We start from the raw sequence: 103,568 nt of genomic DNA, 5'->3' as shown, positions 1-103,568 counted from the left end.
TAACTCATGGTAATACTCTAATTGTTTGGCGACTTTAGAATACCACCAACAGGCAGTTGATCGTCTGTCACCCATTAACCATGAGTGGTGCACTTATTATCTGAATTCGGGAATAGCAAATTTGATGAAATTTGGATTAGATTTAGCAAACGGATTTATCTTCTGAAATCCAATTAGTGCGTTTAACATAACCATTCCCGCGAAGAACATAAATAGTGTCATTAGCGGCGCTGCAATTACCAAAGCAGTCTCTTCTTGAATCATAAAACCTAATAGTAATGATAAACCGCACCACAAAAAGGCTATCTTCATTAGCCATTTTTCAGACAGTTTAATGCAGCGATTCAAATTAAACCTTTCTAGCACAAATTATCCTGTGTTCGCATAACACCCGCATAACGGGCAAAAACACGTAGGCTACAATACCGAGCGAAGCGAAGGGAGCCTACGTGTTTTTGTCCCAAGGAGCGCCAGCGACTGAGTTAATGCGTTTGTTATGTCTCACGCTATTTCAGCGAGACATTTTTCGACAAATTCATCTAGACTTTTTGCATATGCAATACATTCCATTTTTTCATGGCATGCAAAACCTACTGAGAAAGTCTTACCATTTAAATTGATAACAAAGAAGTCACCACAACCATTCTGACCAATTATAAAGTATCTAGCTGGCCAGGCTTCACCAAAATACCCGTTGTGTCTAACGTCATTATTTTCGTAGATAATGACATCTGCATCATTGAGTAACCCGAAGCCTTCAGCTTCAGTTCCAGCTAGCTCCTTTGGGTAATTTAGTAAAACCTGTTTGTAGAATTCAGGAAGTTTTATTTCTGTATTCTTCTCGATCTTTTTAACATCATCCTGATTCATAATCTCCCTCTGAGACATAACGCCCAACTTAGGGGCAATAACACGCAGGCTAAAATTGGAGCGAAGCGACTGAGCCTGCGTGTTATTGTCCCAGTGAGCGCCAGCGAGCGGCTACAGTTGTTTGTTATGCACTTGCGATCTCTCGCTTACCTAAGAAGTATTTTATATATCTTTTACAAATAAACTGAACGCCGAGAAACATAAACAGCAAATCGACTAAAAAAGTAAACCCGATAATGCCTAAAAGCCCTGGCGTTTCAAATCCGGCGGATTTTTGTTGATTTAGGTGATAAAACAAACCGAGAGATTCGCAAATTACTGCCCAAACAGTTAGGTAACCCACAAGCCTTATTTTCTCGTGTTGAATAAATTGGCGACCATAATGTTTTGCGAAATGCCAAGAAACCGGAAGCAATGCAATATATAGAATTAAAACCAACCCCATGACGCCTAAATTTTTATCTGGGAAAAATTGGGCGAATACCGCTCCAAATCCCAACCATATGAAGGGAAGAATTAGTGAATAGATAAATATTTTTGGTTTAGTTGGGTTATTCATGTTTAAAACATCCTTGTTGAGAGTGCATAACACCCCGCTTAGGGGCAAAAACATGCGGGCTATAATAACGAGCGAAGCGAGGACAGCCCACGTGTTTTTGTCCCAGCACGCCCCGCGTGCGTCTACAGCGGTTTGTTATGTGCGTGTAGAAAGATGTTAGTTGCTTTTACTAATTTACTAGTCACCGCCGCCATCCCCACCAGATGAACTTGAAGAATCGCCGTCGTATGTCTGATCATAGTGAGCGCCGCCACTGTTCCCTTTTGTATATCTCTTTGGTTTTGCTCGACCACTGAGCTTTGTAGCCAATAAAGCCACACCGACAATTACCAATATCCAACCAACAAAATTGGCTTGCGTTGAGGTTAAATTGACTACGCCGAATAAGATAAAAGTAAAAGCTAATAAATAAGAGAACATTTCAAATTCCATTTAGCACATAACACCCCGCTTAGGGGCAAAAATACGTGGGCTATAATACCGAGCGAAGCGAGGACAGCCCACGTGTTTTTGTCCCAGCACGCCCCGCGTGCGTCTACAGCGGTTTGTTATGTAACGTCACCGCTAAATCCAAATTTTTTCCTACTTAAAACTAACGATAGTAGAACAACTAATCCGACAAATGTACCAACTGGGAATATGAAGAGTAACAATGCTGAATATATTATTAACACCCAAAATAGCCATCTTGTTCGATAATTTAGACCCACAACAGAAAGTGTTAAAAGGCAAATCGCAACTAACGATAAGAATAATCCTAAGATCGTAGACAAAGCCGCTGATGACATTTCTTCTTTTGATATTTCAGGTTTATTTTCTCCAAACAGCGTTATCTCCTGGAATGAAGAAGACATAATTAAATAAGAGTCAACAATTCCCCAAAGCGGCGCCCAAAAAAGCAATAATCCAAAAATCACCACGTATTTCCCTATAATTTCCTTGCTCACTATCTCTCCTCACTTAGTTACATAACGCCTAAATATGGGGCACAAACAGGCAGGCTATAATGGCGAAGCCGCCTGCCTGTTTGTGTCCCAGCCCGCCTGCGGGCGACATAATTTTTTTGTTAGGCATTTATCACCTCACTAAAAGTGTCGTTGAGCATTTGGTGAAGTGAATCTAGGAATGCTGAATCTAGTGGAAAAACTTCTTGAACCTTTGACCAAAACGGTTCTGAACCGATGAATATTTGCTTACCGATTTCTATTTGAAAAGCAAAATGACCTAGTGAATCTACTGCTTTGATAGCAATAAGAAGTTCACCGGGACTTTCGGAATGTAGCGATACGTTTTTCACCGAAGACGACCTCAGCAATTCTATGTTAGCTAAAAAGGCCTTAAACTCATAACCATCCACCCAAACTTCTTGTGTAAAGCTTGAGGAGGTTGTTGTTAGTGACACCAGCAAATTGCAATCATATATGTAATCGGCAGCGCCTCTACTTTTAAGTGAGAGTTCAACCGAGTCTGTATTACTGAATTTAATCTGCATGTCTTCCCTTGATGCCTAACGCCCCGCTTAGGGGCAAAAATACGTGGGCTACAATATCGAGCGAAGCGAGGACGGCCCACGTGTTTTTGTCCCAGCACGCCCCGCGTGCGTCTACAGCGGTTTGTTATGTACTTTTAGCGATCTGTGCAACGTGCTTTTTAAAAGCGCTCGTAGATTCTGCCAAATCTTCCAAAGACTCTTGAAACAACGGTAACCACTTTTCTCCATCGGGGTTTCCTTGCTTATACTGTAGCTTAAACCCATGTTGAATTTTGCTTGCCTGGTCTAGTGACTTTTCAACTTCTTTAAATGTTGCATTGAGTGCTGGGAAATACATATCCATAATCATTTTGACTCGAATAGGGTCATAGTCGATTTTGGATTCCAATGTTAAGTCTAGAGCTTGATTATATGTGATTTCTCCCTCCATTACGCGACGATATGGGAGAAAATAAATCGTCATCTTATCCATATATTTTGTGGACTCTACATACAATTCTTCCAGCCTTGTCCTGACTAATTCTTCCCGTTTAACTTTTTGGTCATGCTCCAGTTGAATTTTGAGACGTTCGTTATTCCCTTTGTTTGTATACCTTACACCAAGCAAGGTTAATAATGAGGTTAGAAGAGCAACTACAAGTGCCACCCACGCAGTTGCAGGTATTTTCCCAAGTATCTCGATAACCGACTCCACTAGACTTTCCTTAGTACATAACACCCCGCTTAGGGGCAAAAATATGTGGGCTATAATTACGAGCGAAGCGAGGACAGCCCACATGTTTTTGTCCCAGCACGCCCCGCGTGCGTCTACAGCGGTTTGTTATGTGCGTTTATGCCAAGACCCCGTTAAAAACCAGACCAGATACAAACAAATAGAATGCAAATAACCCTGTACCTGTAAACGATAATGCCAGCACACAAAATGAAGCTTGAACAAAAAACACTGAGGGTTTAGCTGATGCGCTCTGCCTATAGGCTTCGATGGCTATGCCTATAGATTCTTTTATAGTTTTGTATTTACCGGTAAACCATGTAACTGCAGGGGCTATACTCGCAAAAACAAGTGCAAATGCGATCTCCATACCACCAAATTGAACCAAGAAAGCGATTTCTGGCAAGAATGCTGCAGCTACTAATACAGAGATACCAATAACAGCGCGTTGTAAGTTTGTTAATTCATCCCATGATTTCATAATATTCCTTTAAGCACATAACAACTTAATAAATTTAAAAATGGCGTAAAAAACTACACCACTATGGTGTGTTTGATTTATCCAACTAACTGTAACGCCATTGGAAATGAAAGTCATGCATTGGTTTGGGGAGAAAATGGGAGGTACTTTTTTGAGACGCCATTTTTTGCCACATTGCGACAGATGGCCCAGGAAAATAAGATTAATTTTGCAGAAAACGAAAAGCCCTGTGAATAGTTTTTCTCATTCACAGGGCTTTTGAATTTCATTCTGTCGTGCAACTTGTAACAGTATACCAGCAAAGTGGTCCGTTACATTTTCATCGCAGCCTTTACTTTATCGCGATGGCTCCGACTGACCTTTAATTCAGTATCGTTTTGCAAAATCAGGTGATATTCACCACTAATGTGACTCACTAGTTTTTTCACAAAACGGATATTGGCGATAGCACTTCTGTGCACGCGAACAAACAATTGAGGGTTTAGCTCTTGCTCAAGCTCTTTCATGGTTTTGCGCATGATGTGCATACCGTCTAACGCGTGCACACACATATAATCACCGGCAGCGTCAATCCACTGAATATCTGAAACAGCTACGCGCGTCACTTCTGACCCATCTTTAATTGCAAGCACATCTGGGTATTTGTTCGTTTCTACCGTTTCCCCGCTCGCCAGCTTACGTAAAATTTCCTCACAATCATCCCCCGTTAACTCGGCAACCAAATTAACTAATTTACGCGACTGCTCGTCCTGATGCTGGTTTGTAAAGTATTCACGAACCTTATCTAACGCATCTTTTAAACGCTCGTCATCTGCAGGCTTGAGTAAGTAATCTAACGCATGCACGTCAAACGCCTTTATTGCATAACTGTCATAAGCCGTCACAAACACGATCATTGGGATCGGTTGCTTTAATTCGCGAAGCTTGTGAATCACTTGAAAGCCATTTAGGCCCGGCATTTGAATGTCGAGAAAAACAAGGTCAGGACGGTGCTGCGAAATCAAGCTTACCGCATCTAACCCATTCTGACATTCAGAAACCACTTCTACATCATCGTGCTTTTCTAAACGAAGACGTAGCCCCTTTCTAGCTAAAGGTTCATCATCAACGATGATGGTTTTGATTTTTTGCAGACCCATGTTCAAACATCCTTTACATCGTAAGGAATACGCACTCTAACGCGCACACCCTGAGGCTGATTGTGTTCAATCGAAAAGGCGAAATTGCGACTATATAACGATTGTAAACGTTCTTTTATATTCACTAAGCCCACACCACCTGGGCGGCTCAGTTGCCCGTCGTGAATATCCGCACCGGGACCATTATCAGCCACGTCGAGCAGTAAATCGTTGCCAAAAGTGCGAGCCGAAATCGAGATACGACCGCCTCGCTCCATTTTGGATATGGCGTGTTTTATCGAGTTTTCAATGATGGGTTGTAAAATCATGCTCGGAACTAATGCGCCCTCACACTCATTATCAATGTCCCAAATCACTTCTAAACGGTCATCGAATCGTACTTTTTCAATTTCTAAATACAAACGTAACGCTTTGATTTCCTGACCTAATGGGACTTTCTTTATCGGGTCGTTATCCAATGAATATCGCAAGAAATCACTTAACCGAGATACCATACCTTCTGCGGTGTCATTTTCTTTCATTAAGATTAGAGTAGAAATCGCGTTCAGGGTGTTAAATAAGAAATGAGGGTTTAGTTGGTACCGCAGCATTTTCAAATGAGCCTGATGCGCCATAGTGCTCGCTTTCAGGGCATTTTGCTTCTCTTTCTGTAGCATTTGGTAGTTTTTAATACCAAAATACAAGCCACTCCAGCATCCCACCATAATCAACGAATTAATAGTGTAAGTGAAATATTTGTACCACTCATCGGGTCGATAACCGTGCTTATATATTTCCCACATATTCACGTTTTTCACCACCGCCCAAACTAGCGCAACCACATAGCAAGCCGTTAACACCGAAATTAACATGTAGATGGGTGACAAGGTACGCGCCCAGCGGTACACATATCGTAGCGGAATGGTTAACAACCAACCGGCATAGGCATTGAGAATAATGATGAATAGGAAAACCGGGCGTACTTCGTGTAAAAACGAACCGATATAATGAACTATGGCAAAGCCTGTCCACCCAGCGGTGTGAAGCACCCAAAATAGTCTTTCTTTGTTGTCGAATAATCGCTGCAAATTGAGCACAAACTAACCGTTGAAAAAGAGTGAATTCTTATTATACGTACAATATTACCACTGAAAGGCACATTAGTCGTAACACATATGCGCCTTATCGCACTGATTTACAAGCCTCAGAGATAAAACACTGACAATGACTGACAAATAACCAAGTTGTCTTTGTAGCGCTATCCTGATCGCTTGAGAACACAGCCAACTTGGCACATTTTACCAGTTAAACATTACTGTACCAAAAGGTGTCTATTCAACAATTCATTGACGACCTCATCCGCGTCAGTAAATTGCAAACCATAATAAACACGCCCTTTGTCTTGCCTATCGTTTCTTACCACGCACTTTATATCTCCGGTTTTACCCGACGTTTCCACAGTAAGTGACAGCTTTTCGCCTTCATTCATCAGTGGAAAGTCAGGTTGAATATCAATGGCTAAACGGCATCCCCCTTGTGACACATCCACGATCAGCCCTTTGGTGTCTAGAATCGTATCTTCTTTTACCGCCCGAACCGTCACAGCAATGCCTGGAATACTGCGTTTTTGTGCGCGTAGCCCCATTGATTGAATGGTTTCAGGGATAGTTGTAAACACCATTTCACTCGGCTTACCAATCACTCGCAACACATTCGCTCTAAAAGCGACCACTTCCCCACTTTGGCCCTCAAGTACGTAGCGCACTACAACCGGTGATTCTGGTAACAGAAACTCTTTCACCAGCCCCCACCGCTGCTGATTTGGAAACTGAAAAATCAAACAATTGGGCAGGTCCATTCCAATAAAGTGGGTTTTAACTCGCTTCGGTGCTGTAGGCGTTGTTAATTGCATATCCACAGAGAGTCCGGGCGTTAACGCTCGCAAAACGTGCAAATCTTGACTACTCAATAATGACTGTTTGGGTTTTTCTTTCATGGGCGGTATATTAGGTTAAAAGCGAATCAATCCAGATTAAATGACGGCATCATTGCCATTCAGCTAAATAGACAGTGCAATTGAATAGATTGCCAATCAAGTCACTGAAACACAATGCAACTTAAGTCTCAGCTTACACAGTGGTTTACGTCGTTTCAGTTATAAATATAACCACTTTTAACCATAAGTGACAAAAATTACGTTATGACACACCCCAATAAATTGGTTTACTCGTTACAAGTCTTATCACGCAGCCAGCACCTGTTCGGTATTAACCTCTCTATTCCAGCCATAGCACAAGCGTCATTAACACTAAGTCTCCCTGCCTGGATTCCAGGTAGTTATATGATCAGGGACTTCGCCAAAAATATTGTATCGTTTGATATTACCGACAACGAGGGCAACTCATTACCGTGGCACAAAGTCGATAAACAAACCTGGTGTATTGAAACCCAAGGGAAAGCCTGCACTGTAGCTTACCAGGTCTATGCCTTTGACTTATCGGTTCGCAGTGCATATCTCAATGATGAATATGGTTTCATTAACGGTACCAGTGCCTTCTTGGGGGTGAAAGGATATGAAACACGCCCTTGTGAAGTCATCATCAAAATGCCAGAAGACGCGCCGACATGGCAACTTGAAACCACGTTATCCAAATCTGAGGAGCAAGCTACAGACTTTGTATTTACTGCGGAAAATTACGATGAATTAATCGACCACCCTATTTTTATGGGTGAATGTATTTCCCACAGTTTTTACGTCGACGGCGTTGAGTTTGTGTTGTTATTTTCTGGCTCATTTAATGTGGATTGTGAAAGGCTTTCGAAAGACTTAACACCAATTTGCCAACATCACTTCGATTTGTTCGAAGGCACTCCGCCCATTAAACGCTATGTATTTATGACTCTCGTTGCGGATAAAGGTTATGGCGGTTTAGAACATCGAAGCTCCACTGCTCTGATGTTCCCACGTTTTGATTTACCGTTAATTGGTGATAATTCACAATTAACCGAAGGGTATGTCAACTTTCTGAGCTTATGCTGTCACGAGCTGTTCCACACATGGCATGTAAAGCGTATCAAGCCTTCAGTAATGGTTACGCCTAACCTTGAAAAAGAGACATATACTGATCAGTTATGGATATACGAAGGTTTTACCAGCTATTACGATGATCTAGCGGTAGCAAGGGCTGGTGCCATTCCCGCTGAGCGTTATTGCCAGATATTGGCCCAGCATTTAACCCGTCTTGAACAAAATACCGGGCGGTTTAAGCAATCTATCAGCGAATCCAGTTTTGACGCGTGGACTCGCTTTTATCAACAAGACGCTAGCGCGGTAAACAACATTGTAAGCTACTACAACAAAGGCGGGATTGTGGCCATGGGCCTCGATTTGTATTTGCGCCAGCAAAGTAACAACCAAGTCACACTAGATAGTGTGATGCGTGTACTTTGGGATGAATATGGCAAAGAGGAAACCGGAACACCAGACACCGTTATCGCAGATATTTGCCGCACTCAATTCAACCTCAACATCGATGACTATTTACAAGCCTATGTATATGGTACGCAAGACGTTCCTCTTACAGAATGGGTTGGTGATATTGGTTTGTCTATTTCTAAACGCACCGCCGTAAACAACAGTGATAAAGGCGGGAAACCGAGCTCCACTATTTCAGCTGTACGTCAGCTTGGAGCCGTCACGAAAAACGCCGAATTCGGCGTGCACATTTTGCAAGTTAGAGAGCATTTAGCGGCTGATCAAGCAGGTCTGCAAGTGAATGACAGAATCATTGGCGTTGATGGTTGGCAAGTCGACGAAGAAAAGCTACAACGTTTACTCAACGTCACGCAAAAAGACACGGTCCGCCTTGTTGTGGCTAGAGATGGCAGAATTTTAACTTTAACGCTGCCTCTTATCGACAGTGCGACTGATCGCATTGTGGTGAGCATCGAAGACGAAAAAAAATTCGCCCAATTTTTAGCACCGAATTGGATGCGATAAGTCGGCTCGAACGACTAGCGAATGAGTTGGTTAATAAGCACCTTATACACATGCTTTTTGCGTTCGGTAACGTGACCCATCGCCATAGTGCCTGCTGTCACTATGGCGAATAACACATAATGGTTAGCGTCGATGTAACTCACAAAAATAAACAAAGGAAAATGAAACAGGTAAATAGCAAATGAATAAGACGCTAGTTTACGTATAGGCCCTTCCGCGGCGCTAAGGAACGGCGCTATTACATGCACAACTTTAAATAACCCCACCAACAATGTAATGAAAAGCGCGGCTATTAAATAGTCACTAACAAATCTCTTGCTATACCTAAGCACGTCATTGGCTTGAGCTTCTGAGGCAAATAATAAGTCAGCGCTTTGTTTTACCAAACCATCATCAATATTGTTCACACGCATAATCGCATAAACAATCAGTGAGCCTGCAACCAATAATATACCGAATAATCTATCTGGCTTTATTTTTTGATGCCGTAAATAAAACCAATACCCAGCTAACCACAATGGCATGAGAATAATTATTTTCAGTCCTGTCACCATTACCAGTAACAACAAAGTAAGGTATTTTTTCAAGCCCTGAAGATAAAATGCTACGCCAAAAATCAAGTAGTAAAAAACTTCATAGCTCAACGACCAATAAGGCCCATTAGTGGGGACACTGCCGACACCGAAACTGGTAAAATTCAGAAAAAACAAGCTATTTAGGGTAATCCACGGCCAGTTACCATTGGCCTTTGCCGCGGCTTCATAATGCTCGCCAAAACACAGAGTCCCCAACCACAACAGCCCGCCAACCAGTATTAACGAAGGAATAGCGACTGAGTACACTCGGGCGCTACGAGCCACAAAATAGGCACGAAAATCAGATGCTTTCGCGTGTGACGCGTAACCAATTACAAAACCAGATAGGATAAAAAAGAAAATAACAGCGTCATGGCCAAATGAAGCATAAGGAGATAAAAGGGGTAAGTCTAACAGCTGCTCACCATGGTGAATAAGTACCGCAATAGCAGCGAAAAATCGCAAAAGGTCCAACAGCAATGACACATCCCTGTTCATCTGCTGCGCTAATTTCTTGGGGGAACCAACAGGGCTGGGTCGAGTCTTTCACCAAACCAATTAATGCGCCAGTCTAGATGGGGGCCTGTCGCTCGTCCAGTAGCACCAATAGCCCCAACGTGCTGCCCCTGCGCTAATACTTGGCCTTCTTCAACATCCACTGCGCTCATATGCAAAAAGGTCGACGAAACCCCTAAGCCATGGTCGATAATCACAGTGCCTCCTGAATAATACAGATCTTTTTCAGCCAAACGAACGATACCCGCAGCAGGAGCGATAACGTCTGTCCCGGTAGGAGCGCCCACATCCACGCCATAATGCGGCCGTTTGGGCTGGCCGTTCAATACGCGTTGGCTACCATACACGCCGGTGATCGGGCCTTCTGCAGGCCAAATAAAAGTCTGCATAAAATAGCCCACATCAGTATTGGGTTGTCGCGCTTTGCGAACCTGTGCAGCATCTTTGCTAATGCGGTCCAATACTGACTGAGGAGGCGATACCATGTTTTGTGCTAAGCCATCAATACGTTGAATATCATAGCTACGCGAATTGAGTATCAGCGCTTGTGAATGGCTATCACCATTTGGCAACTGCCAACTGAGGGTGTGATTTAGCTCTGCGTCACGCCCGAACCCCAAGGCAAACTCACCTTCACTGTTTAGGTTTACAGGCTTACCGTCCAGAGTTAGCACACTTCCAGCCGGTAAACTACCACGCAACAAACTGCCTTGCGTTTTTACACCAATTAACTCGAGTTTTTCAGCACTGTTTGCGAATAACGACAATGCACATAAACCCAGTATTGTGAATCCTTTGGTAAACCTCATTCGCCGTAATCCTATTCCCCGACCATTGCCCCTTTACCTACCCCTTCGTAGGCCAAAATGGTAGTGTTACCTTCCGGTTGACGTTGTTTTTGCTGATCAAAAATAAACTGTGCCAAACACTCTACGGTTGAGTCAGTCGTGATAATCTCACAACGCTTACTCGGCATCACAATTTCAAAATAACCTTGTGTCGATTCGTAAGCAAAGCACACGTAATCATTATAGCTGGGCAGTTTATTTTGAAGGGTCAAGGCGTCGGGAGCAATTTGGTCTTCCAAAGATGCAATATAAATATCTTCCCATCGCTTAGCCCAATATGCTTGGCTTTCAATGTCAGGTTTACCGTCTACCAACACATCAATTTTTGATCGATGGCCATGAGCAATACGCTGGCAGTTACCGTCGTGTTTTTTCAAACCGTGAGTATAGTGATAAAACGGTGTGGTGATCACTTCCGTGCGAAGTTTTAGCTCAATGCCCTCTACGTTTTCAGGCAGATGCGTTGCGATCACTTCTCTCAAATACACACTGACCGAGTCCATAGTAATAATGTCGTCATAAATAAACGCGTACGCGTCAGCCGGGCAACAAAGCTGAATGTTTTCGCCCGAATGTAATGTAAAAGTCACTTCCACCTGCTCGGTGGCTTCATCGTGACGAATATTGGCATTGGCGTGCTCTGCAGGCACACATAGCTTGTGATCCACATAATCGTCGATGAGACGTTTTAGGTTTTTCTTTACCTTACCGAAATCCTGAACCATTGATTCTTCGTTAAGGTCACCGTTTAAGATCACGTCGACAATCCAACTCTCTCCTACCATGCCGCGTTCTGGGCACAAATAAGAAAAATCCATCACGGTTAAATCGTTTACAAAAAGTTGCATGATAGTGTTTGTATTACCTCAAATTCGCAGAGTCTCACTGCTTGCTCTGCTACTTTACGCTTATCAAAACGCAAATTAAAAACGTTTATTTACCACCTGAGTGGTAAAAGTAGATTATTGATTGCGCAACAACTGGTCTTTCAAGTTGGGCGGAATGCCTTTGATCACTAGTGTATCGGTATTTGCGTCATAACTCACTCGATCACCCAGTAATTTTCGCTCAAAACTCAATGAAATACCGCCACCTTGGCCTGAAAACTTTGCCAATTGTCTTAATGCTGCGGGATCAGGCTGAAATTCTTTCTCAATCGGCGCTTCTAAACTCTCAGTAAACGCTGCGAATGTTTGGGTTGCATCAGCGCTTGAGGAGATCTTTTCAGACAACTCTTCTAATTGAATACTTTCGCCGCTATCAATTTTTTCTTTAAAGTACTGCTTAACTTCTTCACGCTGATTTGCTTTTTCTTGAGGATCGAGTTGTTCACTACTTAAATATGTATCTACCGACTGAATCAATTGCTTGTTTTGTTGCTTTACATCTACCAACTCTTCACAGTTCACAAACTGCATAAAGAAATCAGACACTTTTCTGCCCATGCGACCTTTAATAAAGCTCACGTAGCGCTGCTTTTCGGGCTGAATGGTGTACTCAGTTAAGTCTAAACGCACCGCAAGCTGCATTTTCGCTAGGTCCAGATGCTCCCGACTTGTTAGCTCTAACGCCTGATTCACCTCAACATGCTCTTTGGTGTTAAGCAAGGTGACCATCAAGTATTGCGTGGCTAGGGTTTCGTAATGGGTAAAAATCAAGAAGCCTGATTCCACCTGCCCCGTATCCAACAAGGCTTGCAACAAACGCTTTGCACCGGCCAAGGAAAAACTTTGAAATGATTCAGCAATATCCGCTGATTTTTCTTTCACAGCTTGTAGATAGGTCGCTAGATCGTCAACAAAGCTGGTTTCCTCTCCCTCGGCTTGGGAGAAATGCCCTACGCCTTTGCCTGGTTTACTGTTAAAGGTATGGTGTATTTGATGCGCCAAATTCTCGATTTCTGGCGTAACGGCCAAGCACTGCTGGCGCGGCACAAGCTCAAGTTTACCTTCTTGGGTTAAGACAATGCGATGTACTACAAATTGATGGATCAGTGCACTCATAAGATGAAATTTTGTGTCCCGTTTGAAAAAAGCGATAATTCTGGGCAAAGAAACGCCGGATTTTGGAATGAATGATTGTTATCAGTCAAACAACGATTATAATCGGTTTATTGCCAAATCCATTCTTTTTATTAAGAAATATCTACTAGAGGCGTAACAATGCCCCAACAAAGTCGTTACAGTGACACAGAATTCGAAACGTTAATGAATCAAATTATTCTGACCTTGGAAAGTCATGGCGCAGATCGTGACTTGTCACTGATGGTTTTAGGAAATGTTATCACACATATCTTCGAACAACAGGTGCCTTCATCACAACGCAAAGAAATGGCTGAAAAATACGCCAATGTGCTGGTTAAAAGCATTAAAGGTTAAACCGCATACATTATGATTTTAGCTGAATCCCCCCGCCGACAACGTGTTACGAAATTACTGAACTGGGGCCATTGGTTTGCTTTGGCGAATATTGTGATCGCCATGGTGATCGCATCCATTTTCGTGTTTTCTTCGCCCATGCCGGGGTCGGTGTTGGGTACGTTTTATTTGCTCGCCAATTGGTTTGGTCATATCGGTTTTATGACCTTCTTTGGTTTCGTCATATTTATATTACCTCTGTGTTATTTGGCGGTGGCCCCCAAAACCATTAAAGCCAGTGCATCGGTAATTGCTGCGGTAGGCTTGGCCCTACTGGCCTTTGACGCCCTGTTGTATAACAAAACCGGTTTTCATATCAGCACGAAATCGGCTGATTTGCTGCGCAATGAAGCACATACGCAAATCAACCAGTTCAGTTGGCAACAATGGGGCTTCTTGCTGTTGTTGTTTTTAGTGTGGTTGAGTTTTCAGCTGATCTTAGCCAACGCAATTTGGAAACGTATCGAACGTTTACAGCAACGCAAAGTGGCGATGCCGCTAATCAGCTTTTTTGTAGTGTGCTTTGTATCGAGCCACGCGATACACGTTTGGGCTGATGCTGCGTTGTACCAACCCATTATCAAGCAAGACAACATGTTTCCTTTGTCTTACCCGGCAACAGCGAAAACCACCATGTCTCGTTATGGCTTACTGGATTTAGCTCGTTACCAACAGCGTAAACAGCTTCAGTTCGACCCTGATATTCATAGCATCGCCTACCCCGCAAATCCTATTTATTGTGCGGTTGATCAAACCCAGAAAGTGATAGTGATTATGCAAACAGACGCAACGCCTTTGGAAGGGATCGATAGTCTCGATTTGCGCAAGATGGATAATTATTTTTCAACGGCGACCACAAAAGGCGGGCTAGTCACCGCAACATTATTTGGTGTGCCAGAAATATATCGCGAAAGCTTGAAGCAAGAACCCCCGGTATTGCTGGCGCTAGCTAAAGGCGCGGGAATGGACGTGGCGCTTTATAACGAAACATCCTTTAACCACAGTGTGCTTTCACAATATCAAACAAGCGACGCGGTTGGTCATGATATTCTCATTGCGTTTCTCTCTGGCGACACCATTAATCAGTGGCTTACCCGAGGCGATCTAGCGCAGTCCGACTTGATTATCGCCACTGGCTACGAAGCTGACAAAGGTATTCGCAAAGGAACGCTGTACACTAATTTGCCGATCACCTCACCGATTGCAAGTACAGAAGATATTGTACCCACTGTGATGCATTCTCTTGGCTGTACAGCGCCAACCGCGTTTTATTCGACCGGGCAAAACTTGATGAACCCGAAACGCAACTGGTGGGTTAGCACATCGGGTGAGCGAATTGTGGTGTTGCATAACAATCAGTTGACTGAGGTACTCAGCAACGGCAGTTATGAAATTACCGATATTAACGACAATACTCGCAGTAACGAAAACCTCAATACCGACTTATTAAGTCAAGCCATCATGCACCTTACGCGGTTTTCAAAACAACAGTAACTTGACCAACGGGCGCTAAAAGCGCCCGTTTTTACTGTGTATTACAGCGTCAACTTAAACGATTTACATCACTTTCTTGCTTATCTTATAAATCAACGCGTAATCGTCTATTGTGTGCAAAAAAAATCACGCTACAATACCAACATTGAGATGTTATAACATTTGTTAAAGGTGGTTATGCGACATAGTTTTTTTCTCACACTGCTATTTATTAATACATTGGTTTTTTCTACATGGGCAAGTGCAAGCCCTAATACAGTATTCGAATTTGCGGGTAATACTATACAACCCGGTTCACGGGCAGACGTTACATTGCCAATTCCCGCAGGTAATGATGACCCTGCTACCTATATTCCTGTCACCATTATTAATGGTAAACAGAGTGGACCTGTTGTCGCCGCTGTTGCCGGGGTTCACGGGTATGAATATGCATCCATTCTTGCAGTAGCAGAATGGGTAGAAACAATAGACACATCAACACTAAAAGGTACGATAATCGCCGTGCGAGCGGCCCACGTGTCCGCGTTTGAAGCACGAGTGCCTTACGTCAATCCGTACGATCGTAAAAATCTCAACCGCAGTTTCCCTGGCAAACCAAACGGCACACAAACTGAGCGTATTGCATGGGCTATTTCACAACACGTTGTAGCCCCCGCCGACCTACTGTTAGATTTACACAGTGGTGATGGCGCAGAGTGGCTGGCACCTTTTGTTGGTGCCTATGGTGGCCCTCTGTCCAGTGATTACCCGTTGTCTCTCGCTGTCGCAAAAAACTTTGGCTTTCCCAACGTAATAACGTACGAAATGCACACTCAGGAACAAGTGGACAAGGGGCGTTCACTTAATCGCCAAGGTGTCGCGGCTAAGGTGCCAACCGTATTGGTTGAAATTGGTGAAAATGGCAAACGTGACCGTGCCGACATCGATAAAATGAAATTCGGTTTGCAGCAAACCTTAGCCACGCTCGCCATGACAAACAGTTCGGTTAAGCCTCACCAGCCTGAGCGTGAATTTACGCAAGCATATTACCCTTCAGTGAAACACTCAGGAATTTGGCATCCAACCAAAGTACACGGTGGCTACGTAGCCAAAGGCGAAGTATTAGGTGAAGTAAAAGACTATTTTGGTAACACATTAGAAACGGTTATCGCGCCGGAGGCGGGTTTCGCTCTTTACGGATTGGCAGGACCACCTATCCGCGCGGGTGAAAGCGTGATGACAATCGCGGTAGAATAATTCAAAGAGAGTGCCTAAGCATGGATTTCCATGCTTAGGGGAAAACCATAACGTCTACACGAAAGGGAATGTCAATACAGTGTCATCACTGGGTGCGTATCGAGATTCAGCGAACGACCAATTGACAATCTGCCAGAACGCTAACAGATATTGTGGTCTTGCGTTATGGTGGTCGACATAATACGCATGTTCCCATACGTCAATGGTAAGTAATGGACGCAATGCTTCTTTCGTAATCGGAGTATCAGCATTTCCGGTGTTAACTATCGAAAGTTTACTATTTTCATCTGCAACCAACCACGTCCAACCAGAACCAAAATTATTAATAGCTTGTGCTGCAAAAGCATCCTTAAACTCATTAACACTGCCCCACTTGGCCACTATTGCTTCTTTTAATACGCCTTTAGGTTCACCACCACCAATGGGCGATAAACAGTGCCAAAAGAAAGTATGATTCCAAACTTGGGCGGCGTTATTAAAAATCCCCCCACTTTCCTCCAAAATAATTTGCTCAAGACTTACTTCCTCAAGCGCACTACCCCCTATGATCGCATTTAGCTTGTTGACGTAAGTTGCATGATGTTTTCCATAGTGATAATCAAGAGTTTCTTCTGACATATGCGGTGCTAATGCACTGCGGTTATAGGGCAAACTAGGTAAGGTAAAACTCATTTTCTAATCCTTCGTGTTGTCGGTGTTTTGAGTGAATAAAGTCGGATGGGAAGCATAGGTTTCCCAGCCTCCTCCTAACGATTTAAACAAAGTTATGCGAGCTTGTGCCAATTGCTGTTCAGACTCAGCGTACTCGCGCTTGACGTTGAGCAGTGCATTCTGGGCATCTAGTACAGTCAAATAATCACTACTCCCGAGTTGATAACGCATTTGCGCGATATCGAAAGCTTGTTGGTATTGCTTTCTCGACGCAGCCAGTGATTGTTGACGTTGCGCCAAGCCTGTTACTTGAGACAAACTTTGTTCAACTTCTTGCAGAGCATTGAGGATGGCTAATTGCAATTGCTCGAACGCCACCGCCTCCTGCGCTTCAGCTTGAGCAACTCGGGCCTTAACAGCTCCTAGGTTAGGAAAACGCCACGAGAGTAATGGCCCTAATGAATAAGCAAACCCGTCGTTCGTCCCAGCTTCAGTATTCAAATAGTTTAAATCCGCTCCAATCTTTACTTGGGGATATGCATCAGCGGCCAACACATCAACTCTTTTAGCATCAGCGTTGAACTGCAGTTCAGCTTCTCTAAGATCGGGCCGGCGCCTCAGCAGCTGTTTAGCATCGCCAATAGGAATTAACTGGGTTAGTGTAGGCACGCGATCACATCGACTCGCCGTGTCCGGTACCTTCTCAGGTACCCTTCCCATCAGTGTCGTTAAAGTCAACAGCGCATTTTGTCTACGCGCTTCAATAATGGGAATTTCAGCTTGAGCATGTACGTAACGACCTTGCGCCAACGCGACCTCATGCGATAAACCGGTACCAGCTTGTTGTTTTTGTTGCGCTAACGTCCATTGATGGTGACTTACGTCAACGCCTTGCTGCGCAACAGATAACGCATAACTAGCGGCGCAAGCATCCATATACGCTTGCGTGGCCTCGGCGACAACTTGCACTCTCACCCCATCTCGCAACGCCTCTTGGGCCTGCACACTTAAATTTGCCACTTCGATGCTGTCAGCCACACGACCAAATAAGTCGACTTCCCAAGACACAGACACACCGCCATATTCACTCCATTGCTCCTGTCCTCCGTTCATGCCGGTATTAGGGATTGCGTCACCGTAACTTACCCCACCTTGCAGTTGTGTGCTCGGGAAGCGTTGATTATCGACTTCTTTAAGGACACTGTACGCTTTGGCGAGATTAGCTTGAGCAACTGCCAAGGTTTTATTAGCCAGTAGCACCTCGCTAATTATCTCGTTTAGCGCTGGGTCGTCATATAACCGCCACCACTGCGCATCGAGTACAGTGTTATTGTCAAAATGCTCGGATTGCATCGTATACCCGTGCAATTCGGGTACGGCATCTTTTCCATTTTGGTGTGACATCGACACCGCACAACTGGTCAACACAAAGGATGACAGTGCAAAAATACAGCGCATTTTATTAAGCTTCATATTGCACCTCCTGCTTTTGCTCGTAAGCCGGACCCACCTGATGATTGGCCGCCAGTAAAACATACAGTGTGGGAAGCACAAACAAGGTGAAAAAGGTGCCGATCAACATGCCCATTACCACCACAATACCCAGTGCGAAACGACTAGCGGCACCGGCACCCTCAGCAAACAACAAAGGAACGAGTCCAGCCACCATAGCAGCTGTCGTCATCAATACCGGGCGCATACGCACGGCAGCAGAGTGACGGATGGCAGCGAATTTGCTGAGTCCTTCATCGCGCTGTATATCGTTAGCAAACGACACCATTAAAATGCCATGTTTAGAAATCAAGCCAATGAGTGTAACTAAGCCAATCTGGGTATAAATATTCAACGTGGTATAACCCAGATATAGAGGAACAAGCGCACCACATACCGCGAGAGGGACAGTGATCAAAATAACCAATGGGTCACGAAAACTGTCAAATTGAGCGGCTAACACCAAGAATATAACTATCAATGCAAAAACAAATGACGTAGTGAGGCGATTCCCTTCTTTGACAAACTGGCGGCTATTCGACAACCAGTCCACCGATACATTGTCAGGAAGCGGCTGGCTTTGCATAAAGTCGACGGCTTGGCCCATAGTAACGCCGGGCATGAGTACTGCCGATATCGTTGCGGAATTCAGTTGATTAAACTGGGGCAACAAGTTGGCTTGTTGACGCTTTTCGACGTTGACTACCGCAGACAAGGCGACAAGCTTGCCGCTTGCCGTACGCACGTAGTAACCGGTTAAATCCGATTCGGTCAAACGCTCCTGTTGGCTCGCTTGTGTGATCACATCATATGAACGGTCAAACCAGTTGAATCGACTGATATAGTTTTCACCCACAAGAACCGCAAGGGTATTGGCAATTTCACTCATGCTTACGCCCAAATCGCCAGCTTTGTCTCGGTTCACTGTTAAATGAACCTCAGGACTAGTAAAATCGAGATCATTGTCGACATAAGCAAATAAACCACTCCCCCATGCTGCGCCTTTTAGTTGCATCAATGTTTGATACAAGGCCGTGAAATCTTCTGGAGAACGGATCACCATTTGAAACGGCAAACCACCGCTACTAGCTGGTAAAGGGCTATCTTGGAAAAAGGTTGAGTACACGCCTGTGACGCCAGCCGCTTTGCCAGTCAGTTCAGCTTGCACTTCATCAACACTGCGTGAACGCGATTGCCATTCATCAAGAATAATTCCGCCAAAACCAATATTGGGCGCATTGTCTAATCCCACAGTAAAAAAGCTACCGTTAAACTCTGGTACGGTTTGAAACAAGCTATCAACTTGTGCACTGTACTGTTTGGTGTAATCCACACTGGCGTACTGAGGTGCTTTGGTTTGTACAAATACATACCCCATGTCTTCTTGTGGTGCGAGTTCTCGCTTCGCGCTGGTAAAAAAGACCACAATGGTGGCAAGAATGGTGATCCCCACCAGCAAAATTGCGCCTTTCGATCCCAAGGTTTTATCCAACAAACGTGTGTATCCGTTAGTTAATCGCCCCATTACACGCTCTACACGTTGAGCCATAGGTGACTCGTGTTGTTTATCGTTGAGCAGTCGACTACTCATCATGGGTGACAGCGTCAAGGCAATGACACCAGAGACCATCACCGACCCTGCTAACGTGAAGGCAAATTCTTTAAACAAGGCTCCCGTCAAGCCGCCCATGAGTCCAATTGGCGTATACACCGCAGCGAGCGTTATTGTCATGGCGATAACCGGGCCGATGATCTCCCGTGTGCCAATGATTGCGGCTTTTATAGGCTGTACGCCTTCTTCAATGTGTCGGTGAATGTTTTCTACAACAACAATGGCGTCGTCAACCACTAAGCCAATCGCAAGCACCATGGCGAGTAATGTCAGCAGATTCAACGAAAACCCAAATGCCAACATCAATGCCGCTGTGCCCAACAAAGACAATGGAATGGTCACCACCGGAATAATTACGGCGCGAAACGTGCCAAGGAAGAAGAAGATGACTATCACCACAATCACCACAGCCTCTAGCAAGGTGGCTTTCACTTCTTCTAATGACGCTTCGACAAAGTGTGCCACATCGAACCGGTTAATCACGGTGATCCCCTGTGGAGCGACTCGCTGAATATCGTCAATCAAGCCTTTCACTTCACTGACAATTTCTAACGGATTGCCGTCAGGTGTGGGGGTAATCGACATTATCACCGTAGGCAGACCATCCGCTAACGCAGCGGAATCATAGTTTTGAGCTCCCAGCTCAAGCGTGGCGATATCACTGAGTTTTACAACACCTGCATCACTCTGTTTAATCACTAACTCGCGGAATGCGTCTATATCTCTCAGATCCGTATTGGCGGTAATGTTAATTGCCGTGCCGCTGCCTTTTAACTGGCCTGGGGCAGCTTGTACATTATTACTACGTAATTGCTGCATGACGTCAGATGCCGTTAAATCGCGGGATGTCATTTTGTTAGGGTCGAGCCACACACGCATTGCCAGTGGCGCGCCTCCAGCGATATCAGCGGAGGCGACCCCCTCAACGGAAGTCATGAGCGGTTGAGCAACGCGAGTAGCAAAATCAACGATTTGCGAAGGTGGAACCGTTTCGCTTACAAATGCTACGTATTGGATTGCTGACGCCCCATCGGTTATCTTGGTGATCACAGGATCTGTGACTCCATCCGGTAATTTGTATTTCACCGTTTGCACCTTTGATAAAATTTCTGTCATGGCGCGATCGGCATCAGCGTTTAGCACCAATTTAGCCGAAACTAAACTGTGACCTTGTGTTGACGTTGACTTGAGGTATTCAATACCACTTGCCGTGGCTATCGCCTGTGCAATGGGCGTGGTGACAAACCCTTGCATCATATCTTGTGTCGCCCCGGGTAACGCCGTAGACACATTGATGGTCGCACTTTCCATTTTTGGATATTGGCGGATCTGCAATTGATAAGTGGCGCTCAAACCAACAAGCAAAATCAATAAGCTGACCACGATCGACAAAGTGGGCCGTTTAATAAAAATATCAGTGAAAGCCATTATTCCGCGCCTCCGCGGTTTTCATTAGCGGGGGCTTGGACCACAACTTCTGCTTGGGGCTGGATCCGGTTTTGCCCTGAAGTAATCACGACCTGCCTTTCTTTTAGCCCCGCAGTCACGACAACTCTGTCGCCAACGCGACGACCTATTTGCACCGAGACATAGTGCGCTTGTCCGGCTTGCATAGGCGAATCACCCTCGATCACTACGACGCTATTGCCTTGTGCTGACGTCACTATGGCTGTCATCGGCACTAATATAGCGCTTGGGTTTTCTGACATCACCAATTCGGCTTTTGCGTACATGTTAGGTTTTAACAAGTGATTAGGATTATCTAACGTTGCTTGCACTTTCACGTTACGGGTATCGGTATCTAATTGTGGTTCGATAGCGCTCACCTTTGCCACAAAAATTTGTTCTGGATACCCATCTACATGTACATAAACCGATGCGCCTTGTTCGATACCTCCGACAAATTGCTGTGGTATAGAGAAATCAACATACAACTGCGTTAAGTCAGTAATCGAAACTAAAGGGTCACCGGGATTAACATATTGACCTAAATCAGCTTGACGTATACCGAGTGTCCCATCAAATGGTGCATGAATATGCTTTAAACTCAATGCAGCTTGACGTTGTTCAACCATAGCGGATGCTCGTTGCCTAGCCACTATCCGCTGGGCCAGTAATTCTTTAGATTCTGCACCAATAGGCGCTAATTGCTGGCTACGAGTCAATTCAGTGTCGGTAAGCGCTTCATAGGCTTGCGCATCAGACAATTGCGCTCGTTCAATACCATCATATAAGTCCACCAGTGGCTGCTGTGCACTAACACCTTGTCCCGAAGTGAAGTGAATCTTGGTGATTCTTCCGGTGACCTCAGCGCTTAATACAACTTGATTAACGGCTCTCAACTCTCCCACAACTTCTACTGTGTTCGACAACACCTCGGCAGTGATTTTTTGGGCATTGACGGGCACCGCTTGCTGTGGCCATGCTTGTGTTGCGCCAACATTGTGAGAACGCCAAAGGTACAAACTCCCCAACACCATGGAAAGCGAGATAATGGTGACAGCTATGCCACGCCAAGGATGGGTCGAACGGGTAGATACGTTACTCATCACATCGCCTCCCGAGTCAACTGGTTGACTGAAGGCGACGGATAAAGTGAACAAATTGCACCTTTGTCCGGTGAATAGCGTGTGAGGTAATACATGTCGGCTCCTGAATATTACATTAATCGTTTTACTGCTTGATTGATTCAAGCCGACACAAAGACTAAAACCTCAGGTATACTTGAGGTCAACAACTAATTTAAGGAAACGTTATGGAATTTATGCTTTCCATTGGCGAAGTCGCGAAACGCAGTGGCATTGCCGTGTCAACCTTGCACTATTATGAAGAAAAAGGACTGATTGCCAGCCAGCGATCTGATGGCAATCAAAGGCGCTATCACCGCAGTATATTGAGAAGAGTGGCCATTATTCGCATCGCCAAATCCGCAGGGATCCCGTTGCGTTTAATCAAAAGTCATTTGGAGAAATTCCCTACTCGCGAAGTATCCAAAGAAGATTGGTCTGATTTAAGCGCGGAATGGCGGGAGATGCTAAATGAGCGGATCACGAACTTAGTGAATTTGAGAGACAAATTGGATGGCTGTATTGGTTGTGGATGTTTGTCTTTAAGAGATTGTCCGCTTCGCAACCCTGATGACAACTTAGCCAAAGATGGACCTGGCGCGCGAATTTTGGAAGCAGACAAACACTCAGGCTAAGCGCGGCTCTCTAGCATAAAAAAGCGTCGTTGTGCACACAATAATAGCTAAAGCCGCATAGCACAGAGACAGTTGGTACAAATTTAAATAAGCCGACAATTGCCCCGCAATAAAACTCGGTACGGCGGCGCCTGTGTATGACGTGGCAAAGATGATTGATAATATCCCTGCGCGCTCGTGTGACTTTGCACCTCGCATAAGCGTTTGTACGCTACCGGTTAATACCGCGCCTTGGGCGGCACCAGCCACACCACTAGCGATCAGAAACATGGATAACGATGTGTGTTTCATTGACAAGACGACACCAAATACCGCCACAGTAAAAATTACCATGCCCACACGCTGCGCGAGAGACGCCGGCAGTCTAGCACTATAGGTAGCCCCGACCGCACCAGAAATGAGATAAGACGAAAACACAATAGCCGCCATCAACACATCGTCACTCCCCAATTGCTCTGCGGTAAGAGAAGGGCCATATGCTTGTAAAAATCCCCCAAAGCTCCAAGTCGCTACAAAAGTAAGGGCAGCGACAGGGTACGCCCTTTTATTTTGTTCCGGCAGGTAAAAATTGGGCTTTAACGATGCCATCAAACCCGGTTTTGATTCAACACTGTCCTTGGCGAAGAACAATAATCCCGCACACAACCCTAATCCTGACAACACAACCAAATAGGCTAGGTTTAAGCTAGCCGGCAAGAATTTTACGAGTACACCGGAAGTCATAGCCCCTACTGTCAACCCAATCATAGGAGAATTGCTCACGATCGCTGAGGAAAGTCCCTCGGAATTGGACGGTGACGAGTCTACGACATAAGCCGCGATGCCACTTGACGCTAGACCACACGCAATGCCCAACAACAGGCGGCCTAGAATAAGCGGGATCGCGCTCTCCATCAGTATAAAAGTGACGCATGAGAAAGATGATAGAACAAACACAATTGCCGTTAATCGCTTACGCCCGATGTAATTGGACAAGCGCCCCATGAACAGCAATGCAGACACTGCGCCGACAAAATAGAACACGGAGGTCAAGGCTAGTTGATTGTATGTCACCGCGTAGCGATGATGATAAATATCATAAAGCGGAATGGGAGACGCTGATGCAGCGAACACCACCCAAAGAGACAGTGTCGCTACAACAAACTCAAAGGACAACCCTTTATGCTTTTGCACTGTTTACGCGTCTAATTCAAGTGACGCCATATCAATAACGAAACGGTGCGCAACATCGCCTTTAGCTAGGCTTGCGAAGGCATCATTTACTTCGTCGGCACGGATCATTTTACACTCTGGCAAAATGTTGTGCTCTGCACAGAAATCCAACACTTCTTGAGTTTCTTTAATACCACCAATCAATGAACCTGCCACACGGCGTCGGCCCATCACCAGTGGTACTGTCATTGGGGCTTCTAGTGGGCCTACTTGACCTACAATTACCAAAGAACCATCAATATCCAACAATGGCGTGTAGGTATCGATATTATGTTTCACCGGTACTGTGTCTAAAATCACATCAAAACTCGATGCTGCTTGTGCCATAGCGTCTTGGTCTGTTGAAACTAAAATACCTTTGGCACCTATCGCTTTCGCTTCTTGTTCTTTGTTATTAGAACGGCTAATAACCGTTACCTCTGCGCCCATGGCTACTGCCAATTTCACAGCCATATGACCAAGTCCGCCCAGACCAACCACACCTACGCGACTGCCTTTCTCTACCTTCCATGTGCGCAATGGGGAGTACGTAGTGATACCAGCACACAGAATAGGCGCAACACGAGCAATATCTAATGACTCAGGAACCCGTAAAACAAATTCTTCACGCACCACGATGTGTTTAGCATAACCACCTTGAGTAATCTCTCCAGTAATACGGTCTGGTGCACCGTAGGTTGGCGTCATACCTTGACGGCAGAACTGCTCTTCGTGGTTGTGGCACTGGTCGCATTCCTGACAGCTGTCTACCATACAACCAACCGCCACATGCTCACCCACGGAATATTGGGTAACATCAGCGCCAACACTGATCACTTTACCCACAATTTCATGCCCTGGCACCAATGGGTAGGGTTGATCTCCCCAATCACCATTGACTGTGTGCAAGTCTGAATGACAAACGCCGCTGTATAGAATTTCAATGGCAACATCGTTAGCGCGTAGTTCGCGACGATCGAAATGATATGGCGTCATATGGCCATCGGAAGAATGGGCTGCATAACCAATTGTTTTCATCACTATACCTCTTGTTTGCTATAAAATCTGTCGTAATCACGTATTACGAGAACAACGAGAATTTTAGTCACTTGAGATATAAATTTGGATGCCTAAAGCTTGCAGCCTATTGCCTATTTCTCCGAAATAGCTGCTTCACCTGCCGTTTTACGCCATATTTGTATGACAAAATCGGCCTCTAAAAGCGCGGGATCGTTGAATAATTTTAACGGTAAAACCTGTGCCTGATCCTGCGGTAATCGCCAATAGTACGGTGTCATTTGTAACAGTGCTTGAGCGTGTTCTTCATTATTAAGAGGCAATGGAAAACGCAAATTTTGTTGGGCTTCAAGTGTAAAACCTTGTCGCGACTCACTCGGCAAGTCATGACGCTTTGGCGCATCATAAAGGTATGACTTCAACGCAAATAAATGATCAGGGCCGGGGTTCACGGTAACCAATAGCCCATCATCAGCCAGCACGCGGTGATACTCTTCGTCTTTACCTGGCGCAAAAACTTGCATAATCACGTTCACACCGCCATCAATAATAGGCAATGCAACACTGCTAGCAACAACAAACTGATAAGCTTTGTAGTGTTTGGCAGCGAGGTCCACCGCGGGCTTAGCGATATCACTCCCAGCCCCAACAACCTGATGTGTTTCAGTAAGCAAGGATGCACATTGATGAAGGTAGGTTCCTTCCCCACACCCAGCATCATAAAGTGCGATCACTTCGTGACGGTTATGCTCAACAATGTGCGCAGCCATTGCCTGCATTAACGGCAAATAGCTCTGCTGAGCGTGAAAATACTGCCGCGCAGCTAGCATGACTTTGTCGTCACCGGGTTGTTTTGATTTTTTAAACTGTACAGGCAACAAGTTTACATAACCGCGTTTGGCCACATCAAAACTGTGATTATTGTCACAATGCCAACTTTTGGTATTAGGCATCAGTTGGGTATGTAAAGGCAGAGAACAAAGTGGGCATTGCCACATAGCGAAGGGTTCCAAACAACTAAACTGAGCGCGATCCTAACAGAAACTACGCCCAGTTTCATGAATGGATAGCGGTTAATCTCGCTTGTCAAACAAGGTAAAGATACTCGAAAAGTCTTTGAGTTCGTTACCTTGGCGTTGATGAATACGATACAAACTCTGCGCCGTACTTGCCATTGGTGTAGACACGCCGTTACTTTGAGCGTTGTCCATCGCAAGGTTGAGGTCTTTGTTCATCAAGCGTACTTGAAACCCGCCTTCATATTCATTACTCGCAGGCACGTTCTCCATTACACCGGGGCAAGGGTTGTATTTTTGAAGTGCCCAATTCGCACCAGAACTTTGCAACATGATGTCAGAGACCGTTTTTGGGTCTAGTCCATTAGCAATCGCCAACTGCAATGCTTCTGACGTGCCCGCCATTAATACCGACAACAACATATTGTTGCAAATCTTGGCGATTTGCCCTGCGCCTAAATCACCAGCGTGAAACAAGTTTGCCCCCATGCAGGCGAGTATGGGTTGTGCGCGAGAAAATGCCGCCACTTCGCCACCAGCAATAAACGTTAACGTTCCCGCTTTGGCTCCTGCGACACCGCCCGACACAGGAGCATCAATAAACGCTCTACCAGTGTCTATCACAGCCGCCCCAACCTCTTTGGCTGTATCTGCATCAATGGTACTGCAATCAATCACCAATGCGTTAGAAGACAAGGACGAAAGGATACCCGTCGCGCCTAAGTAGAGGCTCTTCACATGTTGAGCGGCCGGTAACATGCTAATCACCACATCGGCTCCGGTTACCGCTTCTACCGCTGAATGTGCACCTTGTGCGCCCTTCGCGACCAGGCCGTCAACAGCCGAGCGAACCACATCATAAACGGTCACCTTGTTACTCTTTACAACAAGGTTCTCGGCCATAGGGCCGCCCATATTCCCTAATCCAATAAATGCGACTTTCATACTTGCTCCTCCAACTTGGCCAAAGGATGTTTAGCCCAAGGCACGGTGAAAAACGGAATAATGTCTTCACAAGGCACATCCGCTACTTGCTTGTAACGCCATTGAGGTTGTTTGTCTTTGTCTACCAGATGAGCGCGCACACCTTCTTCAAACTCGCCGTACTCTGCACAACGGCATGACATCACCAGTTCCATACGGAAACAATCAGCCAGTGATAACTGAGCGCCTTTGCGGCATTGCTGAAACACGAGTTGCATGGTGATGGGTGAGCCTGCCGCCAAAGTTTGTTGCGCACGACGCATGAAATTGTCATCGCCAGCATCAATCGCGAGAATGTCTTCAACCACAGCCGAAGCAACCATACTGGAACAGGCGCGGTCAATAGTGTGTTGCCAAGGGATTAAATTACTGTCAGGACGCTGAGTTACTGGTAGAACTAGGGCTTCACAAATGTGCGAAACCTGCTGTTTTAGCTGTGTTGCTTGCCACTGATGCGCTTGTAGCTTTTCCAGTAGTAAATCTAAACTATGGTCATCAAAAATATAATCAGCCATTCCGACGTAGTGGGCGTCAGTGGCATTGATTATCGCACCGGTTAAGCCTAAGAAAAGGCCGCTCTTACCCGGCATACGCGGCAAAAAATAACTTCCGCCTACATCTGGGTACAAACCGATCGTGATCTCAGGCATGGCTAGCTTTGTAGTGGTAGTGGCGATGCGATGGCTGCCTCCCGCCAGTAGTCCAACGCCGCCGCCCATTACATAACCATTGGCCCACACTATAACGGGTTTCGAGTAAGTATGAATAAGATAGTCTAGTGTGTACTCAAGAGTAAAAAAGGATTTCACTTTATCTGGTATCTGTTGAGGTTGAGCTTGCATTGCTTGATACATAGACACCACATCACCACCAGCACAAAATGCTTTATCACCACTGCCGTTAATCACAACAGTAACAATGCTATCGTCGTTTTGCCATGCCGTTAACGCAGCCATTAGCCCCGACGCCATATCCATATCTAATGCGTTTAATGCTGTAGGCTTGTTGAGTGTTACCACGCCAATTTTGTAATTGTTGGTGCTCGGTAGCTCTCGCACAATAATTGTATCTGTCATCACTCGTCCTTTGTATGAGTTAACGCACTTCACGCTCATCTGCCAATAACCGCCGGGCAATAATCACGCGCATAATTTCATTTGTGCCTTCCAGTATTTGATGCACGCGCACATCGCGTACATGACGTTCTAATGGGTATTCTTTGATGTAGCCATAACCCCCGTGTAATTGTAAGGCTTGATTACAGACTTTAAATCCGACATCAGTCGCAAAGCGCTTTGCCATCGCACAATAAGTAGTGCGATCTGCATCGTTATTATCGAGTTTGGCCGCAGCCAAATACACCATTTGACGCGCCGCCACGAGTTCCGTTGCCATATCTGCCAAGTTAAACTGCAGGGCTTGAAAGCTGGCCAAAGGCTTGTTGAACTGCTCCCGTTCAATTAGGTAAGAGCGTGCCGTATTTAATGCCTGCTGCGCCGTTCCTACCGAACATGTGGCAATGTTAATTCGCCCTCCGTCGAGGCCTTTCATCGCTAAACGAAAACCATCACCAGCTTCTCCTAGCATCCAGTCTGGTCTCAACTTCACATTATCAAAGTTGATCATACGTGTGGGCTGTGCATTCCACCCCATTTTTTTCTCTGGCTTGCCATAGCTGATCCCTTCAGCATCGGCAGGGACAGCAAACGCCGATATACCCCTAGCACCTTCGCCGCCAGTCCGAGCCATCACCACTAACACATCGGTGCTACCGGCCCCAGAAATGAACACTTTTGTACCATTGAGAAGATAGTGGTCTCCATTGAGGGTGGCACGAGATTGTAAATTGGCGGCGTCTGAACCTGCGTTAGGTTCGGTCAAACAATAAGACGCCAGCTTTTCACCACTGATGAGCTTACTACACCAGCTTTCTCGAACACTTGGGCTTCCCCAAGTAGCAATCATCCAACTTGCCATATTGTGTATGGTCAACATGGCCGTGGTAGCAGTGCATCCCATCGCCAATTGTTCAAAAATCATCGCGGCGTCCAGTCGCGGCAGCCCTAAACCGCCTTCAGACTCAGGGCAATACAAACCACAAAACCCCAACTCCCCCGCTTTGCGTAGTGTGTCGACAGGAAAGTGGTGTTTTTCGTCCCACTCAGCAGCATAGGGCGCCAACTCATCTCGTGAAAATTGTGCGGCTAAATCGATAAATGCTCGTTGATCGTCGGTGTATTCAAAATCCATAAATACTCCTTAAGACAAGCTAATAGTCATATTGGGGCCACCGGGAATATCATTATCTAACCAGCGACTGGTGACTGTTTTGGTCTCAGTATAAAAACGTACCGCTTGTTTACCATAAGCATGTAAATCGCCGTAGAAAGAGCGCTTCCAGCCTGTAAAAGAGAAAAACGGCAATGGAACAGGAACGGGCACATTGATCCCTACTTGACCAACAGTGACCTCACGTTGATATTTTCGTGCTGCTGCCCCACTGGCGGTAAAAATAGAGGTACCATTACCGTAGGGATTGTTGTTCACTAACTGCAATGCCTCTTCTAACGTATCGACACACATACAGCACAATACGGGGCCAAAAATCTCTTCTTGATAAATTGTCATGTCAGGAGTGACGTCGGTAAATACCGTAGGGCCAATCCAGTTCCCTTGCTCATATCCTTCGAGAGTAAAGTTACTGCCATCTACCAAACACCTAGCCCCTTCTTGCTTGCCTTGTTCAATTAATGACAACACCCGCGCTTTGGCTTTCGGGTTAATTAACGCCCCAAAACCCGCGTTTTCATCATCCCACAACCCCGGCTTAACCTGCCGAATACGCTCGGCGAGTTCATCAATCCAAGACTGGCTGTCTCCCACAAATACCGCGACAGAAATAGCCATACAGCGCTGACCCGCTGCTCCGACTGCTGCGCCAACAAGGTTGTTTAAAACGTGTTCTTTATTCGCATCTGGCATGATCACTGAATGATTTTTGGCTCCTGCAAAGCACTGCGCACGTTTTAGATGCTGGCTGGCAGTTTGATAAATTGCTTGCCCTACTGGTACAGAGCCAACAAAAGACACCGCGTGAATATCTGGATGTTCAAGTAATGTGGTGACTTGTTCTTGCCCTCCATGCACGATATTCAACACACCGTCAGGCGCGCCTGCTTGTTTAAATAACTCAGCCAGCTTCATGGGTGTTAATGGGTCTTGCTCAGACGGTTTCAAAATAAAGGTATTGCCGCAAGCAATGGCTAAGGGGAACATCCACAATGGGATCATGGCCGGAAAATTAAAAGGTGTGATCCCCATACACACGCCAAGCGGTTGGATATAGCTGTAGGTGTCAATATCGCGCGCCACGTTCTCAACCGTCTCACCCATCATCAACGCGGGAATATTCATCGCTTGTTCAACCACTTCGATACCACGCCATACATCTCCCATGGCATCCGCGAAAATTTTGCCGGTTTCTTTAGCGAGAATGGTGGCAATCTCTTTCTGATGGGCTTTGAGCAAAGCTTGATAGCGCATCATCACCCGCGCACGCTCTGTTACGGGTACATTGCGCCATGTTTCAAATGCTGTTTTGGCACTCTCAATTGCCTGAGTTAATTCATCTTGTGTAGCAAAAGGCACTTTGGCAATGGCTTTGTTATTGGCAGGATTAGTTACATCTAGCCAGTGGTCAGATGCCGACTGGATAAATTCACCATTGAGAAGTAAGGGTACGTGGTGCATAAGTTCTGCTCGTTATTATTAAATACAAGTTAACGTATTTGTAACTTATATTTAACCTTAACGTAAACGTTACGCCCGCGTATTGTCGTTTTTTTGTGTAAACTAAAACTGACGTTAATAAACACAATGCCACCGCCTAGTAGTAACACTGCACGACTGATACCTAAAGAAAAAGGCGCTTAAAGCGCCTTTGTTCACTCGTTAGAAGTTTTCCCACTCATCGTCATCATCAAATGCCGACTTGGGAGAAACAGGCGCTTTTGCAGGAGTGCTGGCTCGTGCAGCCACCGCTGGCGCTTTAGGAGCAGTCGGTTGATTAGTCACCAAACTACTGGTTGATTGCGTTGCTGCGATCATATCGCCTAAGTTAAACACCGCAACGTGTGTATCTAGTTGTTCTGCTTGGAACTTCATGCTTTCTGCTGCTGCGGCGGCTTCCTCAACTAAGGCAGCATTTTGTTGCGTTGCCTCGTCCATTTGGGTGACCGCTTTTGTCACTTCGTCAATACCCGAGGCCTGCTCTGCTGACGCTGCGGCTATTTCAGACATAATATCGTTAACGCGTTTAATCGCGTTGACAATATCGGCCATGGTTTCACCTGATTTGCTCACCAAGGTGTTGCCGTCAGCTATTTTAGTGACTGAGTCAGAAATGAGAGATTTAATGTCTTTCGCCGCCTCTGCAGAGCGTTGGGCAAGGTTTCTAACTTCAGATGCAACTACCGCAAAGCCTTTACCTTGATCTCCAGCTCTCGCTGCTTCCACAGCGGCATTCAGTGACAAGATGTTGGTTTGGAATGCGATGCCGTCGATCACGCCAATAATGTCAGCGATTTTCTGCGACGATTCATTTATCGCACTCATAGTGGTCACCACCTGCTCGATCAACGACCCACCGTCAGAGGCTATTTTGGTCGCATTAGCCGCTAGGCTATTTGCTTGACTCGCATTGTCGGAGTTGAGTTTAACCGTACTCGCTAGTTGCTCCATACTGGATGCGGTTTCTTCCAAACTCGACGCTTGTTGCTCTGTTCGAGTAGACAAATCGGCGTTGCCTTGTGCAATTTCACTCGACGCCGAGTTAATCGTGTTCGCCGCTTCCATAATTTGCGCAATCATACTGCGTAAATCAGCGGCAAAGCGGTTTAATGCATCACCGAGTTGTTGGAACTCGCCTTCGAACTCGTGCTCGACTTGGGTGGTCAAATCACCATTCGACAAACTCACAAGCGCCCGTTTTATCTCGTTAATCGCAAACTTGCGGCCAGTGATATCCGTGGCGTACTTCACAACCTTAAACGGCTTACCGTTCAAATCAAAGATGGGGTTGTACGAAGCCTGTATCCATACGTCTTTACCGCTTTTTGCAATACGCTTGTACTCACCGGTCGAAAATATCCCTCGGTTTAGGTCTTTCCAAAACTGGGTATATTCATGACTGTTACGGTACTCAGAATCAACAAACATGCTGTGATGATTCCCTTTAATTTCTTCTAGCGTATACCCTACGGTATTTAAGAAGTTTTCGTTGGCGTGTTGCACAATGCCGTTCATATCAAATTCGATGACCGCCTGTGACTTGCTAATCGCGTCTATCTGCCCTTCAAAATCGGCGTTTTTCATCTTCTGTTCAGTGATATCTGTGGCGTATTTCACCACCGCTACCACATCACCCTGCGGGTTTAAAATAGGGTTATAAGACGCTTGGATCCAAATGTCTTTCCCCGATTTTGTTACACGCTGATATTCCCCAGACTGGAACTTACCTTCGCCCAGTTGACGCCAAAAATCTGAATATTCATGACTATTGCGAATATTGTCGGGTACGAACATGCGGTGATGTTGCCCCTTTATCTCATTCAATCCGTACTCGGTTACCGCAAGGAAATTTGCATTTGCGGTTTTAATCGTACCGTCGGGTTCAAATTCAATCACCGCTTGCGACCGGTCAAGGGCATCTAAACACCCTGACTTGGTTAATAGGTCGGTTTGATCTAACCACTCTACAGCCGTGCCAATAGATTGCCCGTAATCGTCTTTAAGTGGGATGAGCGTGAGCCGAAAGTTGATTTTACCTACCACAATATTCGACACACTAACGTCTGTCGCCTGTGCAAGCATATTCTGTTGCTTTTGTGGATTAGCATGAAATATGTCGATGTTTTGGCCAATCAGGTTACTGGCACTAAAAAAAGGCAATACGGATTGTATTTCCTTTTCGTTTTCAGTTAATAGTTTCACCACGGCTTGGTTAGCAAATATAATTTCTCGCTCGGCATTGGCTATCATAAAGCTCGTCGAGCTTTGTTCCACTACCTGCGCGTAACGCATTGCTGCTAGGTTTTGTTGCGCCAACAACTCTAATTTGGCGTTGTCTTCGGCCTTGTTACTACCTCTAACCCAATCTAACACACTCATAACTCATCCTTTGCTGATGATTTTTCATATAAACCGAGTTCACTACTGGTGATTAGTGCCTCGATATTCACCACAATTATCATTTGTTCGTTTACCGATACCAGACCATTTAAATAGGCATGGTCAAATGCCACACCGAATTCGGGAGGCGGCTTGATGTCATCAGCCGCAACGCTAAACACGTCTGACACAGCGTCGACAACCACGCCTATCACCCGGTCCCGAATATTCAATACAATGACAATAGTAAATTCATTGTACGTGGCCTCACCTACGTTAAATTTAATACGCAAATCTACAACGGGTACCATTTCTCCACGCAGATTCAAAACGCCCTTAATATAGTCAGGCGCATTGGCTACTTTAGTAACGGGTTCATAGCCTCTTATTTCTCTCACTGCCATAATGTCTATAGCATAGTGTTCTTCACCAATAACGAAGCTTAAAAACTCCTGCCCAATGTTCATATTGATAGGATGACTTCCTACTTCCAGAGCATCAGCTGATATCATGCAGCGTTCTCCGCGGTTGCGACATTCCCGACATCGATTGTCTTAAATGGAGCCTGTTCATTAATAGAATCAATATGTTGTATATCGGACGCCATGGTGGAATCAATAGTTTTTTGTTGAATTTTTTGTAAAAAAATCAACGTGTATTCAAGTTTATGCCCCTTGCTACCACGGTTCTGGAGATATAAGGGCATGGCTATACTGGATAAAGTTAGACGAGGAATAGTGGTCTTTCCACTTAATTATTCGTAACGCGTTGGTATAAAGTACAAACTCAACCGTTTTTTGTGTTGCATACAGCGAGCTTGGCGACTGAGCAACTGGCATTTAACTTGACGAAAACGAAGTATTTCAACTAATTATTTCGTATGGGTGACGAATATCGGTATACACTGATATGCTAATGGTAGTTTATAAGTTCGAAGGTGTATTATGCCCGCAAACGAACAAATACGCATTGCGATAGTCGAGGACAATGCGACCGCTCGCGGTAACCTTCGAAGCCATTTATTGTCTCTCGGCAATCTTGAGATCAGCAGTTTTAGCAGTGGAAACGAGTTAAAATCTGCCTTGCGTAAGCAGTATTTCGAAGTTGTGCTCATCGACTACCACTTAGGCCAACATCGTACCGGCGTAGAGTGGCTGCACATTCTCAGGCAAGGGCATTTTATTAAGCCCAGCACAGGCGTGATTTTTGTTACGGCCGACAGGCAACCCCAAACCATTGGACAAATTGTTGATGTGCATCCAGATGTGTTGGTGTTAAAACCTTACACTATCGCCACGCTGCACCGTAACATTCAACACTACCTACAATTCCGACACTTTGTTTGGCCTGTACTCAGAGCGCTTGACGACAAAGATCTACAAGTGGCACAAACACAGCTCAATAAACTAGCTAGCGATGTACCAGCGAGATTGCGCGCCGATTATTCAAAGCTACGGGCGCGAGTGCTATTACAAAAGGGCAATGTACGCGCCGCACTGGATATTTACAATGCGGTGTTACAAAAGTCAGACCGCGTACTTTGGGCGCAATGGGGCAAAATTAAATGCCAGTATTTAGCTGGCGATTGGGATGACTGCCGTGGTGTACTCGATTTAATGTCTGGTACCAGTATCAACCGTGACAAAGCCTTTGAATGGCTAGCGTGTCTGAGTTTTGAACAAGAAGCCTACGAGCAAGCCGAGTTTTACCTCGATCATATCAATGTGAGTGATTTAAGTATTCCGGCTACCCGCTTAAAGTCGATTGCGTATCAGAAACAAAATCGGGTGGTTGAAGGTGTTGAACTGCTGGAGAAAAAGCGCGCTTACAACCGTTCGACCAAAGAGCGATTTGACGAGTTTACGTTTGAGCTTGCCGAGTTTTATCTCAGTATTGCCGAACAAAGCCCAATGCTGCAACGCCGAGAGAGCTTATCTCAAGCGCGTAAACTGATTGGTATTGCGTCTCGAAGCCAAACTGACCAGCAACAAATGCAAAAACAAGACTACCTAATGGCGCACACAGCGGCACTAGAGGGTGACATTGAAAAAGCCAAGAACATCATCGCTCAAGACCACATGCAGGTGTATTTGCGCACTGCGCCTGCTACGTTGATAGTTGCCGCCAAAGTGCACCAAGCCGCCGGCAATACCGACACCGCACGATCGCTGATGGAATTGGCCGAAGACCAGCTTATTCAGAGCGACACTATTAGCCAGCAACAAGCCGATCAATCCGTGTTACTCAGTGCAGAGAAAAATGCCGAATGGGTAAAAGAAAAAGCAGAAGCGCTAAACCATGAGGGCACGCAGGCATTTACCACCAATGCCTACCCTTCTGCTGTTGATTATTTTTATAAAGCGTATCAGTTAGATCCAGAAACCGCGTCATTTTCCATCAACTTGCTTCACAGTATGCTTCAAGCGAGTAAAGCCACTTTTCGCAAACTCACTTTGTATGTGCTTATTGAACACATTAAAACCTGTGAGCTGAGCGAATCAAGCCGTACCCGATTCGCTCAAGTGTTACGCGATATTCAACAACATCCGAAACTTGGCCCTGCGCTGAAAAAACAGCGCGTCGATCACAATCATCGACCAACAGAAGATGACACGCCTAGCGACGCGCCAAACGCGTCAACAAACTAGAAGTATCAAAGCGGCCACCACCTGACTTTTGAACATCAGCGTAATACTGATCGACCAACGCAGTCAGCGCCAAGGTACTGCCGTTTCGGCGCGCTTCATCTAAGGCAATACTGAGATCTTTACGCATCCAATCTACTGCAAAACCAAAATCATATTCGCCTTTAATCATGGTGCTGGCGCGATTTTCCATTTGCCAAGATTGGGCGGCCCCTTTGCTGATCACGTCGATCACAGCGTGACAATCTAATCCGGCTTGCTCGCCAAAATGTAGCGCTTCAGCTAAGCCCTGCACAATACCGGCAATACATATTTGGTTCATCATTTTAGCCAATTGCCCACTGCCCGACGCGCCTAACAGCTGACTGTGTCTGGCAAATGCACTCATCACAGGCTGTGCACGGTCAAAGTCGTTTTGTTCACCGCCGACCATCACGGTAAGCTGACCATTTTCAGCACCGGCTTGGCCTCCAGACACTGGGGCGTCCAAAAACCCTATGCCTTTCGCTTTACATTGAGCAAACAGTTTACGTGCGATATCGGCAGACGCGGTTGTATGATCAACCAATAATGCACCACTTTTAAGCGTAGTGAGTACGCCATTTTCGCCATTCACTACACTGTCGATGTCGTTGTCATTACCCACGCACATAAACACAATATCAGCGCTTTTCGCTGCCAGCGCTGGCGTTTCTGCCATTTGACCAGGGTACGTGTCCAACCAACGTTGTGCTTTGGCTGCTGTGCGATTGTAAACGGTAACATCGAATCCCGCGTTCGCTAAGTGTCCAGCCATGGGAAACCCCATCACGCCTAACCCCAAAAAACTGACTTTGATTTGTGTCATGAATGATTCTCTTTTAAACCCTGAATTCTCTGGGTAGTATGATACCGTAATACAACAAGAAATTTGTTATCTAAACAACATATTCGAGAAATTATCCTATGGCAGAAAGTATCTACGATTTTGAAGTAACCCGAAACTCTGGCGAAGCGGAAACACTGAGCGCCTATCGCGACAAAGTCGTACTCATTGTCAACACCGCCAGTCGCTGTGGCTTTACTTACCAATATGAAGGATTGGAAAAACTCAATAAAGAATACGGTGAAAAAGGTCTGGTGATCCTCGGTTTCCCCTGCAACCAATTTGGGCAACAAGAGCCGGGCGACGATAGCGAGATAAAATCTTTTTGTGATTTAAACTACGCAGTGTCGTTTCCCTTATACACCAAAATCGATGTCAATGGCGACAATGCCCACCCTTTGTATACGTACCTGAAAAGTGAGGCTCCGGGTATCATGGGTACCAAATCAATTAAGTGGAATTTCACAAAATTCCTAGTAAACAAAGCGGGGAAAGTGGTGAAGCGATACCCTCCCACTACAAAACCTGAAGCAATCGAAGCCGATATTCAAGCTCTACTCTAGCGAGGAATTTGTTATGACAAAAGGACGCGTCGCTGTATTCAGTACCCAAGCCTATGACGAAAAGTCATTTGCCCATTCTCTTGAAAAAGAGGATTTGCAATTACACTTTTTACCTGCCCCGCTCACTCAGGAAACCGCTGCATTAGCAACCGGACACGACGCGGTATGCGTGTTTGTTAACGATGTTGTCGACAGCACGGTATTAGACAAACTTGCTGAACATGGCGTTAACCACATAGCCCTTAGGTGTGCCGGTTATAACAATGTAGATCTTGCTCATGCGGCTTCATTGGGTATTGCTGTATCACACGTTCCGGCCTATTCACCTGAAGCGGTTGCAGAGCACGCGGTTGCCCTGATGCTGACCCTAAACCGTCGTATGCACAAAGCCTATAACCGAGTACGCGAAGGTAACTTCGACCTCAATGGATTGTTAGGTTTTACCCTACACGGTAAAACGGTAGGTGTGGTAGGTACCGGCCATATCGGTGCGGCGACCGCCAAGATACTGCTGGGCTTCGGCTGCAAGGTACTGTGTTTTGACCCATACCCCAACGCCTCGCTGATTGCCTCGGGTGTAAACTATGTGGAGATGGATGAACTGTTCGCGCAAAGCCATGTGATTTCACTGCATTGCCCGTTAAACGAGCAAAGCCATCACATGATAAACCGGGATTCTCTGGCAAAGATGCGTGATGGTGTCATGCTAATCAACACTTCTCGCGGTGGCCTTATCGACACAAAAGCCATTATTGACGCTTTAAAACAACATAAAATTGGGTATTTGGGTTTAGATGTCTACGAAATGGAGTCTGAGCTATTTTTTAAAGACCATTCTTTTGAAATCATACAAGATGATGTATTTGAACGCCTGCAAACCTTTCACAATGTGTTGATCACAGGGCATCAGGGCTTTTTCACCCATGAGGCTTTATCGCAAATTGCCCACACTACGTTTACCAATATCCGTTGCGCCATCAGTGGCAACCTTGAAAATGGGCACTTCTTAGTAGCGCCCTCAGCAGATAAAGGTTAATTCCGGCCAATTGCAACGAGTAAAATACCTTATGTTACGCAGGCTTGCGTAACATAAGGTGCATGTATTTCCCTAGCCAAACGAACGGCTCGGCCTGATTGTATTGACGCTCTAGCGCAATTAACTCTTGATAATGCGCTTCTGAGCGGAACCCGTCTTTCATGTAATCGTGAAAACAGCGTATTCCCGTAGTAGCCAGCACATCTAACGACAAACTTTGGCAGTGCGAAATCACTGCTTTCGGCACTAGGGGTTGATGAGGATTAAGGCGTACCTTCTTTTTAACCTTGAGGCCATTGGCGATGTAATCAAAATTACCGTACACCGCATTGCCAAATAACAAGGCATCACGGTTAAAAAAGCTCAAACTTAACAAGGCGCCAGGTTTCATATTGTCGGCCAGAAAACTAAGCGCTTCCAATGGCTTTTCTAACCACTCTAATACGGCATGGCACACAAGTAAGTCGTATTTATCCAAGCCTGTTAAAGACATCAAAGGCGCATGTTCAATCGTAATGCGCGGGTTGTCTTTCAACGTCTCTTTAGCAATGGCAAGCACATCATGCGAGGTGTCACACAAGTGTACATGATGCCCCGAATCAGCCAGAAACTCGCTCATCACTCCGGTTCCACCACCTATATCGATGGTTTGCCACTGTGTGTCTGAAGGTAAAAATTGAGCGAGTTGCTCAGTAAGTAATAAGTGCCTAAGCTGGCCTTTAGTTGTACCGTAAATGTTATTCGCAAACTTACTTGCGATGCCATCAAATGACTGATCGGGTTTCATGGCAATATCTACGCAGGGTTAGGCACATCAACAAATGTCACATCCAAGCCCCAATTATCAGCAATGTATTCGCCGACGGCTTTAACACCGTAGCGCTCTGTAGCATGGTGCCCTGCAGCAATAAAATGCACGCCCATTTCTCGCGCAATATGAATAGTTTGCTCCGACACTTCGCCGGTTATAAAAACGTCTGCGCCCGCTTGGGCTGCTTGTTCTATGAACCCTTGGCCTCCCCCAGTACACCAAGCCAGAGTGGTAATTGGTGCGTCACTTGGGCCTTCTACCAAGGGAATACGCCCTAAGCGGATAGCTAAACCATCAGCCACTTCTGAGAGTGTTTTGGGCGAACCGAGCTGCCCTTTAAAAATAACGCCTTTGGGCGCAACACTCTCTAATGGTGCCATTGTCGAGCACCCTAGAATTCGCCCCAATTCCGCATTGTTACCTAAAAATTCATGAACATCGATGGGCAAATGATAAGCGTATAAATTGATGTCATTTTTAATTAGCTTGGCAATGCGTTGGTACTTCATCCCTGTGATTTCATAGGGTTCATTCTTCCAAAAGTAACCGTGGTGTACCAAAATTGCATCGGCATTCATGGCAATCGCCTGATCGATAAGGGCTTGCGATGCCGTCACCCCTGTCACCACTTTTTTTACCTGACTGCAGCCTTGCACCTGCAACCCATTGGGACAATAGTCGCGAATATCACTGGTGTGCAATAATGTATTGAGCTGAGATTCTAATTCAAAATGATTCATCATAACGGTCTATTATTTACTTGAAGATGCGTGTGCAGGAGCGTAACCAGCCATGCCTTGTGCAACGAAGGGCACTAAATGCAAAATAACATCTTCAATGTCGGCAAACTGGTCAAAATCGGCTTGAGCGATTTCTTTTAACGCTTTACTTGATGCCATAGAAAATACAAAACTCCCAATGGCAAAGTGAATACGCCAAAACAACTCTTCGTCTGGTACGTCTGGTAGCAACGCATGAATGCGCCCTACCAAACGCTGCACAGTGTCGCCATAGCCTTGCATAATAAAGCGGCGCAAGTGCCCCTGGGTTTCACTATACCCTCGCCCAAGTAACTGTACGAAGGTTTCAGTGCCGTTGGGGCGTACATGATTCAAAATTAACATGGGTCGCACTAAAGCGCTTAACAGTTGATGCATGCCCTCCGCACCCGGCTCTATGTCCAGAGCGTTAATCGCATCATCAATTTGTGGCATTAATACATCAAAATACCGCTTAAACACGGCTTGAATGAGGTTTTTCTTTGAACCATAGTGATAGTTCACCGACGCCAAATTTACCCCCGCACGCGCCGTAATACTGCGCAATGAGGTTTGCGTAAAACCCTGCTCTGCGAACAAGGCTTCAGCGGTGTTTAAGATGCGAAATTTGGTGTCTTTTGCCATGAACTATTTAAACCACGTCTGCGATTGACTCCAAAGGCGCATCACGGTTTTTTCTGCCACATGCGCCATTGAGAAACCCAGCTTCTCAACCACGTTTTTCTTTTGGGCGTATTTAACACTGAAGATTTCACGCGCTGGATAGGCTGATAAAATATAGTCATCAGAGGTTTGAATTTCATCCACCAAGCCTAATTCAAGCGCCTGTTTGCCGTACCAGTATTCACCTGTGGCAATTTTGTCAATGTTCATTTCAGGTCTATGGTCGTGTACAAAGGTTTTGAACATGACATGTACCGCTTCTAATTCTTGGCGGAATTTTTCGCGGCCTTCATCGTTGTTTTCACCAAAAACCGTGAGTGTGCGTTTAAACTCACCCGCGGTGTGCTGTTCAAAATCGATGTCGTTCTTCTTCAATAATTTATTAAAGTTTGGCAGCTGCGCGATAACACCAATTGAGCCGATAATAGCAAACGGTGAAGACAGCAATTTGTCGCTCACACACGCCATCATATAACCGCCACTGGCTGCTACCTTATCAACCGCTACCGTCAATTGAAGACCTTTGTCTTTTATGCGCTGAAGCTGTGCCGCGGCTAACCCGTAACCGTGTACAACGCCGCCGCCACTTTCAAGGCGAACCAATACTTCGTCTTGCTCATCGGCAATACACAGTAATGCGGTGACTTCTTCGCGTAGACGCTCTACTTCATTGGCGTCCATCGAACCTTTAAAATCGACAACAAAAAGACGGCTGGTACGTTCAGACTCACTGCCGTCCTTTTTACTTTTGTCTTTCTTTTTGTCTTTGGCTTGTTTTTTCTCTTCTTTTGCCAACTTTTTCAATGCTGACTTATCGAGTAAAACGTGTTGAGCATAATCTTTTATATCTGCCAACTGATCGCTCAGAGACTTTATCTCAAGGTGTCCTTTACCCTGCTTTTGCTTGGCTGCAGCACCGATAATTGCTGATAACACCACAACTATGGCCAATACGAGTGTCACGGCTTTGGCTAAAAACAAACCATATTCGTATAAAAATTCCACGCTTTCTCCTGCAATAATACGACGTGTGTGTCGAGTGTTCGTTTAAAACGTTAAGGGTGAATAGTACCAGTGTTATGCGTTTGTACCTATTTTTGTGTCAGTTCGTCACGCTAAATGCTGTATTTTTGGTCATTTTAATAAATTTAAAGCAAAAAAAACCCTGAAACTCGTTCAGGGTTTTCTATATAGAACCAGTTAGATTAGTTCGCTACAACACTCTCGTTTGAAACCTGGATAACCTGACCTTTGGTGGCCAAGTAGGTTGCAACTTGAGATTGCATCTCTGTGGTTGCATCACTGCTAGCTGAGGGGCTCAATAATGAACTATGTGAACCTTCAGACATTTTCACCCAACCAGACACTGTCTCGCCAGAAGCAGCCATAGTGGTACTAACAACCTGCTCCAAGCCCATCACATCAACCAATGCTTCGGTACCCGCTAACGGGAAGGTAGTTGTATTCGGGATAACAGCATCATCCATCACTTCGCTAATGTGCACCGGTGTATTTGCAGCGGTGATAGCGCCTAAGTTAATCGGATCACCAGAGTCTAGGATAGTCTGCGAAGCAAAACCGAAGCTAGCAAACGTTGCATCTACCTCTGCTTTGGTCGCATCATCCAGTTGAGCATAAAAACTCACGTAAAAACTCGCGATCACTTCAGTCGTCGCCTCGGCAATCCCATTCGCTTGCATATACTGGGTAAGAGCGGCAACAAAGTCATCTGAAGACGCGGCTAGCAAAGACCCCTTAATCACAGGACCAAATGTGGCTGACTCCAGCAAGAAGTTACCAATACCGCCGCCCGGTACCGAGAACGACGCGGCTTGCATTGCAAACATACTATCGAAACTATTTAGGTCATCGCCCAAACTTTCATTGGCTAGACCGACCGCGCCAATACCCGCGATAGACCCTAGTGAAATCCCATTGAATGACACATCTGTACCATTGATGGCTAATCCAAGATCACCGTCGTCAATTGAGTTAAGCGCTAAACGCAAGTTCACAATGTCGACGATGCTCTGACGCAAGTTATCGCGTGCCGTCAACAGGCTTGATAAATTAAGGAAATCGGTTGCCGAGCCCCCTGTTCCATCTGTCGCGTTAACCACTGTGTCATTGATTGTAAAACCACGCTCACCATGTATGGGTAAATCTATTGCTACTGTAGCAAAGCCTGCTAACGACAAGGCTCCTGAAATTGCCAACATAGATTCCTTATTCGAGGTAATCCCGTGCTGCAAAATAACCACTGGCCATCCGGTTGCGGGTTGTGTGGGCACACTGTAAGCAGGATTAACCGCCGCGAGCATTGTCATCGCAGCAACGTTAGGGACCGTAACCTGAACGGGAATGGTTTCAGTGCCATCAGCGTTACTGCCTTTTGCTTCCAGTACTGGGTTATATTTGGTTGGGAAACGCGGGTCATCAATACCAATAGCGGCCAAATTCAAATCAAATAGCTGACCTGATGATGCCGCTTGGCAAAGCTCATTGTTTGCACCCGTCGCACCTGCGCTAACCAAGCCTGAAACGCTTTCAGCGCCCATTGCCTGAATCATGGCACCACTTGTACACGCTGCCGTCCACCAATCACCTGTAGGGTTAGTTGTACTTAAGTAATACGGTAAATCTACCGTTCCGCTGTACAGGACAGACAAACACAAAGGCGCTACTTGTGCGTATGTTGCCGCAGCGGTCGCTTGAATTTGCGCGTTGCTAGAGGTTAACCCATTCGTTAGCCCTTCACAGGTATCTAGACCCAGTGCTGCTAGGCCAGCAAGTGACGTTTCGTCGATAACTAATGACTTAAGCACATCAAACGGTGTATCGCCTGCGCTTGATTCTGTCACGCTAACTGACGGCAAGTACGCCGCAGCGGTAGCTTGCGCTGTTGCTAGATCGCCCGTCGACGCAAACACGGTCGCAAAAGCTTGTGCGTATGGAGCTATCGCCAACTTCTTCTGAGTAGCAAGCACATCTTCTACCGATTGGGTGGTGAAATAAGACGTATAACTTACAGAATCGCGATCGATACTGTACGCCGCTAGTAGGTCTAAACCCACATCAACCATATTTTGCAGTAGCAACTGGCTTTCTGTTGATAGCGGCAGAGTTTGCGGATCTTGTGTAACCAATTCCCAGGTAGTAGAACCACGAACGGCTCGACCTTCGGTGTCTTTTAACGCGTCGGTCACCACCATCATATACCCTTGCGCCGCTTTCAACGGTTGCAAAGGGATCACATTGATACTGCCTGATCCGTCTTGTGCATACGACGTTACAAAATCGACGCCATAAGTCAGCTCATCGCCAATTTCACAAGGCACCCCTGGTGCACCAATTGCGCTTGCCAACGCTGTGCACGTTGCACTGCTGCCTTCCAATGCCTGAGTGGCTTCAAAGATGCGAATAGTGCCACTACCCAGTGAAGATGCATCGACATCTAGCCCACTCGGTAACGTAATATCTATGGTAAACGGGTGCGTAGTTGACCAGCCATCTAGACCCGTTAACGCGTGCTGAGGATCGGCTGGGTCAAACGTATCATCACCTTCTGTGTTTAAGGTGAAATCAAATAAATACGTATCTGTGCTGGTATCGGGTAACATCAACAAGTCGTTGGGAATATTCAATTCTCCACCGCTCGGATCGTAAACGATTCGTGCATACGGGGTGACCGTTTCGGTTTTATCCTGTATCTCACTCAATGTCTCACCACCACCGCAGCCAACTAGGCCAAGTGCCAGTGCAATACTGGAGCTAATAAACAGTTTTCTCATCTTTACTCCCTACAAAAACTCTTGTTGTTATTCTGTTAACCGCAAAAAACCAACATATGACTTTTTTCTACGCAGCTAATCAGTTGATAGAAGGCCAAATTTCAAACAAGTAAGACCAGTTGTATATAGCTTAATAGTATGGGCTTTGCATCAACTTTGCAAAGGTTTGTTAACCATTTGTTACCTCTTATTGACAAAAAAGCCTGAATTTTGATGATTATTCGTGCAGAGGTGGTGGTAATTTGAACGGTTATTGACCTGACTACACCATTACAGAAAATCTTTGATACAAGCCTTTGTGAATAGAAACAAGCTAGGTAAACTGTGTTGTATAACCTCTCGCCTCACAGCTAATTCGCTATCAGTATAGACTAGCTGCGCAGAATAAATAGGAAGCATCAAATTATGAACGATTACCAAGCCCCTCTCGCCTTGTTACACAACCGCGTAATACTTATCACAGGTGCTGGAGACGGTATTGGTAAAGTAGCAGCGTTAACCTATGGTGCTTTGGGCGCAACCTGTATTTTACTTGGGCGCACTGTAAAAAAACTAGAAGCCACCTACGACGAGCTTGTCGCCGCTGGTGCCCCTGAGCCTGCAATTGTGCCACTTGATTTGAACGGTGCATCACCTAAGCATTATGCTGATATGGCACACACTATTGACGACCAATTTGGACGACTAGATGGCATATTGCACAACGCAAGTGTGTTGGGGCATTTAAGTCCAATGGCACATATTCCGCCTGATGAATGGAATGAGGTTATGCAAATCAATGTAAACAGCGCATTCTATTTAACCCAAGCGATGTTACCACTGCTTAAGCGTGCACCTTCGGCATCGGTAATTTTCACGTCATCTTCTGTTGGCAGAACGGGGCGCGCAAATTGGGGAACCTATGCGGTTAGCAAGTTTGCCACCGAAGGCATGATGCAAGTGTTCGCGGCTGAGCACCAAAATACCGGTGTGCGCTTTAACTGTATTAACCCAGGTGCAACACGCACTGCGATGCGGGCAAAAGCCTTTCCGGCCGAAGACCCTCAAACTTTGAAAACAGCAACACAAATCATGCCCATGTATTGTTATTTAATCGGTGATGACAGTGCGACCGTGAATGGACAAAGTTTGGATTGCCAACCAAAACCTCAATAAGTTATTGTTAACCTGCAATAAATATTCTAGAGGTGCAACAATGTGCCTCTAATATCAACACGTTAAGGATTAACCATTGAACACCCCTTTTAAGCATCGCTATGACCTCCCCTTTCTTATCGCGTTCATAATTGCTGTGCTCACATATTGCACTCTCTTCATTTTTTACCATCACAAGATGCACGTGACGGACATATTAGTATTTACCAATGGTTTTATGTTTTGGACCATTTCCACACGACGGGTAAACAACAAGGATTATTTGGCCAACGTGATTGATGATCCCATTTCCGTGATGCGAGTAGAGAGTAACAAGCTCTTTGTTGCTGGTTATGTGTTTGACGCTGATAGAATTAAAAAAGTAGAAGTAGACTCAGTGGACGATAAGGGATTATTAAACTTCCCGTTTAATCACATCAATGGGCAGATGCCAATGTTAGTTTTTCCAAAGGATAAAGCTCAAGACGTCATTGCGTTTTTAAAACAACAAATGCCCCACACGCAAATTCAGCTAAGTGGGGTTTAGGCCTTATTTATTGAACCGCCAGTATATATCTTGCGGTGCGGATCATTGGCGCATCGACCATCAAGCCTTTGTGAGCAAACAAGCTGTCATCACCATTTAAATTGTCAGCAAGCTCGACAATTTCTCTCGCCAACTGCTGCGTATCATTGTCGTATTGATAACCTTTATTGGCTAATGCAACCTGCGCTGGATGAATACAAAGCGCGCCCGTAAAGCCGAGATCCCGACCTTTTTGAATCTGTTCGATTAATAAAGCTTCGTCACGAAAATTTGCCATCGAGCCGGGATACCCCAGCGCCACAATACCGTGTCGATGGCACGCCATCGCCATTTGTTGACACGGGTACCACCAATTTTCGGTGGTAGATTGCATACCAGCAGTAGCGGCGAAATCTTCAGTGCCAAACGCCAACGCAGCCACTCGTGGGTGACTAGCGATAGTGTCCAATTCAGGCATTGCCTTAACACTCTCAATTTGCCCGATTACGCGAATAGTATTGTTAGCCAACCCGAGTGCAGCCTCGCGCTCTGAGAGATATAAGTGCAATAGATTAAGCAAACCGATATCAGCCAATTTAGGAACGACGATGGCACTGGTGCAAGAGAAGTTAATCGCCTCTAAATCGTATGAGATTAACGCTAAATCGGCGTTAATACGCACAACAACCGTTAGTCCTTGCTGATACAATTGCTCAGAATGTTGCGACAACGCGCTTCGGGCTTGGCTTTTGTCTTTGCTCGCAACCGCATCTTCTAAATCCAAAATATAGGCATCGGCACCACGAGTCTGTGCTTTTTCGATAAAGTTGGCGTTATTTGCTGGAATAAACAATAACGAGCGCCACAACAGTGATTTCATCGACATACCTTTAAATATAATCGTCTTTGGCAACATACTAAGACAATCGCTCACAAAAACAAATTCTTGTACACTAAGGTTTTGGCAAGGAAGCAAAAGGTGAACAATGAAGGGTAAAACATCGCGCTGCGTAAAGACCATTAGCGGAATTTTCTTATTTAGCTGGGGCGCATTGGTTTCGTCGCTTTACGCCCAACCTTTCACCAATATTGAACCCAATCAATATGCTCGGCTTGATCTGTCAGCGTCATATCGGTTAACCGTATATCGTCGTATAGATAGCCCGATTTCTTCCGTACAGGTTTGCCCCAATGTCGCGAATGCTCAGTGCCGGAAAATATCGCCTGCCAATGTCTATGCCACGGTCAGTGGCGCAGATTTTTCACCATCTGGTGATATATTTGTTGTGACCGACAGCCACTTATCCAAATACAGCCCCGACACCACAATATTATGGCAAACGCCGATGACAAACCTTGAGCACAACTCAAGGCCAGTGGACGTTTCAACGTTGCTTTTCTATCAAGATAAAGTCATTGCGCTAAATCACGCCAAGCTACTAATTGCTAATATTCACACTGGTGAAGTGCTGTATCAAATCAATGTTGAAGAGGTGAATGGTGAGAACGGTCAGCACTTGAGCCCTCACCAAGCGCGTATTGAAGCTAATTACCTCGTGATCCCGTATTTCCAAAGTCTCAATTTTATTAAGAAAGATTTGGCAAACCTGTAGTGACTTCGTCGCGCACTTGCATAAAAAACGCTGCGTTACGGTTTAAGTAAACACAGCGTTTTGATTCGATTCAAACTCAATTACAACTTAAAGCGCCCCACTTGCTCAGACAGCTCACTGGCAAGTTGATCTAATTGATAACTTACCGCCACCAATTGTTGCGATGCCTGCAGATTTTCGTCGCTGTTGCTACTTATCAGGTGAATATTCTGATTGATGTCCTCTACCACGACCGTTTGCTCCTCCGTCGCGGTCGCGACTTGTGTATTCACATCATTAATTTGTTGGATGCCTACCGCAATGTTCTTTAACACCGCTTCAATATTGTTAGCGGCTTCAACAACATCCTGCGTTTGTTTTTTACTGTCTTGCATTTGCGCAACCGCTTGATCAGAGTCTTGCTTAAACTTGTCTATTTTACTTTGAATTTCGTCGGTAGACTGAGCAGCACGAGACGCTAGACTACGTACTTCATCTGCAACCACAGAAAACCCTCGGCCATGCTCTCCGGCCCTAGCCGCCTCAATGGCTGCGTTCAACGCCAATAAGTTAGTTTGCTCTGAAATACCACGAATAGTTTCGAGAATACTGATGATGTCTGATGTATGTGAGTCGAGCGATTCGATCACCACCGCCACATCAGCAACGCGATTGGCCAACGCAGCAATACTCGTCACGGCCTGTTCTGTCATCGCCAAGCCTTCATTTGACGTAGCAGAACAGGCATTAGCGTTGTTCGCTGCTGCTTGAGCAGATTCAGCTATTTCGTTTACGGTACTGCCCATTTGCGTCAATGCGGTTGCAACTTGAATCGTACGATCTCGCTGTACTTCGCTGTTGTCTTCAGTTTGCTTTGATTTATTCGCTACTTCGGTTGCCGACAAACGCACACTCGCGCTGGTTTCAGCAACCCGACTAATAATGTCATGCAAGCTGGCAATAAATTGGTTGAACCCCGACACTAATTTACGTATTTCTTTATGCTCAGGTAAAGGAATTCGCATAGTGAGGTCACCATGACCATGCCCTAATTGTTCAAAAACAGCGGCAAGGCTTTCGATAGGTTTACTGATACTACCAGCGAACCAAATACCCAACACGGCAAACCCGACGGCAATCACCAGCGACCAAATAATCATGTTCAGGCTCGCATGATCCATTTCGGTATACAATTCAGCTACGGGTACCTGCGCCACAACGTACCAGCCTGCACTTTTGACATAAGTACTGGCATATATCATTTCTTCGCCGTTAACTTCACCTCGCGCAAGGTTAAATTCATTTTTTTGCAGTAATTTCGTAGCAAGTGCAGAAGACGTAACGTCGCGCAACTGAGCCTTGCCGAGTAGATCTGTATTGGCGTGTGCGTTAATCACGCCATCACCATCGGCCATAAAAATAAAACCGCTTTTGGCAATCTTCACGCTATTGAGAATATCCACCAGCTCATCGACAGATTTCGCAACACCTGACATTCCTCGCCCGTTCAATTGCTGATAATTAGCAAACAAACGGTAACCATGACCTGGCTCGTTGTACAGCGACAGAGAGTCTTCTTTGCCACTCTCTTTGTAAGCAAAAAACCATCCGTCGTATTGGTCGTTCTTTAACACGCGTAAAAAGCCGTCTTGGTTCCAATATTTGTGCGTTTCCCGGTCGACGAAAGACGTGACCGTCATATCGTTAAACGCAGCAAGTTCACCAAGGTAACGTACCAACCTGTCTTCACCCGCTTTATTAGCGCCGGCTTGGGACCAAGCAATTACATCAGGGTTATTGGCCACACTAAACGCCACCGATTTCATCAGCGTCACTTCTTTGTCCACCCGATTGGCGACCTGTTTTACCATATTCGGTAATTGCGCTGATTCCATATTGGACTCAACTAAATCGCGCGCAATAAACTGCTGAATAGTGCCGACTAATAAAGTAGAAGCCAGTACAGCAAATACTAAGATGGTGATGAGTTTTTGTTTTATTGTGAGAGAACCAAAGCGCATAACTCTTACCCGTGTTCGTTATTATTAAGTGGGATTTTTTGACCAAGTAGTCAATCTATTAGGTTGAGAATAAGGGTACAAGGGAAATGTTGACGTTTTACACAATTAACAACAAATGCCACCAAATTTTTAACATTTAGCGCTCTTTTTTAGCGACAAATGAGTGAGTTGAACGAAAAAGGGCTGCCCAGAGGCAGCCCTTTTCTTGCGGCATTATGCTGTGATCAATCGCCGATCTTCGCCCAAGTGTCACGCAAACCTACAGTTTGGTTAAACACTGGCTTTTCAGCACTGCTGTCTGTGTCTTTGCAGAAATAACCCGTACGCTCAAATTGCCACGCATTTACTTGATGCTCTGTATCCATCAAGCTAGGCTCAACAAAACCCTGTTTAATCGATAGCGACTCTGGGTTAATTGCATCAGCAAAGTTGTCTTCAGCAGCGGGGTTCGGCACGTTAAACAAACGGTCGTACAAACGGAACTCAGCAGGAATACCGCCTTTCGCATCAACCCAATGAATCACACCTTTCACCTTACGGCCGTCGGCAGGATCTTTACCCAAAGTCTCAGGATCGTACGTACAGTACACGGTTGTGACCTGGTCGTTTTCGTCTTTTTCTACGCGATTTGCCTTGACCACATAGGCGTTGCGCAATCGCACTTCTTTATCCAGAACCAAACGCTTGAATTTCTTATTCGCCGATTCACGGAAATCGTCAGCTTCGATGTACACTTCGCGACTAAAGGGAACCGTGCGTGTGCCCATGCTTTCATCATTCGGATGATTCGGCGCAGTCAGTAATTCGCTGCTGTCTTCTGGGTAATTTTCGATAACCACTTTGATTGGATCTAACACCGCCATAGCGCGTGGTGCATTCACATTCAAATCATCGCGAATACAAGCTTCTAACATGCCCATTTCGACCATGTTATCCATTTTGGTTACGCCAATACGCTTACAAAATTCGCGCACAGCGCCCGGTGTATAGCCACGACGGCGCAAACCAGCAACCGTAGGCATACGAGGATCATCCCAACCAGCAACGTGATTTTCTTCAACTAACTGAATGAGACGACGCTTGCTCAGTACTGTGTATTCCAGATTCAAACGAGAAAACTCGTACTGACGTGGTGTGCAGTCAATAGAAATATTTTCGATAACCCAATCGTACAAACGACGATTGTCTTGGAATTCGAGCGTACACAAAGAGTGCGTGATACCTTCAATAGCATCAGAAATACAATGTGTGAAATCGTACATGGGGTATACACACCACTTATCACCGGTTTGGTGATGGTGAGCAAACTTCACACGGTAAATCACTGGGTCGCGCATACACATGAATGGCGACGCCATATCAATTTTAGCACGCAAAGAACACTGACCTTCTTCGTATTCTCCCTTGGTCATTTTTTCAAATTCGGCCAAGTTGGTCGCTATATCAGTGTCGCGGTAAGGGCTATTTTCACCTGGTGCAGTTAACGTACCACGCATTTCACGCATTTTCTCTTGGCTAGAGAAATCAACATACGCCAACCCTTTTTCGATCAGTTCTACTGCATAGCCGTGCAGCTGATCGAAGTAATTCGATGAATAACGCTCGTCACCATCCCATTCAAAACCTAGCCAGGTGACATCTTCTTTGATGGCATTCACATAGGTAATGTCTTCTTTAGTTGGGTTGGTATCGTCGAAACGAAGATTACAGGTGCCCTGGTAGTCTTGCGCAATGCCGAAGTTCAAACAAATCGATTTTGCGTGACCAATATGCAAAAAACCATTTGGCTCTGGTGGAAAACGCGTTTTAACGCTGTCGTGTAAGCCGGAATCAAGGTCTTTATCAATGATTTGACGGATAAAATTGGTCGGACGGTTCTCAGTCTCGGCCATTCGTGGCACCCTCTTTACGTTGTTCTAATTAATGTGTCAGAACAGCAGTATAGCATTGTCCCTTCCCTTCCCTCTACGATTATTGTTAGCAGACTCGTAGATTGCACAATTATCCACCAAGCGTTTGTGTTTCTTGATAAAAATTTACGTCAAGAATGTGAAAATACGATAAATAACAAGTGAAGTTTTACCGCTTATCTGTCAATTATGGTAATCTGACGCAAGGGCAATGTCGCCTAGATAATAAAAACGATCATGAAAGGCAAACCGACTTCATTCGATATAGCGCACTTCGCGGGCGTCTCACAATCTACTGTTTCACGTGCTCTAAGCAACAGTCCTTTGGTCAATAAAGAAACCCGAGACAAAGTGCAGCGCATTGCGCGAGAGCTAAATTACAAGGTAGACAAAAACGCCAGTAATTTGCGCAAACAAAAGAGCAATACCATTGCCCTACTGCTTTTCGAAGACCCCACGTCTGACGATTCCATGATTAACCCGTTTTTCATCTCTATGCTCGGGAGCATTACACGGGCCTGTGCCAACGTGGGTTATGACTTATTAGTGTCTTTCCAAAACCTCGACGACGACTGGCACGCGGAGTACGAAGATTCAAACAAAGCTGACGGCATAATTTTGTTGGGTTACGGCGATTATTTGGCTTATGAGTACAAACTAACGCAATTAGAAAACCAAGGTACTCACTTTGTTCGTTGGGGCGCACCTGACGAGCATCACCCTGGTATTGCTGTTGGCTGCGACAACTTTCAAGGCGGCGAAACCGTTACTGAACATCTCTTGCGTTTAGGGCATAAAACCTTTGCTTTTATTGGTGACGCGGGTGACGAAGCGCCAGAATTTAGAGCCCGTTATGAAGGGCATATTGCCGCCCTAGCTGCAGCGTCCATAGACGCAACGGCATCAACCCAACTCGATGGTATTTCAACTGAAGATGCAGGGTATGAGGCCACAAAGCAATTATTGAGTAACGCGACGCTGCCCGATGCCATTATGTGTGCGTCTGACCTCATTGCCATCGGCGTATTACGGGCCTTAAGAGAAACCGCGTATCGCGTACCCGAAGACGTGGCAGTGGTTGGTTATGACAATATTCAAGTGAGTGCATTTACCACCCCTGCACTCACTACCGTGCAACAAAATACCAAATTGGCTGGCGAGCTATTAGTTGAAACCTTATTAAAAGCAATTAAAAAAGAACCCACAGAAGACCATTTAATGAAAGCTGACCTAGTCATTCGTCAATCTTGCGGGTGTGAAGTCAAACGTTCGATCTCTTAATCAAAACTTAATAAAAAGATGATGCATAAGCGGTCTAAATTAACCGCATTTCACTACAAAATAGATATATAAAAGATAATTATCCTACAAAATACCTCTTACTTATTGATTATTTTTCACACCCGATTGTGAGACGTAACAACTAACTTAAACGATTAATAACAAATTTGGGCGGAACAAATCGTGTTATTGTGCGGTCTCGACCAATTGTTTATCACTCACAATTTCGTTCATCACATATCGCGATTTCATAATACTTATTCAAAGCAATTGGCGAGCGCATCTTGTGTAAATCGAGACAGTATTGTGAGTTTAGGAGGATTCAAGTGAACTTAAATGGAAAACGTCGTTTTACCCTGTCGTTATTAGCCTCAAGTATTGCGATAAACACGATATCGCTGGCCAGCTTCTCTGCCTATGCACAAGATGATGTCAGTGCAGAAGATGTTGAGCAGATCAGCGTACTCGGCTCTCGCCGCTTGGGCCGCAGTGTAGAAGACAGCCCAGTACCCATTGATATTATCGATTCGGACACACTCAGCGCATCAGGTCTTACCGAAACCAATATGGTACTCAGCACCCTGTTGCCTAGCTTTAACTTTCCACAGCCATCTATCACTGATGGAACGGACCATGTTCGCCCTGCGCAATTGCGTGGCTTAGCCCCAGACCACACACTCGTATTGGTGAATGGTAAACGCCGCCATAGCAGTGCTTTGATCAACCTTAACGGCTCTGTTGGCCGAGGTTCTTCCGCTGTCGACTTAAACGCTATTCCCGTTAACGCCATTGAGCGCATTGAAGTATTGCGCGATGGTGCTGCGGCTCAATACGGATCAGACGCCATCGCAGGTGTGATCAATATTGTGCTGAAAAAAGACGCCCAAGGCGGTGCTTTCTCAGCGACATACGGCGCAAACGTCACCCAAATGGCGGGTGTCCCAGACCTAAAAGATGTCAGTATTGGAGATGACGGAAACCTTGACTTCACAGAAGGTGCCGACCGTAAAGTAACTGATGGTCAAACACTTACGCTCCGAGGCAACATGGGTTTTGAACTGGGTGAAGACGGCTTCGTGAATATTTCAGCGGAGTACCGCGACCGCGCGGCGTCAAACCGTGCAGATTATGACCAAAGAGAAAACTATGCGCGGTTAGAAGATGGTTCACTCGACCCCCGAGAACTCACTTGGAACCGATACGATCACAACTTTGGTAACGGCACGGTAGAGGATCTTTCTGTTTTTGTTAACGCCGGTTATTACTTATCGGATGAAGCTGAATGGTATGCCTTTGGCTCTTACGGAACACGGGAAGGCGAAGGTGGTGGATTCTTCCGCCGAGCACAAGACAGCCGCAATGTTTTATCGATTTATCCCGACGGATTTTTACCCGTCATCACGTCTGACATTCAAGACTTTTCATTAGCTTCCGGGTTTAAAGGGTATGTGGGTGAATGGAATTACGACGTTTCAGCCGTTTATGGACGAGACGAATTCGAATTTGGTGTTACCAACAGCTTAAACACGTCATACGGCCCTGAAAGCCAAACTGAATTTGATGCCGGCACACTCACTTATGACCAGCTGGTTATCAACGCCGATGTCAGCCGCGTGTTAGACGTGGACTTTCTCGCTAGCGGCTTAAACTTTGCCATGGGTGCAGAATATCGCCGTGAAGGTTACCAAATTACGGCGGGCGAACTGGCCTCCTATGACCAAGGCACCTACGGACCTGGTGGTATTGAAACCGACCCTATCGACGGCCCATTTGGTGCCGCTGGTTCTCAGGTATTTCCTGGGTTCACACCAGAATCGGCAGGCGATAATAGCCGTCATAACGTTAGCTTTTACGTTGACGTAGAAGCGGATATTACCGACAACTGGAACATGACAGTAGCGGGTCGATATGAAGACTACTCTGATTTTGGCTCAACGTTTAACGGGAAAATTGCTAACCGTTTCTCTGTTACCGATGAATTTGCTATCCGCGCATCTGCATCGACCGGTTTCCGCGCGCCCTCACTGCAACAGCAATACTTTACCTCTATCGCCACGGTATTTGTTGATGGCGAACCCACTGAAACAGGTACTTTTGCGCCATCGAGTGACGTTGCCCAAACCCTCGGCTCGCCTGGCTTGGATGCAGAAAACTCGGTCAGTGTAGCCGGCGGGTTTACTTGGACGCCATTTAGTGAATTCAGCCTATCGGTCGATTTCTATCGCATCACCATTGATGATCGTATTGTACTGTCTAATAATTTATCTGGTGAAGCCGTTGAGGCATTGTTAGCTGGCACAGGTGCCACGCAAGCGCGATTCTTCCTCAATGCCATTGACACAACAACAAAAGGCGTCGATGTTGTTGCAACCTACCAGTTAGAAACTGACGATTACGGCTCGGTGTTATTCAACGCTGGGTTCAACAAAAATGACAATGAAGTCACCGACATCATTGACCCACCAGCGGTATTGCAAGATGCCGGTATTGACCAAAGCAATTTGTTTTCGGGTGTAGAACTACGCCGCTTTGAAAAGTCGTCGCCAGATTCAAAAGTGAATTTGAGCGCGGTATGGAAATTTGCAGATTTCAATACCACATTACGCACCACGCGTTATGGTGAAACTCATGATCCATCCAGCACAGAATCACAATACGAGATCATCCCTGCGGCATGGATTACAGACATCGACGTAGCCTATCAAGCCACAGACAACATTACTGTGAGTTTAGGCGCTAATAACGTGTTTGATATATACCCTAAAGCCACTCGTGATAACGTGGAGAGCGTATCTACGTACTCTCGCTTATTCCCATACTCTGGCTTTTCGCCATTCGGCTTTACCGGCCGTTATGTATACGGAAAAGTGAGCTATCGTTTCTAACTCGTACTTTCTAACATCTCAATCAAGGCCGTTATTTAGTCAAATAACGGCCTTTTTTCATCATAAGTTTTTCTTAAGGATTCTGTAATACCCTCAGGCGCATCAGAACAATCCCCCAATTTGTGTAGAAGGGCAAAATAGCTTGAGAGTCTCTGTAGTCATTCCCGCGAAAAATGAAGAACAAAATATTCTGTCGCTAATACGAGAAATTACGGTCAATATAGGACCAAGCATAAAACACGAGATCATTGTTGTAGACGATGGCAGCAGTGACAATACACATTCTTTATTATTATCAGTCAAAAAATCGGAAATTCCCCAACTCAAAGTACTTAGACACAAGAAATCTGTGGGCCAAAGTACCGCGATTCAATCCGCTATAGCACTCGCCAAAGGTAAGTTCATTATTACCCTAGATGGCGACGGACAAAATGACCCTGCAGATATACCTGCTATGCTTTCGATTGCAAATAGTAACCCAGAAAATTCACATTTTTGCGTCATTGGTCATCGAAAAAACCGTAAAGACACAACTTGGAAACGATTTCAATCTCGTGTGGCAAATAAGTTTAGGCGCCGTTTTCTTAACGATGACACGCCTGATACTGGTTGTGGATTGAAAATATTTCCTCGAAACACTTTCAAACTACTCCCCTACTTTGATCACATGCATCGATATATGCCTGCCCTCATCAAACGTTTGGGCGGCACGATTCATGTAGTTGAAGTGAACCATCGCAACCGTGAATTTGGGCAATCTAACTACAACATGCTCGGGCGTTTACGTGTTGGTATCGTCGATATTTTGGGTGTTTATTGGTTACTTAGACGAACCAAACAGGCTGAGTTCGTAGCAGATGAACAATAAATATACGCGGTCCTATCGACGACTCATTTCCCGAGCCGTCGTTATAGTGTTGCTGTGCGTGCTATTTTTTCAACTCAGCGATTACTTGCCCGGCTTTAGCCAGTTTGATCAATCCTGGATCGATGCCCAAACTCGTCATGCGGGTATAGAAGGTATTTTGCGCTATGTCATTGTCGCGACGCTTTTGCTTAGTGTTGGTATGCCAAGACAAATGATTGCCTTTCTCGGTGGCTATGCGTTTGGTACTGCAGAAGGCGTCGTTTTTTCAACCCTAGCAGCCACCACGAGTTGTGCCCTAACCTTTTGTGCTGCCCGGTATTTTTCCAAACCATTTGTTTTAGGTAGATTTGAACGCAAAGTCAAAAAGGTAGAAGGATTTCTGTTGGTCAGTCCACTACTCATGACTATTGTGATTCGCTTACTACCCGTAGGAAATAATCTGTTAACTAACATCATTGTAGGCGTTACATGCGTGCCCGCATCCCGCTTCATATTAGGCTCTGGCATTGGCTACATACCACAAATGTTGATCTTCAGTTTGATGGGTAAAGGCGTCGTAGTTGAATCGACAATTCAAGTTAGCATTAGTGCTGTACTCATGGTGATCTCGGGCATTATAGGCTATGTCTTACTTCGCCAATACCGAGCAGATAAACTAAACGACGCCCAATCAGAATCGTGCTGTGGCTGTCCACTCGAAAATGGCAAAAATGCTAATGGATAAAATATTATTTACGAGCCTGTCTAAGGGCTTATCGTCTGATAATCAGCTCAGTCATCTTACCGGGTTATTCTTATTATCTGCCTTGTGGCTAATATTAATTGGCATAGGGTTACGTGATCCTTGGCCAGCCGATGAACCCCGCTTTGCCCAGGTGGCAAAAGAAATGGTGGAATCAGGTCAATGGCTCTTTCCCATGCGTGGCGGTGAACTCTACCCTGATAAGCCTCCTGTATTTATGTGGGCGATCGCCGCTTGCTATTGGCTCTTTGGTTCATTGAAACTCGCTTTTTTACTCCCTAATGCGCTAAGTAGCTTAGCCACTCTGTACCTAATTGTTGACTTAGGTAAGCGCCTTTGGTCAAAAAAAATAGGTCTGACCGCAGGCTTTCTTTTACTTTTTACTGTCCAATTCACTTTGCAGGCGAAAACCGCACAAATTGACGCGATGGTGTGCTTTTTTATCACCTTGGGGTGTTACAGTATGCTGCGTTTTTTACTGTTAGGCGGACATTGGCGTTGGTATTATTTGAGCTTTTTCGCAATGGGCATAGGAGTGATAACTAAAGGCGTTGGCTTTTTGCCAATTCTTATGCTCATTCCCTTTGCTGCTGCCAGGGCAATGAAAATAACGCCAGCGATTACCCAAGGTGATATCAAGTCGGTCTTGCTCTGGTTTTTGGGAATTGGCGCCTTTCTTGGGGCGGTGTGTTTATGGTTGCTGCCAATGCTCTGGCAAGTACACGTGAGCCAAGATGCAGACTTCACTCAATACCGAGACAATATTCTATTTCGCCAAACTGTCACCCGTTATGCCGATTCATGGCATCATATCAAACCTTTTTGGTACTATATTGCCTCGGTTATCCCAACGTTTTGGTTACCATTAAGCTTAGCCGTTCCCTGGCTTGTTCCACATTGGATCACGGCTTTTAAGCAAAGAGACATGCGTATTATTTTACCCGCGGTGTGGATAGTTTTATTGTTGTTTTTCTTTAGTGTCAGCCCAGGGAAACGCGGCGTGTATATTCTGCCCGCGGTCCCCATATTGGCGCTAATAGCTGCGCCTTTCATTAGTACCATCTTGACCAACAAGCCTATTTTCAACAGAATTCTTTGGTGTATTGTCACGGCAATCGGCGGCACGCTAACTGTTGTGGGTATTGCAGGGCTGTTCGATTTTAGTTTTACTCACAAATGGGCGCAAAAACTCGATATAGCCCCTTGGACTCTGTTTACGACTCTTGGCTTAGTTATTCTATTTGGTGCATTTTGGCGGATAAAAACTCGCCCTTGGCAATCCTGGATTCTTTTCTTCGTAGCATTTTGGAGCTTGTACAGTACGTGGGGTTCATACCTCATGAATGACGTAAGAACACCCAAATCTGTGTACTCCACGTTGAAAACGAAAGTGCCGACGGTGAGCACATTAGGTTTGGTGGATTTTTCAGAGCAGTTTTTACTTTTTACGCCCTATCCAACTATACATTTTGGATATCACACACGCCATGATGATCAAATACGTGAGGCCTATCGCTTTATCAGCGAAGGGGAAAACCGCTATATTTTAGTAGACAAGCAAGCTATTTCGAGTGATTGTTTCGACATCAATAAAGCCATTAACCTAGGTCATGCTCACCGTCGAGATTGGGTTGTACTAGGGAAAAACAGCACCTTAGCTGAATGTGCGGCACCAAGTGAACCGGTTCGTCGATACCACTACACCCCAGCACTTCAATGAGTTTTAGATAGCCAGCACCGAATACTTAAGGTTAACTTAAGTATTCGGTGCTATTATTAGCTTGTTTCTTAACACTATTTTTCATTATGCGATTATTACTCGTCGAAGATGATATACCCCTATCAAATGCGTTATCTCAATCACTACGCAGTAGTGGTTATGTGGTAGATTGTGCGTTCAACGGCAAAGAAGCTCTCAATACCCTGACGGCAGGTCAAACCGACATTACAGTACTTGATCTTGGTCTACCCGATATGGATGGATTAGGTGTACTTAAAACGCTTCGACAAAAGTCCTCTTCTGTGCCTGTGATTATTCTCACTGCGCGAGACAAAGTAACAGATAAAATTGCGGGGCTTGACGCGGGGGCGGATGATTACTTACCAAAGCCTTTCGATATGGATGAATTACTCGCGCGCTTACGTGTTTTAGAGAGGCGTTTGGGCACTGCCAATAGCGCGCTTGTCTCTATAGGCACTGTATCATTGGATACCCAAAACTTACATTTGACTGTTGCCGCGGAGCCTGTCTCTTTGCCCAGACGCGAGTTAATGCTACTCAAAGTCCTAATGGAAAACGCAGGACGCATTCAGCCTAAACATCAACTGGAATCTCGCTTGTACGAATGGGGCGAAGAAGTCGCGAGCAATACTATTGAAGTACATATTCACCACTTGCGTAAGAAACTACCTGACCAATTTATCAAAACGATACGAGGTGTAGGCTACACAATCCCCAAAGTTAAAGAGGCCTAAGCATTGGGTTCAATTCGCCGATTTTTAACCCTTTTGCTTGTTAGTACTCTGATCTTAGTCGTGTTCAGTGCTGCGATGCATGGCTATAGAGCGGCAATGGCCCAATCATCGCAGTTTTTAGATAAGGAGCTTAGCAGTGTATTGTACACAGTTGCACTGGGCAACGGTCTGCCTATAGCAACCGAAAAAGCCGATGAACTTGCCTACCAGATCTGGAATAACGGAAATTTAGTTACCCACTCTCAAAATACTCCTACAACACCAATCACAGATAGTGATGACGGATACTCCAACCAAAATTTTAATCGCCAGCGCTGGCGGGTTTATCGACAAACGTTAGTGAATAGCACAGTCATTATGGTTGCCCAGCCGTTGAACAACCGTGTACAGCTAACAGAGTCCCTGACCATTTCTGTGATAATGCCTTTTATCATTGCAGTGCCCATCTTAGCCTGCTTTATTTTCTTATCGGTTACAAGAGGCTTAAAACCCTTGAAGCAGCTATCGACGCGTTTACATCAACGTAAAGTGAAAGACCTTTCTCCGATTAGCTTGCCGCAAACACCAGCAGAAATGGAACCTGTAATGACAACATTAAATTCTATGTTTGGACGACTCCATGAAGCATTCGAACGAGAGCAACAATTTGCTTCCAATGCCGCTCATGAACTTCGAACACCTCTAAGCGTAATGAAAATCAACTTGCACAACCTTGAACAGGAAATGCCGGAAAATAAAGATAAATTACATGCGTTACAACACGATACAGATCGCATGATCCACGCTGTAAATCAAATATTGTTGTTAAGTCGTACGAGCCCTGAAACGTTCCAACTACAACTTGAGTCAGTAGACGCATTTAATGTCGCTCAAAAAGTCATTTCAGACATCTATTCAAAAATAGAAACAAAAGAGCAAGAAATAAGTTTAGAAGGTCATAGTGCCATTGTATTAAGTACAGAATTTGTGCTTTACACGCTACTCCAAAATCTCATCGCGAACGCAAATGCGTATTCACCACCAAAAGCCGATATTAAGGTCACGGTGAAAGCGCTCAAACACGCCGTCGTTATTAAAGTTGAAGACTCTGGCCCTGGTATCCCAGACAACGATAAACCCAGAGTACTACAACGTTTTTATCGCCATGCAAATGAAAAGAGTGACACCCACGGTAGTGGTTTAGGTCTGGCGATTGTTGGTCAAATCGTCGCTCTACACGACGGCGATATCACATTAGAAAACTCAACCTTGGGAGGAGTAAAAGTTGCAATATTCTTACCTCTAAGGGAGTCTATTCCTCAATGATTCGCAACAGGTGGCTAGGGTATGTTTTAACACTTACGATCTGTATTTTTGCCACAAATACGGGGGCTTCTCCTCTTCCCGAACATTTCATAGAGATTAAACAAAATCTGTTTGTTCCAGAAGTGATCCATATACCGGCAAATCAAAAAGTAAAATTAACCTTTATCAATCACGATCCTACACCTGAAGAAATTGATAGCTTTGACCTTAACCGAGAGAAAGTTATTTTTGGAAATAGCCGAGGCACTATATTTGTCGGCCCTTTACCAGCAGGGAAATATAATTTTTTTGGCGAATATCATCCTAACAGTGCAGTCGGTGTTGTAATCGTCGAGAAGGAAAATCGCGATGCTCATTAATACCGTCATTTTATTTATACGGGACACTCTGCCCATTTTTTTGCTTTTTACGTTGTTGTTATTACAAGTCGGTGTACAAGTTAGAACTCTGGTGTTGGGAACAGTTGGTGGATTGGGTGCGGTGTTCTTACTGTATTTCAATCTAGATAAAATATCAGTAATATCAGGCGGTGCAGGCCTTGAATTACTAAAGGTAGTTGCGCTGGTACTTGTACTATTGTTACTTTGTGAACATTACCGCAGACAATTTCTCCAACCGTCACCCACTTACAAAATAATTACAGCTCTCCTCCTCGCTTTAATAACACTCGTCAATGCAATCCACTTTTTGATTTATTCCATTTCGTATTGGCATACTAATAACAGTGATACAGGAGTGCTAATGGGTACAATTATTGGCCTCGGTATTAGTACCAGTTTGTGTATCTTGCTTTATCTAATTTTGGTCAACAACAAAATCTACTGGCCCAAAAGAGCATTGTTACTGGTTTTCAATGCTGGACAAATAGCGACAATCGCAACATTACTAGAACAAACTAATGTGCTTGAAGATCAGAATCGCATTTGGAATTCTCGCGCGTTTATTGCTGATAATAGCGAATACGGCCATTTACTTAACGTACTTGTTGGTTATGAAGCTACGCCAACCTATGCCTATATTTTGTTTTATTTTATTACTATTTTCCTCCCCGTAATCTATACGCGCCTGTTTTTTATACCTGCCATTTTTCGTTTCCCTAAATCGAGGTCTCTATGAGAGTTATTTGCAGCTTTCTGCTTTTTATGAGTGCCATTCCAAGCTTGGCTATCGCAGACAATTTTATTGTCGACAGAGTCTACCACCCCTACGTGATGCCTTTTGAGCGAGAATTTGAATGGCGTTTGACCTCTCGTCAAAATGACCAAGGCAACATTCTTATGCAACGAGTTTCATTCGGTCACGCGGTATCTGAAAAAGCGATTTTAGAAGCCTACATAGTAGGAGCGAGAGATGAACAAGACAATTTTGGTATGAATTCTTATGAATTGGAACTGCGTTGGATGTTGACAGAACAAGGGCAATATTGGGCCGATTGGGCAACCTTATTCGAAATAGAAAAACAACACAACACAAACGATTGGGAAGTGAAAGCAGGCATACTAACCGAAAAAGAGTTTGGGAAATATAGTCTAACGACGAATATCGCTTTAGTTTATGAATGGGGCGAAACGGTGGAAGACGAAATTGAAGGTGAATTTAAAATGAAGTTTCGCTACCGCTGGATGCCGGAAGTACAACCTGCCGTCGAATTTTATATGGCTGAAAATTTTATTGGGGTCGGACCTGCGTTCATGGGAATTCGTCGGTTTGACCACAATCGTCAACTCAAATGGGAAGCCGCATTTATTTCAGGTATAAACGGAGACAACAAAGACCACACACTACGATTGTCTATGGAATATGAATTTTAAATCAATGTTGTCAAATTTTCTGCTAATACGAACAGTCAAATGTATAAACCGCGTTCCTTCAACACAAAAGAGCCATGTTACGTCAATGTATCACTGAATTCATAGACTTTTTTGCCCCATTGAACAAAAATCAATGCACACGTTCCAACGTTTTTGTTTACACTGTAAAAAAATACAAAAACCGTGTGGACGCGCTTTTTCATGTCTCAGGCTCAAACTGATTCACCCCTTTCTTTTTCAGCATTAGTCAAATTACTCGGACCTGGTATCTTAATGGCAACCGCCGCAATCGGTGGCAGTCATTTGGTGGCTTCGACCCAAGCGGGCGCAAAGTTCGGTTGGCAATTGGTTGGATTAATTTTCTTGGTGAACGTGCTCAAATACCCGTTTTTCAGGGCGGGTGTCACTTACACCATTAGCAGTCGTCAAACCATTCAGTACGGCTATCGAGAATTAGGTAAAGGCTATCTCGCGACAGGGTTTATTCTGAACCTCATCGCTTCCGTGGTTAACTCCGCAGCCCTTTTGTTGTTTTCCGCCAGTTTATTAGGCTATTTTTTACCCTTTACACTGCCCATGACCGCGCTCGCCGGCATTGTGCTAGCCAGCATACTCATTTTACTCATTGCCGGTCATTACCAAGCGCTAAACCGCGCAGCCAAGGTCATCATGGTTGTGTTAGTTGTGGCTACGGTCGGTGCAACCATTATGGCAGCACAAGCTCCTGCAGCACCCAGCGATTTTGTTTCTCCCTCACCTTGGACGCTCGCCACAATCGGTTTTTTAGTTGTCACTATGGGCTGGATGCCCGCCCCAATCGAAATATCTGGCATTACGTCGTTGTGGCTGAAACAGCAGTGTAAAAAACAACACGTCACACCGCAGTCGGCTTTATTTGACTTCAATTTGGGGTACGTTACAACTTTGCTACTGGCGTTGGTTTTTCTCGCCTTAGGCGCATTAGTGTTACATGGTTCAGGCGAAACGCTCGCGACTAGCGGCATTGGCTTTTCGCATCAACTGGTTAACCTTTATGCCAGCACCATTGGTGAATGGTCGCGATACCTTATCGCTTTGGTGGCATTTTTGTGTATTTTTGGTTCCGCTTTAACTGTGTACGACGGATACTCACGCGCGCTGGCTGAGGCATTTTCTTTACTCAAAGGAGAAAATACTTATTCGGAGCGAGTGTTTGTTATGTGGCTCTCCTTCGTTGCGGTTGTGAGCTTTATTATTCTTTTGTTTTTTAAATCGGCTCTATTAGCAATGCTGAGCTTTGCTATGACGTTGGCGTTTGTCACTACGCCTATGTTTGCGTGGTTGAATCACAAACTCGTGTCTAGTTCTGATATTGAACCCACGGTAAAAGGCGGGAAATGGCTACAGTGGTTGAGTTACGCTGGGTTACTTTATTTGTTTGGTTTTCTCGCTGTATTTATTGTTTGGAAGTGGTTTCTATAGCCAAATTCAGTGCTCCTACGCGCAGTAAAAGCAACTGACAGTACCATTAAAAAACGGTGTCATCGCTTTGATAACACCGTTTTTATTCCCCTTGTACCTATTCTATTTATTATCCATCAACGCGTTGAGTTTCTGAATTAGCTCTTCAGAGACGATATTTCCGTTGCGTACCCACACCTGAACGCCGTGAGCAGGAACAGCAGCATTAAGGGGTTGGCCAGCGGTAATCACTTGGCGTGCGCCTGATAATTGCTCCTGCCACTCTCCCGCTTGCATGCCTTCACTAATCACATAAGAATCGGCTTCATCACCTTTATTTAACAGTACCAAGGCGGTTTGCGCAGTATCTTGGTCTTGTAACACCCGATAAAAGGCTGCGCGATCACCTTCAAGTGTCAACATCACCTGCAAACCTTGTTGTAATGCTGGCGTCACTTTACGCACATTCGCAATACGCGTTAATGCTTGATAAATGGGGTGACTCGGCGCGGCATCGATGTTCGCTTGACCATAATAATTGCGATTACCCACATGCTCAGCTGTACCTCGCATAAACCCAACTTCAGAGCCTTGGTACACGACTGGTATACCGCGTGCAGTGAAAAGCCAGTTGTGGGCATCAATAAAACCATTGTCTGACGCGTTCATACGCGCCATGTCGTGGTTATCGTAAAACGTTGTCAGGTCGTACACATTATTATATGGCCCGTGCATTAAATACAATGCGCTGGCTAACTCGGCGTAATCACTGTCTGGGTTTTCAAAAACACTCACCATCGCCTTTTGCATTGGGAAGTCCAATACCGAGATGTTACCGTTCTTTGGTAAAGTGTGTTGGGCGATAAAGTTTGCATCGTACTGGAAGCTTTCACCGAACATATAAAAGTTGGGGTATTGAGCGCGAATACGGTCAGACATCAAACGCCAAAACCCATGAGGTACATGGCGTATGGTGTCAATGCGAAACGCATCCGCGCCTTGGCTGATCCAATACAAGTAGCTGTTAATCAAGTAATCTTGCACGTCAGGGTTGGTTTCATCCAAATTTGATAGCTGCATCAAATCAGGGAAATCATGATAAAAGGCGTGCAAAGGGTTTGATTTATCTAGGTCTTCAGGCTTGAGGTTACTGTGATCCGCCACTAATTTGCCTTCGGCGTCGTACAATTCACCAAACCCAGGTTGGTCTACTGCCATCGTAAAGCTCGGCGAGCCATGGTTTGCCACAATATCGAACACACTTTTGAGACCAAATTTTTCGCGCATGGTGGCGGTGTAATCTTTATAGCTCAAGTTTTCACTCACCAAATGCTCATCGGCAACGTAGAAATTGGTAGCCCAATAACCGTGATAACCTGTTTTACCGCCATCTTTAAAAGCGCCGCCAAACTCGATAGGTTCACCTCCGGTAAAGGCTTCATCAGGGTTATCAACCACAGGCGTTAACCATACGGCGGTAAAGCCCATATCTGCGATAAATTGAGCGTTGTCCAACACGCCTTGTAAATCGCCTCCCATGTAACCAACGTTGGCGTGCTGCCCATCCGGCCCGTCTAATCTCAGGTTAAAGGTAGGATGCTCGCCGCCTTGATCTTCATGATTATTCGAAGGATCACCGTCGACAAAACGGTCGGTCATAACAAAGTAAATGGCTTCTTTGGCAAACGCTTCATGAGTACCGTAAAAACTGGGCACTTTGTCATTGGAATCTGGCGAAGTGGTACTCGCACAAGCAGATAAACCTGCGGCGATTAATGCAACACTGATTGAATGTAATTGGGTTTTCATACTCACTCACCTAGATATTGTGCGTTGTGTGTTGGTCTTGCTCTTTTACAAAGAACACCGCAATGGCCCCACAAATCATGGATGCACCTGCTACCAAAATGATGTACTTGGCTTCATTATTGAAGACTTCACTTAATATCCAACCCGACACTAGCCCTGAGACAATTTGTGGTGCCGCAACCGTGAAGTTAAAGATCCCCATATAAACGCCCGTTTTATTGGCAGGCAGTGAACCGGCCAACATAGCGTATGGCATTGCCAAAATGGCTGCCCACGCAATACCAATACCAATCATGGGTAATAATAGTTTTACTGCACCAGCAGGCACCGTGACTTGCGTGATCAGCAAGTTAACGTCCATGGGAGTGAGGTCTTGGAACAACATAAAGCTGGCATAACTCACGCCACCGAGAATCAATGAACCAGCATAGATTTGCTTACGGCCAAATTTGTCAGCTAGGCGCGCAAGAAACACAGAAAACACTGCTGCAAATACCGAGTAAGCGGCAAACAAAATACCTACCCAATCTCCTGCTGCGCCTTTTGCAGCAATGATATGTGCAGGCACTTCACTTACAGATTGCAAATAGGCCGGATCAAACCATTTCACATCCACATTCCAGATGTGCTGGGTGATCGCTGGCATGGTGTAAACCCACATAATAAACAAGGCAAACCACGAGAAAAATTGCACCACAGCCAACTGTTTCATGGTTTTTGGCATGTTCACCACCAAAGACCAAAAAGCGTCTTTTTTCTCTTCGCCTTTTTGAGCCTCGGTGTCTAACCCTTTGTAACGGTTGTAGTCTTCAGGCGCATATTCTTTGGTTCTGAACACGGTCCATAATACCGAGCCTAAAAGAATGGTTGCCCCAAGATAAAATGCCCACACCACAGAAGGGGCTACCTCACCAACCTTTGCGGTATTGTCTAAACCAATCACATTGGTAAGCACGAAAGGCAAAATAGATCCCACCACTGCCCCAATGTTAATCAGTAGGGATTGCACCGAATAGCCAATATTGCGCTGACTCCCCGGTACCATGTCTGATACCAAAGAACGAAATGGCTGGAAGCAGACATTGAATGAGGCGTCCATCAATGCCAGCATCATGGCGCCAAATAGCATGGGTGCCATAAAGGCCACGAATAACGGCGCGTTTGGCATTAACAACATGCCAATTGCAGCGGCGATCGCACCGGCAAGAATAAACGGACGGCGACGGCCTAAACGATTCCAAGTGCGGTCGGAAGCGGCCCCTACCATAGGTTGAACAATGAGGCCCATAATAGGCGCGACAAGCCAGAACAAAGATAAAGAATGAAGGTCTGCCCCGAGGTCAGAAAGAATTCGGCTTACGTTGGCATTTTGCAGAGCAAAGCCAAACTGCACACCGAGGAAGCCAAAGCTGACATTCCAAATTTGCCAGAAACTTAATTTTGGTTGTGATTGCTGCATAGAAATCTCTTAATTATTATTGTTCCAGTGTCCACACAGTGGCACTTCTTGCTGGAAGGGTTAACGAATCACCTAAGGCGACTCGTTCTCCTGACGCCAATTGAGTGGCGGCTTTATAGCCTTTCAAATTTTCATCAAATCGCGCTAAGTCTAGCTCAAGGGGCTGATTTTGCTTATTAATAATAACCATCACACGGTCTGACTTGTGACGGCGAAAATACACATACGCCCCCTCTTCTGGTGAATAATGCACCAGATCACCTCGACCAATAGCTGGATGTTGTTGGCGCATCTGTAACAGCGCTTTAATACGATTTTGCGCATACACTTGCTGTTCAGATAGCCCTTGTTGAGTAAAGGCGTTTTGTTTGTCACCCAACCAACCACCGGGGAAATCTTGTCGAATAATGCCGTGATCTTCTGTTCCCGGATTCGCCATAAGAATCTCAGTACCGTAGAAAACTTGTGGAATACCTCTGGTGGTCAGTATAAATGTCATGGCCATATTCCAAAGTTCAAGATCTTCATCTAACTGAGTGAAGATACGGCTCATATCGTGATTGTCGGCAAACACCACCAGGTTGTACGGGTCGCCATAAACAAAGTCAGTTGCCAGTACTTCATACAACTGTCGTAATCCGGTAGCCCAATTTTCTTCGTTCTTCAACGACTGCACTAACGCGGTTTGCAATGGAAAATCCATCACACTTGGCAATGCACTTTGGTAGTCATCACGACGAGGAGTACCCGCTTGCCAGTAAGACGTAATAATCGGGTTTACCGACCATTCCTCGCCCACAATATTCAGGTTTGGGTACTCGCTCATCAAGCGCGCCGTCCACTGAGACAAGAAGTCTTTGTCAGAATACGAGTAAGTATCGACGCGTATGCCACTTAAATCGGCATATTCCACCCACCAAATGGCATTTTGGATCAGGTAGGTCGCCAATTGAGGGACCTGTTGATTCATGTCTGGCATGGTAGGAACAAACCAACCGTCGCTGAATGCTTGTTGATCTGCCTGTGTACCGTGAGGGTCGTGTAATGCTTCACGGCGGTGAGTAGTTTGCACGAAACTGTCTGTGTGGTGGATCCAGTTTTTACTCGGCAAATCCTGCATCCATGGGTGTTCGCTACCAATGTGATTCAAGATCACATCCATAATTATGCCGATACCATGGGCTTTGGCCTGTTGGCTTAGTTGCTGGTAGTCTTGATTAGAGCCAAAGCGTGGGTCGATGCGATAATAATCTGTGGTGGAGTAACCGTGATATGAGTAACTGTCCATGGCGTTTTCTAACAACGGCATGGTCCAAATCTGAGTAAACCCCATGTCTTGAATGTAATCTAGATGCTGTTCAATACCAGCAATATCACCTCCGTGACGACACCCTTTACAGTCTCTGTCTAGCGTATCTTTGTAGGGCGCGACTTCATCGTTTTCTTTATCGCCGTTGGCAAATCGGTCTGGCGTGATCAAATAAATCGCATCAGAAGGCGAAAACCCTTGGCGCAGCGCCGACTGGGGGCGACGTGCCGCAAGTTCGTATTCCATGCTCGCCACCTGCCCGTTAGGCCAGGCAAAGGTGAGAGTCATGGTCCCCGCATTCGCATTAGCCAAATCCAGGTCGATAAACGCATAGTTCGGATTATCCAAACTATCAACATTCACTATGCGTACGCCGGGATAATTTACGCGAACGTTTGCATTCGCGATGTCAGGATGATGCACCATGAGTTGCACCGTTTCTTGTTTCATACCCACCCACCACGAAGGTGGAGAAACTTCCAATGCACATGCGGCGCTAGAACAAAAGATAGCACTCAGTGCAATGACCGCAGATTTTGCTGGCCAACAAAAGGAAAAACGCATTGATTGGGCTCCAATTACCAGTTGATAAGCGTTGCTGAAATTAACCACACCGCGTTATCAGAATAGAACGTCCTTATTCGTGTTAATGGGACGTTAACATACAGTGGATAGTACCTGTCTAGTGTAAACAGACCAACCACATGCATACGTATTCAAAATGAATCTGTGTATTTAACCATCAGGTACCAGTGCATCACGGCACAAAATTGGCTCGTGTACAATGAAAAGGGAGCCAATGCCCCCTTTTCAATTCTCATTTAGTGAACAGTTAACAACTGGACCTGCTGATAATTGTACTGGGTGTCGAGGGTTAACCGCTGCGCTTGTTTATCCCACTGGAATTCCACCTGATGACCATTTAACTCCACTTTTGTAGGTGTTTTGCGTAACCCGTGGATCACCCACTGAATATGTCGAGTTTGTGGCATACCTATGTAGCTACCTTCGCTAGTCAACGACAGTTCAAACCCCTTAGTCTTATACTCTGCCGCAAAATGCAACTCACTGTATGTCCCTTGTGAGATAGACAAAGGTGACTTACCGTCATCATCATAAAGGGTATAAGCTGAGTTGGCTTTATCTGGGTTAACCCAGTAATGCATGACCAATTCTGAACCGTCGTAATCGGCAGTGCGATTTATAGATGGTGTCATGGGCACAAAACTGCCCGCTTTTACCCATACCGGCAAGGTTGCATCGGTTAACGGATAGTTGACCATGCGGTCGCCTAAATAGCGCTTACCACTGAAAAAGTCGAACCATACGCCCGGCGGCAAAGCCACAGCCCATTCGGTTTGATGCGGTGTAGTAACTGGTGAGACTAAAAACGCATCACCCCACATATAACTTGCTGATTGTGTGAACCATTGGTCCTCAGATTGGCTCATAGCGAGTGGCCGCATCAAGGGCAAACCCATTAAGCTATTTTGGTAGGCCAAGGAATAATTGTACGGCAACATAGCATAGCGCAACTTAATAAAGTCTCTCACTATCGATTTTACCGGATCGGGGTGGAAAATAGGCTCAGGGGCAATGGCTTCTTGGGCATGAGGGCGAAACACAGGTGAAAACACGCCAAACTGCAACCAGCGTAGGTATAGCTCTGGGTCGAAGGCCTCCCCTCCAGCAAACCCGCCTAGATCAGAATGCGTATACGCTAAACCAAACACACTCATTTGCAACGCAAGTTCCACCTGAGGTTGTAAACCTCCCCAACTGCGACTGACATCTCCCGTCCACGGGATCATGCCATAACGCTGGCTACCAGCAAAACCGGCACGCATCAATATAAAGGGGCGCTGTTCGGGTTGTAATTCCCGTAGCCCTTGGTACACCATTTTGGCCCACTGATGCCCATAGGCATTGTGAACGGCATCGCCGCGCACTTTTTGTGAATTCCACAAATGTAAACTGTCATCTGGGTGCACTTCAGGCTCACCTAAATCTCCCCACCAGCCAGCTACGCCTTGTTTAGCCAGCTTCTCATAAAACTGCCAAAACCAGTCTTGGGCTTGGGGGTTAAACACATCGACTAACCCCGTATTACCGAAATAGAAATCAAATCGATAAGGGGAGCCGTCCTGTTGTGTAACTAACGCTTCAGCGTCAACCGCGCTCTCCCATTGTTTCGACGTGCTAAGAATAAACGGCTCTGTGATCACCACCGTATTGATGTGATCATCGCGTAATTGCGCAATCATCCCTTCAGGGTCGGGAAACGTATCGCGGTCCCAATCAAGGTTACCCATGTGGCCTTTCACATCTTTACCAAACCAGTAAAGGTCGAGAACAATACCGTCTAAAGGAATATCTTGCTGGTCGAATGCTTTAGCCACGGATACCACTTCATCTTGAGTATGATAGCCAAACCGTGAGGCAAAGTTCCCCAGCGCCCAGCGCGGCGGCAGCGGTTGGGTGCCGGTTGTTTTTACCGTGTTGGTAACGGTATTGGTGAGGTTTTCTCCCAAAACCACGATATAGCTGGCACTGCCGCCCTTGGCTGAAAACGCCAATTCGTTCGCATTAGTCGCCCCTATATCCAACTCGCCACTGGCGGTATTGTCAAAGATAACGCTATAACCTAAAGATGACATCACAGCCGGCAAGCCGTAATACATTTGATTAGACTCAGTGGTATAGCCATAGTGGGCGCGGTTGTAGAGTGGCATTTTGTGGCCGCGACGATCCATACCCAGTACCCGTTGGCCACCACCGTACAAACGCTCGCCGCTTTGCAATTGCATACCTAAAGCAACAATATCGTCTGCCACAGATAATCCGGAAGATTCCGAAAGCCTCAACTGGTTATCCAAATAATAGGATAGCTGCAAAGACGCTTTGTCGATGTGTACATCGGCAATGCCTGCGTCTAAAACAATCTGACTATCGGTTTCAACAACGGTGACCATAGGTGGTGTGGAAGCTTCGTCAGCCAAAGCCTGTGAAGGGAGATTATTAGAGCCGGGTTGGGTCATCGTCACGCTAAATGCCTGATTGGCTAGCGCGTGGATAGTCAGTGTTTTATCGCCTTCTTTAAGAGTAAGTACATTGTCTTTAAGGCCATATGTGTCCACTGCCGCAAACGTCGCCGACGGTGTTAAAACCGCAACCAGGAATAAGCCTGATACGGCACGCTTAAAAGTCGACGAGATCACCGTATTCAATGATAATTTCTGCACGATCATCTCACTCCTACTTCTCAAGGGTGTACACAACTGAGCCTAATGGCGGTAGTGTCACACTGACTTGCCCACCCTGCCCGTCAACGAGCAACGCGTTGTTGCCAAACGCAGTATTGAGCTGTTCTGTTAACTCATACTCGCCTTCAGACAATTGCCAGTTTTTGATTAGCGACAACGGCAACGCAAGGGTGACATTAGCACTGGCTGCGGCATCAAAATTCGATGCAACTATCACATGTTGGCCTTCAGACCATCGAGCAAACGCAAATTGAGATTGAGAGTAATCACTGCCAGCGGCCAAACTCTCATCGTGTAAGCTTTGATACTGCCCTTTCATAGCAGGATACTGGGCTGAAATGTTCAAAACGCGCTTATAAAAATTGCGTAGGGCTTTTTCTTCCGTACTTAACTGACCGCCATCAAACGCTCCATTATTCATCCAACGCTGATGAGCCGGTACGCCAGCATAATCAAAAATAGTGGTACGAGTGGGGTCGCCAAATCCGGTTTCTTCGCTGCCGTCTTCGCCCACTTCCTGACCAAAATACAACATGGTTGGTGAGCGGCTGATTAGCGCAGAGACCACCATGGCAGGTTTGCCTTTTTCTGCACTACCGGCAAAATCTGGAGACGCAATGCGCTGCTCATCGTGGTTTTCCAAAAAGTGCAGCATATGGCTGTCTATATCGGCCATGGAGGTTTGAATAGCAGCTAACGCGGCCGTATCGCCCTTCCCTTGCATCACCGCTTTTAGCGAGTCGTAAAATTCTACTTTGTCATACAGGTAATCCATTTTCCCCAAACGCAGATAGTCTCTGTACAAATGCGGTTGATACACTTCTGCCAGTAAAAATGCATCGGGATTCTTGCTCTTAATCGACGAGTTTAAATAAGACCAAAACTCCACCGGCACCATTTCTGCCATGTCATAACGGAAGCCATCGACACCTTTATCCAGCCAATATTGAGTAATGTCGCGGAATTTCTCCCATGAGTCAGGTACGTCTTTATCCTGCCAAAAAGCGGCATGAGCGTGGTAATCTTGCTCATCAAAACCTTCGGGTAATAACGGAAAGTCCTTGCTACCGTCGGGTTTTATCCCGTAATTCACTTTCACGGTTTCGTACCAATCATTGGCATCAGGTTGTGCTTCGCGCGAGCCGTTACCCGTCCACTTAGCAGGGTTTTCGTCAAAATACCCATCTGCTAGAGGATGAGATTCACCGCCCAATGGCTGGTAGCCATTCTTACTCTCAGGCACGACAAACTTCTCGCCAACCACATAATAAAAGTTGTTGTCACGGTTATATGCAACACTGGTGTCGTCATTGGCGCCAAAATCACTTGTGCCTGCTGGATGAGACAGTGAATGATAATCACGGGCAACGTGGTTTGGCACAATATCAATGATCACTTTCATCCCATGAGAATGGGTACGGTCGATAAGTGCTTCAAATTCTGCTAAGCGCTGGGCAGGGTCGACTGCCAGATCAGGGTTCACATTGTAATAGTCTTTTACTGCATAAGGAGAGCCTGCCCGACCTTTTACTACATCTGGGTCGTCATTACTGATCCCATATTGGGTGTAATCGTGAATTACCGCATGATGAGGAACACCGGTGTACCAAATATGTGTGGTTCCGAGCTCTTTGATCCCTTCTAACGCCTCGTCTGTAAAATCGGCAAACTTACCCACCCCGTTTTCGTCAATGGTACCCCACGGTTTATTGGTGGTATTAGTATTGCCAAACAAACGGGTGAACACTTGGTAAACCACAGGTTTGCCCGCTTGCGGTACTTCTATGTGTTGAGAAGTTGATAGTGTAGAAGACACGGAAGACTCGTTAGTTTCTGTGTTGGGAGTACACCCTAACGATAGTGCAGTTAACACCGCAAGTGAAACCTTGTTAACTGCGTTAGCAAAACGAAAATGAGGCATGTTTTACATCCTGAAAACCAAAACTTGGTCCAAGCATAACGGTTAACAGGATGTTAAAACACATGCATACGTATTCAGCCGTGAAATTTCATTTATTACCGCTGAACACCAGTGCAGATTCAATTGTATTAGAGCGATTTCTTTTTGAACGTTTTAACGGCCTTAACTAAGCGCTCATCGTCTTGTGGGTCGATTTGAGCAATAAGGCCTTTTGCTTGTTCAATATCTTTATTGAGCACGAGAATTTGTGCCAAACGCAATCGTGCCCAGTTTTTTTCCGGTAAACCTGCGTCTTCGCCCCATTCTTCACTTAAGTAAGTTTCCAACGCCTTTTGTGCATCCGAAGAATAAGAGTTAGCTAATACGGCATTGCGGCCCAATTGGTATAAGGCACGTAGTTTGTATGCTGCGCTGGTCTCATCTTCAAGTTCCGTGGCGATAGCCGTTTTGAAAGCAGCAGTGGCTAGGTCATAAGACTCCTGTTCCTGCAATGCAATTCCTTGCATATAAGGTATTTCAGGCACAGGCCCTAATGCCTTACTCGCCTCGGCAATCAAAGCCTCGGCATCGCCTTCTTCATTATCTAACGCAATAGAAATGAGCGCGCGATAGCCTTCGCGTTCATCCAAAGTTTTAATATGTTCAGCAACCTTAATGGCTTTTTCAATACTACCGCCTGCAATGCCAGGAGCATTCTGATAAAACCCGAACAAACCGTTTTGGTAAACAATTTCAGATGGTTCTAATTGCGCAGCTTTTTCGAAAGACTCTAATGAATCACTAGCATGAGACAAAGCAGAAAACACGCTGCTAGTCGCCAGTATCGCGTGAACACGGCCACGCAAATACCAAAGCTGTGCAGATTCAGGATAGTCATCTACGCCGTCATCGACTAGGTCCTCTAGCCTGTCTGGATCTTGTTCTAATAAAAACTGGAGTATCGGTTTGTTAAGTGCAGATGCACTCAATTGCACTAGTGCCGCAGCATTACCTTCTTTTTCTGACGATTGTTCCCATTGTTGTTTGAACACATCAATGGTCATTTCTTGGGCTGATAAACTTCCCATGCTTAACACGCCACACAATAAAATAACCGAACCAAATCGCATACCTGAATTCCTTTGATGATAAATTTTGGTCTTATTTTGTACTCATAGGTTAGGGTTAGCCTGTGCCTAAAGTCACGGCTAAAAATGTATCAATATGTAAAGCAATGAGTTACACCATGGCTTCAGGTGGTGAAACGAAAGACTAAAAAGCACAAAACGGGCTTGTAGGCCCGTTTTGCAGTATTGGCTGATCCAAATGTGTTAGTAGGTTGGCCAACCACTTGAATCCCAGTTTAGGGTACTGATCAATAATTTTGGTGTACCGCTGTCGGTTGCATCATAAGCGTGACGAACCATCACGTCGGTATTCAGTATGTCTTGACCACCAGGCCCTACCCATGTGCTATTGCCCGCATCAAGAGTACTGCCGCCACTATTCAACATATCCACGCCATTTTTATCCAAATAAGGGCCTCTAATGTCAGTAGAACGGCCGTAAACGATGTTGTAAGTACTGTCGACTCCGCTGCAACACATGCCCACTGAAACAAATAGATAGTAATAACCTTGACGATAGACAATAGTGGGGGCTTCAATACCACCTGAGCGTGCAGCCAAACTGTACATTTCCCCAAAAGGTTTCATGGTCATGGGGTTAACTCGCATTAATTTAATGCCTGAATTCCACGAGCCGAATGCCAACCAAGGCGCGCCGTCTTCAGCAATAACGAGGTCAGGGTCAATGGCGTTGTAATCGTTGCTGTTTGTGGTGTTGATCACAAGACCTTCATCTTGCCAATCACCGGCTGCGACTGATGAAGCTGACGCTAAACCAATGGCAGAAACACGAGAGCCGAAAGTAGAAATAGAGTAATACAACCACGGCGTACCGTTGTAGTACTTTAATTCCGGTGCCCATACGTCAAGACCGTCGTGGTCTGGCACATAAGAACTCCACCAGCTTAGTCCGCTAGGAAAAATAGCTGCCGCACCAGACCAATTTACGCCGTCAGAGGAGTATTTACCGTAAATACCCGGGCCAGTTTGAAAAATCCACCAGGTGCCGTTTTCATAGCCGATGGTAGGATCATGGGTCACCAAGTTACCAGTCAACGGCCAATGATTGGGGCTGCCGCCTGTAGTTGAAGGGTCCCAAGGTGCAGATTCAACATCTGCCAGCTTAGTGAGTTGCCAGTGCTGAGCGTCGCCTCCCCAATAGCCCCATTGTGCAATGTTGGCACCATCTGAGGTATCAAAGTTATACAAATCCAAGGCTTTGCCACTGTTACGGTTAATCAAACTGTAATAGCCATCACTTTGTTGTGTGATGGTCCATTGCTGACCAGCGCCTTCAATATACTCGTACTGCACTACATTGCCACCATCGGCTGTAGACCATTCGTAAACTTCCAGTGCTTTGCCACTATTAAGATTAATGACAGAGTAATAGCCATCTTCGGTTTGAGTAATGATCCAACGTTGGGTGTTATGTCCATTTGACGGCCACTGCTGCACATTCGCACCGTCACTGCCCAATGCATTAACCACCTCTACGGCCTTGCCACTGTGTTTAGAGGTTATCGTATAAACTCCATTATCAATGGCGATCGCATGGCTGCTTATTGCCAAAGAGGCCAATAATAGGCTGTGTTTTTGATAGCGCTTCAAGCGATGTAAACAAGGTTGCAGCCACAGTGCAAAACGATGGCGCAGTTGAACGGTGCTTTTCATTGTTGTCTCCTGAGTGTGACGAGTTAAAGGGTGGTTAATCTTTATTTGTAATATTTTATTATGTTAATACCATATAGTATTTTTGTAACAGATCAAGATAGGTATTTACTTTTTCAATTGATACTTATTATCATTAGAGGTCTAAAACGCAGTAAAAGATAACGCAACCCTGAACAAAACAGAGGTCGAGGCATTTTTTCTTTGAAGATATTGAAAATGTGCCTGATAATCAGCGATGTGTTTATCGGTTTTAAGAAAAGGACATTCTGCATTGACACAATTATCTTCTGTGCCAGACCAAGCATTTGACTGGTATGATGAATATACCCACGGCGATATTAGCCATCGCGTTTTTATGACACGTGTAAGCACGCTGTCTGCTGACACGACACCTATGAACCTTGCCTGCCCCAATGGCGAGAACACAGACTACATAGCTGGCAACGACCCAGATATACTGACAACCTATCGAACGTTTTCTTCTCCCGAAGGGCATGGTCAAGGTAAAGGGTATTGGGTGTCTCCGCGCAATATTGCTGAAAAACGCCCCGCTGTGCTTGTACTTCACGAACAGGGTGGCCTAACCCCGTACATTAAAAACATTGCACGTAAACTGGCGAAGGCCGGTTACATTGCATTTGCCCCTGACGCACTGCATTCACGTGGAGGCTATCCGGGTAATGAAGAAAGTGGCATTAAATTAACCCAAGCGTTAAACCAAGACAGCATTGTTCACGACTATATGGCCGCCATTGACTTTGTTCAGGCACAAGATAATACAACAGGTAAGGTTGGTCTGATTGGATTCGGTTTTGGTGGGGAATTAGCAAATACTATTACAACCCGTGCACAAGCAAACATCAGCGCGGTTATCTCGTTCAACGGTACGCCTGAAAAAATAGGTAACCACGAGCAAATTCACGTCCCGCTGCTCTTTCATTTTGCCGAGCACGATATCCAAACCCAAACAAAATGGTTAACTTACCAAGGTCAGTTAACACAAAAGGCTGTGCCTTTTAATGCCTATCACTACCCCAAAACACACCACGGTTTCCACAATACGGCGACGCCATATTTTGATAACGACGCCTCGGTATTAGCGTGGGATCGCACATACCAATTTTTGCGGGAAAAGCTCTGCGACGGGAATTAACTTAAATAGCATTGCGTTTGTTTTACTTCGCCCCCACACTAGCAAGTAATCTATTTGCGAAAGAGAAGTGACAATGAAAAAGGACGTAAGCTTAGCATGGGAAGATAGACGCCAACCTCGCACACAATCCCGCGACGGCGATCATCGCTCTCCTTATCAGCGCGATAAAGCAAGAGTCCTTCACTCCGCGGCATTTCGCCGCTTACAAGCCAAAACTCAAGTGTTGGGTGTTGGCTTGTCTGATTTCTATCGCACGCGTCTCACTCATTCACTCGAAGCAGCACAAATAGGAACCGGTATTGCTGCGCAGTTACAAGGGAAGTACCCAACGCTAACCGACGAGATTGGTCTAGACCCTCATCTCATTGAAACCTTGTGCTTAGCGCACGACATTGGTCACCCCCCCTTCGGTCACGGCGGAGAAATTGCGCTCAATTACATGATGCATGACGCGGGTGGCTTTGAAGGCAATGGGCAAACCTTTCGCATCGTTACGCAACTAGAACCTTATACCGCATCATGCGGCATGAATTTGAGCCGTCGTTCTATTTTGGGTTTAATTAAGTATCCTAATTTTCTCGATACCTTAACCAACACCGCTATTATTGCCGACAAACAGCCAGGCTTGCGTCAGGTTAAAGCGGATAAATGGCATCCACCAAAGGGCTTATTTCGATGCGATGAAGCCTTGTTTGATTGGGTCATTGCGCCCTTGTCTAAAGAAGACAAAGCGCGTTTCGTCGAGACCAAGTCAATCAGCGGCAAACACAGCAAAACTCAATACAAGTCGTTTGATTGCTCGATTATGGAATTGGCAGATGACATTGCCTACGGTATCCATGACCTCGAAGACGCGATTGTAATGGGCATGATTAACCGCTTAGATTTTGTCGAAGGACTACTGTCACCATTGGAGCAAATTGACGTACCAGGGTTATCTGGTTTACTCCAAGGAATGGACAAAAAGCTCTTTAGCAGTGAACATCACGAGCGAAAAAACGTGATTGGGGCATTGGTAAACTGTTTTATTACCGCTATCACCATTGTTTCTCAAGGCAAGTTTTCAAGCCCATTGCTGGAGTATCAAGCATCGTTGCCAGCACCCCACCAACAAGCTCTCGAATTGTTTAAGCAGTTTGTCTATTTCAAGGTCATTCGCAAACCCGAGGTTCAGTTACTCGAATACAAAGGCCAGCAAGTCGTTATGGAGTTATTTGAAGCATTTAGTTCTGATCCCAGCCGACTGTTACCAGAAAACACCCGAAAGCGTTGGCGAATCGCCGAAGAATCACACAACGGCCCCCGTGTGATCGCAGATTACATATCGGGCATGACCGATGAATTTGCCTCACGGCTTTATTCAAACATGTTTGTGCCCAAACGAAGTGGCCCTCATGATACGTTGAGTTTATAACCTACTCTTCAACGTTTAACCGCCCGACGGCGTCAAAACCAATATCAAACAAGACACTTTCATCTTTGTCTTTAACGACACCGTCGCCGATCACCTGTAACCCAAGTGCGTGTGCTAAGTCGGCAAGCCCTCTTAAATAAAGTTGATTGGCCTGATTGTTGACAATGTCGTAGACAAAAGCACTGTCTACTTTAATATGGCTCAATCCAAATTCGTGCACGTTTAACACTTTAGAGAAACTGTCCCCTACCCGTTTCAAACCAAGTTTCACGTCAAACTCATGGGCGATAACACAAAACTCACTGAAGATATCGAGATGTGTAACCACATTGCTTTCTCTAAATTCAATAATTAACCGCTTACAGGCCTGGGGATTCGCTTTAAACAACTGGCGAATTCGCTCGTGTGATTCGGGTTGCATCGTCTCGCCAAACAGTAAAATTGCGAGTGACACATCGGTGTGTTTTTCCAAGTATTCCAATGCTAATTCAATAAAGTGTACGTCGAGATCAACCAGCTTATTTACGCGTCGCATAATATCAGCAAAGTAACTAACGTTACGGGGTTGGCCTTCATATTCAAGTTGCATCAAGGCCTGATTGTGGATTACGGTTTCATGAGCATCCGTCACAGGGCTGAGAAAAAACGTCGCAGAATCGATAACCTTATCGATGGTTTTCATCCAGCCCGCGTCAGTATCAAACTGTCGCTCTACTGCTCGCTCAGACGAAAACAGGCAATTAATTGGTTGATCGCCCTTTTGCGCAAACTCCAATAACTCGTCTACTCGTTCCATCAAACTATAACTAGCTTCCATGGTATCGAGATACACACCTGCAATATCCACTTTTAACGCGCTAATAAAACTGTCGTCATAATTAAGTTTTGAGAAATAGCCCTCTACCGCTTTCTGAAAAGTCGCAAAGTCCTGAATGTCTGTCAGTAGAACCATGACTTCCGTTTCATTGACTCTGGCCAACCTGACATCCGTATAAAGTTGCTCATTTTTCGCGTAAAAACGCGTCAGCATGGCGGCAAATTGAGCGAACACACTGTTGAAATCTTCCTTTAGGTAAGACTGCACATCGACACCGCCTTTTACACCTAAGCTATGCACGATGAGCGCATTTTGACCATCTTTATCTCTGTAGCGAAGTTGTGACTCTAAAATAGAAAAGAACGCATTAATATTGGGCAACCCCGTAACCTGATCGTACTGGCTGCGAAAACGCGCTTCCTCCAACCGTTTGTTGTTTTCAATTACAATAGTTTTAAAGCGATCAGCTAAGGAATTCATTGCGCGCACTACGCGTGCAAAGTCAGAAGTCCAGGGTTTGGCGATAGTGATAAATCGCCGCTCAGAGAAGCTATTTGCCTGATTAACAATACGGTTTAGTGGTTTAAGAATAACGTGTAAACAACCGGTCCCGATTACCCCAACCACAAAAAACAAAACAACAATTAACAGCATGTAGTACCGGCATTTGTCCCAGAGCATGTTAATTGCAAACGCCGTTTGACTCTCGAGATGAAGCGTGCCGAAAACTGACCAGCCTTCGCTCACCTGCGCTACGCCTTCCTTAACGTTAAACTTTGCAAATTCCACAAACCAAGATGGCGCTTCGAGAAAACTGTCATCATCAAAGGTTATCTCATTAATAACGCTCTGATTTTCGTCTACTAACGTTATTTTAGAATAATGGCCCGAGTCGAATTTCGCAGCCATCAATAACTCGATTGTTGTGGGAGATTTTTCCGACTGGGTTAACACCAGCGCTAGTGAGGTAGCATTATCAACGTTTTTGAGAAACAGCTGTTCTTCAAGCGTTTCTCGCGTTGAGGTAAACAGCATATAGAGGCTGCCTACCGAATTTAACAGCATTATTAAAAAAAGTGATAACCACAGCTGACGAGTTAAGGACATAATAATCTAACACATCGTTTTTATTACCTTAGCAAAGGTAATCATAAACCTCGCGCCCTCGCGATAATTCTCGTCAATTTCTATTGACCCTTGTAATTTGTCTTTCACTAAATCTCTAATTATCGCCATCCCGAGTCCACTGCCTCCACTCTCTCGTTTTGTCGTAAAGTAAGCGTCAAACACGTTATCTTGAATATCGTCACTGATACCACAACCATTGTCAGCATAGTTAAACAGCACTTGGTTGTCTTTCACTGTCGCTTCGATGGTAATTTCAGGGTGAGGCGTGTTGTCAAAGGCATGAGTAATCGAGTTAATTAGTAAATTAGTGATCACCTGAGACAGATACCCAGGAAAAGACTGCATTTCCACCCCTTCGGGTACCGATACGTTAACCTTAATTTGTCTTTTGTTGAGCTCGGGTGTCACGCTAGATACCAAGCTAGTCACCGCTTTTTTCAAATCAAACTTAATCTTGTCGTTCGACGATTGGTCAACTGCCGTAGATTTAAAATCTTTGATGATTTTGGCAGCCCGCGACAAATTATTTTGAATCACGTCACAAGACTCTTTGCCAATATCGACAAAATCTTCAAAACTCTCCTGATCCAATGCCCCTGTCTTAAATTTGTTGTCCAACGTGGTGAGTTCGTCAATCAGGTTACTCACACTGGTGATCGACAACCCTAAAGGGGTGTTTACTTCGTGGGTCACCGACGCCACCAAAGAACCAAGCGCCGCAAACTTCTCTCCCTCAACAACCTGATGTCGTAACTTGGTCTCCATAGACTTGAGTTGTTGGATTTCCCTACGGTAAAAAATGCAATCAACCCTTTGTTTAGCCTGCACTAATAAGGTGATAATCAATTTAAGTGCGTGATGGACAAGTGGCGAGATAGGTGTGTCAAAATCAAGAACTAGCACTGCAAATAAGGTATTTTCGCCCCACATGGGGAGGTGGCATGCCTGCTCGCTTTCACCTGTGGTGATCTCACGTTTAATTTCCTGAACAAGGTAATCCTGCCCTTGCATATCAATACAAACAGGAACGCCCTCTGACAGCGCTTTAAAATAAAGTGGCATTTCCCGCTTATTGATTTTCTCTGATGTTTGTTGATTAACTGAATCAAAAATACAGTTCAATTCATCTTGCGCGGGTGTCATTTCAAAAATGCGTAAACGCGCAGCCTGAATGTCATCAACAATAAAAGCTTTCACAAAACCGAACGTTGAATAAATATCTCCGCTCTGCCAATGGGTAGTTGACATCAGTTTGTCGAGTAACTTTTGATCAAATGTATCCATAGTGCCTGTTAATCCGGAAACTGTTCACGAATAGCCCAAAAACCGTCGAAATCTTCAACAATAATATCGACTAGTTCGGGCTGAAAATGACGACCACGTTCTTCTTTCAACACGTTTAAAATTTCTTCTTTACCCCAAGGCTCTTTGTATGCCCTACGTGAGCCTAGGGCGTCAAATACATCGGCAATGGCAGCAATTCTGCCACTAATCGGGATATCTTCCCCTTTCAAGCCTTCAGGGTATCCTGTCCCGTCCCATTTTTCGTGGTGCGTCAGTGAGATTTCTGCCGCGAGCTTCATCAATGGCTTAGTCGATTTATTTAAAATATCGTACCCCACACTCGCATGAGTTTGCATCAGGGCCCATTCATCAGCATCAAGTTTGGCTGGTTTATGAAGTATGGCATCGGGAATGGCTACCTTACCCAAATCGTGTAATGGCGAAGCACGCTTGATGTTCAACGCTTGCTCTTCATCAAGGCCTAATGCTTGGGCGATTTTATAACAAACAAGTGACACTCGTTTTACGTGAGCGCCGGTTTCTTTACTGCGCATTTCTACCGCGTCACCGAGTAAATAAACCAGCTCTCTTTGCGTATCTTTGATTTCTTCGTTAATCAGCAGGTTTTCGTAGGTCAAAGCCACATTAATGCAGTAAATTTCGAGTAACTCCCGCTGTTGCTCAGATAAATCGCCTTTGGTGTCCACGAACAACAGGTTTTCATAGCCGCTTTCAGTCTTGGTATAAAACACATAACCATCGTCAAAATAAATCGACTTCTTCTGCTGAAATGCATCTTCAAAGTAGGTGCGAACCTTGTCTGGCATCGCCGTTACCTTTTCTACATTTAATGTGTCGGCCAACGAGCCCGTTGCTGCCAGTACTGTGCCATTGAATTCGGTGTTCCCGACAACTGATGAGCAATAAATAGCACTCGAATCTAACTGCAAAATGTTCATAATTTCTTTTAGCACCGCGGAGGCGAACTCACCCAACGCGTTTGGCTTTAACATTTTACTTGTGCTTTCAATTACTTGCCGCAAACCTTTGCGATGTTCTTCAATGGTCTTAAGGTCGCGATACGAACGCAGCCCGCTATACATGAGCGTTTTTAATTTCTGGCTCGTTAACTCTGTTTTTTCTTTGTAATCGTTAATGTCATATTTCTCGATCACTTCATGCTCTGGCGCTTGACCGGGTTGGCCAGTTCGCAATATCAACCGTGTGAGGTTATTGTTTAATTCTTGTCGCACTCGCTTTACTAAGTCTAAGCCGGCATGGTCGTTTTCCATCACAACATCTACCAAGGCAACCGCAATATCATCGTGTTCAGTGAATACCTCAAACGCTTCTTGCCCAGAGTAGGCATGTAAAAACTGCACTTTTTGATCTTCAAACCGAAAACGCTTCAAGGTGAGTTCAGTTACTCGGTGTACTTCGGTCTCATCGTCAATAATGAGCGCTTTGAATGCAGGTTTGGTTGATAGTGGCTCTTGAGCACTTTCTTGTTTTACCGCGGCCTGATTCGCAAATAAGGGATTAAAAGTCATTTACCAACTCTCCTTAAGACAGGTCTTTAATTTGAAATTGAACCCAAAAACCAGTGTTGTTGTCACTGCCATAATGAACATCTGTTTTTAATTTACCCTTCAGTAAATTGTGTACAACCGACAGGCCCAATCCCGCATTGCCGGCACCTCGTTTAGTGGTATAAAACGGTTCAAATACCAACTTTAATTCTTCGTTACTTACGCCTTTTCCGTTGTCTTCAAAACGCAGGTAAAAACCGTCGATATCGGAGAACAGCGTAATTCGGATCAAACATTCACTCTGTGTGGCACTAAAACCATGGAGCAAAGAATTAGAAATAAGGTAGGTGAGTATTTGCTCGATCACACTGGGGAATGTGTGCACTCTCACCGTGTCTTTCTCGACAATGTCAAAGGTCAGGTTGTCTGGTTTAGACACTTCTTCAAAGGTGTGCGTGAACTTTTTCACCAAAGCACCAACATCCGTGCTTTCCATTTCACTTTCATCGTCGGCATTAACCACTGCCACGCGTTTAAAACTAGAGACTAATTTAGACGCTCGCTGCATGTTCTTTAAAGACAGCTCCACCAAATCAGTGGCCGCAGAAATAAAATCTTCGAACTTGGCACTGTCTAACACGCCAGCTTTGAAATCTTGCTCTAGATCGCTCACCAACTCTCGTGTGTGGGACAAGCTGGTGATACTGATCCCGAGCGGGGTGTTCACCTCATGAGAAATACCCGCAACTAAGCCGCCCATGGCATTGAGTTTTTCGTTCTCGATCAGTTTATCTTGGGCAAATTCCAACTGGGTAAGTGCGCTCTTCCTCTCTTCACTCAAACGCTTAAACGACGAATAAGATGAGAGTAAATAAAACGCTAACCAAGCTAACCCAACACCCACTATTGGAATACCAGCATAAACGACTTCGGTAATGTTAAAGGGCTTAGCAATTTCCACGTCCCACTCTGTTTCAAAATAATGAATTTTGCCCGAATAACTGTCGCTAAAATCCGGCTCATCTTCGTTGCTATAGCTTTGAAACACCGTATTAGCCTTTGCGGTTTGATCGACAATGCGATAATTACCCGTCATTTTATTGTCGAGGACTTGAGCACTCGCTAGGCCAAAGTCCATTACCATATACAAATAGCCGCGATCTCCGTCTAACTCGTAGAGGATGCCCATGAACGATTTGTCTTTAAAAGTAAAAGTACTGATTGTGGTAGGCTGGTCAGGATTGCTCTGGTGAATACCGGCTAAAGTTGCAATATCATCGCGATATACCTGCTCGAGAGAAGCGAAATACGGATACACACTGGAGACTTCTTCGTAAATAATTTCTACCCGTTCACTTGCAGACAGATAAAATATCGCTGAAATAAAATCGTATTGCTCTAACGCCAAGTCGGTGAAAGTCGAAAATTCTTCCTCATCGACATTACTCGAAGAAAGGTAAAAGGCGTTAATAGAACGCAATGGATACTCCAAACCCTCAAAGCGCTCTTGCAAGAGTTCGTTGTATTCTTTAGCCGGGTCGTAAAACGCAACCTGCGCTTCTTGCGCTCTTAAAATAAGGTAGAGCCAAGTACTTAACACAATAATGATAATCGCAAAAATAGCGCTAAGTTGATGCGCGGTTTTCTTTTTCATGCCTGTGATGTCTCTTAAGAGCGTGCCGATTCTATAGGTATAGTCCACTTTTTCACGTCATTCCAATTGCTTAAAGGTGCCAAGTTTCAAAAGTAAGGCCACACGATCTTTAACGTCATACTTTTTTAAGATAGTGGTGACATGTTGCTTAACTGTTCTTTCAGTAATAAAGAGGGCTTCGGCTATGGCCAAATTAGACATGCCCATCAAAATGCGATTGACCACCGCTTTCTCTCGTTCAGTCAACAGAGAGGGGGGACCGTTAGCAAGTGTAAACCGTTCGTGCGCGGCCAATTTATGTATTGTTAACGACAGTAGTTCTTTAGGGATCCAAATTCCCCCGCTCTGCACTGCCTGAGTCACTGTATTCAGCACATTTTCAGAACACGAAACATGACAATAACCTTTTGCGCCTACCGACAAGGCAGCGTGCAACTCGCTTTCAATCAGCCGATGAGTCATTACCACCACATAGCGGGTCTGGCTCGCAATGTGTCGCGTTATTTCTCCCCAATCGTGAGTGTCACGACTGTTAACCCAATAAAAAGTATTGGGGTCTATGTCAGCTCCGTAGAGGTCTGCGGGCGATTGCACTCCCAATTGTAAGCTCGATGCTGGAGACACAGGTTCATCGCTCACCATCATGTGACGCATACTATCGCTCCTTCAACGCAGATGAAGTGACTTTGTATAGCGGGTTCAAGATGTAATTCAGAATAGTTTTCTTGCCGGTCATAATATCAACCTGAACTGTCATACCTGGGATGATCTTAAACATTGATTCCTGATTGCTTTCCGTTGTGTGCAGTCGCACGATATAAAACGTTTGGTCTTTTTCATCAGTGATGGTGTCAGCGCTAATATGGTCGACAAGTGCATCAATGCCACCGTATATCGCAAAGTCATAAGCACTGAACTTCAAAATGGCTTTTTGGCCGCGCTTGATAAACGCGATGTCGCTGGGAGCAATTTTGGCTTCAACAATCAACTTGTCGTCATCGGGCACAATTTCAGCTACAGGGCTACCTGGAGTAATAACTCCACCTACAGTATTAAAAAACAACCGCTGCACCGTGCCTTTAAGCGGAGAACGAATTTCTGATTGCGCTACCACATCTACAAGGCTAGTTTTTGATTGCTCTAGCGTTGCCATCTTGGTCAACGTTTCGGTTAGCTCTTTGTTCCAATTGTTAAACATCCGCAAACGGGTTTCTTGCTGCTTGCTCTGCTCTTCATCGATAGCAGAACGCTGCCTCACGAGTGCTGATTGAGCACGACTAATACTGCCTTCCAATTCAACAATTTGGCGCTCCAAACGCAAAATATCGATATCGGAAACGGCGCCCGACTTAAGCAAAGGCTTAGTAACATCATATTCTTTCTGAGTAAGGGCGAGAGTGGTTTGATACTGAGATATTTCGGCATCGGTAGACGACATATCCTGCTTTATCTGGTCTATACGATTTTTTGAAGACGCGAGCTGCTCTTCTAACTCTCGTATGTTGGAGTCGTACAACGACTGTTCATTCTCAACAATAGATGGCGCACTATCTAGCAACTCCTCACTGAAGCTCAACGGTGTGTTACGCGTGAGGGCGCGTAATCGCTGAGCTTTTGTTGCAAGCGCCAAATACTGCGTTTGGTTTTCTTTCAGATCAGAGATAAATCGTGTTGGATCTACTTTGAGAAGAATTTGCCCCACATCTACTGTGTCACCTTCACTGACATTGATCGACTGAACAATCCCGCCGTCAAACGACTGCAATACCTGAAGTTGCCTTGAGGGAACAACCTTCCCTTCTCCCCTTGCCACTTCGTCTATGGGTGAAAAATAAGCCCACACTAAAAACAAAACGATGGCTGCAATCATGCAATACAAGAGCACTCGCGCTCGCACAGGTGTTTGTTGCACACGCGCCCATTCAGACTCCAGAACCCAATCCTGACCAGAAGGCACTGTCCACCAACTTCTCACCCAACGCTGTAACATCCGTGGCCCTAACATACTCTACAACCCCTTACGTACGCGCTCGATTGGCAAGTTGTTTCATTACCCCGTCTTTGCCACCATCAACAATCACGCGTCCTTGGTCGAGCACGATCACGCGGTCAACAAGGTCGAGTAACGACATACGATGGGTATTCAAAATTAGCGTTTTACCTTGGGTTTCACTGTGTAGTGTCGCCACTATTTGCTGTTCTATTGTCGAATCCATAAATGAGGTTGGCTCATCAAAAATGAACATATCTGGCGACTTCAGCAAGGCGCGCATCAAGGCTACCGCTTGTCGTTGACCACCAGACAACAAAGCGCCTTTTTCACCCACTTGCATATTGAGTCCGTCGGGATGGCTGTTGACAAATTGACTCAGTCCCAATCGAGTCAATAATTCCCAAATGCGGTCTTCATTAACCGCATTAAACTGGGTGATATTGTGTTTGAGCGTGTCAGAGAAAAGCGCGATATCTTGCGGTACATAACCCACACATTGACGCAAAAGTGAAGGCTGATATTGCCCTAAATCGATGTTATCCAATAAAATTTGCCCCGACACAGGCGCCATCGACTTAAGCAACAAGCGGTTTAAGGTACTCTTACCGCAACCATTTTTACCTAAAATAGCAACATGTTCGCCGGGTTGAATTGTAAAGTGTAAGCCCTCTAACTGATTTTTTGATACTTCGGGATAATGAAAGCTCAAATGTCTGAACTCTACTTTGCCTTTTATTCGTGAGTGTTCCGTCCACTCTTTGTCGCGTTGAGCTTCGTCCTCCCTCTGCATAATTTCGTCTAGCGCAGAATAGGCAGTGGCCGCTTGATGATATTGAGAAAACAAACTTGCCGCCTGCGCAATCGGCCCCATTGCTCGGCTCGACAATAAATAGCTGGCAATTAATGCCCCCTGTGTGAGTTCATTTTCAGTGATCAAAAACACACCACCAATAATAATCACAACACCGACAGACTGCTGAATGAACAAAGCCATATTGCTTAACGACGTATTTAACATACGCATCTTGGCATTCACTTTGGTCAAATACACGGTTAAGCGTTCCCAGCTGTATTGAAAATGACTCGATGCATTAAAAAATTTCACTTCGTCAAACATGGACACAGCTTCGTTTAGTGCGCTATTGCGCGCAGAGGAAATATTAATTGCCTCGTCAGATAACCCACGCATGCTCTTTTGCACAAACGCGCTGTAAACAAAAATAATCACGCCGCCGGCTAAAATGGGGATCACTAATGGCCAGCTCATAAACGCAATAATGGCAATAAATACCAAGGCAAACGGCAGATCTACCATTGCGAGCAAAGTAGCCGAATTGAAGAAGTTCCTAATCGCATCAAACGACTGAATACTATTCACAAACGCACCGGTTGATTGGGGTTTATCGTAAAAAGACATCCCCATGACTTTTTGCATCAATACCGACGATAAATTTATGTCTACTCGGCTAGCAGCTAGCTCGACGAAAAACTGGCGAAGACTGCGTAATGACACGTCCACCATTAACGCTACACCAACGCCAATGGCTAACACCCATAAGGTTTCTAGCGCCGCATTAGGTACAACACGGTCGTAAACATTCATGACAAATAGGGGTAACGCAACTGAAAGTAACGTGACAAACAAAGATGCAAAAATAACGTCGCGATACAGAGAGGTGGTTTGCTTGATCACGCCCCAAAACCAATGCCCATTGACCTGTGCATTCACGCTGTCCTTTTTATAATGCTCACTCGGCTGAGGACGTAAAAAGATCACATAATCTGTGTAGCTTTCGGTCAATTCTGTAAGCGATATATCAGTGCGGATTTCCGACAACTCAGGAAGCGCAACCGACGCACTTTGCTTATCCAGATCATAGTCGAAGATTACGCAGGCTTGCTGGTTCTCAAGGATCAAAACAGCTGGAAGTAGTGCTTTATTCACTGCTTCTATCGGGCGTTTTGCAGTGCGACAAACAAATCCCATTGTTGTCGCCGCGCGTTCAAAAGCTGAAGGTGTGAGTACGCCATCCTTTAACGGCAATTGATTCAGCGCCGTCGCGGCAGAGAACGGCATCTCGTAGTGTAAACATACTGCGCGCAGGCAGTCCATGAGTACACCACCTTGATGCTCCCTGTCTTCAGGCACTCCATTTTGTGCTGATGAACCAACAAAACTCACAGTCATGTCTCGTGTCCTGGACTATTCCGTTCCGGCACTGTTATCAAGCGAAACAACAAACGCTTCAATGCGTCGATTCTTTGCATTCGCCTCTTCAGAAATCTCGTCAATTAAAGGTTGTGATTCTCCATAGCCCATTGCAGTAATCCGCGTACTGTCTAAACCAGTAGCAGACATCAAATAGGCCGCAACACTCATTGCGCGACGCTCAGACAATTTCTGGTTGTAATTGGCATTGCCTTCCAACGAAGCATGACCATGAATGACAACTCCAACCGTGTCACTCGACGTTAGCTGATCGACCAGTGGTTGTAAGCTCGATTCAAATCCGGATTGTATGTCTGCAGAATCCGCCAAAAACGGTAGGTTTACAGTGACCTTCTCTATTACGTTGTCATCTGTTACCTCTAACACAGCAAGCTCAGGCGGCGCAGCCTTGACTTCACATCCGTTAATGTCGATTTCAGCGCCCAATGGTGTGTTGTTACAGTCATCCCATAAATCCGTCACACCATCACCGTCAATGTCATTCACTAAAATATCGCTTTGATCTGCCGCAGAATTAATCGGGTCTGCTGGGCAAATGTAATTGGGGTCGTAGTTAACAATTTCGTCAGTGAGTTCATTCGCACTTGGCAGTGTTTCTTTGGCTACACCTAAGGCAAACATTAATTTCCCCTGATTGGCTAACAGCTCTGCATACGCTTTTTGTTGCGTGTAAACTGCTTCAGAGTAAGCGCGTTTGGCTTCGTAAAGCTCATTTTCAGAGTCGAGTAAGTCCAGTAATGTCCGCTCGCCAATATTAAACTGGTCAAAATACGCAGTGTTAACACGATCTGAAGACAATTTATGCTCATTGAGCGAAGGCAATTGGCGCCCTACACTGTTAATTTCGTTGTACGCTATTTGCAACGACTGGCGCATATCTCGGCACACGCGGTCACGGTTACTCTTGGCTTGATCGACCTGTACCAGTGAACGTTTGATGTTTTGCTTGTCGGCACCGCCGCGATAGAGATTCCAGTTAACGTTAATTCCCACGCGACCTTCGGTTATTGTGGTATTTAAGCCCGCGTCATTTCTCGATTGAGAATTGTAAGAGCCAACCAACTCAACTCGCGGATGATAGGCACCTTCCGCAGACTCCATGTTGTGATTTAACGCCGAGATGTTATACAAAGCCGCGTTAAAACTCGGGTTGGTTTCATACGCTTGAAACAGCACAGATTGAAAATCTGGCAACATCACGATTTGGTCAGAAAAACTGTAATCTGTTAGTGGTGTATCTGGGCTTAACCCTGTCACGCGAAGAAATCGCGCTGACACATCATGTAAATTCGATTGCTCGGTAATAACGTTTGATTCAGCCAACGATAACCGACCATTGATTTGCTCTAGATCTGCCCGCCTTGCCACGCCCGCTTCAACGCTTTCTTCAATTTGCTTGAACACGCTAATGTGGGTACGCAGGTTTTCAACAGCAATATCAAATAATTCTCGGTATAGGAGGATATCTAAGTAAGCTTGCGTGGTACTCAACGCAACGCCTTCTGCAGTACCTATCATTTCGTAATAACGCACCAACTGCACTTGTTCGAACTCTTTGATGTTGTGATGCGTCGTAAACCCGTCATACAACAATTGGCTTACTGACAACTCCCCTCGGTGCAGTGGATAGGACGAGTCTAATGTGTAGTTGCGGTCTAAGTATGCAGATGAAAGTGTTAGGTCGACCTGAGGCTTAAATTCGGCCTGATTAATTTTTAGGTCCTTCCTCGCTAGATCCAATTCTCGCCAAGCGACTTGAATGTCTGGATTGCTCGACACCACCAAATTGATCACTTCTGGCAAAGAAACCGGCTGATCAGATGTTTGCGCATTACCGGTGTAAGCTAAGCACGCAAACGCACTCCCTAACAACAATGAAAAAACTCGTTTCTCTCGCAAATTAACCCCACTCATTCCACACCTCGATAAGCAGTTAACACCGCCAAATCACACAAATTCAAGTGCTTGAAAAGTACACACTGAAAAACTGAATTTTCTTAACCTTAGTCGTGGTTTTGGTATCTCGCAAACGATTGAATCGTATTTTTTTGTTTATATTTTTTAACCAATACGTACCTGGGTACGATGGAAAGATCACTGACGTCTACTAGCTTTTGAGTGTAAATAATCACTTATCGGGTATCAGATATGGCTATCGAATCAGTAGAAATTATTGAAATCATTGGTGAAGTTTATGTGCAACAAGCTGACGGCTCACTCGCGCCCTTGCTCAACACAGATACGCTAGCGCCTGATAGTCCAATTGTGACAGCAGCCAACGGTGAGGTCACATTGACCATCGATGGTGAAACCTTTGTGATTGGTGCCAACCAAACACTCACACCCGACCAAGTCGCGTCGGGTGTTTCTCCTGACGAAGACACATCAGATTTCGTCGTATATGACGATTCATTGGATGCCCTTGCCCAAGAACTGCAAACTGCAGAACAAAGTGACAACCCAACATTTGACCAATTATTACAAGGTGATGGCGATATTTTAGAGAACATCGAAGCTGCCGCGGCAGGTTTGACTGGCGGTGGTGACGCTGAAGGTGGCACTTCATTTGTTCGCGTAGAGCGGGTGGACGAAAACGTCGACCCTGTCGCCTATGATTACGAGGCAGAAAACGCCGAAACCACTGGTACAGAGACACAAGAAGGACAAGATTCAACACAAAACATCCCCCAAGACACCACGCCACCTATCATTAGCTTAGATAACATTGCGGTGTCTAATAATGTTACACCAACAATTTCCGGCTCCACCGACCTCGCCCCAGGCAATCCGGTCACGCTCACCATTGTGGATAGTGACGGAAATACACAAACAATTACCGTTATTGTTAATCCTGATGGCACGTTCACTGGCGACGTTCCGCAAGCACTTGCTGAAGGTGACTTTACGGTTACCGCAGACGGCGCTGATACGGCGGGAAATACGGCTAGTACGCAGACAACAAGCAGTATTGATGTTACTGCGCCTATCGTGAATGTTGATGATCAAGGCACCAATAACAACCCAACACCCACCATCACAGGTACCACTAACCTCGATGCAGGTGATACCGTAACCCTGTTGGTAACCGACAGCGACGGCAACACCCAAACGCTAACTGCCACAGTGAATGCCGATGGCAGTTATTCTGCCGATGTGGTAACACCATTAGCCGAAGGTGACTACACCGTTGAAGCTACTGCCACTGACCCTGCGGGTAACAGTGCTACAGCCAATACCGCTGGGAATTTAGACACCACAGCCCCCACGGTGACCGTGGATGATCAAGGCACCAACAACAACCCAACGCCAACCATCACAGGTACCACTAACCTCGATGCAGGTGATACCGTAACCCTGTTGGTAACCGACAGCGACGGCAACACTCAAACCCTTACTGCCACTGTAAATGCTGATGGGAGTTACTCTGCCGATGTGGTAACACCATTAGCCGAAGGTGACTACACCGTAGAAGCCACCGCTACCGACCCTGCGGGCAACAGTGCTACAGCCAACACGACGGGTAATTTAGATAACACAGCCCCTACTGTGACCGTGGATGATCAAGGCACCAACAACAACCCAACGCCAACCATCACAGGTACCACTAACCTCGATGCAGGTGATACCGTTACCCTGTTGGTAACTGACAGCGATGGCAACACTCAAACCCTTACTGCCACTGTGAATGCCGATGGGAGTTACTCTGCCGATGTGGTAACACCATTAGCCGAAGGTGACTACACCGTAGAAGCCACTGCCACCGACCCAGCGGGCAACAGTGCTACGGCCAACACCACGGGTAGTTTAGATAGTAATGCCCCTTCCCTAACCGTGGACGACCAGGGTGCTAACAATAACTCTACTCCCACTATTACTGGTACAACAAGCCTTGAACCAGGCGACACCGTGACTCTGTTAGTAACCGACAGCGATGGCAACACCCAAACGCTCACCGCCACAGTGAATGCCGATGGCAGTTACTCTGCCGATGTGGTAACACCACTCGCCGAAGGTGACTACACCGTAGAAGCCACCGCTACCGACCCTGCGGGCAATAGTGCCACGGCCAACACCACGGGTAATTTAGACACCACGGCCCCTACGGTAACTGTGGATGATCAAGGCGCCAATAATAATCCAACCCCGACTATCACTGGCACCACTAATCTTGAAGCTGGGGATAGTGTGACCTTGCTCGTGACCGACAGCGACGGTAACACTCAAACCCTTACTGCCACAGTGAATGCCGATGGCAGTTACTCTGCCGATGTGGTAACACCGCTAGCCGAAGGTGACTACACCGTAGAAGCCACCGCCACCGACCCTGCGGGTAACAGCGCTACGGCAAATACTACGGGTAATTTAGACACCACTTCACCGACAATCACGATCAATAGCGACTTAGTTACAGATGAATCTTCGCCCGTAATAACAGGTTCATCTGATAGTGAAGCAGGCAGTACAGTCACGGTGACTATCACTGATGCAGACGGTAATAGCCAAGACTTGAGCGGCGTCGTAGAAGACGATGGATCCTTCAGTATTCCAGTTACTGAACCATTGGCCGAAGGCGATTTTACCATAGCGGTGACAGTTGCCGACGCAGCGGGAAATACTGAAACAGTGACTGCCAATGGTACAGTTGATCATTCTGCGCCAAGTTTGATCATTGACGGAATCACGCAACAAAACACGCCATTCCCTACGGTAACTGGGTCGACCGACGCGCCAGAAGGAACACCAATTAGTGTAACCTTTGTCGATGCTAATGGCGATTCGCAAACCGTAGAGGCGACTGCCCAAAATGACGGTACATTTTCAGCAACACCTGATGTCGCACTCAGTGAAGGGGCATTTAATGTATCGGTGACAACAGAGGATACGGTGGGCAATCAAGCCAATGCCACACTAAGCGGCAACATTGATACCATCGCCCCAGCGGTGACCTTGAACCCGATCGACAACACCAACGATACAACACCAACCATCTCCGGCTCTACCGACGCGGAACCGGGTACTACGGTCACTATTACGGTCACTGATAGTGTCGGTGAAACCCAAACGGCTTCAGGGATTGTACAGAATGACGGTAGTTTCAGTGTTGATATTGAAACGGCACTCCCCGAAGGTGACGTTGACGTTGAAGTGACCACCACTGACAACGCGGGTAATGCCACAACAGCGTCGCAAACAGTACATGTAGACACGGTCGCTCCATCGGTATCGGTTACCTCCCCAACCGTCACCAGCAACGAAACCCCGACAATTAATGGCCAGAGTGACCTGCCAGCTGGCGCCCCAGTAACGGTGATCATTACCGATAGCAATGGCTCACAGCAAACACTTACAACAGAAGTGGACGATAACGGTCAATTCAGTGTGACAGCCGAAGATCCACTAGCTGAAGGCGATTACACCGTTTTAATTCAAAGCCAAGACAGTGCGGGCAATACCACAGAAGTCAGCACAACTGGCTCAATTGATACCAGTGTACCCAGTTTAAACATCGACCCCATTGCCTCGTCCCCCAATAACACACCGGTTATTTCAGGTAGCAGCGGTGCGGGCACGGGCTCACTGGTTACTGCCACTGTCACCGATAGCAACGGCAATACACAAACATTCACAGGGCAAGTTGACAGCGACGGTAACTTCTCGCTTCCGGTCGATCAGCCTCTAGACGATGGGGATTACACTATTACCGTAAGTGTCGATAATGGCACAGGAAATGTGGCGACTGACTCGGTGCAAACTCAAGTAGATACACAGCCGCCAAGTATCACTTTATCTCCCGTAGGCACGGGTAACAACAACACCCCAACAATTGAAGGTAGCAGTGATCTTCAGGAAGGAAGTACGGTAACCGTTACCATTACTGATGCTGACGGCAATACACAAACCACCACAACCACAGTGGATGATTTAGGCAACTTTGACGTCACTCCGGCTACGCCAATTGCCGATGGAGATTACACGGTTACTGTGGAAGCCACGGATAGCGCTGGCAACACCACCACGGTGACTCAATCTGGCGCAGTGAATACCAATGCACCAACCCTTACCGTTGATGACATTAATACCACAAACAATACGTCGCCGGTTATTTCTGGTAACACATCTGCCGGTGCTGACAGCACTGTAACGATTAGCGTGACCGATGCCGACGGCAATACCCAAACCTTTACCGCGGAAGTGAATGAAGCAGGTAACTTCAACGCGCCCGTGCCCGCCGATTTATCAGAAGGCGACTTTACCGTTACGGTTTCATCAACAGATGCTGAAGGCAACACTGCGACACAAAACATTAATGGCTCCGTAGATACCACACCTCCAACAGTTACGCTTGATCCATTAGGTAGTAGTAACGACACCACACCAACAATTTCGGGATCTGCCGACGTACAACCCGGTAGCCAGGTTACAGTGACCATTACCGACAACAACGGTGATACACAAACCCTCACAACCCGCGTTGATGCCGACGGCAATTTTGGCATTGCTCCAGACACCCCAATAGGAGAAGGAGGCTACACTGCCGCAGTCACAGTGACAGATACGGCGGGTAATTCAACTACCACCACAACAACGGGAAGTATTGATACCACAGCCCCCCAGTTAACCATCGACTCGACCGTGACCAATGAAAACCCTCCGGTTATTTCTGGTACTAGCGACGCAGGAGAAGGACAAACCGTCGTTGTCACTGTGACAGACACCGATGGTAATACTCAGCAAACCCAAGCCACTATTGACGCAAACGGTAATTTCACAGCAACACTGCCACAAACTGTGACTGAAGGTGATTTTACGGTTACTGCAACTACGAGCGACGCAGCGGGTAATACATCATCAGCGAGTCAATCAGGCACGCTTGACACAACGCCCCCTGTGCTTACCGTCGACCCCGTGGGTGTAACTAATGACACAACTCCCACCGTATCAGGACAAACCGATTTAGACGCAGGAAGTACCATCACATTAGTTGTGGAAGACAGTGCGGGAAATCAACAGACCTTTGATACAACCATAGATGAACAAGGCCACTTCAGTGTGGACGTACCTGAAGCCGTTGTTGATGGAACCCTCACCGTTTCTATTACCGCTACAGATGAAGCGGGCAATACTGCACAAGCGACGACATCAGGCACCATCAACACCAATGCGCCCAGCCTTAGTATAGACCCATTAGAACCCTCGAACGACGCAACTCCAACCATCACAGGTACAACTTCGATCGCTCCAGGGGAAAGCGTGACAGTGTCGGTTACCGACAGCGATGGCAATACGCAAAATCTAAGCGCGACGGTTGCAAATGACGGAAGTTTCGCGGTTACCGTACCTGTAGCATTAGCCGAAGGCGCAATACAAATAGAGGCTTCAGCAACGAGTGACGCTGGAGAAAGCACAACCCGTTTCAGTTCTTCCAGTATTGATTTAACGGCTCCAGTTATTTCTGTCGACGCTATCGACAATACTAATGACCTAACGCCTGATATCTCAGGCAGCAGCGATTTACCCGCAGGGTCAAGTGTGACCATTACCGTAACTGATAGCGAAGGCAATAGTCAGCAGCTCATTGCAACGATTAATGACGACGGAACGTTTTCTGCTACGCCTACACAAGCGATGGCAGAAGGCAACTTTACGGTCAGTGTGGCTGGCGAAGATAACGCCGGTAACCTGACCACCACCACAATATCGGGCGACATTGACACAACGCCACCACTAATTGATGTCAACTCGGTGGGCACAACAAATCAAGAAACCCCGACCATTTCAGGCACCACCGATTTAGCACCGGGCAGCACTGTCGCCGTGACCTTTACCGACGTATCAGGCGCCAGTCAAACCGTGTTCGCCGCGGTCGGAAATGACGGCACCTTTACTGCACAAGCGGGCGTGCCATTAGCAGAAGGCAACTTTACAGTTACCGCCACAGCCACCGATGACAGTGGCAATACCGCGAGTAGTTCTACAGCAGGCACACTCGACACGACCTTCCCTAATGTTTTACTCAACGACCAAGCCGTGAGTGCCGATACCACGCCAATTATCAGTGGTGAAACCGATTTACCGCCAGGTAGTCAGGTGACTATTCAGGTTGTCGACGCAGCTGGAAACAGTCAAACGCTAACGACCAATGTTGCGAACGACGGTACGTTCAGTGCTGAAGTACCTAACGAACTGGCCGAAGGTGAATACGACATATTAGTGAGTGCTTCAGATAACGCTGGCAACACCGCCAGTGTGAGCGGCACGGGAGAAGTCAATACTGATGCGCCAACACTGAGCCTTGACCCCATCAGTTTAACCAACGACAGTACGCCTGTTATCAGCGGGCAAACCGATATTGCCCCCGGAAACACCGTCGCGATAACAGTGAGTGATTCAGCAGGCAATACCGAAACCTTTAACGCATTTGTTAATGACGACGGTAGTTTCAGCGCTGAAGTGCCCGCAGCACTGAGCGATGGCGAATTTAATGTTACGGTGACTGCGACAAACGAACTGGGCTTGTCTGCCAGTGCGTCGGATTCGGGTACAATCGATACGGCATCACCTACCCTGATACTCGATGTAGACGGGTTGTCGAATACCAATCCTCCTGTGATTGCCGGTAGTACCAATCTTCCAGCAGGCAGTGAAGTCTCGATTACGATTACCGATGCCCAGGGTAACCCAACCGCCATTACCACAACCGTAAACAGCGATGGTGATTTCTCGGTAGCTGCACCTGAGTCACTTGCTGATGGTGATTACACTGTTACTGCGTCGGCATCTGACGCTGCGGGCAACACCAATTCAGCAACCAGTAATTTCACGCTGGATACCACAGCCCCTACGATCACACTGGATCCTATAGCCAACGGCAACGATGCCACGCCAGTTATTTCCGGTTCAACGGATGCGCCGGCCGGCAGTACTATTACCGTTACGCTTACTGACGAGCAAGGTGAACAAGAAACCTTTACCACAACAGTCGCCAACGACGGTACGTTCAGTGTTGAAACGCCAGTGGCGGTGAGTGATGGCGAAGTCAGTATTTCAGCTCAGGTGAATGACGCGGCGGGCAACACGGGTAGTGATACCGTCACCACCACAATCGACACCACCGCACCCACGTTAACGGTAAGCGATCCGGGCACCAGTAATGACAGTACACCAGTTCTATCAGGCACAACGAATGCAATTGCCGGTACAGTGGTAACATTTACCGTTATCGATGCTCTTGGAGCCAGCCAAACCTTTACCTCAACGGTCACTCAAAACGGTGACTTTAGCGCAGAAGTGCCAACCGAACTTGCTGATGGAGATTATACCGTTGAAGTCAGCCTTGCCGATTCAGTGGGCAATACGGTTGCAACTTCTACATCCGGCACCGTTGATGGCACAGCTCCCAGTCTAACGCTGTCGCCAATCCCCGTTGGCAATGACAATACCCCTGATATCAGTGGTACCACAGATCAACCCGCAGGCTCAGTGGTAACCATTACGGTCACTGATTCTGCGGGTAACAGCCAAATTCTTAACGCAACAGTTCAAAACGATGGTAGCTTTAGCGTCACAGCCTCAACACCGCTTAGTGATGGCAATTATTCTGTAGAAGCGACGATCAGCGATAATGTTAATAACAGTGCGAGTACCAGTGTTAATAGTGTGATAGACACACAAGCGCCAACACTCACATTTAACATTGACTCACCCAATAACGATACGACTCCTGCATTCAGTGGTAGCACCGATGTTGCTCCGGGTTCAACCATCACCTTCACGGTAACCGACAGTGCGGGAAATATCCAAACCATTGATGTGGTAGTGTCTGAAACCGGTCAATTTAGTGGCACGGTAAACAGCGCCCTCGCTGAAGGTGAATTTACCATTACTACCACGATCACCGATGTGGCAGGGAATAGCACAAGTGTGTCTCAATCTGCCGAGATCGATACCACTGCACCACAACTTACAGTAACTACAACCGGGGCAAGTCACGACACCGCACCTGTTATTTCAGGCACCAGCGACGCACCTTCAGGCTCTACAGTGACGTTAACCATCACCGACAGCGCGGGAGATGTCACCACATTCACGACACAAGTCGGTGATAATGGCAATTACCAACTGGATCTCAGCGAGCCGCTGCCAGAAGGCGACTATTCCGTCAGTGCCTCTATCTCTGATGCAGCAGGCAACACCGCTACGGCGTCGGCAACCGGCACCATTGATACCACTGCACCTGTGATTTCATTGGATAACCCAGGTGTGGGCAATGACACCACCCCTACCTTCTCCGGCACCACTGATTTAGACGCTGGTGACACCGTCACTCTGACCGTGGTTGACGCCAATGGCGATACTCAAACCCTCACCGCCACGGTTCAGGGCGATGGTAGCTTTAGCGTCACGCCATCAACACCCCTAGCTGAAGGTGACTACACCGTTACCCTCACCGCCGTGGATGATGCAGGCAATACCAGTACCACCAGTCAATCGGCTGAAGTCGATACCACTGCGCCAGTATTAACCCTGGATGCACCTGGTACTGGCAATGACACCACACCCACATTGTCAGGTCATGTGGATTTGCCTACGGGCAGTACCGTAACCTTGACCGTCGTTGATGCCAATGGCGATAGCCAAACCTTCACCGCCACCGTACAAGCTGACGGCGCGTTCAGTGCCGATGTACCTGCCCCGCTCGCCGAAGGCAGCTACACGGTGTCTGCTTCCGCTACCGATGCAGCAGGCAACAACAGTACCGCCTCGACCTCTGGTGATTTGAATACCAGTGCGCCGGTGTTAACCCTTAATGCACCCGGTACAGGCAACGATACAACGCCTACGCTGTCGGGTAATACCGACCTCGATACCGGCGATACCATCACCCTCACCGTGGTGGATAACAATGGCGATAGCCAAACCCTCACGGCCACCGTACAAAGCGACGGTAGCTTCTCGGTCAATGTGCCAACAGCATTAGCCGAAGGTGGCTATACCGTGACAGCCTCTGGTACAGATGATGCTGGCAATACAGCAACTACCTCTACCTCTGGTGTTATTGACACCACGGCGCCTATTATCGCACTCGATGCGCCGGGCACAGATAACGACACCACGCCCACACTCACAGGCACAACCGACGCACCTGCCGGTACAACCGTTACCCTCACTGTGGTCGACAACAATGGCGACAGCCAAACCTTATCCGCTACTGTTCAAAACGATGGCTCTTTCAGTGCCACACCGGCGACACCTTTAGCTGAAGGTAGCTATACCGTATCGGCATCCACCACTGATGTGGCAGGCAATACCGCTACCGCCTCAACCACTGGACAAATTGATACCACAGCACCGTCGCTGACTATTACCAACCCAGGGACCGATAACGACACCACCCCAACAATTTCAGGCACAACCGATGCACCTACCGGTGCAACCGTTACGCTGACTGTGGTTGATGCTAACAACAATACCGAAATATTCACTGCGACAGTGCAACCAGACGGCAGTTTCAGTGCAGAAGTACCAGCCGCACTTGCTGAAGGTAGTTACACAGTAACGGCCAATGTCAGTGATGAAGCCGGTAATAGCTCGACAGCTTCAGCAAGTGGTAGTGTCGATACACAAGCACCGATCATTAGCATTGCCAGCCCGGGAACCACGAATGACAATACACCGACATTAACAGGCAGCACGGATTTAGCGCCAGGTTCTACGGTGAGCATTAGCATCACCGACAGCGCCAATAACACGCAAACTCTGAGTGCAGTGGTACAGTCTGACGGATCTTTTAGTGCAACCCCGTCTACCCCACTCACGGAAGGCAGCGTAATCATTAATGCAACAGCGCAAGACAACGCCGGTAACAGCGCTTCTGCGTCAACCACTGGGCAAATTGACATTACACCTCCCGCTATCACAGTCACCAACCCGGGGACCGATAACGACACCACACCAACAATTTCAGGCACAACCGATGCGCCTGCCGGTGCAACCGTCACGCTGACTGTGGTTGATGCTAATGGTGATAGCCAAACGCTCACGGCGACCGTTCAGGGCGATGGCTCTTACAGCACAACGCCGACTACGGCATTAGCCGAAGGCGACTATTCCGTCAGTGCCGCTATCTCGGATGCAGCAGGTAACACCGCTACGGCCTCTGCAACCGGCACCATTGATACCACTGCACCTGTGATTTCATTGGATAACCCAGGTGTGGGCAATGACACCACCCCAACCTTCTCCGGCACCACTGATTTAGACGCAGGAGACACCGTCACTCTGACCGTGGTTGATGCCAATGGCGATACCCAAACTCTCACCGCCACGGTTCAGGGCGATGGTAGCTTTAGCGTCACGCCATCGACACCTCTGGCTGAAGGTGACTACACCGTTACCCTCACCGCCGTGGATGATGCAGGCAATACCAGTACCACCAGTCAATCGGCTGAAGTCGATACCACTGCGCCAGTATTAACCCTGGATGCACCTGGTACTGGCAACGACACCACACCAACATTGTCAGGTCATGTGGATTTGCCTACAGGCAGTACCGTAACCTTGACTGTCGTTGATGCCAATGGCGATAGCCAAACCTTCACCGCCACCGTACAAGCTGACGGCGCGTTCAGTGCCGATGTACCTGCCCCGCTCGCCGAAGGCAGCTACACGGTGTCTGCTTCCGCTACCGATTCTGCAGGCAACAACAGTACCGCCTCGACCTCTGGTGATTTGAATACCAGTGCGCCGGTGTTAACTCTTAATGCACCCGGTACAGGCAACGATACAACGCCTACGCTGTCGGGCAATACCGACCTCGATACCGGCGATACCATCACCCTCACCGTGGTGGATAACAATGGCGATAGCCAAACCCTCACGGCCACCGTACAAAGCGACGGTAGCTTCTCGGTCAATGTGCCAACAGCATTAGCCGAAGGTGGCTATACCGTGACAGCCTCTGGTACGGATGATGCTGGCAATACAGCAACGACCTCTACCTCCGGTGTTATTGACACCACGGCGCCTGTTATC

General features: G+C 46.0%; 76 protein-coding genes. 25 read left to right on the top strand and 51 right to left on the bottom strand.

Annotated features, from left to right (window positions below):
- Positions 1–501 precede the first annotated feature (501 nt).
- The 10 genes from ACXAH6_RS13970 to ACXAH6_RS13925 all read right to left on the bottom strand — a co-directional run bounded on the left by ACXAH6_RS13970 (position 502) and on the right by ACXAH6_RS13925 (position 7,228).
- The gene (locus ACXAH6_RS13970) at positions 502–870 is read right to left on the bottom strand and encodes an SMI1/KNR4 family protein (RefSeq protein ID WP_474877770.1); all 369 of its coding nucleotides are present in this window, start codon (positions 868–870) and stop codon (positions 502–504) included.
- Positions 871–994: 124 nt separating this feature from the next.
- A complete protein-coding gene (locus ACXAH6_RS13965) occupies positions 995–1,429 on the bottom strand; it encodes a hypothetical protein (RefSeq protein ID WP_474877768.1) in 435 nt (144 codons plus the stop codon).
- 177 nt (positions 1,430–1,606) lie between these two features.
- On the bottom strand, positions 1,607–1,861 hold the full coding sequence (locus ACXAH6_RS13960) for a hypothetical protein (RefSeq protein ID WP_474877767.1): 255 nt from the start codon (positions 1,859–1,861) through the stop codon (positions 1,607–1,609).
- Positions 1,862–1,977: 116 nt separating this feature from the next.
- Positions 1,978–2,376: a hypothetical protein gene (locus ACXAH6_RS13955; RefSeq protein WP_474877766.1), complete on the bottom strand. Its 399-nt coding sequence runs from the start codon at positions 2,374–2,376 to the stop codon at positions 1,978–1,980.
- A 119-nt stretch (positions 2,377–2,495) separates the two neighbouring features.
- Positions 2,496–2,921, bottom strand: a complete 426-nt coding sequence (locus tag ACXAH6_RS13950) for a hypothetical protein (RefSeq protein WP_474877764.1) — start codon at positions 2,919–2,921, stop codon at positions 2,496–2,498.
- A 124-nt stretch (positions 2,922–3,045) separates the two neighbouring features.
- The gene (locus ACXAH6_RS13945; RefSeq protein WP_474877762.1) at positions 3,046–3,615 is read right to left on the bottom strand and encodes a hypothetical protein; all 570 of its coding nucleotides are present in this window, start codon (positions 3,613–3,615) and stop codon (positions 3,046–3,048) included.
- Positions 3,616–3,751: 136 nt separating this feature from the next.
- Entirely contained in the window at positions 3,752–4,114 is a 363-nt protein-coding gene (locus tag ACXAH6_RS13940; RefSeq protein WP_474877761.1) for a hypothetical protein, read from the bottom strand.
- Between the two features lie 311 nt (positions 4,115–4,425).
- Positions 4,426–5,253 (bottom strand): LytR/AlgR family response regulator transcription factor, encoded by an 828-nt coding sequence (locus tag ACXAH6_RS13935; protein ID WP_474877759.1) that lies wholly within the window; start codon positions 5,251–5,253, stop codon positions 4,426–4,428.
- A gap of 2 nt (positions 5,254–5,255) precedes the next feature.
- Positions 5,256–6,329, bottom strand: a complete 1,074-nt coding sequence (locus ACXAH6_RS13930; RefSeq protein ID WP_474877758.1) for a sensor histidine kinase — start codon at positions 6,327–6,329, stop codon at positions 5,256–5,258.
- A 215-nt stretch (positions 6,330–6,544) separates the two neighbouring features.
- Complete coding sequence (locus ACXAH6_RS13925; protein WP_474877756.1) at positions 6,545–7,228, bottom strand: PilZ domain-containing protein; 684 nt, start codon at positions 7,226–7,228, stop codon at positions 6,545–6,547.
- 204 nt (positions 7,229–7,432) lie between these two features.
- Here ACXAH6_RS13925 and ACXAH6_RS13920 point away from each other — a divergent pair, with 204 nt between their 5' ends.
- Complete coding sequence (locus tag ACXAH6_RS13920) at positions 7,433–9,232, top strand: M61 family metallopeptidase (RefSeq protein WP_474877754.1); 1,800 nt, start codon at positions 7,433–7,435, stop codon at positions 9,230–9,232.
- A gap of 14 nt (positions 9,233–9,246) precedes the next feature.
- Here ACXAH6_RS13920 and ACXAH6_RS13915 read toward each other — a convergent pair whose 3' ends face one another.
- The 4 genes from ACXAH6_RS13915 to yejK all read right to left on the bottom strand — a co-directional run bounded on the left by ACXAH6_RS13915 (position 9,247) and on the right by yejK (position 13,174).
- Positions 9,247–10,293 (bottom strand): acyltransferase family protein, encoded by a 1,047-nt coding sequence (locus ACXAH6_RS13915; RefSeq protein ID WP_474877753.1) that lies wholly within the window; start codon positions 10,291–10,293, stop codon positions 9,247–9,249.
- A gap of 20 nt (positions 10,294–10,313) precedes the next feature.
- Positions 10,314–11,132, bottom strand: coding sequence for a M23 family metallopeptidase (locus tag ACXAH6_RS13910; RefSeq protein WP_474877751.1), 819 nt, complete (start codon positions 11,130–11,132; stop codon positions 10,314–10,316).
- Between the two features lie 11 nt (positions 11,133–11,143).
- The gene (locus tag ACXAH6_RS13905; protein ID WP_474877750.1) at positions 11,144–12,019 is read right to left on the bottom strand and encodes a 6-carboxytetrahydropterin synthase; all 876 of its coding nucleotides are present in this window, start codon (positions 12,017–12,019) and stop codon (positions 11,144–11,146) included.
- Between the two features lie 114 nt (positions 12,020–12,133).
- Positions 12,134–13,174, bottom strand: coding sequence for a nucleoid-associated protein YejK (gene yejK, locus ACXAH6_RS13900; protein ID WP_474877747.1), 1,041 nt, complete (start codon positions 13,172–13,174; stop codon positions 12,134–12,136).
- 159 nt (positions 13,175–13,333) lie between these two features.
- Here yejK and ACXAH6_RS13895 point away from each other — a divergent pair, with 159 nt between their 5' ends.
- The 3 genes from ACXAH6_RS13895 (at position 13,334) to ACXAH6_RS13885 (ending at position 16,318) form a co-directional block, all read left to right on the top strand.
- A complete protein-coding gene (locus ACXAH6_RS13895; protein ID WP_474877745.1) occupies positions 13,334–13,549 on the top strand; it encodes a YejL family protein in 216 nt (71 codons plus the stop codon).
- Between the two features lie 12 nt (positions 13,550–13,561).
- Positions 13,562–15,082: a DUF3413 domain-containing protein gene (locus tag ACXAH6_RS13890; RefSeq protein WP_474877744.1), complete on the top strand. Its 1,521-nt coding sequence runs from the start codon at positions 13,562–13,564 to the stop codon at positions 15,080–15,082.
- A 177-nt stretch (positions 15,083–15,259) separates the two neighbouring features.
- Positions 15,260–16,318 carry a succinylglutamate desuccinylase/aspartoacylase family protein gene (locus tag ACXAH6_RS13885; RefSeq protein WP_474877742.1) on the top strand — a complete coding sequence of 353 codons (1,059 nt, stop codon included), beginning with the start codon at positions 15,260–15,262 and terminating at the stop codon, positions 16,316–16,318.
- Positions 16,319–16,372: 54 nt separating this feature from the next.
- Here ACXAH6_RS13885 and ACXAH6_RS13880 read toward each other — a convergent pair whose 3' ends face one another.
- Genes ACXAH6_RS13880 through ACXAH6_RS13865 form a run of 4 tightly spaced genes read right to left on the bottom strand, consistent with a single transcriptional unit; the run spans position 16,373 to position 22,621 of the window.
- Positions 16,373–16,990 (bottom strand): superoxide dismutase, encoded by a 618-nt coding sequence (locus ACXAH6_RS13880; protein WP_474877740.1) that lies wholly within the window; start codon positions 16,988–16,990, stop codon positions 16,373–16,375.
- A gap of 3 nt (positions 16,991–16,993) precedes the next feature.
- Complete coding sequence (locus ACXAH6_RS13875; RefSeq protein ID WP_474877738.1) at positions 16,994–18,442, bottom strand: TolC family protein; 1,449 nt, start codon at positions 18,440–18,442, stop codon at positions 16,994–16,996.
- On the bottom strand, positions 18,432–21,500 hold the full coding sequence (locus tag ACXAH6_RS13870; RefSeq protein ID WP_474877736.1) for an efflux RND transporter permease subunit: 3,069 nt from the start codon (positions 21,498–21,500) through the stop codon (positions 18,432–18,434). Before ACXAH6_RS13870 ends, ACXAH6_RS13875 begins: the two co-directional genes overlap by 11 nt.
- Complete coding sequence (locus ACXAH6_RS13865; protein WP_474877734.1) at positions 21,500–22,621, bottom strand: efflux RND transporter periplasmic adaptor subunit; 1,122 nt, start codon at positions 22,619–22,621, stop codon at positions 21,500–21,502. The genes ACXAH6_RS13870 and ACXAH6_RS13865 overlap by 1 nt, the downstream gene beginning before the upstream one ends.
- A 206-nt stretch (positions 22,622–22,827) precedes the next feature.
- On the opposite strand from ACXAH6_RS13865, the gene soxR reads away from it, so the two are divergent.
- Entirely contained in the window at positions 22,828–23,274 is a 447-nt protein-coding gene (soxR, locus tag ACXAH6_RS13860; protein ID WP_474877733.1) for a redox-sensitive transcriptional activator SoxR, read from the top strand.
- On the opposite strand, the gene ACXAH6_RS13855 is transcribed toward soxR, so the two are convergent.
- The 9 genes from ACXAH6_RS13855 to ACXAH6_RS13815 all read right to left on the bottom strand — a co-directional run bounded on the left by ACXAH6_RS13855 (position 23,266) and on the right by ACXAH6_RS13815 (position 34,162).
- On the bottom strand, positions 23,266–24,447 hold the full coding sequence (locus ACXAH6_RS13855; RefSeq protein WP_474877731.1) for an MFS transporter: 1,182 nt from the start codon (positions 24,445–24,447) through the stop codon (positions 23,266–23,268). The two genes, soxR and ACXAH6_RS13855, sit on opposite strands and share 9 nt — an antisense overlap.
- Before the next feature lie 3 nt (positions 24,448–24,450).
- A complete protein-coding gene (locus ACXAH6_RS13850; RefSeq protein WP_474877729.1) occupies positions 24,451–25,503 on the bottom strand; it encodes an NAD(P)-dependent alcohol dehydrogenase in 1,053 nt (350 codons plus the stop codon).
- Between the two features lie 113 nt (positions 25,504–25,616).
- On the bottom strand, positions 25,617–26,480 hold the full coding sequence (locus ACXAH6_RS13845) for a putative RNA methyltransferase (protein ID WP_474877728.1): 864 nt from the start codon (positions 26,478–26,480) through the stop codon (positions 25,617–25,619).
- A 75-nt stretch (positions 26,481–26,555) separates the two neighbouring features.
- On the bottom strand, positions 26,556–27,443 hold the full coding sequence (mmsB, locus tag ACXAH6_RS13840; protein ID WP_474877726.1) for a 3-hydroxyisobutyrate dehydrogenase: 888 nt from the start codon (positions 27,441–27,443) through the stop codon (positions 26,556–26,558).
- Positions 27,440–28,558, bottom strand: a complete 1,119-nt coding sequence (locus ACXAH6_RS13835) for an enoyl-CoA hydratase/isomerase family protein (RefSeq protein WP_474877724.1) — start codon at positions 28,556–28,558, stop codon at positions 27,440–27,442. Before ACXAH6_RS13835 ends, mmsB begins: the two co-directional genes overlap by 4 nt.
- 19 nt (positions 28,559–28,577) lie before the next feature.
- Entirely contained in the window at positions 28,578–29,732 is a 1,155-nt protein-coding gene (locus tag ACXAH6_RS13830) for an acyl-CoA dehydrogenase family protein (RefSeq protein WP_474877722.1), read from the bottom strand.
- A gap of 9 nt (positions 29,733–29,741) precedes the next feature.
- Positions 29,742–31,232, bottom strand: a complete 1,491-nt coding sequence (locus tag ACXAH6_RS13825; RefSeq protein WP_474877720.1) for a CoA-acylating methylmalonate-semialdehyde dehydrogenase — start codon at positions 31,230–31,232, stop codon at positions 29,742–29,744.
- A gap of 201 nt (positions 31,233–31,433) precedes the next feature.
- Positions 31,434–33,650, bottom strand: a complete 2,217-nt coding sequence (locus ACXAH6_RS13820) for a methyl-accepting chemotaxis protein (protein WP_474877718.1) — start codon at positions 33,648–33,650, stop codon at positions 31,434–31,436.
- Positions 33,647–34,162 carry a chemotaxis protein CheW gene (locus tag ACXAH6_RS13815; protein WP_474877716.1) on the bottom strand — a complete coding sequence of 172 codons (516 nt, stop codon included), beginning with the start codon at positions 34,160–34,162 and terminating at the stop codon, positions 33,647–33,649. The genes ACXAH6_RS13820 and ACXAH6_RS13815 overlap by 4 nt, the downstream gene beginning before the upstream one ends.
- A 432-nt stretch (positions 34,163–34,594) precedes the next feature.
- On the opposite strand from ACXAH6_RS13815, the gene ACXAH6_RS13810 reads away from it, so the two are divergent.
- Positions 34,595–36,298 carry a response regulator gene (locus tag ACXAH6_RS13810; protein ID WP_474877714.1) on the top strand — a complete coding sequence of 568 codons (1,704 nt, stop codon included), beginning with the start codon at positions 34,595–34,597 and terminating at the stop codon, positions 36,296–36,298.
- On the opposite strand, the gene ACXAH6_RS13805 is transcribed toward ACXAH6_RS13810, so the two are convergent.
- Positions 36,267–37,142 carry an NAD(P)-dependent oxidoreductase gene (locus ACXAH6_RS13805; protein WP_474877712.1) on the bottom strand — a complete coding sequence of 292 codons (876 nt, stop codon included), beginning with the start codon at positions 37,140–37,142 and terminating at the stop codon, positions 36,267–36,269. The genes ACXAH6_RS13810 and ACXAH6_RS13805 overlap by 32 nt on opposite strands.
- A 98-nt stretch (positions 37,143–37,240) precedes the next feature.
- Between ACXAH6_RS13805 and ACXAH6_RS13800 the strand changes: the two genes are divergently transcribed.
- Positions 37,241–37,723, top strand: a complete 483-nt coding sequence (locus ACXAH6_RS13800; protein ID WP_474877710.1) for a glutathione peroxidase — start codon at positions 37,241–37,243, stop codon at positions 37,721–37,723.
- A 13-nt stretch (positions 37,724–37,736) separates the two neighbouring features.
- On the top strand, positions 37,737–38,759 hold the full coding sequence (locus ACXAH6_RS13795) for a 2-hydroxyacid dehydrogenase (RefSeq protein ID WP_474877708.1): 1,023 nt from the start codon (positions 37,737–37,739) through the stop codon (positions 38,757–38,759).
- Positions 38,760–38,793: 34 nt separating this feature from the next.
- On the opposite strand, the gene ACXAH6_RS13790 is transcribed toward ACXAH6_RS13795, so the two are convergent.
- The 5 genes from ACXAH6_RS13790 to ACXAH6_RS13770 form a co-directional block, all read right to left on the bottom strand.
- The gene (locus ACXAH6_RS13790) at positions 38,794–39,546 is read right to left on the bottom strand and encodes a methyltransferase (RefSeq protein WP_474877706.1); all 753 of its coding nucleotides are present in this window, start codon (positions 39,544–39,546) and stop codon (positions 38,794–38,796) included.
- A gap of 8 nt (positions 39,547–39,554) precedes the next feature.
- A complete protein-coding gene (locus ACXAH6_RS13785; RefSeq protein ID WP_474877705.1) occupies positions 39,555–40,313 on the bottom strand; it encodes a Nif3-like dinuclear metal center hexameric protein in 759 nt (252 codons plus the stop codon).
- Positions 40,314–40,322: 9 nt separating this feature from the next.
- A complete protein-coding gene (locus ACXAH6_RS13780) occupies positions 40,323–40,973 on the bottom strand; it encodes a TetR/AcrR family transcriptional regulator (protein WP_474877703.1) in 651 nt (216 codons plus the stop codon).
- 3 nt (positions 40,974–40,976) lie between these two features.
- The gene (gene sohB, locus ACXAH6_RS13775; RefSeq protein WP_474877701.1) at positions 40,977–42,017 is read right to left on the bottom strand and encodes a protease SohB; all 1,041 of its coding nucleotides are present in this window, start codon (positions 42,015–42,017) and stop codon (positions 40,977–40,979) included.
- A 200-nt stretch (positions 42,018–42,217) separates the two neighbouring features.
- On the bottom strand, positions 42,218–44,803 hold the full coding sequence (locus ACXAH6_RS13770) for a VolA/Pla-1 family phospholipase (RefSeq protein WP_474877700.1): 2,586 nt from the start codon (positions 44,801–44,803) through the stop codon (positions 42,218–42,220).
- Between the two features lie 405 nt (positions 44,804–45,208).
- On the opposite strand from ACXAH6_RS13770, the gene ACXAH6_RS13765 reads away from it, so the two are divergent.
- On the top strand, positions 45,209–45,958 hold the full coding sequence (locus tag ACXAH6_RS13765; protein ID WP_474877698.1) for a YciK family oxidoreductase: 750 nt from the start codon (positions 45,209–45,211) through the stop codon (positions 45,956–45,958).
- 184 nt (positions 45,959–46,142) lie between these two features.
- A complete protein-coding gene (locus ACXAH6_RS13760; RefSeq protein WP_474877696.1) occupies positions 46,143–46,484 on the top strand; it encodes a hypothetical protein in 342 nt (113 codons plus the stop codon).
- Positions 46,485–46,491: 7 nt separating this feature from the next.
- On the opposite strand, the gene ACXAH6_RS13755 is transcribed toward ACXAH6_RS13760, so the two are convergent.
- Entirely contained in the window at positions 46,492–47,343 is an 852-nt protein-coding gene (locus ACXAH6_RS13755) for an HpcH/HpaI aldolase/citrate lyase family protein (protein WP_474877695.1), read from the bottom strand.
- 106 nt (positions 47,344–47,449) lie between these two features.
- On the opposite strand from ACXAH6_RS13755, the gene ACXAH6_RS13750 reads away from it, so the two are divergent.
- The gene (locus ACXAH6_RS13750) at positions 47,450–48,076 is read left to right on the top strand and encodes a hypothetical protein (RefSeq protein ID WP_474877693.1); all 627 of its coding nucleotides are present in this window, start codon (positions 47,450–47,452) and stop codon (positions 48,074–48,076) included.
- A gap of 80 nt (positions 48,077–48,156) precedes the next feature.
- On the opposite strand, the gene ACXAH6_RS13745 is transcribed toward ACXAH6_RS13750, so the two are convergent.
- Together ACXAH6_RS13745 and glnS are read right to left on the bottom strand one after the other, a co-directional pair.
- A complete protein-coding gene (locus ACXAH6_RS13745) occupies positions 48,157–50,076 on the bottom strand; it encodes a methyl-accepting chemotaxis protein (RefSeq protein ID WP_474877691.1) in 1,920 nt (639 codons plus the stop codon).
- A 224-nt stretch (positions 50,077–50,300) separates the two neighbouring features.
- Positions 50,301–51,968 carry a glutamine--tRNA ligase gene (gene glnS / locus ACXAH6_RS13740; protein WP_474877689.1) on the bottom strand — a complete coding sequence of 556 codons (1,668 nt, stop codon included), beginning with the start codon at positions 51,966–51,968 and terminating at the stop codon, positions 50,301–50,303.
- 255 nt (positions 51,969–52,223) lie between these two features.
- Here glnS and ACXAH6_RS13735 point away from each other — a divergent pair, with 255 nt between their 5' ends.
- From ACXAH6_RS13735 to ACXAH6_RS13685, 11 genes are all read left to right on the top strand, one after another.
- Positions 52,224–53,267: a LacI family DNA-binding transcriptional regulator gene (locus ACXAH6_RS13735; protein WP_474877688.1), complete on the top strand. Its 1,044-nt coding sequence runs from the start codon at positions 52,224–52,226 to the stop codon at positions 53,265–53,267.
- Between the two features lie 356 nt (positions 53,268–53,623).
- Positions 53,624–56,152 carry a TonB-dependent receptor plug domain-containing protein gene (locus ACXAH6_RS13730; protein WP_474877771.1) on the top strand — a complete coding sequence of 843 codons (2,529 nt, stop codon included), beginning with the start codon at positions 53,624–53,626 and terminating at the stop codon, positions 56,150–56,152.
- Positions 56,153–56,294: 142 nt separating this feature from the next.
- Positions 56,295–57,020 carry a glycosyltransferase family 2 protein gene (locus ACXAH6_RS13725; RefSeq protein ID WP_474877687.1) on the top strand — a complete coding sequence of 242 codons (726 nt, stop codon included), beginning with the start codon at positions 56,295–56,297 and terminating at the stop codon, positions 57,018–57,020.
- Between the two features lie 58 nt (positions 57,021–57,078).
- Positions 57,079–57,744 carry a TVP38/TMEM64 family protein gene (locus ACXAH6_RS13720; RefSeq protein WP_474877685.1) on the top strand — a complete coding sequence of 222 codons (666 nt, stop codon included), beginning with the start codon at positions 57,079–57,081 and terminating at the stop codon, positions 57,742–57,744.
- Positions 57,737–59,482: an ArnT family glycosyltransferase gene (locus ACXAH6_RS13715; RefSeq protein WP_474877683.1), complete on the top strand. Its 1,746-nt coding sequence runs from the start codon at positions 57,737–57,739 to the stop codon at positions 59,480–59,482. The genes ACXAH6_RS13720 and ACXAH6_RS13715 overlap by 8 nt, the downstream gene beginning before the upstream one ends.
- 86 nt (positions 59,483–59,568) lie before the next feature.
- Positions 59,569–60,237: a response regulator gene (locus ACXAH6_RS13710; protein ID WP_474877682.1), complete on the top strand. Its 669-nt coding sequence runs from the start codon at positions 59,569–59,571 to the stop codon at positions 60,235–60,237.
- 96 nt (positions 60,238–60,333) lie between these two features.
- Positions 60,334–61,542, top strand: coding sequence for a sensor histidine kinase (locus ACXAH6_RS13705; protein ID WP_474877680.1), 1,209 nt, complete (start codon positions 60,334–60,336; stop codon positions 61,540–61,542).
- Positions 61,539–61,901: a cupredoxin domain-containing protein gene (locus ACXAH6_RS13700; RefSeq protein WP_474877679.1), complete on the top strand. Its 363-nt coding sequence runs from the start codon at positions 61,539–61,541 to the stop codon at positions 61,899–61,901. Before ACXAH6_RS13705 ends, ACXAH6_RS13700 begins: the two co-directional genes overlap by 4 nt.
- Positions 61,891–62,658, top strand: a complete 768-nt coding sequence (locus ACXAH6_RS13695; RefSeq protein WP_474877678.1) for an FTR1 family iron permease — start codon at positions 61,891–61,893, stop codon at positions 62,656–62,658. Before ACXAH6_RS13700 ends, ACXAH6_RS13695 begins: the two co-directional genes overlap by 11 nt.
- A gap of 26 nt (positions 62,659–62,684) precedes the next feature.
- Positions 62,685–63,353 carry a hypothetical protein gene (locus ACXAH6_RS13690; RefSeq protein WP_474877677.1) on the top strand — a complete coding sequence of 223 codons (669 nt, stop codon included), beginning with the start codon at positions 62,685–62,687 and terminating at the stop codon, positions 63,351–63,353.
- Positions 63,354–63,554: 201 nt separating this feature from the next.
- Positions 63,555–64,814 (top strand): NRAMP family divalent metal transporter, encoded by a 1,260-nt coding sequence (locus ACXAH6_RS13685; protein WP_474877675.1) that lies wholly within the window; start codon positions 63,555–63,557, stop codon positions 64,812–64,814.
- 102 nt (positions 64,815–64,916) lie between these two features.
- Here the strand turns inward: ACXAH6_RS13685 and ACXAH6_RS13680 are convergent, their stop codons facing one another.
- The 7 genes from ACXAH6_RS13680 to ACXAH6_RS13650 all read right to left on the bottom strand — a co-directional run bounded on the left by ACXAH6_RS13680 (position 64,917) and on the right by ACXAH6_RS13650 (position 77,334).
- Complete coding sequence (locus ACXAH6_RS13680) at positions 64,917–66,602, bottom strand: alpha-amylase family glycosyl hydrolase (protein ID WP_474877673.1); 1,686 nt, start codon at positions 66,600–66,602, stop codon at positions 64,917–64,919.
- A gap of 10 nt (positions 66,603–66,612) precedes the next feature.
- Positions 66,613–68,061, bottom strand: coding sequence for an MFS transporter (locus tag ACXAH6_RS13675; RefSeq protein WP_474877672.1), 1,449 nt, complete (start codon positions 68,059–68,061; stop codon positions 66,613–66,615).
- A gap of 16 nt (positions 68,062–68,077) precedes the next feature.
- Positions 68,078–69,934, bottom strand: a complete 1,857-nt coding sequence (locus ACXAH6_RS13670) for a glycoside hydrolase family 13 protein (protein ID WP_474877670.1) — start codon at positions 69,932–69,934, stop codon at positions 68,078–68,080.
- A gap of 257 nt (positions 69,935–70,191) precedes the next feature.
- Positions 70,192–72,612 carry a TIM-barrel domain-containing protein gene (locus ACXAH6_RS13665; RefSeq protein WP_474877669.1) on the bottom strand — a complete coding sequence of 807 codons (2,421 nt, stop codon included), beginning with the start codon at positions 72,610–72,612 and terminating at the stop codon, positions 70,192–70,194.
- 13 nt (positions 72,613–72,625) lie between these two features.
- Positions 72,626–74,554, bottom strand: a complete 1,929-nt coding sequence (locus ACXAH6_RS13660) for an alpha-amylase family glycosyl hydrolase (RefSeq protein ID WP_474877667.1) — start codon at positions 74,552–74,554, stop codon at positions 72,626–72,628.
- A 128-nt stretch (positions 74,555–74,682) separates the two neighbouring features.
- The gene (locus ACXAH6_RS13655) at positions 74,683–75,663 is read right to left on the bottom strand and encodes a tetratricopeptide repeat protein (protein WP_474877666.1); all 981 of its coding nucleotides are present in this window, start codon (positions 75,661–75,663) and stop codon (positions 74,683–74,685) included.
- Positions 75,664–75,864: 201 nt separating this feature from the next.
- Positions 75,865–77,334 carry a family 43 glycosylhydrolase gene (locus tag ACXAH6_RS13650; RefSeq protein WP_474877664.1) on the bottom strand — a complete coding sequence of 490 codons (1,470 nt, stop codon included), beginning with the start codon at positions 77,332–77,334 and terminating at the stop codon, positions 75,865–75,867.
- Between the two features lie 271 nt (positions 77,335–77,605).
- Here ACXAH6_RS13650 and ACXAH6_RS13645 point away from each other — a divergent pair, with 271 nt between their 5' ends.
- On the top strand, positions 77,606–78,487 hold the full coding sequence (locus tag ACXAH6_RS13645; protein ID WP_474877662.1) for a dienelactone hydrolase family protein: 882 nt from the start codon (positions 77,606–77,608) through the stop codon (positions 78,485–78,487).
- A 73-nt stretch (positions 78,488–78,560) separates the two neighbouring features.
- Complete coding sequence (locus ACXAH6_RS13640; RefSeq protein WP_474877660.1) at positions 78,561–79,901, top strand: anti-phage deoxyguanosine triphosphatase; 1,341 nt, start codon at positions 78,561–78,563, stop codon at positions 79,899–79,901.
- A gap of 1 nt (position 79,902) precedes the next feature.
- Here the strand turns inward: ACXAH6_RS13640 and ACXAH6_RS13635 are convergent, their stop codons facing one another.
- The 8 genes from ACXAH6_RS13635 to ACXAH6_RS13600 form a co-directional block, all read right to left on the bottom strand.
- Positions 79,903–81,753, bottom strand: a complete 1,851-nt coding sequence (locus ACXAH6_RS13635) for a bifunctional diguanylate cyclase/phosphodiesterase (protein ID WP_474877658.1) — start codon at positions 81,751–81,753, stop codon at positions 79,903–79,905.
- Positions 81,754–81,831: 78 nt separating this feature from the next.
- The gene (locus ACXAH6_RS13630; RefSeq protein WP_474877657.1) at positions 81,832–83,130 is read right to left on the bottom strand and encodes a sensor histidine kinase; all 1,299 of its coding nucleotides are present in this window, start codon (positions 83,128–83,130) and stop codon (positions 81,832–81,834) included.
- Between the two features lie 8 nt (positions 83,131–83,138).
- Positions 83,139–84,680 carry a DUF3369 domain-containing protein gene (locus ACXAH6_RS13625; RefSeq protein WP_474877655.1) on the bottom strand — a complete coding sequence of 514 codons (1,542 nt, stop codon included), beginning with the start codon at positions 84,678–84,680 and terminating at the stop codon, positions 83,139–83,141.
- A gap of 13 nt (positions 84,681–84,693) precedes the next feature.
- Positions 84,694–86,313, bottom strand: a complete 1,620-nt coding sequence (locus ACXAH6_RS13620; RefSeq protein WP_474877653.1) for a sensor histidine kinase — start codon at positions 86,311–86,313, stop codon at positions 84,694–84,696.
- A gap of 57 nt (positions 86,314–86,370) precedes the next feature.
- A complete protein-coding gene (locus ACXAH6_RS13615; RefSeq protein ID WP_474877652.1) occupies positions 86,371–86,967 on the bottom strand; it encodes a response regulator transcription factor in 597 nt (198 codons plus the stop codon).
- Between the two features lies 1 nt (position 86,968).
- Complete coding sequence (locus tag ACXAH6_RS13610; RefSeq protein ID WP_474877650.1) at positions 86,969–88,318, bottom strand: HlyD family type I secretion periplasmic adaptor subunit; 1,350 nt, start codon at positions 88,316–88,318, stop codon at positions 86,969–86,971.
- Between the two features lie 13 nt (positions 88,319–88,331).
- Complete coding sequence (locus ACXAH6_RS13605; protein WP_474877648.1) at positions 88,332–90,494, bottom strand: type I secretion system permease/ATPase; 2,163 nt, start codon at positions 90,492–90,494, stop codon at positions 88,332–88,334.
- 15 nt (positions 90,495–90,509) lie between these two features.
- The gene (locus ACXAH6_RS13600) at positions 90,510–92,450 is read right to left on the bottom strand and encodes a TolC family protein (protein ID WP_474877646.1); all 1,941 of its coding nucleotides are present in this window, start codon (positions 92,448–92,450) and stop codon (positions 90,510–90,512) included.
- Between the two features lie 234 nt (positions 92,451–92,684).
- On the opposite strand from ACXAH6_RS13600, the gene ACXAH6_RS13595 reads away from it, so the two are divergent.
- Positions 92,685–103,568: beta strand repeat-containing protein (locus tag ACXAH6_RS13595; RefSeq protein WP_474877644.1), on the top strand; the 10,884-nt coding region annotated here is incomplete at its 3' end.

The sequence above is a fragment of the Alteromonas sp. ABE4_545 genome (genome assembly GCF_056161325.1).
This window is presented reverse-complemented; position numbering and strand designations above follow the sequence as displayed.

What these genes read in the sequence shown, in the direction of transcription:
- ACXAH6_RS13615 (WP_474877652.1), bottom strand. Translation starts at nt 86,967, where the DNA reads ATGCGTCACATGATGGTGAGCGATGAACCTGTGTCTCCAGCATCGAGC.
- ACXAH6_RS13920 (WP_474877754.1), top strand. Translation starts at nt 7,433, where the DNA reads ATGACACACCCCAATAAATTGGTTTACTCGTTACAAGTCTTATCACGC.
- ACXAH6_RS13885 (WP_474877742.1), top strand. Translation starts at nt 15,260, where the DNA reads ATGCGACATAGTTTTTTTCTCACACTGCTATTTATTAATACATTGGTT.
- ACXAH6_RS13875 (WP_474877738.1), bottom strand. Translation starts at nt 18,442, where the DNA reads ATGAAGCTTAATAAAATGCGCTGTATTTTTGCACTGTCATCCTTTGTG.
- ACXAH6_RS13960 (WP_474877767.1), bottom strand. Translation starts at nt 1,861, where the DNA reads ATGGAATTTGAAATGTTCTCTTATTTATTAGCTTTTACTTTTATCTTA.
- ACXAH6_RS13735 (WP_474877688.1), top strand. Translation starts at nt 52,224, where the DNA reads ATGAAAGGCAAACCGACTTCATTCGATATAGCGCACTTCGCGGGCGTC.
- ACXAH6_RS13620 (WP_474877653.1), bottom strand. Translation starts at nt 86,313, where the DNA reads ATGAAAAAGAAAACCGCGCATCAACTTAGCGCTATTTTTGCGATTATC.
- ACXAH6_RS13750 (WP_474877693.1), top strand. Translation starts at nt 47,450, where the DNA reads ATGAAGGGTAAAACATCGCGCTGCGTAAAGACCATTAGCGGAATTTTC.
- ACXAH6_RS13865 (WP_474877734.1), bottom strand. Translation starts at nt 22,621, where the DNA reads ATGAGTAACGTATCTACCCGTTCGACCCATCCTTGGCGTGGCATAGCT.
- ACXAH6_RS13670 (WP_474877670.1), bottom strand. Translation starts at nt 69,934, where the DNA reads ATGCGTTTTTCCTTTTGTTGGCCAGCAAAATCTGCGGTCATTGCACTG.
- ACXAH6_RS13795 (WP_474877708.1), top strand. Translation starts at nt 37,737, where the DNA reads ATGACAAAAGGACGCGTCGCTGTATTCAGTACCCAAGCCTATGACGAA.
- ACXAH6_RS13600 (WP_474877646.1), bottom strand. Translation starts at nt 92,450, where the DNA reads ATGAGTGGGGTTAATTTGCGAGAGAAACGAGTTTTTTCATTGTTGTTA.
- ACXAH6_RS13680 (WP_474877673.1), bottom strand. Translation starts at nt 66,602, where the DNA reads ATGAAAACCCAATTACATTCAATCAGTGTTGCATTAATCGCCGCAGGT.
- ACXAH6_RS13815 (WP_474877716.1), bottom strand. Translation starts at nt 34,162, where the DNA reads ATGATATCAGCTGATGCTCTGGAAGTAGGAAGTCATCCTATCAATATG.
- ACXAH6_RS13825 (WP_474877720.1), bottom strand. Translation starts at nt 31,232, where the DNA reads ATGCACCACGTACCCTTACTTCTCAATGGTGAATTTATCCAGTCGGCA.
- ACXAH6_RS13790 (WP_474877706.1), bottom strand. Translation starts at nt 39,546, where the DNA reads ATGAAACCCGATCAGTCATTTGATGGCATCGCAAGTAAGTTTGCGAAT.
- ACXAH6_RS13745 (WP_474877691.1), bottom strand. Translation starts at nt 50,076, where the DNA reads ATGCGCTTTGGTTCTCTCACAATAAAACAAAAACTCATCACCATCTTA.
- ACXAH6_RS13850 (WP_474877729.1), bottom strand. Translation starts at nt 25,503, where the DNA reads ATGAAAACAATTGGTTATGCAGCCCATTCTTCCGATGGCCATATGACG.
- ACXAH6_RS13630 (WP_474877657.1), bottom strand. Translation starts at nt 83,130, where the DNA reads ATGGATACATTTGATCAAAAGTTACTCGACAAACTGATGTCAACTACC.
- ACXAH6_RS13655 (WP_474877666.1), bottom strand. Translation starts at nt 75,663, where the DNA reads ATGCGATTTGGTTCGGTTATTTTATTGTGTGGCGTGTTAAGCATGGGA.
- ACXAH6_RS13635 (WP_474877658.1), bottom strand. Translation starts at nt 81,753, where the DNA reads ATGCTGTTTACCTCAACGCGAGAAACGCTTGAAGAACAGCTGTTTCTC.
- ACXAH6_RS13640 (WP_474877660.1), top strand. Translation starts at nt 78,561, where the DNA reads ATGAAAAAGGACGTAAGCTTAGCATGGGAAGATAGACGCCAACCTCGC.
- ACXAH6_RS13800 (WP_474877710.1), top strand. Translation starts at nt 37,241, where the DNA reads ATGGCAGAAAGTATCTACGATTTTGAAGTAACCCGAAACTCTGGCGAA.
- ACXAH6_RS13845 (WP_474877728.1), bottom strand. Translation starts at nt 26,480, where the DNA reads ATGTGGCAATGCCCACTTTGTTCTCTGCCTTTACATACCCAACTGATG.
- ACXAH6_RS13610 (WP_474877650.1), bottom strand. Translation starts at nt 88,318, where the DNA reads ATGTTAGGGCCACGGATGTTACAGCGTTGGGTGAGAAGTTGGTGGACA.
- ACXAH6_RS13785 (WP_474877705.1), bottom strand. Translation starts at nt 40,313, where the DNA reads ATGATGAATCATTTTGAATTAGAATCTCAGCTCAATACATTATTGCAC.
- ACXAH6_RS13810 (WP_474877714.1), top strand. Translation starts at nt 34,595, where the DNA reads ATGCCCGCAAACGAACAAATACGCATTGCGATAGTCGAGGACAATGCG.
- ACXAH6_RS13690 (WP_474877677.1), top strand. Translation starts at nt 62,685, where the DNA reads ATGAGTGCCATTCCAAGCTTGGCTATCGCAGACAATTTTATTGTCGAC.
- ACXAH6_RS13925 (WP_474877756.1), bottom strand. Translation starts at nt 7,228, where the DNA reads ATGAAAGAAAAACCCAAACAGTCATTATTGAGTAGTCAAGATTTGCAC.
- ACXAH6_RS13905 (WP_474877750.1), bottom strand. Translation starts at nt 12,019, where the DNA reads ATGCAACTTTTTGTAAACGATTTAACCGTGATGGATTTTTCTTATTTG.
- ACXAH6_RS13770 (WP_474877700.1), bottom strand. Translation starts at nt 44,803, where the DNA reads ATGAGAAAACTGTTTATTAGCTCCAGTATTGCACTGGCACTTGGCCTA.
- soxR (WP_474877733.1), top strand. Translation starts at nt 22,828, where the DNA reads ATGGAATTTATGCTTTCCATTGGCGAAGTCGCGAAACGCAGTGGCATT.
- ACXAH6_RS13805 (WP_474877712.1), bottom strand. Translation starts at nt 37,142, where the DNA reads ATGACACAAATCAAAGTCAGTTTTTTGGGGTTAGGCGTGATGGGGTTT.
- ACXAH6_RS13765 (WP_474877698.1), top strand. Translation starts at nt 45,209, where the DNA reads ATGAACGATTACCAAGCCCCTCTCGCCTTGTTACACAACCGCGTAATA.
- ACXAH6_RS13890 (WP_474877744.1), top strand. Translation starts at nt 13,562, where the DNA reads ATGATTTTAGCTGAATCCCCCCGCCGACAACGTGTTACGAAATTACTG.
- ACXAH6_RS13940 (WP_474877761.1), bottom strand. Translation starts at nt 4,114, where the DNA reads ATGAAATCATGGGATGAATTAACAAACTTACAACGCGCTGTTATTGGT.
- ACXAH6_RS13935 (WP_474877759.1), bottom strand. Translation starts at nt 5,253, where the DNA reads ATGGGTCTGCAAAAAATCAAAACCATCATCGTTGATGATGAACCTTTA.
- ACXAH6_RS13605 (WP_474877648.1), bottom strand. Translation starts at nt 90,494, where the DNA reads ATGACTGTGAGTTTTGTTGGTTCATCAGCACAAAATGGAGTGCCTGAA.
- ACXAH6_RS13660 (WP_474877667.1), bottom strand. Translation starts at nt 74,554, where the DNA reads ATGCCTCATTTTCGTTTTGCTAACGCAGTTAACAAGGTTTCACTTGCG.
- ACXAH6_RS13700 (WP_474877679.1), top strand. Translation starts at nt 61,539, where the DNA reads ATGATTCGCAACAGGTGGCTAGGGTATGTTTTAACACTTACGATCTGT.
- ACXAH6_RS13755 (WP_474877695.1), bottom strand. Translation starts at nt 47,343, where the DNA reads ATGAAATCACTGTTGTGGCGCTCGTTATTGTTTATTCCAGCAAATAAC.
- ACXAH6_RS13675 (WP_474877672.1), bottom strand. Translation starts at nt 68,061, where the DNA reads ATGCAGCAATCACAACCAAAATTAAGTTTCTGGCAAATTTGGAATGTC.
- ACXAH6_RS13715 (WP_474877683.1), top strand. Translation starts at nt 57,737, where the DNA reads ATGGATAAAATATTATTTACGAGCCTGTCTAAGGGCTTATCGTCTGAT.
- ACXAH6_RS13780 (WP_474877703.1), bottom strand. Translation starts at nt 40,973, where the DNA reads ATGGCAAAAGACACCAAATTTCGCATCTTAAACACCGCTGAAGCCTTG.
- ACXAH6_RS13965 (WP_474877768.1), bottom strand. Translation starts at nt 1,429, where the DNA reads ATGAATAACCCAACTAAACCAAAAATATTTATCTATTCACTAATTCTT.
- ACXAH6_RS13830 (WP_474877722.1), bottom strand. Translation starts at nt 29,732, where the DNA reads ATGGATTTTGAATACACCGACGATCAACGAGCATTTATCGATTTAGCC.
- ACXAH6_RS13685 (WP_474877675.1), top strand. Translation starts at nt 63,555, where the DNA reads ATGTCTCAGGCTCAAACTGATTCACCCCTTTCTTTTTCAGCATTAGTC.
- ACXAH6_RS13710 (WP_474877682.1), top strand. Translation starts at nt 59,569, where the DNA reads ATGCGATTATTACTCGTCGAAGATGATATACCCCTATCAAATGCGTTA.
- ACXAH6_RS13870 (WP_474877736.1), bottom strand. Translation starts at nt 21,500, where the DNA reads ATGGCTTTCACTGATATTTTTATTAAACGGCCCACTTTGTCGATCGTG.
- mmsB (WP_474877726.1), bottom strand. Translation starts at nt 27,443, where the DNA reads ATGAAAGTCGCATTTATTGGATTAGGGAATATGGGCGGCCCTATGGCC.
- ACXAH6_RS13910 (WP_474877751.1), bottom strand. Translation starts at nt 11,132, where the DNA reads ATGAGGTTTACCAAAGGATTCACAATACTGGGTTTATGTGCATTGTCG.
- ACXAH6_RS13895 (WP_474877745.1), top strand. Translation starts at nt 13,334, where the DNA reads ATGCCCCAACAAAGTCGTTACAGTGACACAGAATTCGAAACGTTAATG.
- ACXAH6_RS13695 (WP_474877678.1), top strand. Translation starts at nt 61,891, where the DNA reads ATGCTCATTAATACCGTCATTTTATTTATACGGGACACTCTGCCCATT.
- ACXAH6_RS13625 (WP_474877655.1), bottom strand. Translation starts at nt 84,680, where the DNA reads ATGACTTTTAATCCCTTATTTGCGAATCAGGCCGCGGTAAAACAAGAA.
- ACXAH6_RS13705 (WP_474877680.1), top strand. Translation starts at nt 60,334, where the DNA reads ATGGCCCAATCATCGCAGTTTTTAGATAAGGAGCTTAGCAGTGTATTG.
- ACXAH6_RS13950 (WP_474877764.1), bottom strand. Translation starts at nt 2,921, where the DNA reads ATGCAGATTAAATTCAGTAATACAGACTCGGTTGAACTCTCACTTAAA.
- ACXAH6_RS13835 (WP_474877724.1), bottom strand. Translation starts at nt 28,558, where the DNA reads ATGACAGATACAATTATTGTGCGAGAGCTACCGAGCACCAACAATTAC.
- ACXAH6_RS13820 (WP_474877718.1), bottom strand. Translation starts at nt 33,650, where the DNA reads ATGAGTGTGTTAGATTGGGTTAGAGGTAGTAACAAGGCCGAAGACAAC.
- ACXAH6_RS13650 (WP_474877664.1), bottom strand. Translation starts at nt 77,334, where the DNA reads ATGAAAAGCACCGTTCAACTGCGCCATCGTTTTGCACTGTGGCTGCAA.
- yejK (WP_474877747.1), bottom strand. Translation starts at nt 13,174, where the DNA reads ATGAGTGCACTGATCCATCAATTTGTAGTACATCGCATTGTCTTAACC.
- ACXAH6_RS13970 (WP_474877770.1), bottom strand. Translation starts at nt 870, where the DNA reads ATGAATCAGGATGATGTTAAAAAGATCGAGAAGAATACAGAAATAAAA.
- glnS (WP_474877689.1), bottom strand. Translation starts at nt 51,968, where the DNA reads ATGGCCGAGACTGAGAACCGTCCGACCAATTTTATCCGTCAAATCATT.
- ACXAH6_RS13880 (WP_474877740.1), bottom strand. Translation starts at nt 16,990, where the DNA reads ATGAGTTTTACCTTACCTAGTTTGCCCTATAACCGCAGTGCATTAGCA.